Below are 115343 nucleotides of genomic sequence, written 5' to 3' on the forward strand. Positions count from 1 at the left end.
TTGGCCACTTTACTGGTGGGCTTGGCATCGTCGCCATTGTGGCGTGCATGTTCTTCGCTTCCATCTCTGGTACGGGGTCTGCCACTGTTGCCGCTATCGGCCTGACGATGATTCCCTCGATGGTGAAGAAAGGCTACGACCGCAGCTTTGCCGGTGCCTTGATAGCCTCTTCCGGCGGAATTGGCGTCATTATTCCACCCTCTGTGGTGATGATCGTCTACGCGATCACTGCTGAAGTCTCCGTCACTAAGATGTTCATGGCGGGAATCATTCCTGGCTTGGTCGTCGGTATGGTATTGATCGGCTACTGTCTAATTGTCTCAAAAATGCGGGGCTACACAGGTAACGAACGCAAAGCGACTTGGGCAGAGCGTCTTGCTGCGCTAAAAGAAGCCAGCTGGGCAATGCTACTCCCCGTGATCATTCTCGGCGGTATCTATTCTGGCATTTTCACGCCTACCGAATCAGCCGCCATCGGAGTTCTCTATGGCTTATTCTTTGGCATGTTTGTTTATAAAGAACTCAAACCAGCGCAAGTGGTGAAAATCATTCTAGAGTCGTCACTGTTAGTTGGCGCTGTGCTCGTCATTGTGGGTGCGTCCGTGACGTTTGGCCGCATATTGACCCTAGAACGTCTGCCGACTGAAATTGCTCAGTTCATTCTATCGATTACCGAAAACAAACTTCTGATACTGCTTTGCATCAATGTCCTGTTGTTGCTCGTCGGTACCTTTATGGAAACGCTGGCAGCGATTGTTATTCTCACACCAATTCTGTTACCCATTACGTCAGCACTCGGCATGGATCCCGTTCATTTTGGTATCGTGATGATCGTGAACTTGGCCATTGGCTTTGTTACGCCTCCTCTGGGTGCTAACCTGTTTATGGCAAGTCAGGTAGGCAAAGTACCGATAGAGTCGCTCTCTAAAGCCATCATGGGTTGGATTGGTGCAATGATAGTGGCCTTGATGTTGATTACTTTCATCCCTGCCATCTCGCTATCGTTACCTGCGCTTTTATCCTGATCGTAGCACTCATAGAGCGCTTATGACTGTTATAGCCACTAGATAAACACCTTTCTAGTGGCTTATTCGTTATCTACTTCCGATTTAATAAAAAAGACCTAAAGCATTCGTATGCAAAAGGAAAATTTGAAAGATATAAGGATAATTGACACCAAAATAGCTGAATATTAGCGATAAAGTCTATTTGGGTGCCTTGATCTGCATGATTATCAGTTTTGGCTTAATCATTTGTTTCCATTCAAACAGATCAAAATAAATTAAGCGATTAAAAAACAATAAGATACTAGGAAATTCATACAAAAAACTTTGACCTCCTTTCTTATTAACACGTCTCGATAAGAGATAGCTTCCATCTCTCCTGTACTTTTTTAGTTTATTTTCCGCTCAATTGTTAAAAATCTGATCATCAGCACGCTATTTAAACAATCGAAAAACAATCCGTTGACAAAATGGCAACATGATATATTTTGAATACGTAATCAAAACATAATTATTCAATTACGGAGGTGATTTATGGCCATGGTTGGCTTCGATGAAAAGTGGCGTGACTTTCCCGACTACATTCTTGGTATCACAAAAGAGATTTGGGAAGACCGAGGTTTAAACACCTTAGAACACTACTACTCTCCCGACATTGTTGTGCGTACTCCACTCTCTATCGTTCAAGGAAACGAAGGGGTGATCAGTGCAACAATGGCGACACTGGCCGAGTTTCCCGATCGCACGCTATATGGCGAAGACGTCATTTGGTCAGGCACCCCGGAACAAGGCATGCTTTCTTCTCATCGAATCATCTCTACTGCAACACACAGTGGCAACGGCTTCTACGGGCAAGCCTCGAACCGCAAACTTCGTTTCCGTATTATCGCAGATTGCCACGCTATCAATAACCAAATCAATGACGAATGGTTGGTTCGCGATCAAGCCGATATCGCGAAACAACTGGGTATGACGTCAGAAGAGTTTGCACGCCAACAAATCGAATTTGAAGGTGGCGTGGAATCAAGCCCATTTCCGTTCACACCTGAAGTCGACATTCCTGGACCTTATTTGGGCGTAGGCAACGACAACGAATATGGTCAGCGCTACGAAGCAATTCTCAGAAGCCTTATGAATGCCGAGTTCTCTATAGTACCGAAAGAGTACGACCGCGCTTGCATCGGCGAATACACTGGAGGTCAAACTGCCCTATCACACTCGGAAGTCGATCATTTTTGGATGGCACTTCGTGCGTCTTTCCCAAATGCTCAATTTACCGTTCACCATCGTATTGGCCGAGATGACGACATGATGTCACCACGCACTGCAATTCGATGGTCTTTGCACGGTAAGCATGAAGGGTATGGGATGTTCGGTAAGCCTTCTGGGAAAGAGGTTTACATCATGGGGATCAGCCACGCTGAGTTTGGTCCTTGGGGTCTTCGTCGCGAATTCACTTTGTTTGACGAGACCGCAATCTGGAAGCAAATCCTGCTACAGCAAGGCTAACGGCTGACTAAACACTATTTATTAAAATCACAGACAGTAAGGAAGCAACATGTCACTCAACATCATCGAACAGTTCTACCAGAACTACTTCAAAGCCGCAGACATCGAGCAAAAACAGGCCGCTCTGCAAGCTTTGAACCCTGACGTAAAATGGTGCGTGGCGCACCCTGTGAACGATCTTAATGGCCCAGATGCAACCCACGAATCTTTCCTCTCACCACTTGTTAATGCTTTACCTGATGCCGAGCGCCGACCAATGATTGTGATGCACGGCGAATACGAAGGCCGCACTTGGTACAACTCTACCGGCTACTTTATCGGTACATTTGAACAACCACTGTTTGGCATCCCAGCAACAGGGAAAACACTCTACTTGCGTTACACCGAAATGGTGTGTGTGGAGAACGACCAAATCACCGAATCTTACATGATTCCAGACTTCATCGATGCGATGAATCAAGCAGGCTGCAACCCTCTTCGTAAAAGCTTAGGTCACGATGGCTTGGTTCCTTCTCCTGCAACTTCTAACGGTATTCAACAATCTGTTGTGTCTTTGGAAGAAAGTGAAAAGAGCGCCCAGCTGGTTGAAGATATGCTGTCTTGCTTGGGTCGTTTTGATGGCAAAGATCTTTTCTCGATGGATCTTGAAAACTACTGGCACAATGACTTCATGTGGTACGGCCCTGCTGGTATTGGTACTACGCGCGGTATCAAAGGTTTCCGTAACCACCATCAAGCGCCATTTGTGTTTGCGTTCCCAGATCGAAGTGTCGATATTGAGGTCAATTTTTTGGCCAAAAATGACTACGTATCCACAGGTGGTTGGCCACATATGCATGGTACTCACACTGGTTACAGTGGCTGGCTCGGTCTTGCCCCAACCGGAAAACACATCGAACTTCGCGTTATGGACATTTGGCGACGCGAAGGCGATTTACTGAAGGAAAACTGGGTGGCGATCGACATCGTTCATATCCTGCTGCAACTTGGCTATGACGTGTTTGCACAAATGAAAGAACAGTTAGAAGGACCTAATTATGCATGAGTTTGGCGCACTTAACTGGAGCATCCTTGGGGGATACATCGCCCTCACGCTAGTACTGGGGGCGGTAATTGGAAAGCGAGTCACTTCAGCTAGCCAATTCGCCTTGGGTGATAAGAGCATCCCTTGGTGGGCGATCGGTATTTCTGTCGTTTGTACTTACGTGAGTGCCATGTCGTTCCTTGGCGGGCCAGCTTGGTCTTACAAAGAAGGCCTGTCGGTTATCGCGATTCACCTCAATTATCCGCTGGTGATCTTCTTCATCGTGGCTGTATTTATGCCATTTTTCTACAACAACGGTTTAACGTCTATCTACGAGTATCAAGAGCGACGTTTTGGTAAGGCTTCACGACTGACATTGTCGTTTATCTTCCTTATCAAACAAGCATTGAGCTCGGCAGCGGTACTCTACGCGACAGCAATGATTTTAGAGTTCATTACTGGTATCGACGTGATGTACTGCATCATGATAGTCACTGCAATTGCCCTTATCTACACCGTAATGGGCGGTATCGCGGCCGTCATTTGGACCGATGTGATTCAAGCAGTAATCTTATTTATTGGCGCATTCATCATCATTGAAGCTGTATGGAATGGCATGCCTGCTCCAATGACGGAGGTCATGGCAGAACTCAAAGCGAAAGGAATGACCGATGCCCTACAGACAAGTTTTGACCTAAGCCAAGTAACGACGGTATGGGCTGGCGTTATCGCAATGACGATGTTCCACACCACCGTGTATGGTGGTAACCAGATGATGGTACAACGTTGTATGGCCGCTAAAAACATGGGCGATGCGAAAAAGGCAATGTTGATGATGGGCTACGTGGCCTTCTTTATTTACTTTGTCTTTATCTTGCTTGGCGTACTGTTCAACGCTTATTACGACGGTAAAGAGTTTGAAAACGGCAACACCATCATTCTTCATTATGCGAGTGAATATGGAATGCCAGGCTTGATGGGCATCATTGCCGCTGCGATTCTGGCGGCAAGTATGTCGAGTCTCGATTCCGCCTTTAACTCAATGGCGACCGTTTCTGTGGCTGACTTTTACAAACGCTTCTACAAGCAAAACGAGTCGGAAGAGCACTACTTAAAGGTATCGCGTTTCTTCACGGTGGCGTGGGCGATTTTGGTCATCATTCCAGCGATCATGTTTGCCACCAGCACAGGCTCGGTACTGGAAGTGCTGAGTAAGGCAGGCTCTTACTTTGTCGGTGCGAGCTTCTGTATGTTCGTCCTTGGTTTCTACTCAAAACACATTACGGAAAAAGGCTTGTTAATTGGCGTTGCTGCTAGCTTCTTGGTGATTTGGTATGTAGCCGTTGCGACCGATATTGCGTGGCCTTGGTATTGCGTGATTGGAGTCCTTGTGAATGCCGTTGTCGCTTACATTGCTAGCCTTCTCCTGACGGGTAAACAAGATGAAATGCATCTTTACACAGTGAAAGGCCAGCAAGCGGAATATGCTCGTCTAAATAAACCAATCAAGGAAGATGGTTGGTATGTCGTTCCCGGCAAAATCGATGCTCCATGTTATGGCTTACTAGTGATGTTTGTATTCTCGATCGTGATGCTTTGGGGGATCAACGCGTTTACCGACAACGCTCCTATGCTGATTAACTTTATGCGTGGCTGCTCTATTCTTGTCGCTACCGCTTGCATCGGATACATGGGGTATTCACTCCTCTCCCCAAAACGTAAAGTTGCAGTCAAACAAGCAAATTAATGTTCTTTACGTAGATACTGTACGTCCAACAAACGGACAGTATCTACGCTCTAGATCTAGTGCTAGCTCAAAGCAAACCAAATGGGTTAACCCACATTTTGCTTTTTAACACTCCAAAGCCATTATTCTACTTAGGATACCCCGTCAGAACATTTATGAATACGTACCTATTTATGCTAGTCTTATGACCTCAATTACTGGCAACTAAGTTTTATTCATGAAATCAATTAAACACGTAGTCACATCAAAAGATGTGGCAAAGATGGCAGGCGTCTCTCAATCTACTGTATCGCGCGTGTTTGTTCCGGGTAGCTCAGTATCCGAAAAGACCAAGCAAAAAGTCTTTGAAGCGGCTAAAGCCCTTAACTACCGCCCTAACGCCTTTGCACGTAGCCTGACCACAAACGAATCGAAATTGATAGGTTTGGTGTTTCCTGATGCGGATTACCCTATCCATATGAAAACACTGCAATTAATTTCCAGTGAGTTACAGAAAAAAGGTTATTCTGCCGTATTGATTCCATGGCAAGTGGATGAAGAAGAGGGCCACTCAATCCCAAATATCTTCCAGTATCGCGTCGATGGTGTCATTGCTGCTTCCGCAACCTTCAATAAGTCCCTTTATGAAGAATGTGAAGAGTTTAATATCCCAATTGTTCAATACGCACGAGTTGTTGAAGGTACTAGGAGTAGCTACGTTATCAGTGACAACTACGAAGCAGGCCAACAAGCTGCGCAACTTCTGCACAAAAGTGGCGTGAAGAACGCGGTTTATTTGACGGGAGAAGTGCCAACCTTTACGAATGACGAACGTCAAAGCGGCTTCTGCTCTGAATTTGAAGACCTAACCGGCAAGACGCCACGCATCATTGAAGCCAGCTATGACTACGCGAGCTCACTTGATAAAGTCCGTGCCATACTGGCAGACAAAAATCGGCCTGAAGCGGTGTTCTGTGCAACCGATAACCTTGCGATGGCGGTCATGGATATCGCCCGTATAGAATGCGGGTTGAGCATTCCTCAGGACTTACAAGTCATTGGCTTTGATAATATTCCTCAGACAGAATGGTTAAGCTATCAATTAACCACATTCCGCCAGGATTTCCGTCGCCTCGCTCGCGAGTGCGTGAAGATCATTGTTGATCAAATTAATACGAAAAACGGCAGCCTAGTAAAAATGATGGTGCCAGTGAAGTTAATCGAGCGACAGACAACAAAAGCTTAAATAGCTATAGCCAGCCATTCGGTTGGCTTTTTATTTGCCCCTGACTCCCAAACGGCTCATTTAGTGTTGTAAGAATTAATGAACCCATGTATATTTATGAGCCATTACACTATATGAACCAAAAGAAAAGGGGCTCATAATCCTTATGACCACGTATCTTTACACTCGTTATTCGCCAAAAAATCGAGCTTACCAAGAGCACCTTAATACTCTAAAAGCTTTTGCGCCCGAAGCTCAGCATTTTGAGGATAAGGTTCGTGGTTGCATGCCTCCAACCGAGAGAGAGGCATTCTTACAACTGCTCGATTCCGTCAGAACTGGGGATACGATTGTGCTCTGGTGGCTGACCGCATTTGGTCGCGACTTTAGTCAAGCATTGAACACAATAAAAATGCTACTCGATAAAGGGGTAACATTGAAAACCGTATGTGAATCACTAACTTTTGAGCCAGGTTCTGTTCAAACTCAAACACTACTCACAGTGTTATCTGGATATGGGAAAGTGCAGACTGAACATCGCCTGTTTGCCGCAGAGCAAGGGCGACAGGCCATTAAAGAGCAGCCAGAATTATGGAAACAGAAGTTTCGCGGCCGCCCCGCAAACAAAACCAAACACCAACAGATCGCAACGTTACTGCTAGAAGGCTACACATTGCAAAACGTGGCAGAGCAATGCGAAGTCAGTCTATCGACTGTGAAGCGGGTCAAAGCAAAGCTAAATGAAGTGGATGACGAAGGTGGCTTAAGATCACGACGCCAAAAAAGTTGTTTGAATGGAGACCCGTCATGAGTCGCCCAATCAACTTTCATACTATACTACTCGCCTGTCTTATTATTAGCGTTGGCTAGTTGAGCATGGGGCTAGTCATGCCCTCTTTGCCATGGATAGCAAAAGACTTTTCCATCTCCCTCGACCAAGCTCAACTACTTGTGAGTATTTATTTGCTCGGCTTTGGCCCCTCTCAATTTATCTACGGGCCAGTGTCAGATGCTTTAGGACGAAAAAGAGTATTACTTACCGGTTTACTCATCGCGATGTCTGGTCTGCTGATGATTATTTTCTTCAGTGACACATTTACAGGGATGGTGATGGGGCGCTTTTTACAAGGGTTAGGTACAGGATGCTGCGCGGTACTCGCGAGAGCGTCGACTCGAGATAGATTTAGCGGGGATGAACTCCCAGTGGCAATGTCTTACATCGCCATGGCGGCTTCAATCACGCCACTTATTGCACCTGTGATTGGCGGCTTTATCAACTTCCACTTCGGTTGGAGTATGGTGTTTATTTCTCTATTGGGCTATGTCTCGCTGGCCTGGGTAATCATCGCCTTTAAGTTCACAGAAACCATCACAAAACGTTCTGTCATTCCGTCACCCCGAAAAATGTTGCTCCAATACAAGAGCTTAATTACATCTCGTTACTTTATGAGTTTCGCCAGTATCAGTTGGTTAAACTTCAGCTTAATGATTACGACAGTCTCTGTGATGCCATTTATCATGCAAGATCAAATTGGCATGACCTCCGCTCAATACGCGATGTGGGCGCTCATTCCCGCTTTGGGTATGTTATGTGGTACCACGATTTGTAACCGAGTAAGGCCAATTATTGGCAATAAAAAAATGCTGCTTTGCACCCCATTTCTTCACCTCGCTGCCGCAATATGGTTATTTTTCTGCCCTGTTGAGCCTCTATTTCTGATGCTAGGACAGCTATTAATGATCTTGGGTAATGGTATTGCCCTACCTTGTGCACAAGCGATGGTAATGCAACCTTATAAAAAGCAAGCAGGTGCCGCAGCGGCAATGTCTGGTGGTGGACAAATGGTCGTCTCCTCATTGGTCAGCTTAACTCTGGTGCAGCTTGGATTGAGTCAAGCATGGCATCTAGCGATCGTTATCGTAATATTTGCATCGCTTACCTTCACCAACATTCAACGTGGCTTCAGTGCAGAGCAACCTTCAGAACGATAACAAAAAACATACTATTGTCCTTATAGTTACGACAAATCGTATAAACTTAAATTTAGGAAAAGTTGGCGGATACTAACATGATGTTGCATTTAAGAATGGGCGCCTTAACACTCGCCACATTGATATCCGCTGGCACTGATGCGAGCGCCAACGAGAACTGGCAGTTCGAGAGTGACAAGAATGGAATCACAATTTACTCCCGAGAACATAGTGACGGTTTAGTTGAGATCCGTGCCCGGATGTTCACACCCACCAGCTATGGTGCATTTTTAACGCTACTGGAAGACAGTGACAATATCCCGAACTGGATTGACAATGCCAGTCATAGCCGGGTTTTAAATCAGATATCGGCCACCGAGAACATCGTTTACACCCAGTTTAAAGCACCATGGCCTGCCAAAAATCGGGATATGGTCACCTACTCAAAGTACTGGGTCGATGAGCTGGGATTCACGATAGAAATCAAAAGCGCACCTGACTCATATCTTGCTGAACAAAATGGTTATGTTCGAATTCGCTCGGTTGATGCGACTTGGGAGTTACAAAAACTCACAAACGATACAACACTCGTGGAATACAAGGCGTTTGCTGACCCCGGAGGTCTATTGCCAAACTGGCTGATCAACAAACTCTCAAAAGAAAGTGCATGGGCGACATTTAGTAATTTAAGAAAAGAGTTACCTGAATATCAGCAATACTCTCATCCTCAAATAGATGAGTAAGCGTCGCTCTTCCCACTCGCTTTTTAATACGGTACATAATAACAAAAGGCGGCTTCAAGCCGCCTTTTTCTACGCAATGTGTTACTGCTGTGCAACCGTTACAGGTTTAGTTGCACCGCGGTAATCAAACTCAAAACCAATACCTTGGTCTGTCACGTCCATCGTCATACCACCAACAAGCTCGCCTTGTAAGCTTTTGACAACATCATCCGGAACCGGCTCCCCAGTGATTGACGACGCACTCTCTAACACTTCCAAAATACGCTCTGAATCAAAATCAAAGCTGAACAAGCCATTTGGAGAAAGTGATTGCGCCATCACTTCTTTGCTTGCTTCCGCAGCACTATCACCACTGTAAAGGGTGAAATGGTTTTCGTTTAGACGAGCAAACACGTCCACCTTCATGCCAGTATGCATTTCTAATAGGTCACTGACATTAACAGGTTGGTTATCCGGTTGAATTTGCAATTGAGCAAGTTCAGGAACGAACATTTGCGCAGTTTGAATAAGCATCATTGGATCATTGGCAGAAAGAGACAACATACCATCTAGCTGGCTAAATACTTCACCATGCTGAGCATTAGTATCTACTTTGATATCAAACATTTGCAGGCTTAACCCTTTAAGGCCATTAACCATGCCTGACCCCATGCTTACAGCGGCTGCTGGATTCTGGCCGCCCATCTCTTGCTGCATTTGTGTCAATAAAGAGCATTGATATTGAGGCTGGGTCAAGTCAGCCCAAATCTGACCAATCGATGGCGCTAGAGTATTAATGTCTAAACCAAGCGCCATACTAAAGAAACTCTTATCACTTTTAGACTCAGCCAATACACCACGAATCGACTTGAGCGCATCTAGAATCACTTTATTGTTGGACTCAACAACAAAAGAACCTTTAATGAACGCCTGATCGCCTTTCATCTTGTATTCTGCAAACGCGACGGACTGAGGCCAGTTTTCTGCAACTTGAGTAAGCTCAGTATGGCAGGCTGGTGAACGCATTTCCTCAATAGTTGGTTCAGGATCTATTGCATCCAACGTGCTAATTTGACGAGCAAACATATTGCCATCTTTCGTCGTCAAACCTTTAATCACTTCGCGATGATCAAAGTAACCAAAAGAGTTGTTGTTTTCACCGTATTTGGCTTGCAACGCCTCAAGACGTCCACTCTCAGCAATATTTTGACTTGGTGCTTCAAGCCCTAATGCCATTTTAATCGGGTTTTGAACGCCCAGTTGCGGAACATCAACCGTTAACGTAAGCACGTTATCAACCACGGCTACAACCAAGCCAATACCGTCCTGCGGGTCAATTGAATCAGTCATCTCGTAACGACGATACTCGACTTCACCAAGCTTAACCAACTCATGCTTAGCGCCGCTCATCTGCTCTTCATGATCCAGTGTTTTCCATAACGCGGCAGGGTCTTCAATATCCACTTTGTACACCGGTACCATACCAATTGTGTACAACACAGGATTAATGTTTTCCCCGGTGCCCAAATAAGCTTTTAATGTTTCTGGCGACGCAGCACTCTCTAGGTATCCATCGAATAAGTTAACTGCAAACTGCTGTTGTGGAGACAGTGGTTCATCGGCAAAAAGTTCTGCAATCGAGCCTTGATTCGCCGTACCGAATGCGTTCATGTATTTATAATGGTTAAAAGGTTCTGTCTGATACGTCACCATAAGTGAATCTGCAGGAACTTGCGTTAACAGTGAGCCTGCATCACTCGCGGTAGTATTGTTTTGGTACAGGTAGCCAGCGCCCCCTGCTGCTGCGACCACTGCTGTAGCCAATAGTAGTTTTTTCACGACCAACTCCGTTGTCATAGTTATGTGTTCCTAAACGAAATGTAACGCTTAGGTTTAAAGCCAATGAATAGTGCTTTATATCAACCGCTATCATAAACAAGTTATCGATGTAATGAATGTCGGTTTGATAAATTATCCAACATTTATAAGGCAAACCGTGAAGTAAGTTGAATTGCGTGCGGATGCTATTGGCAATATTCACAATCCAATTTCTCGGATAACCGCCTTAAAAATCATAATATTCAGTTAAATGAAGCGATTTGGAGTAATTACGACCAAAATCAGCAGAATATTAAATCTTTATTGAGTCTTTTATCTAATATCTGAAAACGCCTCACGACCTGACACTTCTTTCCAATTTGCCTCTGGCGGTCCCTACTCGTTTTCCTTACATTCCTACTAACTCAGTGACGAGACGTATACCAAATACGAGCAATAGAAGACGATGAAAGACCAGTTGACGATCTCTATATCAACTATCAATGGCTCAAGACATTGGTACTTCAGTAAAAGGATGCAACGCAACATAAAAACGTTTTTCGTTTTTTTTGTTGTTGCTCTGGCCGCGACCGTAATCTTAATTCATCACTTGTACACTCGCGTTGATAATGCAGCGTTAAAACAAGCTGAATTGACAGAGCATTCACGCACCATGGGTGAAGAGCTCAGCACACTGAAAACACTTAAATCAGAGCTAGAAAATGACCTTTCAGAACGGGAAGAACGGGTACAACTTGTTTCGGAACGTTTGGGTGAATTAGAGAAAGTGCTTGGGGTTGGAGAACATACCTCGACAAATAACTTGGATGCTAGGCTCGATGCAGCAGCGATAACCTCAAACGTTCGCATGGTGTTATTAAACCAAATACCAAGTGGCTCTCCAGTCGGCAACGTACGACTATCTTCCGGATTCGGTAAGCGTATCCATCCGGTGACAAAAGTTGCCAAGATGCATCGTGGGCTCGATTTTGCCGTAAATATCGGCACCAAAATTTATGCCCCTGCCGATGGGGTAGTGGAAGTCACCCGCCGCAGTAATAAAGGCTCTGGTAACTTCCTCAGGCTACAACATTCTTTCGGTTTTTCGAGTTCTTATTCGCACTTGAAAGCGTTCAAAGTAAAAAGTGGTCAGTTCGTCAAAAAAGGGCAACTGATTGCAATTTCCGGCAACAGTGGGCTCTCTTCTGGCCCTCACCTGCATTACGAGGTGCGATTTGTTGGGCGAGCACTGAATCCGAAACCATTTGTCGATTGGAGCCTTAATGATTTCGAAGACATTTTTACTAAGGAGCGAAGAATACGATGGGAATCTTTAATCAAAACAGTGGAACAACGAGTAGCTCAGCAGCTTCAACTCTCATCGCCAAAGGCTGTTCTCTTAGCGGAGAACTCAAAGTAGAAAACGATGTCCAGATTGATGGCATCGTCGATGGTCAAATTAACGTGGAAGGCACTCTCGTTGTCGCAGAAAGCGGGCGAGTAAACGGTGAAATTTACGCTAAACAGCTGATCATTAACGGCATGATGGACGGAAACTGTCACGCAGAACACATTCAAGTGCTTGCCAAGGGACGCGTAAGCGGTAGGATCTGGAGCAATAACCTCAGCATTGAACCTGGTGGCAAATTCTTTGGTGAAGCAGCCGAATTACCTGAAAAGGAAGTGGTAACGTTAAAGGGTAAGGCTCAAGACAGTGCGATCACAAAAGAAAACAACACCAACAATGAAAAGCGACTTTCGCGTAAATCAGCATAAAAGCTTTGATTAAAGTGCTTAAAAAGACGGCTTTCACGCCGTCTTTTTATTACTATTGCCACGATTTTCGTCAGAAACTACGTGATTATTCGGCCGGATTTAAAACCATCACCGAGCGTTTTGCTTGTGGACCAAAAGCTGATTTTGCATGCGCTTTCACTTCATCTAACGTCACACTTTTAGCCACTTTCTCAACGTCAAGTAACACATCGACGCCGTAATCATGCACCAAATAACGAGTATATGCCCATGATCTCTGTGCTGGGTTATCATCCAATCCTTGCATCGCGACTGCCAGTTGTTTCGCGGCCGTATCCACTTCTTCTTGGGTAATATTTGACGCTAAATCATCAAACACTTTGCCCAGTTTACTCTCTAAAAGAGCCACGTCTTCGGGCTCGACTTGAGACTCCAAGAGCCAATCAGAGATGGGTTCGCGATCTTGTGTCATGGTGTAAATGCTCGGGCTGTAATCAAGGCTAGACTCTTCTCGCACAATATCCAAAACACGTGCATTACTAATACGTTGCAAAATATCTTCGATAACCGTGTCTCTTGCCGTACGTTGGTAATCGCTCGTATTAGTCAAACGCATTACATACAACGATGAAGGTTCATGCCCATCCGAAACCACAGTTCGCTCCGGCACTTCCGGGTTAAACGCAACGTGATAATCAATCGAACGACTCGGTTTCATTTCGATAGAGGCCACATATTTACGCAAAAGTGGTGTAATTTCTTCCGGCTCTACGTTTGCAACAATAACCATCTTAAAACCATCATTGGTTTTGAAAAGTTGCTCATGCACCGCTAGTATCTGCTCGGAAGTCACTTGTTCAACATCATCACTGGACACTATACGATGACGACTACCCGGCAAATAAGAATTGCCGTTTGCTTTTTGAATCAGTTTTCCCATCGGTGATTCAAAAAAAGCGCCGCTCTGCTGTTTAAACTCTTGCTTCGCTGCTGCCATCTGGCGCTCGTCGACTTTAATCTCCGTCGCTAGGTTGTATAGTCCATTCAAAGCATCAGTTAGGTGCGTATTTGGCGCCGTAATTTGTGCTCCGTGACTGGTCGCATCAAGCATCGCGCCAAGCGCAATGTTGTTTTTGCGTAAGTAGCTATCTAGCTCTGAACCAGAAAATGCCCCTAACCCACTGCGTATTGCCGTTGTTGCTGCGATTTCATAAGCGGCATACAACGTCGGATCAACAGCGGCTTTACCACCTTGGCTCGCATAGTAAATATACGCTCGACCACCCGCTTTAGTATCTTTTTGGAACCACACTTCGACACCGTTTGATAGCGTATAGACTTGAAAACCACCCGCTTCCTGACGCATGCTCGTGATGCTGCCTTCCTGGGTAGGCTTTAAGAATCCATCCACTTTGTCATACATCTCTAACGGTTTTTCGCCAGTTTGAAGATAGGCACTGTTTAGAGCGGCAAATACACCATTGAACTGTTCTGACGTTTCGCTTTTCCCCAAACCAATAAAAAAGCTTGGCTGCTGAGATAACAAAGCCGCCAATTGTGTGTTAATGCTCTCTAAATTCTCGTTGTTGATGAATTCTGCCAAACTCTGGGCATAACTCTCTTTTGATTGGCTGACACTGTCTTGTCCAATTTGAAAAACACGTGCTTCTGCGTAACTGTTTGGCTTACGCTGACTCCAATCTGAATCAATATTTGCAAGTTCACCTTGCCAATTTGACATAACGCTATCTAACTCGGATTGAGTCGCACCATAATCTCTCAACGACGCCAAGGTACGAATGAAAGTCTGGTGCATTTGTTCGCGGCGATCTGGTGCAAACGAAATCCCTGCCGACATCATACGCTGATAGTTAGAGTAATAGGGCTCTGCATAAGCGTATTGAAAAGGTTCAGCGGCATCACTGAGTACACGGATCAAACGCTGTTGAATGAGTTGTGTTGCGACTTCATCACGCCACACTTCATGTTGTTGCTCAATCGTCGTGCCGCCACTTAGACCACGCTCAATCACTAAATGAAGACTTGGTGATTCCATCGTGTTACTTGGCAAGATTCTGTTTTCGTTGTTCACTCGAATATCACGGCGCTTCTCTATTACCGTATCCGAGGTACTTTCCCAGTTCGAGAACTTGCTTTTGATAATCTTGGACAGTGAATCTACGTCGATATTACCAGTCACAATCAACTCGGCATTTTGTGGCTGGTACCATTTGTCGTAAAACGCCTTTAACTTACTTGAGGAAGCATTTTGAATCGCTTCGCGAGTACCAATTGGGTCATGCTCACCATACATAGTGCCTTCAATCGAGGCTTGGTAAGCATGCATAGAAAAGGACTTATCATCTGGATTAGCACGTCGCCATTCCCCGAGAATCACCCCTTTTTCTTTCTCTACTTGCTCAGGAGCAAACTCAAGTCCGTTACCGATATCTCTCATCCACTTCAGGGCATCTTCTAGCTTCGTATTATTCGCAAGGTCAAGTTGGTAAGACGTTTGCTGATAACTGGTAAAAGCGTTGATATCAGCGCCAAAGCTACCACCAGATTGCTCAAAAAGTTTGACAACGTCGTTACCGGTAAAATGCTCACTACCATTAAACGCCATATGCTCAACAAAGTGAGCGTAACCCTTTTGAGAAGATGTTTCTTGGAATGAGCCGATATTCATCACCAAACGGACCGAGACTTCTTGGTCTTCTGTTGGATAGAGATGGTATTTCATACCGTTCGATAACTGGTCCACGTGCCAGTTGGCGTCAGGTTGAATCGGCGTCGACTGTTGTATCAGAGCACACCCTGACACTAATAACGCGGGGACTAACAATATACTGCGCATAACGATTGCCCATAACAATGATTAAGCTAATCAATATATATCCGGTGCTATAACCTTCACATTTTTAATGGATTATCAGACACGCAAATGTGATAAAGATCACCATTTATTGAAATCAATTCTCATTTACAAAAATCGACAAATCCTTACTTTACAAATACATAAATAATATCGTTCCAAATCCTTTTGCTTATTTGGTGTAAAACTCAAATTCGCGACATGGAGTCAGTATTTATTTTGAGCAATAAAATATAATTATTGAACAGATTCGAATCTGACTTTCTGCTGCATATTCAACAGCGCAGAGAGCACTGATGAGAATAAAAACACAACAACTATTATTCAAAGATCTATTATTCGCTTTATGTTCAAAAATCTATCATTAAAAAACAAACTGGCAATCTCTGCCAGTGCCGCCATCATTCTAGGGGGAGTGCTGGTAGAGGGGCTGTCTTTTCGAGATTCATTAAATAGGCTCGATGTCGAAGTCGCACAGCGACTAGAAAGCACTAGCGCATCTTACAATCAATACGTAAAGGACTGGCTACTCTCTAAAGAGCGCGCACTGACTTCACTCTCTTCTGATTCAGAGAAACGTTCTCTGGTTACGCATTTGAAACAAGTCCGAGACTCTGGCGCGTTCGATAACGTTTTCCTCGCTTACCCGGACGGGTCACAAGACAACGCTAATGGGGTGGTTTTGCCACCAGGTAATAACGATCCTCGTAAGTGGGGCTGGTACACCAATGCAATCGCCAACCCATCGAAAGTCTTTATGGATAACCCGACCGTCGCAGCTGCCACGGGGGCTAACGTCGTGTCGCTCGGTAAAGCCCTGCAATTGCATGGTCAAACCGTCGTTCTGGGTGCTGACGTAGAGATCGGTGATATCCTGAACAGTCTCAACCAAGTGATCCTACCGGGTGAAGGTTATATGTTTATTGCCAATGAACAGGGCAATATTTTCACTCATAACAACGGTAAACTGCTGAATCAACCGGTTAGCAAGCTGGGCCTCAACAACAACGACATTACGTCTGCCGCACGTTCAGGTACAGAGCGTCGCGTCTCTATTAACGGCACCGAATATGTGATTTACGCGCGCCACATAGAGGGTACCAAACTCACAACGGTCACAGTGTTAGATCAAAACTCGTTGGTTGCCCCACTTTACGATGCAGTTTGGGATCAAATCATCGCAACCACTATCGTCGTCGTTATCTGTGTGGCTTTGTTTAACCTGCTATGTAACATCTTGTTCCGTCCGCTCTACAATGTTTCGAATGCGCTTGCGCAAATCGCCAACGGTAGCGGCGATCTGACTCAACGCATCAAAGTAGAAAACCGTGACGAAGTTGGTGAGCTGGCTGAAAACTTCAACCAGTTCGTTGAAAGTTTGCAGCAACTTATTGGTCACATTCGTCACCAAGCGGAAGAACTGAGCCAACAATCGGAGCTGAGCACGACTCGCGCGAATCAATCGGTTTCCGATCTGAACCATCAGCAACAAGAAATCACTATGGTGGCGACCGCTGTGACTGAAATGGCATCAGCAACGCAAGAGATTGCAGCACATGCAGAGCAGACGGCTAAAGCCGCTCAAGACTCTTCAGCAAGCACACAAAACGGTCATGAGTTGGTGATCAATTCCAAATCGTCCATCAATAATTTGTCTTCTGAAGTCAACCAAGCGAGCGTTGTCATCGGTGAGCTCAACCAGCACGCGCAAGACATCTCAACCGTGCTATCAACGATTCGAGACATCGCAGAGCAAACCAACTTACTGGCTCTGAATGCGGCGATTGAAGCGGCGCGTGCAGGTGAACAAGGTCGCGGTTTTGCCGTTGTTGCAGACGAGGTTCGCGTGCTATCACAACGCACACACACCTCAACCGAAGAGATTCGCTCGACGATCGAGACCTTGCAGCAAACCACACAACGCGCAGTGGCCATCATGGATACAAGCTCTCAGCTCGCGCAAGGTTCGGTGGAAGATGCTGATCGCGCAGCACTGGCTCTGGATGAAATCAACGCGGCCGTTGCGCTGATCAGCGATATGGCAACGCAAATCGCGACCGCCGCCGAAGAGCAAACGCACGTAACCAATGAAATCACGCAAAACGTCACGTCCATTAAAGATGTGACCGATCACTTGGTAGTTGGTGCCGAAGAATCGATGAATCAATCTGCTGAGCTGAAATCGCAAGCTGAGGATCTCAACTCGAAAGTAGCAACATTTAAACTGGCTTAAACGCCACATTAAGGACGCTCTTAAAAACAACAAACCCCGCTAGCGACTTTGTTACTAGCGGGGTTTGTTTTTATGGATCGACGTTTTTATTGCAGATAGCTTTCGAAAGACGTAAACCTACACCGCCACACACATCGGCGTGCCTGAGATTGGGTCGTTAAATACTCTCGCTTGTAAATCAAACACCGATGCCAACATACCTTCTGTCAGTACCTCTTGCGGTGTTCCCTGCGTGACTAACTGACCTTTTTCCAACACCACCAAATGATCGCAGTAACGGCACGCTTGGTTTAGATCGTGCAGCACTACGACCACTGTTTTGCCTTTGTCGTTCATCTGCCTCATGAGTTTCATCAGCTCAACTTGGTGAGAGAGATCCAAGTAAGTGGTTGGCTCATCAAGCATCACTACGTCGGTATCTTGCGCCATTACCATCGCAATCCACGCCCTTTGCCTTTGACCGCCAGACAGCGATTCAACTGGCTTGTCAGCAAACTCAATCACGCCAGTATCTTGCATTGCTTGCTCGACTAAGGTCTTGTCTTGTTGACTTAACCGGCCCCAATGAGAGAGATAAGGCGAGCGGCCATATTCGACCAGTTTTCTGACGGTAATACCTTCAGGACTGACAAGAATCTGCGGCAGCAAAGACAACGAACGCGCCAAGCGTTTATCACCGTAGCTGCTTAGTGGTTTGTCGTCATACAACACTTGGCCAGAAGCGGGTTTATTGATGCGTACCAAGGTTTTTAATAGTGTCGATTTACCGCAACCATTTGGACCAACTAGTGCGGTAATTTTACCTTGAGGAATCGACAAAGAGAGATCTGGAATGATGGTCTGTTTGCCGTACGCGACGGATAAGTTCTGCGTTCGTAACATGCTTACCAACCTCTATAACGATACAAAAGAAAAATGAAATATGGTGCGCCAATAACAGATGTCAGCACTCCCGCTGGTAGCTCAATTGGTGGCTGTAAGCCTCTCGCTAAACCATCGGCGCAAATCACCAACAAAGCGCCAAGGGTTGCAGCGGCTGGAATCAACAACTTGTGGTTGTGGCCAAACAGCAAACGCGCAAGATGCGGCGCAAGCAGGCCAACAAAGCTGATCGTGCCTGCCACAGACACACTGATACTCGCCAATAGCACGGCAGCAATCAACGCAATAATTTGGATCTGTCTTGGTTTCGTGCCAAGTGTAGTGGCGCTTTCTTCTCCCAGTCCCATAACATCTAGCCGCCAAGCCAGCCAAAACGCCAATGGTAGTAGCAGCAATAGAGCACTCCAAATAAACGGCACTTGTTGCCAATTTCGTCCCCACAAACTGCCGGTTAGCCATACCATCGCCGTGTTGATTTCGATAGGGTGCACAATCAGAAGAAAATCGATACCGCTGGCTAAAAATGCGCTGACAGCAACACCAATCAGCGCCAAACGTGCTGGTGTTGGTTTCGACCAGTAAGCCAGCACAGCAATAAAGCCAGCAGCAAGCAAGCCTCCCGCCATGGCGACCATCGGCAACATTGCCACTGGCGCATTCGGATACAGCACCAAACAAGCGGTAGCGGCCAGTCCTGCTCCGGCGCTTATCCCCATTAAATCTGGTGAGGCAAGTGGATTACGGATGACGCCTTGAACTAAAACGCCTGACAGCCCCAACCCAGCGCCCACGCCAATGGCGAGCAACATTCTCGGTAATCGATATTGGTGAATCACAAAGTCCGAGTCAGAGAAAGAAAACAGCAATGCAAAAACCTGTTGAGCCGACATGTTCGCCGCGCCAACAAACAGCGTGAGAGAAGACACAATCAGCAACAATCCAACTAATGCAAACAGTTTGGTTTGATTCATCATGATGATTTCCTCATTGCAATCGCGATAAAGCAAGGTGTGCCCAACAGCGCGGTAATCACGCCCACTGGCGTTTCAGCCGGAAAAGCAATCGCTCGTGATAAAGCATCTGACCACGTCACCAATGCCGCGCCACACAAGGCGGAAACCGGAATGAGAATGTGATAGTTGTGACCAACAATCGGGCGTACCAAGTGCGGCACTAACAACCCGACAAAGCCAATTGGCCCAGCAATCGCTACGCTAGTTCCTGCCAACAGCACAACCGCTAAACCACTGATAAATCGCGTAAGACGAATGTTACCACCTAGCCCAACAGCAACTTCGTCCCCCAACGCGAGTAAATTTAAGTTTCGCGCTAAGCCCATGGCGAGCACCAAACCTAAAGTCGCAAAAGGCCACAGTTGCTGCCACTGTTCAGAATCTACCGCGGAGAGTGAACCCGTTAACCAATGCAACACGCTGTAAGCCATGTCATCCGCCAAAATTACCGACGCACGAGTTAACCCTATCAGCAGTGCACTGATGGCAATGCCCGCTAGCACTAAACGCAATGGGTGAGAACGCGCGGAAAAAAAACCGCCCAACAACATGACCGCACCACCACTTAGTAGCGCGCCGAGTATTGCGTTGATGATTGGGTTCAATTGACTAAAGAATGGTACGCCGATGGACGCCAAGGCCATAAAACAAGCCGCACCAGCATTAATGCCGAGAATGGATGGCGACGCCAAAGGGTTACGAGTTAATCCTTGCATCAGCACTCCGGATACCGCAAGCGAAGCGCCAATTAATAACCCAGCATAGGCACGAGGCGCACGCAACGTCGCGAGGATTTGATGCAGCATATTGCCCTCATCAAACGCAAACCAATAGCTTGTCAGATCATTAACGCTCAAAGAAAAGTTGGACCAGCCAATCATTGAGGCTGCATAGCCTGAGAGCGTACACAACGCCATAGCACAGACAAACAAGCTCGCTTTCCAATGCGATTTGCTAACCGAAGACGCGCTTTCCGAGCTTATCGCCGCACTCATGAGCGCTCCAATAACGCTTCAAGATTGCGGGCAATTTCTTCCGCAGCCAACATGCCGCGATTTAACGACCACAGTTCAGGAGAAACCTCAACAAGTTGCTGTTTTTTCGCAGCAGTTAGCAACTTAAACAATGGATTTTTGCGCCACTCATCCACAATATTTGGTTGAGAGTAAAGTCCAACTAACAACCAATCAGGGTTGGTTTTTAGTAAAAGTTCGAAACTGGTTGGGATATACGCTTTTTGCTCAGATGGAGCCAGCGGGCTTTGGATGCCCAGCATACTCAAAACGCCCCCAGCGTAAGAAACCGGGCTATGCAACCACATCCCTTTGTCAGAAACCACACCAAACTGAATGGTTTCTTGTGTTGCAAAATGCTGTTTGAACTCCGCCATTGTCTGTTTGTGCTGCTCAATTCGTTGTGTCATTTTCGCTTGTTTGCCAATTGCCACGCCGATTTTGTGTGCGGATTCGAGATTTTCTTGATATGTCTCACCACGGCTTTTTAACAGCAAAGTTGGCGCAATTCGCTGCAAATCTTGATAAATCGCGCGATGACGTTCTGCATCAGCAATGATCAAATCCGGCTTGAGCACCGCAATCGCCTCTAAACTCGGTTGCGAGCGCATGCCGACCGATTGCCAAGGACCAACCTTGGCACGAACAGCAGGAATGACTCGTGTGGCATCGTTGTCATCGGCGACGCCTACAGGTGAGACATCGACTGCCGCTAATGCATCGACAAACGAAAATTCTAAAACCACAATACGTTGAGGTATCGCTTCTAGCTCAAAAGTGCCTTGCTCATCTTGCACGCTGCGCGCCTGAGAAAATGCGCTAAATGACATCAAAGCTGAGCTCAACAGCATCAGAAAAACGGTTGAAAAGTGTTTGATCGTAAATTGTTTTTTATTTTTCATCTTGCTTTTTTCCAGTCCTAAGAGTTTTCCATTACCTAAGATCGGCAAAGTCGCCAAGGTAAATTGGCGACTTTTCTTTTCAAACTCGGTGAACGAAACGCTTAAAACTGATAGTTCAGATCCAGTGTGTAAGAGCGTCCCGGAGCTGGGTACCGACCAACTGGGCTTGTATCAATCCCGCGGAAGTAATACTCCTCGTCAAACAAGTTGTTCACCGCAACATTCATGCGTAACTTGCCTTTGTCGTCTTTGTATAAATCCGTCCCCAAGTTGAAGTTCCACACCATGTAAGATGGTACTTTACCCGTTGCGCCAGTTGCATCTTCGGCACTGGTGTTGGCGTTATCGGTATACGAATCACTAAAGTAGAAGCCCGATAGCGTGGTGTCCATGCCGTAAAATGCGTAGGTTGCATCCCAACCAAGCTGATGCTTAGAGGTGTAAGGCAGTTGATTACCTTTATTCGCGCCTTCTTCTTCAAGCGTAGCGTCTAGATAGTTGTAGCTTGCGCCTAAACTCAGTGCAGGTAGTGCTTCAGGCACGTAACGAGCAGAAAGCTCTATGCCTTGGTGAAGTGTTTTTCCGATGTTATCGAAGGTCTGCGTTGAGCTTTGCCATTGCAATTGATCTTCAAAGTCGATGCGATAAAGTGCAGCGTTAAAGCTGGTCGCATCTTGGGTGTAACGCGCGCCGACTTCGTAGTTCCAAGCCAGTTCGCTACCTTCTTCACCCAAACCTCGGATGTAGGCAATTTGTGGCGCACGAAGTGATTTTTGCGCGTTCGCATACGTCACCCACTGGTCAGTTAAGTTGTATGCCACCGTCAAACCTGGCAACCATTCCGTCACGGTGTTGTCTGCCGTTTGTTTTTTACCACGATCGGTAAACGTCATTCGAACCGACTCAACACGCAACCCAGGCGTTACCTTCAATGTATCATTGAACAAACCAATTTCGTTGCTAACGTATCCAGCAAACGCGTCCGTATCTAGATGCCAATCACGCGGAACGCTGGTTGCACCACCGGCGATTGGAGTCTGAGTGAGTTTGTAGTCAATGTCTTCATTAACATAACGGGTACCCACGATCCAGTTTTGAGTAACGGATTTACCTTCGCCAAAGTACATCGCCATTTTTGGCTCTATACCATACACGGTAAATTCACGTGGAGAGGTACGAACGTCCGTCGCTGGCAGAGCCGGATCCGCCCAATGGCCACCCGCGCTGTTAAAGCCCCACTTGAAAAGACGCTCTGACTTATGGCCAAACGTTAGCACTTCTAGCTCGGCACTGTCGGCAAATGGCAAATCGTGGATGTACTTAACACTCCAGCGCGTCGACTTACCTTCATAATCATCGTAAGGACGTTTCGATTGGTGACGATCTTGCTCGTAATCTTGTGGCGAAAGTGCGCCCGGCATTTGCGTTTCAGCATCGTAACGTTGCAGGAATGCTTGAATCTCTTGAGTGTCACTCAGTAGCCACTGTGCTTTGGCTTGGAAGTTCTTCACGTCCGTATCGGAATGTTCACGGAAGCTTTCACCTTTTAGGAAGTTACCTTCCAACTGTAGTGCAAATGTGTCGCTTAACCAGCCGCCCGTGCGTAGGTAAAAATCATTCAGCGGCGCATCACCGCCATCAAACACGGTAAGGCGGTTACTGATTTCAGTTTGCCACGTGTGTGGAATCGGTTTGGTCACTAAGTTGATCACACCACCGACGTTGTTTGGGCCGTACTGTACTGCGGCACCACCGCGTACAATGTCAATACGATCAAGCATCGACAGTGTTGCTGGGAAGATAGACTGACCAGTGTGACCATATGGCGCAAGTGTTAGCGGTACACCATCCATCAAGAACTGAGCATGACCACTACGGCTTGCTTTCAAACCACGTACGGAAATGTTAGGCAATACGCCCGTTCCGCTTTCATCCTGAACTTTAATACCCGGCACGCGCTGTAGCGCGTTATCAATCGAGCCTGCGGCGGTTTTCTCGATTTGATCGCGGGTAATGACGGTACGAGCACCTGGGTACTCTTTGACGTCTTCAATTTCAGATTTACCAATCACGCTACCAGTGACAACGACGGTTTCCATCGCGGTAGTTTGTTCTTTTTTAGCAGGAGCGGCAACCGCGCTCATGGATGTGGCAGAAGCGATTGCAATCGCAAGCACACTGTAAGTGGTAGACAAACCAGCACGTACACGCACTTTACCATCCAAATTCTGGTAAGACATTAAGATCTCCTTTGCGAGAAATTGAGCCTCGGGCAGAATACATCCCGTAGGCTCTCGGGGCTAAACATCCTCAATATGAGGAAAAAAATCGGCTAACAGGCGCTAACTACGCACAAAAAGCCTAGAACTGATATCCGTAGCTGAGCATAAACTCGGCTGGTGCGCCGTAGCCAATCTGGTTTAAGCCAGACGTGCCGTTTGTTGCGCCAAGAATGTATTTCTCATCCAAAATGTTGTAAGCGTTCGCTTGGATTTTATGACGACCAGTGGTGTACGCCGCCATCAAATCCACCGTTGTGTAATCGCCAAGTGCGACAGCTTCGTCGTTACCTGCGTAACGGTCGCCCACGTACTTCACACCACCGCCTAAACGCCAGTTGTCATTCAATTGGTAAGTGCTCCAAAGAGAGAACAAGTGGTCTGATACATCGTTCGGCTTTTTGCCTGTGGCTTTGTCTTCCGCGTCCAAGTAGCTGTAACCCACAGAGATGTCCCACTGTTTGGTGATTTGACCGCGAGCCTCTAATTCAATACCTTGGTGACGCACTTCAATTTTATCGATCACATCGCCGTCCACGTTAGTTTGTGGTTGCTCTTGATCAATCTGGAACAGTGCCGCATTCAACATTAATGCGTTATCCAAAAGGTACGCTTTCGCACCCACCTCTTTTAAGTCGGTGTGGAAGAATTCCGCCAATTTTGGATTGATGTAGATACCAGCGTACGGTAACTGCCAAGAGCGCGCTAAACTGGCGTATACGGATGTGTCGGAATTGATGCGGTATACCAAACCAGCACGGTAGCTGACTTTGTCATCATCCAATTTTTCCTTATCTGAGCCCGCTTTTTGTTGTTCGAGCTCCATCGAGTCGTAACGCACGTTACCGATCAAAGAAAGGTCGCCCCACGTATAGACGTCTTGCACATACAAACCTGTCGTGGTGGTGGTATTGTCACGAAATGGCTTAAAGCCCGGATCAGGCGTTGGACCAACGACTGGGTCGTAGATATTTTGCGGAGGAAGCGTTTTGTCACTTGCCAACGTTAGGTCGATATCGATCTGGTTGAAATCTGCACCCACCATCAATTGATTGTCCCTGGTTTCCCAAACCAACTCAGATTGTAAAGTAGTCGTAGTACGTGGATCGTAACCAAAGTTGTTGACGGTTTGAGACACTTCATTACCCGTCACTTTGCCCTGACGCGTGCCTTTTTGCTCAAGTTCGATATGGTTGAACGCCGCTCGGTTGTTCCATACCCATTGATCATTCAGACGCCATTCGTAATCCACCGCAATACGGAGACTGTCTGACTCCTGATAGTCGTTTGTGCCGCCAAAGTAAGTGCTTACTGGCAAATCAACTGGCTTGCCATTTTTTGATGGCACACCACGATATGGCACTAATTCTTGATGGGCGTATTCCACGTCAACATCAATGGTGTGACCATCCGCTGGTAACACACGAATGGTCGGTGCAATGAAGAAATCGTTTGAATCAACATGATCAACGTACGAGTCGGCTTGACGGTATTCCAAGTTAATACGCCCGTTGACCTTATCTGTAAACGCCATTGAGCTGTCGACCTGACCAACATACTGGTTGTTGCTGCCTACACTACCGTTTACGTGAGTAAAATTCTCACCGTTAGCGCGTTTCGTAACCAAGTTGATGATGCCCCCAGCCGAACCACGGCCATACAAAGCACCCGCAGGGCCTTTCACAATTTCAACGCGTTCAACGTTCGCTAAGCTGCGGTAAGACTGCAACGTACCGTCATCTCGCAAGCCATCACGGTACATATCGTTGAGTGAATCAAAACCACGGATCATGAACTGATCGCGGCTGCCTTCGCCCAAGGTGTTATTGACCCCGGCTACCCCATCTAGCGCATCCACTAAACGCACCGCGCCTCGGTCTTGCATTTCTGTTTTCGTTACTACGGATACCGCTTGTGGCACATCAAGCCATTCCACATCGGTTTTGGTGCCTGATTGAGGCATGTGTTCAGCATAACCTTCGTACTGATGACCGAAGACTTGAATCGTTTCAGTTGCTGATGGGGTTGAGTTCGTCTCTTCTGAAGCCACTGCGCTTGGTGCTACTAATGAAGAACCAATCGCGACCGCCAAGGGGGTCAGGGTCAATAATTTATTCATTCCATAATTCCGTTTAGTTGTTATAAAGCCAACGGATGGAAATAAGAACAAATATTATTTCTATTTGCAATATTAATTTTATGCTCTATATTTATTTACCCTAAAAACACAACTAACAACAAAAAAAACCAAATATCATAACAATAAATACTAAAACTTCTGCCCTCCGTCTCGAGAGAGGCACATTGGAAGACGACCGTGAGCGACTTTATCAACGTTAGAAGAAAATGTTAGAAAATTAGGAAAGCTCATGAAATCTACGATGATTATCGTAAGTCATGTCGTTAACGATGCAGTCACTCACGGCTTTGTGCCTGCAGCTAAAGCGATGGACCTTCACGTCGTTCTTATCACCGACCATAAGCTCAGCCATTTAGAGTTGGCGAGTCATGATAGTCACTTTAATCCGGATACCATTCTAGAATGTGATGTCTTCAACCCATTAGAACTCATCGAAACCATCACGGAGCATGAATTAAAGCCAGACGCTATTTTCAGCAATAGTGATCACTTACAAACTTCCACCGCCATCTGCGCGCAATTTTTTGGCCTCCCATCCAAAGATTGGTCTGTCACGTTAAAGGCCAAAAACAAACACTTAACTCGACAAGTGTTAAATGAAAAATCCTTACCCAACACACAAAGCTGTTTGCTGCATCGCCATTCGAATGTGGCATTAGGCATGGCCTTCCCTGTCGTAGCAAAACCCAAAGAAGGCGTGGCAAGTTTAGATGTACAGCGCTGTGACTCCCAAAGCGAGCTCGATGCTTACTGCGAGGCGTTTTGGCAAAAGCACCCAAACGCCGCCATTCTGGTGGAGCAGTTTCTTCAAGGACCGTTGGTTACGCTCGAAACTTTAGGAGACGGTAACCAACTTATCGCCGTGGGCGGTTTTGATGTGTCGCTCTCTGAGCCGCCTTACTTTATCGAAACCGCCGCAGACTGGAACGGACCAAACGGCATTGCTCACCGAGAAGCTTGCTTGGCTCAACTGAAAGCGTTCGGCGTTGGTTTTGGAGTTTGCCACAGCGAATTTATTATTACGGAAAATGGCCCGGTTCTGGTGGAAATTAACTACCGCAGTATTGGAGATGGCCGCGAATTCTTGCTCAACAATCTCGCTCCCTTCGGTTGGTTTAGCACGATTTTGGGTCTGCATCTGGGTCGAAGATTGGACGGCGATTACCAAATTCATGGCTCAGCACACGTGCACTATGTGGTTGCGGAACACAGTGGTGTTATTGATGGAGATTCGACCTCCTTCATCCAACACGATGGCGATGTCATCACCCAGCAACAGGTACTAAAAACCGCGGGAGAACACTTCCAACAGAGTTATTCCAATAAGGATTATCTCGCCCGAATTTCGATTGTCTCACCATCAGGGCGAAACCTCGACCAAGCGCTGCAGAACGCGCTTAGCAATTTCGATCTCGCTCCGACTCGTGAGGTGGCAGCATGAATGACAACGCTTTGTATCTAACGCAACGATTGATCGACACTTGCTTGCGCGAAGACATGTTTGGCATTTTGTCGAAGGCCAAGTTCAGTAGAGACGCGCCAAAAGGGGTAATTGTTCCTCAAGACGAGCAAGTCTGGCTGATATTTGCCAACTCTGATTTCACGTTGTATTTACCTGTTGCGCCAACGTATTACATGCAGCACTGGCGCTACGGTCACGCCAATGACGAAACACCACCAGGTTGGTGGGTGGAGAAAAATGGCCAAATCGAGCATCAACAACATTACAAAGAGTGGATTGCGCTACTAACGACACTGGCGCATGAGAGCTCTCACGAGTTGCTGGCGGGATACCTTCAAGAACTGGAATGTGCAGAGAAACACAAAGCGCTGTGTGACCAAGCGTTTCATCATCACGCAGACCACATTTCTCAACCAATATCCGAGCTTGGTTCTTGGCATCAAAAACTGCTGCTAGCCGACCAGATCGCTTCTTACCTTGACCACCCGTACTATCCAACTGCGCGGGCGAAGTTTGGCCTGAGCGATGAAGACCTTGCTAAGTACGCGCCCGAGTTCGCACAAAGCTTTGCTCTGCATTGGATTGCGATTGAAAAATCACTGGTAACATTAACCAGCGGACAACCTGATTGCTGGCCAACAATGGAGCAAGTGGGGCTTCCTGCTGATTTTGCACTGAGCCACGTTCTGTTCCCTGCACACCCGCTCACCCTGCGATCTTTAGAAGCCTTACCCGAAGGTGTGATAGAAGCGCCTTTAACGTATCTAGACGTGACGCCGACGCTTTCCGTTCGTACTGTGGTCGTCAACGAGGCACCGCACATTCACATCAAGGTTCCGCTGATCATGCGATCGCTAGGCACGAAAAATATTCGCTTAATCAAGCCTTCAACACTGTATGACGGCCACTGGTTTGAACACCTACTCAGCCACCTTGAACAAACGGACGCCGATTTAAACAGTCGCTTGTTCCATTGCAACGAAAAACACGGTGGACACGTCGGCGATGATAAAACCTTCGCGTACATCGTACGTGAGTACCCACTTACTCATTGCGAAGACAAAGCGTTAGTTCCGGTTGCAGCACTAGCAAGCCCAATGCCTGACGACCGCTTGTTCTTAGAACATTTGGCAGAACATTACTATCAACAAGATACGCTGGCGTGGTTCCAAGATTACGTCGATCTATTATGCCAAGTGCACCTCACCTTGTGGCTTCGTTATGGCATCGCATTGGAGTCCAACCAGCAAAACGCCATCATTGCATTTGATCAACAGGGCAAAATGACGCTCGCGATGAAAGACAACGACGCGGCGCGAATTTGGCCAGAGCGCTTCCACTTTGCAACAGAGCATGCTGCCCAAAAACACGGCGCAAAACCACTTCCAGTGGATTGCGATGAACTGCTCGATCAACGCATCAAAGTCGACAATGAATTGGCGCTCGGTCAGATGTTTACCACCATCACATTACAATTGGATATCGCAGCGATTGTAGAAGCCATGGCAGCGAAGGGCATTGCCTCTTCAGCATCGCTTTACGCCATCGTGGCCAAAAGCATTGCAGAGCAACTCAACCGATTGGAAGGCGAAGGGTTAGAGACAAAACTGGCTCGCGAGTTACTGCAAGAGGCACCTGATTTGTACGCCAAGTACTTGTTGAGCTCTGGCAGTTTGCTCTCGAAAGAAGCCTCCGGCGCGAGTGACATCAATAAGTTCTATGGTTTGTCGGCCCCGAACTTCTTACTGCTTTCTAGCGAAGAAGCGCAGCGCGCCTACTTAGAAGCCATCAAAAAAAGCGTACGTTAACGATTATGACCAAACTCATCTACAGTGTGTTGTTGTGCCACTTTATCGCTGCGTTTGCCGCGTTAGGTATGCCGCTATTTCTACCCGTCGTGTTGCCAACATTAGGCGCAAGCATTGATGCGGACTGGGCAGGGGTATTGTTTATCCTACCTACGTTTTGCACTGCGTTGGCGGCGCGATTTTGGGGCAACTTTGCCGATCGCTACGGTCGCCGCCGCTCACTCTTGCGTGCGCAACTTGGCCTTGCAGCAGGGTTTGCGCTGTGCGGCTTGGCAGACAACCTCGCCATGTTTGTGTTTGGTCTTATTGTTCAAGGAACCTTTGGCGGCACCATGGCCGCCTCGAACAGCTACTTATCTAGTCAAATTAAAGAAGCCAAAACACTCGGCAAGTCACTCAACAAAACCCAACTATCTGCTCGCTTGGCGCTGATCGTTGCGCCCATTGGGCTCGGCTGGAGCTTGTCAGAGACCAACCCGCTCAACGCGTACCTGTGGTTATGCGTTTTGCCTTTAATTGCTTTGGGCATCACGCTAACACTGCCAGCGGATAAACCCGCCGACCAAAACCTCGAAAAGCCAAACTCAGAACCTCAGCAAGAAAAACCGGTTGCACAGAAAAACGCAATGCATGCCATTCGTTGGATCTTCTTTGCTCAATTCGGGTTTGCGTTTTCTATGGTGGTGACCTTTCCTTATTTCTCGCCGTTTGTGCAGCAATATGGCTTCACTAACCACGCATGGATCGGTTTTTTGTACGCACTGCCGCATGGCGTCTATCTGTTGCTGGCAGGAAAAATTCACGTGTTGTCAGATGGGTTGAATCGCCATCAACCGCTGCGCACGTTGTGGCTTGGGTTTGCATTGCTTGCCGTGAGCTCTGCCTTGCATTTGATTGCGTCCGAAACCGCACTCATTGCTGCGAGAATTATCTTCGGCATCGCGATGGTGTGTTGTTATCACGGATTGCATCAGCATCTTGCGAGCAATCTGGATCGCAAACTCAGTGGCAAAGTATTTTCTAGCTTTGATGCCATGTCCAAATGGGGTGGCGTGGCAGCGGGATTTTGCGCTTCTTTCATTTCTAGCTTGGGGCTACTTGAGGTTCCTTTCCTACTTTCTGCGATAGTCAGCGTAATCACCTTGATCGCGCTGGTTCTCCACTCAAAATTTGGAAATCAACATGTTACAAACTCAATCCTCTCAGACTAGCGAGTTGCGCGCGCATGAGGTGCAGCTCAACCGTGAGAAAGCCCAACTCAACACGATAATGGGTGTTCTTAATTGTTACTTACGTGAATTTGCGATACCGAATCAACAAGTGGAATGGCACTACCAATCGACATCGCTACCCCAAACGTTAAAACGCAACTATTCCGCCAAACAACGGGTAGCCGTTCATCTGTCTCAACAAAATGGTCTGTTGGTTTTGCCGATTCACTACGCGAGCAAACTGGGCAAAATCAAATTGGCAGAACTGCCTTGGGCGAAAATGCCGGGTTCTGGTTGGGCGAAATTGGATGCCACGCAAACTCTTACGCTTTTGCTTAACTATCTAAAGCAGGTATTGGCGATCCCATTTAACCATGAGCTGATCGAACAACTGGAAAATAGCGTGCTGGTTACCGAGCAGTTTCTCAACGTCGCGCCCAAATCGCATCACAACGAATTTATCGCTTCGGAACAATCTCTGATTTGGGGGCATACTTTCCATCCGACCCCGAAAAGTCGTTCGGGCGTCACCATGGATGATCTCTTGGCGTTTTCTCCAGAAGTCGGCGCGCAAGTCCCGCTGTACTGGTTTGAAGTGGATACGTCCTTACTTGATGTGCTGAGTTCTGACGGAGAAGCTAACCCTGCGCAGCGCATGCTACAACAGCTCGCGCCACAACACACCGCCAGCAATGAGAAGACCCTCTACCCTTGCCATCCTTGGGAAAGCTACACCATTTTGAGCAACCCAAGCGTGAAGCGTGCCATTGAGCAAGGCAAGATCACACCACTGGGTTTAGGTGGTGAAAAGATGCAGCCGACCTCTTCAGTTCGTACCCTCTACCACCCAGATATGGATTGGTTTGCGAAATTCTCCATCAACGTACGATTAACCAATTGCGTGCGCAAAAACGCGTGGTACGAACTCGACAGCGCCGTGCAGCTCACGTCGATTCTCAAACCGATTCGAGAAAACGAACAGCTGCACAACCCCGTATTTAAAGTGATGACGGAGCCTTACGCCACCACGTTGAATCTAGAAAGTGTCGCTGAGCGCAATTGGGATGACAACACCAAAGCACGCGAATCGTTTGGGATTTTATACCGCGAAAATTTCTCGCTGAGCGAAGTCGACATCTTAAAACCAACCCTCGCTGGCGCTCTGTTTGCTTACGACAAAAACGGCAACAGTTGCATTGCTCAACGCCTTAAAAACAAAGCGCGTACTACGCAAAATCGCTATTCCGACATCGCGACACTGTGGTTTGAACGCTATTTGCATTGCCTAATTCCGGGTGTGTTTAACTACTACTTCAAACACGGGGTGGCGTTTGAGCCACATTTGCAAAACACCTTGATTGGCTTTGAACAAGAGATGCCGTGTTGTGTTTGGATTCGTGATTTGGAAGGCACCAAGTTACTGCCGGAGTTCTGGCCAGCAGAAACTTTAACTGACTTGTCTGAACGCGCGCGACAATCGGTTTACTACAGTCGCGAACAAGGCTGGAATCGCATCGGATACTGCACCTTTATCAACAACATCAGCGAAGCGATTTTCTTCATCGCAGAAGGTGACGAGCCACTAGAGCAAACGCTATGGAATGCGGTGCAAAGTGCCATTGTGCGTTGGCAATCAGTGAATGGAAAACAGCCGGAACTAGAAGCGTTGCTGAATGGCGGTCACTTCCCGAGCAAAAATAATTTCACCACGCGTTTGATGCAAAAAGCCGATAAGGAGTCGGGCTATACCCAAGTCGCCACGCCTTGGCAGCAACACGAAAAAGGAGCGCAACATGTCTAATTCCCTCTCTCTACCGACACTCGTTTGCCAACAAGTTCACACACTCGCACAGCAGCAAAGTCAACCCTTGTGCGCATACGTGTATGACCTAAGCGCCTTAGAAGAACACATCAAACAACTGCGTCACATTTTGCCGAGAAATGTCGAGCTATTTTACGCAGCCAAAGCCAATCCATCGGGCCCGATTCTTAAAACGCTCGCGCCGTATGTCGATGGTTTTGAAGCGGCATCTGGCGGGGAGTTGACACACCTCCACCAGCAACAACTCGATAAGCCATTGATCTTCGGTGGCCCCGGAAAAATGCTAAGTGAATTGCAACAAGCGATTGAGCTTGATGTTGATGCAATTCATGTCGAAAGCCTCACCGAGCTACAACGCATTGGAGCACTAACCGAGCGCCTCAACCGCCCTGCTTCGATCTTTTTGCGTATGAACATCGATATTGGCGACATCACGCTCAGCAAGTTGGCGATGGGTGGCAAGCCGACTCCATTTGGCTTGGACGAGTCCGAGCTGAGTAATGCTTTGATGTTGCTGCGCGATTTCCCGCAAGTGTCACTGAAAGGATTCCATTTTCACTTGATGTCGCATCAGCTCGATGTTGAACGTCACTTAGCGTTAATGCAGCGCTATTTCCAAGTCGTGAAAGCGTGGCAACAAGAGTTTGAACTCGGTGAGCTGATGATCAACTTGGGCGGCGGCATGGGGATTAACTACCAAAACCCTGAGCAACACTTTCCGTGGATGGAGTTTTGCGACAAGTTGGAATTCCTCATAGCCAAGGAGCAAGTGCAACATTGGACACTGCGTTTTGAATGCGGACGGTTCATCACGGCGGCATGTGGTTATTACGTGATGGAAGTGCTGGATATTAAGCAAAATCTTGGCGAAAACTTTGTCATCGCGCGCGGGGGAACTCACCACTTCCGCACGCCAGCAGCGCAGAACCATGATCATCCATTCGTCATCCTGAAAAACGAGCAGCACCACGAGATTTCTCACCCAATTCAGCATGCACAAGCAACTTTTGTTGGGCAGCTTTGTACGCCCAAAGATGTGCTGGCACGCAATCAACACGTCGCCCACGTCGATATTGGTGATTATGTTGTGTTTACCTTAGCGGGCGCGTATGCGTGGAACATCTCTCATCAAAACTTCTTGATGCATGAACCGCCGATCTTCCACTATTTCTAAACAGCATACTTCGCTTCACTCAAGCCCCAATCATTGGGGCTTTTTTATTCCACTCGGCACAAATTCATTGCCATTAACCGCTTTGCGAAATAGCAATAATGCGTTTTATCAGCTCGTCGGGTTCCATTTTGGGATTGCGGTAAAAACGGAAGATTTCCGAGTTTATCGCTTGCTGAGCAACCGGATTGACCGCCATCGAATCAATCATACTCGGCACAGCGAGGTTGTGCTTAACGCCGTAGTGAAAGTCTTGATATGACTGGACCTGACACGGATTAAAATCGCTGATGTCGATATCGGTGCGTACCGGAATCGAGCCTTTTACCTTATTGAACTTAGCTTGAAACTCGACGTCTGCCAGCGCGCTTCCGGTTTGCTGAGCCGCCTCGGCAGAAAACGACTTGCTCGACATAAACACCAAGCTGTCCATATTGTAGAGGAATACACCATCGCTGTCAGGCGTTGGGTAACAGCCGATCTCTTGCGGAACTGAGACTTGATTGGCGAGCAGCTCACCCAAAATCCAATCACCGCCGATTTGAAACAGCGCTTGACCGTCGGCTAGCGCTTGGGTCGCCGTATCCCACTTACTGTCGGGTAATTGGTTGTCGATCAACAAACTCAGGCGGCGAAATTGCGTCAGCGCTTGGCGCAGTGTATCGCTGTCGATGCTGTCGCGTTCTAGTTTAACCATTGCATTGGTGTAGAACTCAACGCCGCCAGTGGAGATCACTAAGTTCTCGAAAAGTTGGGCGACTTGCCACGGCTGCTCACCGACCGCGATCGGCACAATGCCATTTTTCTTAGCAAGCTCCATGGCGGCGAACATCTCTTGCCAGTTTTTCGGCGCGGACAGATTCAGTTGTTTAAGCAGCTTGTGGTTGACCCACAACCAGTTCAAACGGTGCAGCGTAAGTGGCAGGGCGATATAGCCGTTTTGTGTTTTATTGATTTCAATAGACAGCGGGTAGAGCACCTCGTCCCAGCGCTGCTCATCCGCTACCGCGTTGACGTTGTGCAAAATACCGATGGCATCCCACGCCTTAATACTTGGCCCTTCGATTTGCGCGAAGCTCGGTGGATTGCCCGCCAGCGCGCGAGCTTGCAGTACAGTCATTGCGCTGTCGCCACCACCGCCTAGCACCGGGCTTTGCAGCAGCTCAATATCGTGCCGTTTTAGCTGAGCTTTAAGTGTTTGCAGCGCTTGCTGCTCGCCGTCAGAAGTCCACCAATGTAAAAACTCTACCCCTTGTGGCGACTCAGCGTGAGCAACGCAAGGGGCGAGCAACAGTGGGAACAAGAATGCCAGTTTGTTCATAGTCAGTCTCTCGGGAAAGTCAGCGTGGCGCAGAGGCCGCCAAACTGAGAATGGCTCAGCAACAAGTTGCCGCCATGAGCCTTTGCAATACTCTGTGAAATGGTTAAACCCAGCCCACTGCCTTCTTTATCGTTGCTAGCGCGGAAGTATGGCTGGCAGAGCTTTTCAAGTAGTAAATCGTCAACACCATCACCGTGATCTTCAATTTCAATATGGATCGACTCTGGGCTTTCACTCAGCGTAATGTCCGCTTGATGGCCGTATTTGAGCGCGTTATCGACTAGATTCTGAATGCAGCGCTTAATCGCTAACGGTTTACCAGCAAAGTGGGTGCGGATTTCGCCGTGGATGCGAATCGTGTCCGGCGCATCGGCGACATTGGCGGAAATGTGCTGAATCAGTTGGGTGAAATTGATCGGCTCGATTTCCTCGTGGATATCGGTCTCTTTAATGCATTGCAATGCGCCTTTGACCATCAAATCTAGGTCGTTACTCAGGCGGATAAAGCGTTCTCGGTCGGCGTCGTCATCCAGCATTTCCGCCCGTAGTTTTAGGCAAGCAATCGGCGTTTTCAGATCGTGTGAAATGGCACTGAACAGCATCTCGCGGTCTTTAATGTGGCTGTCGATGCGTCGGTTCATTTTGTTAAACGCACGTACCGCCGCTTTCAGTTCGTTACTGCCGCGCTCAGAGACTTCGGGCACGTCTAATCGGCTCGACATCAGGGTTGCGGCTTTTGCCAGCTCTCGAATTGGTTGAATTTCTTTGCGAACGATAAACCAGGTACACAGCAACAGCATTAGCGCGGACAGCAATAGCGTCAGCCATTGGCGCAGCTCAAAATAGTTAGTCTCTAGGTTGATGTAAGGCGCGGGTAGCACCGCCGCGAGATAAAACCATTCGTTCTGCGCGACTTCGACCTGCATCACCAGAATCGGTGGATTGAGGTCACCAAACGAAAGCGAATAATGCGCCCACAATAGCGGCAGTTCATCGATAGGTAGCTCGTTGTTGAACACTTTGAGTTTGTCGCGCTGGGTGAACTCCACCTCGATATTAGGAATGCCGCTCAGCTCGCTTTCTAATACCTCGCGAACTTGGTTGATGACCAACGTTTTGCGCTCGCTCTCCGGCAGTGGGTCGACGTCAATCTGGTGATTGTTGAGTGAGACGAAAAAGCGCGTACCACCCATGTTGCGTAGTTGATTGAGCACCAAGTGGCGATATTCCGAAGGGAGGGTTTGAAAGAAAGCGATGGTGGAAGAAGCGCTCAATGCTAAGCTTTTGACTGTCGTGGTCAGGCCTTCTTTATCGCGTTCGCTGGCGTGTTGATACCAGATAATCCCGGATAATACCTGCGCCAGAATGATCACCAGCAACAAGAACACACTGGTGCGAACGACCAGTGATCCCGTCCAGCGTTTAATTCTCATAATGCACGTCCGTGGTCAGCATGTAGCCTTTGTTGCGCACCGTTAGGATCAGCGAACGGTCTTTATCTTCAAGGTGATGACGCAAGCGGCTGATCTGCACGTCAATGCCGCGTTCAAACGGGTCTGCATCGCGTCCCCAGATCTCGCGCGCAATGTCATCGCGAGACAATATGGATTGCGCGTGGTTGACGAATAAACCGAGCAGCGACAAATCCGCGCCACTCAGTTGCTTAACCTCACGGCTAGCAACGTGGGTCAGTTGCCGGGTTACGGTATCTAATAACCAATCGTCAAAACGCACTTTACGCGTCAGTTTGCTATTGGCGGTCGATTGGCTGCGTCTCAGAATGGTTTTGATGCGCGCGAGCAGTTCACGCGGACTGAATGATTTGGTGATGTAGTCATCGGCGCCCATTTCTAGCCCTGCGACTCGGTCGGCTTCTTCAGTGACGGCGGTCAGCATGATGATCGGGATATCGGAGTTTTTGCGCAGTTTCTGGCACAGGGTAAAACCGTCTTCACCGGGCATCATAATATCGAGGATGATCAAATCAGGATGGTGATCGTTGAGCAGTTGCCACATCACGCCGCCGTTTTCTGCGCAAAGCACTTCAAACCCTGCGCGACCAAGGTAATCTGACAATGCTTCGCGAAGGTCGAGGTTGTCATCGACGACCAGTATCTGCTTGTTTTCCATCCTACTTTCCCTGTGTCCGTCCCTGTGCCTGCCCCTGAGTTTGGCGCTGGCCAATATGATGCATTCTTAAACGCACATTCACAATCGAGCCGATTGCAATTTTACTTCTCGGTGTAAGAGATTTGTAAGCGGCCACTTACAAACTGATTGCCTTTTGTAACCTTAGGCGCCGCCTTGCTCGCTATGATCATCCTGACCTTACGTGAAACAACATGACCTGAAGGAATCAGGTCCTACAACACTGGCATTCGTCAGGAGGAAACCATGTTTGCAAGTATATTTGGACAACTACAAAAAATAGGGCGGTCGTTGATGCTGCCTGTGGCGGTGTTACCGGTGGCTGGCTTGATGCTGGGTATTGGTAACGCGGGGTTTGCGTTTATTCCAGACGCGGTCAACAAAGTGATGCTCGCCGCCGGTGAAGGCATGTTCGGCAACATGCAGTTGATGTTTGCGGTCGGTGTGGCGCTCGGGTTGTCAAAAGGCAATGACGGTGCCGCTGCGCTCGCAGGCTTAGTTGGCCTAATTATTATGAACGCATCGCTCGGTATTGTGACAGGTCTGCGCGGCTTAGAAACTGATGCTACCATCATGGGCGTTGAGACGCTGCAAACCGGGGTGTTTGGCGGCATCTTTATCGGTGCGGTCGCGGCAATCATGTACAACCGCTTCTACAATATCAAACTGCCGGAGTATTTGGGCTTCTTCGCGGGTAAGCGATTTGTGCCCATTGTCACCGGTTTATCGGCGATCGTCGTTGGTGCGATTCTCGCGTTTGCATGGCCACCTGTCGGACAACTTCTTGATGCATTCTCTCATTGGGCAGCGTACCAAAACCCTGTACTTGCGTGGGCGGTTTACGGCGCGGGCGAACGTTCATTACTCCCGGTTGGTTTGCACCACATCTGGAATGCGCCGTTCTTCTTCGAAGTTGGCAGCTATGTAGACCCAGAAACCGGCAAAGAGTTTACTGGTGAGCTCACTCGCTTCTTCGCGGGCGATAAAACCGCAGGTTATCTGTCTGGTGGCTTTATGTACTCCATGTGGGCGCTCCCAGCAGCGGCACTGGCGATTTACCACTGCGCGTCTCCAGAGCGCAAGAAAATCGTCGGCGGTTTGATGATGTCTGCGGCGTTGACCTCGTGGTTAACTGGTATCACTGAGCCAATCGAATTTACTTTCCTATTCGTCGCGCCAGTGCTGTACGTGATCCATATTTTCCTTACCGGTATTGCGTTTGCGATCACCGCGTTTTTGGAAATCAAACACAGTACGGACTTTGCGCACGGCGCGATCCAGTTCTTCCTTTACTACCCAATGTCGACCAACGCGTGGATGTTCATCATCATCGGTCCAATCTGGGCGACGCTGTACTACGGTTTGTTCCGCTTCCTAATTGTGAAGTTGGATCTAAAAACGCCGGGTCGCGAAACCGACACTGCAGAAGTGAAGATTGCCGGACAGCCTGATGAAATCGCGGTGGATGTAGTAGCGGCATTGGGCGGCAAAGCCAATATCAAGTCAGTCGATGCGTGTATCACTCGTCTGCGCGTATCGGTGAAAGACATTGCTAACGTTGATGTTGCTAAGCTAAAAGCACTTGGCGCGCGAGATGTATTAGTGATTGGCGACAGTTTACAAGCGATTTTCGGTACGCAGTCTGACTCAATTAAGTCAGAAGTGCACAGCGTACTCGCCACCTCCTGATCTTACCTCCCCCAATATAGGTAAGATTTGCCAACCTCCTTGTGAGGTTGGCTTTTTCGTTTTCGGAGTAAAAAAAGCGAAGCCAATAACCAGCCCTACTTCGCCGCCGCGTTGGTTAAATTGCCCAGCACGCCGCTGATTTTGTTCAATACCTCGTCGCAGCCTTCAATATGATGGCGCTGTTTTAAATACATCGGATCGTTGTAAGCTAACCACGTTTTGCCTTCAGCATCTTCATACACCAACACTTTTTGGGGTAAATCGAGCGCCACTTCCTGCGCACAGATCATCAGTGGTGTGCCCACTTTAGGGTTTCCAAACACGATAACTTCAGTTGGTCGCAACGTCATATCGACTTTCGTGGCATTCTCTTGGTGGTTAATGCGCGCAAAGACGTTCAACCCTTTTTCTTGCGCGATAGCGACAAATTTATCCGCCGTATCTTTTGCTGAATGCGTGCTCGCAACGGTTACCACGCCCTCACCAGCCAACGCACTCAATGACGTCAACGCCACTACCAACCCGATGATTACTTTTTTCATTTGTCGTCCCTTCCTCTCTCTGAGTCGAAAACTAAATATAGAAAAACCAAGTGTAGGAAAACTATAGAAGTCAAATTCCGCTCTCGCGAATTGCACTCTACCCACTCAAGAGTCGACCGTGTAACACGGATTAATTGATTCAGATTAATAAAGCGTTAACTAGCTGAGCATCAAAAGCGTGAAATACGTAACATTTGCAGCCTATTTTAGTAAGAAAGAGAAAAGTAGTGACACGCGATCAATTTGAGTTATTAGCACCCGGTGGTGATTTAGATTCCATCAAAGCCGCCATTGCCGCTGGCGCCGATGCAATTTACTGTGGGCTCGACCGCTTCAATGCTCGTAACCGAGCGACCAACCTCACCTTAGATAACTTAAATGGCGTGTTAACGTTGGCCCATCAGCACAGCTGTAAGATTTTCCTAACGTTGAATGTGCTGATTTTAGAAAGTGAAATTCCAGCGATTGTTCGCTTACTCAGCCAACTGAACACCACCAAAATCGATGGCGTGATCGTGCAAGATCTCGGTCTGGCCTACATTCTCAAACATTACTTTCCCGATTTGGATGTGCACGCTTCAACGCAACTAAACACGCATAACGAAGGCCAGATCCTCTTTCTCAACCAGCTCACCGCAAGCCGAGTAAACTTATCTCGCGAACTTAACATCGATGAAATAAAACATCTGGCGCAATTTGGTCGCGAGCACAACGTAATGATGGAAGTGTTTGTCCACGGCTCATACTGCATCGGATTCTCCGGAATTTGCTATATCAGTTCCGCTCGCAATGGTGCATCAGGTAACCGTGGACGCTGCAGCCAACCTTGTCGCGAACAGTACGAAACGACCAAAACGGGCAACAACTACCCACTCAATATGAAAGACAACTCCGCCTTTGGGGACTTGAAAGCGCTTGCCGATGCTGGCGTGTATTCATTAAAAGTGGAAGGACGAATCAAGAAATCACACTACGTCTATACCGTGGTCGATAATTGGCGTCAGCAAATCGATCGCTTGTGCGAGGGTTTGGAACTCGCTGAAGACACCACCGAGTTATACACGGTATTCAACCGCGATTTCTCCAACGCATTTTTGCAAGGTGATTTCGGCAAGGCGATGTACATCGACAACCCGCGCGACCACGCTGTAAAGCATTTTTCGAAGGTTTATCAATGCCAGTCTGCTGATGATGTGCAAGCGGTGAAAAAGAAACTCTACGACGACAAAACCGCGATCATTGAGAAAGTGGCAGAGCAAACCAAGTCGTTCGATGTCACTTCAACACAAGTATCCGGCAGCAGCTTGAAAGGGTCGATTGATGTGCCAACTCTGCCAGCGTTACCTCAACCAGAACCTCGCCAAGGTGCGCCAAAATTATCGGTTCTGATCTCGTCAGCACAAGAAGCCATGCTGTGCGAATACCAAGACATTGATGTTTACTATCAATTGCCAATGGGATTGTCTGGTGAACTGAGCGCGATGATTGAGTTGTTCCAAGCCAACCCAATGCTCAAACCTTGGTTCCCTGCCATTTTGATTGGCGAAGACTACCAAGCAGTTCGTGTATTTTTGGAAACCATCCAACCTGAATTGTTGATCACCAACAACTCAGGCGTCGGCATGATCGCAAAAGAACTCGGCTTAGGCTGGGTGGCAGGCCCACAAATGAACACGGTGAACTCATACGCGTTTAAATGCCTTCAAGACGAGTTCGCGGCAAGTGGCGCGTTTGTTTCTAACGAGCTGAATATGAAGCAGATGCGTCACATAAAGCGTCCGAAAAACATGCGCAGCTTCTACAGCATTTATCATCCAAATACCCTACTCACGAGCCGCCAATGTTTGTTCCAACAAACCGAAGGATGCCGTAAGGTGAAGGTCAACAAAGGTTGTTTGAAACGCTGTGATAAACGCACGTCTATCATCAACTTAAAAGACAATCCTTACGTGGTGCAAAAACAGAAAGGCAGCCACAATTCAATCTACAGCGAGCACAACGTCTTAAACCTGCAAGTGCTGCACGATCTGCCGCAATTGTTTACCGATGTGTTGATCGATCTGCGTGATATCCAGACCGAAACGAAAGTCTCAGCAAGCAAACCTGAGTTGATTGACGCGCTCTTAGCTCTACTTGAAGATCACAGTGAACAAGCCGTCCAAACGCTGAATGCCATGATTCAACCAACAGCCAACGCGCAGTATTTAAAGGGGTTATAGGCGGTACTTGAAAGTTAAACAACGCATCCACTCTCAACATATCTTGAACACATACAGTGCACTGACTACAATAGCGCACTTTTTACGGAATTTAGGTCACACAAAATGACAGACACAGCTAAACCAGCTCTACCAGATCGCCTAGCGGGTAACCCACGTAGCCCATTCTTCATCAAAGAATGCTTCGAGCACCAAATCGGTATTCGTATCAACGGCCAAGAGCGCACAGACGTAGAAGAATACTGCGTGAGCGAAGGTTGGGTGAAAATTGCTTCTCCTAAAGCAAAAGACCGTTTCGGTAACCCAATGCTAATCAAACTTAAAGGCGAAGTTGAAGCGTACTACGTGTAAGCTGACCACGCTGAATATCTTTGAAAGCTCGAGTTTGACTCGGGCTTTTTTAATGCCTGTCATATCCCTTCCTCATTTAATCTCTTCCCTCTTATTTTCAGTACAAAGTAGGGTCTGTTTATCTTTCGAGATTAAGTTTTGTTCGAGATAAAATCGTTTTAGGCGAGGCAAGGAGTGTGTAGCCTAGCATTCTAAGTAAATACTCCTTAACAAAGCATAGAACGATTTTAGCCGAACCCTTTGGGCAGCGTTTGTTGGTCATTTCTCCTGCGTTATCAGCTTTTTCATGTAGGCTAACTACACATCAAAGCTTCTGCCTTGCACAAACACCCAACAATTCGCTGCAAAAATCAGCTCGAAAGGTCAACAGACCCTAAACTCGATGTAAATCGCTGTTTTTATCTGATTGTTGTCTAAAGTTTCTAGAGACATAACTGCAATAGTGATTGCCAAAAGAAACGACACCTTTTGAATACAGGGAGAGGAAATGGAAAGCCCACTTGTCACACTCAAACACGCCAGCAAAAGCTTTGTCGATGGCAAAGAGACACATCGCGTGTTGGAAGGCGTCGACTTTACGTTGAACACAGGAGCGAGTGTTGCGCTGACGGGTGCCAGTGGTAGTGGCAAAAGTACCTTACTCAATGTCATCGCTGGCTTTGAGCCGCTTTCCGATGGTGAGTTGTGGTTAGATGGTGATAACACATCGGCTTGGAAAGACCCGCAATGGAGCCGATTTCGACACCAAAAACTCGGTGTTATCTTCCAGCAATTCAATCTATTAACGCCGCTCAACGTGCAGCAAAACATCGCCTTCCCTCTGCATTTGAATCAACAAAAATGGAACGACTGGTGCGATTATTTGGTCGAGACTCTGGGCATCAGCCAACTGCTCGATAGACATGTTTCTGCCCTTTCCGGTGGTCAACAACAACGAGTCGCTATTGCGCGCGCCTTAGCACACAAACCTAAACTGCTACTTGCTGATGAACCCACAGGTAACCTCGACCAAAAAGCGGGGTTAGAAGTGATGAAACTACTCAGTGAAATCACCACCCAAGGCAATACGGCAGTGCTGTTAGTCACCCACAGCCCTGAATGCGCTGAGTTTATGAAAACACGGCTGCGATTAGATAATAGTCAGCTACAGAACAGTCATCACCAAAACAAACATGAGCTTCGCCATGAAGGAAGCTAAGCAACCAAATACCAGATTCACTCATACTCGACTCGCTCTGAACCTGTTTGCGGCGCACTATCGGCAGGCGCCACTGCAAGCCGCCGCAATTCTGATCGGTATCGTGTTGGCTGTGACCTTGTTTGTTGCGGTACAAGCCATCAACCTCAATGCCAAACGAAGTTATGCGGAATCTACCGAGCAGCTTAGCGCACAAGCTCAGAGCCTAATTATTCCCCCAACAGGGCAAAACTATCTGCCTGAATCGCTCTACTTCACCCTTAGACAAAACGGGCTCAGTGCAGCGCTACCTGTAATCGAAGGGCGAGTGAGAGATGAACAAGGGCGACGCTGGTCAGTACAAGGTAGTGAGTTGATTGCCGCCATTTCTTCGCGGTATCGCTATTCACCAGAAAATCAACAGAACGTGTCTTTGTTCGACAGTGCTTTACCCTTGCCTGAGCTTTTAGCCGGCAAGCCGATCGTAATGATGAGCCAATCTCAACATCAAAACTTGGGGGAGGTAGAAACCCTAACTCTGGACGACATTCCAACCCAAGTGGTGGTGCTACCCGACGAATGGCAGTTAGGCAGCCGAATGTTGATGGACATTGGTTTTGCCCAGCAACTGCTCAATAAACAAGGACAGCTCAGTTACATTGCGGTTTTCCATTCGGGTGATAAAGGGAATAAAGGCACGCAAGCAAATTGGCAGAAGCGGGTTGGCGATCAAGGGCAATGGATTTCCAACAATCAAAGCACAGACCTTGGCTCGCTGACCGACAGCTTTCACCTCAATCTCACAGCAATGAGCTTACTTGCCTTTTTAGTCGGGCTGTTCATTGCTTACAACGGCGTTAAGTACAGCTTGCTTAAACGCAATCGGCTGTTAGTGCAGATTCAACAGGCGGGCGTTGCGCCGAGCATTGTGCTCTCTGCGCTGTTAGTTGAACTCACTCTTCTCGTTACCATCGGCGCTTCCCTCGGTTTTGTCTTGGGCATGCAGCTTAGTCATTGGCTACACCCGACTGTAGCGCTGACTTTAGAACAACTTTATGGCGCGACACTGCTGCCCGGCACTTGGCAATGGCAATGGTGGGCGCAAGCCCTGCTGCTCACGTTAGCCGCAACCCTGTTGGCGTGTTGGCAGCACTTTAAACAGCGCGTGCGCCAGCCGCTCTCTTCTCATGGCGGATTTTATCAAGCACCTGAAGCCTCTAACGAAAACCAATTGTTCGTGATAGGTGCTGCGTTGACGGCTCTCGCACTTGCAGGGTTATGGCTGAGTGAGCACCACCGATTTACCATGGCGTGGCTCGGCGTGCTTGTGGTGTCGATTCCTTTGTATCTACCTAAAACACTCAGCGTGTTAGCCAATTGGTGTGAGAAGCGCACCACTTCCGGTTTGATGCAGTATCTGTTTGCTGAGCTACGCGAGCTGATTTCTCCGCTTTCTCTCGCCATGATGGCACTGCTACTCGCCGTTACAGCCAATATGGGGATGAACACGCTAGTGGGCAGCTTTGAATCCACCCTAAAACAGTGGTTAGAACAAAGGCTACACGCCGACATTTACGTCAGCCCTGCCCAAGGAGAAATCGCTGATGTAGAGCGCGCATTAGGGCAGTTCGACAAGGTTGAGACCGTCTACAAGCAATACTACGTCGATGATAACCTGCAAGGTTTACCGATTTTGCTTGGCACCAAAGACAAAGACACCTTAGAGCAAACCATGGTGTTCAAATCGCATTTGGAGAACTTCTGGTCACGCTTTTACCAAGGTGAGTTAGTCGCTATCAGTGAACCAACCGCGGTCAAACTGGGTTTATCACTGGGTAGCGCGCTCACGCTTGATGCCGTTCCAAATAAGAACCTGCTTGTGGGTGCGATATTCCATGATTACGGCTCACCCAACGGTGAAGTCTTATTCGCACCAAAGTTATGGCAAGAGAGCGGATTTACCGACTTGCCAACAAGCCTTGGCATTAAAGTCTCGGGGGACCCACAAATCGTCTATGAGCAACTGCGCGAGCAATTGAATCTGCATCCAAGTCAGCTCTACGATCAGGCGCAAATCAAATCCATCGCTTTGGATATATTCTCGCAGACCTTCGCCATTACGCGCGCGCTCAACGGCGTAACGTTGATGGTCGCGGTGATTGGTTTGTTCAGTGCTTGCTTCATGTTGCTCGACGCACGCAAAGCCGCCATTGCAAGGCTGTACGCACTTGGTGTTAGTCGTCGTAAATTAATGACCATGGTGGTCGGACAGATCGTCGCTTTGGTCAGTTTTACTCTGGTTATCGCCCTGCCCCTCGGAGCAATGGTGGGTTATGTGCTGACAGACATCGTCACCTTACGCGCTTTTGGTTGGAGCTTAAATTATCTGTGGAATTGGAGTGATGCGCTCAGTATTGCGGCGATCACCATCTTGGTGGCGGTGATTGCAACCTTGATTCCGCTGTGGCGATTGGTCAGCAAGCCTGTCGTATCCAGTTTGCAAAGCGAGGTGTTGTGATGGTTCGATTGGCAAGCAAGCTTACTCTACTCATAAGCAGTTTATTCCTGTTCGGTTGTGAAGATGCCCAACAAAAAAATATGGGCACGTTGCTGGGAAGCGGAGATACGCAAAGCGAGAGCAACCTATTCACTCCCGTAGAAAAAGGGATTGAACTCACCTTCCCGGCAGACCATCAAGCACACCGGGATTTTCGTCATGAATGGTGGTACTTAACCGCTAACTTAATTGATGAAGATGGCAACCCACTTGGCGTTCAATGGACACAATTTCGCTTTGCTGCTGCGCCACCAACGGGCGAAGATGACGTGAAGAAAACCGAATGGCAAGCTCAACAAATCTACATGGCGCACAGCGCGGTCACGACAACGGACAAACACTACGCCGATGAAAAATGGTCACGCGCTCAATCCTCTCTAGCAGGTGTTGATAGCTCTCCATTTCGGGTTTACCTCGATGATTGGCAGTGGACCTCTTCAACCAACGACCTCTTCCCTGCCACATTGAATGCAAACTCCAAACAGTTTGGCTATTCGCTGACGCTTACCAGCACTGCGCCTTATCAAAAGCAAGGCGAGCAAGGTTACAGTACCAAAAGTGGCGATGGTCAGGTGGCTTCGTATTACTACAGCCAACCGTTTATTGATGTCTCCGGTGAAGTCACGATCGATGGCAAAACCCATCAAGTATCCGGCAAAGGCTGGATAGATCGAGAGTGGAGCTCGCAGTTCTTACTCGACTCACAACAAGGCTGGGACTGGTTTGCCCTAAGATTGAGTGACGAGACGAGCTTGGTGGTGTTCCAGTTGCGGGATTCCAAAACCGGAGCAGCCAGTTACTCCAACGCAAGACTGATGCAGCAAGATGGCTCTGGCATCGCCATTTCTCAAAAAGACATTCAGTTAAAGGCAACTAAGCAAACAGAAATCCAAGGGCGAAAGTATCCAACCGAGTGGCAAGTATCGATTCCTAACCAGCAAATCGAACTTACGGTTTCTGCCCTCAACCCGAACGCGAAAATGCCCCTTTCTGTGCCTTATTGGGAAGGCCCAGTGCGTATTGAGGGCTCTCATTCTGGGACAGGTTATATGGAACTAACGGGGTATTGAAAAGTTGAGTGATTACCCCAATTATTCAGCTAGTACAAACACAGGTAACCGAGTGATACACTGCACCTCAGTGTCATCCAATGAATAATTGAAAGGAAATATGATGAACCCAATTATCGCCTTGCTAAAAGAGAACAACATCAGCGACGAACAAATCAACGAGATTTTTCAGACTCTGACGCAAAACCCTCTAGCGGCAATGGCAACAATCAGCCAACTAGGCTTGCCACAAGACAAGCTACAAATGCTGATGGCGCAAGTGATGCAAAACCCTGCGCTAATCAAAGAAGCGGTAGACGAATTGGGATTGGATTTCTCAAAGGTTGAAGAAGCAAAAGAGAAGCTTCAAAGCCAAAACCAAGGCAACTAAGCCTTTGCCATTTAGCGCTGAATATAGAAAAGGCCGTTAACCCGAGCATTTGGGTTAACGGCCTTTTTTGTTAGCTAATTATTAGCGATTTAAAGACGCGAATTGTTCTGCGGTCATACCGTAGTAAAGCTTGTCGTCAAAGCCTTGCTCTCGTTTGTAGTAGTCTTTCTGACGGCCTTCTTGAGTAAAACCATTTTTCTCTAACGTTTTGTAAGAACCAGCATTAGAAGCGTAGCAATCCGCACTGACTTTGTGGGCGTTTAGCTCAGTAAAGCCAATCTCGGTCATCATTTGGCAAGCGCGAGTCGCAACACCTTTGCCCCATGCGCAAGTAGGTAACTGATAACCCACTTCGTAGTTGCCAGTTAAGAACATCACCGCGGTCACTGCACACATTCCCATGTACTGACCTTGTTGGTCGCGAATCACGAACGTTGGACTGTCTGGCCAAACACCTTCTTTGATCGCTTGTGCCGTATTTTCAATAATAGGGCCAAAGAAACCCTCATATAAGCTGTTGTCAGCAGGTGCGAAGAATAGATACTGATTGACCTTATCGTCGTTCAACATCTCGATAATATCTTGTAGATCAGAGCCTTGAATCAGTTGGATAGTCAAAGATTCATTAAATGGGATGGCTTCGCCTTGTTTTAGTTTTTGATATGACATGTGTTACCTCGTTATCTGCTGAAAATAGTAGCCCAGCGGATAAGAGAAAAATTGGATTTTTGCGACAACTTTCAGGCTGATTAGTAATGTATTACGACTCAAAATCGCCATAGATATCGATGGTTAAGTCACGCTTTTTCAAGTATTTGCTCGGCGTTTTTCTTAGCTGATGTTTGAGGGTACGAATCAAATGCGATTGGTCACTGAAACCAAATTGCTGTGAGAAGCTCGCCCAATCAATCGCTTCTTGTTGCTTGTAGAGAGTCAAAATCATCTGCTCCAGACGTGCCATTTGTTGATACTGCTTAACGCTCAACCCCACCACCTGCTTAAAACTGCGCTCAAGCGTTCTGCGAGAACAGGCGCACTGTTTGGCTATCTCATCAATATCCATCACTAGCTCAGGTGAGCGTAGCGCTTGAGCGTCCATCACGGATATCGCTTTTTGCGATGCCAAAAACGGTTTGGTGCAACAAGGTTCGATATCTAACGCATCTAAATGTCGCTTGATATAGTCCAGCAAACATTGCGGTGAACCTTGCAACTCTAGCTGCCATAACCCTTGTTGAAAGCGCACATCAAACGCCACGTTAAGCCACTCAAACCATTCGCATTGGTTAATTGCTGCAACTTGGGATGCCTCAGTAAACCGTGACTCAATGGCATACAAACCCTCTGGGCGAAAGGTGATACCAATACGCTTGATGGGAGCCGTATCTTCCAACAGCAGCAAATGTTCGTTAGCCGTTAATAAATGGCAGCCTTTGCCAGTAAGCTTTGTGTCTCCCGTGTCGTAGCTGTAGTCTTGCTCTGATGGCGTAAAGAGTAAATGAGCGCGCGGGTTTGGGATAAGGTGCGGCTTGGGGTCAATGACTTCACCCTCTGGCACTTCCAAGTACCAAATTTGATGAATGAGCCAGTTGTACTCTGGCAGAGACTGTTTCCAAGCTATCATGATTGTCCTAGCGGTTAGTAAAGATAATGAGCGCAACGTTTTTGCTTAAACATCTGTTCGTTGAGTGTGACTGATTGATGCTCATCTCGCCACGCATTTCTCACCCTGCTCCCTTGCAAGCTTGTTGGATTGCGGTAGGCTTTGAGCAGAGAATACAAGCTGAACAGAATAAGGAAATACCCCGATGCGCGTCGACTACCACCAACGACTGGTTCCTGTGATTCGCTTTTTAGAACAACACTTTAATGAACCACTCAACCTGCCAGAAGTGGCCGCGCTGGCGAACCTTTCTCCTTATCACTTTCATCGCACCTTCAAAGCCGTGCAAGGCGAGACATTGGCTGATTTCATTCGACGTTTGCGTCTAGAAGCCGCCGCCGATGACTTATTCAAATCCAAGCAACCAGTATTGAACATTGCCCTAGAGTACGGATTTTCTAGCTCACAGAGCTTAGCCAAAGCCTTCAAACAACATTATGGCGTTACACCTACGGCCTTTCGTGACTGCGAAAACTATCAGCAATTTTCTGAATTAGCACGAAACAGCAAGATTGGACACACGTTGCGCAAGAATGGAAACGAAGTGACACCAAGCGATTCATATACTGGCTCTGAACTCACCAAATGGAGCACGACAATGGAAACGCAAAACTTTGAAAAAGCAAAACTGGCTTACATTCGCGTAAACGGCCCTTACGGCCAAGGCTATGAAGAGCCATCAGGTCGCCTGTATCAATGGGCAGGAATGAAAGGTTTGGCAGGCAATACCTGCATCTTCATCTACCATGACAACCCAGAAATCACGCCAGACGAGAAGTGTCGCACTGATATCTGCTTGATGGTGCCAGAAGATACCGAAGTTCCGAAAGGCATTGAGCTGCAAGACTTCCCCGGCGGTCAATATGCGGTGATGCGCCAGCACATTACTGACCCGAGCCAATACTCAAAAGCATGGGATGATGTCATGAGCAAAGTGATTGAATCCGGTATTGAGAACGACGATCGTCCTTGCTTTGAACTTTACCACAGCTTCGACCCACAAACGCACCATGCAGACGTTAGCTTCTGCACTGCCATCAAGTAAACCAAAAGCCTGCATCGTTGCAGGCTTTGTCATTTCTTACTCTGGTTGCTTAAATCCGTTCTTCCAAACGCTGTTTATCTTTTAATCCAATTACTTAGAACACGAACGAATACCTCAATATTTTCGTGATCCTACTTCGCGTTTTGACCACGCGCGCTCATTCGCTCGGCTGAGTTGGGATTCATTTCACAGATTATTCATGAAGCGAACCTAGACTGAAAAAATTCTATCGACCCCGTTCGACCTACAACGCTAGGCACAATAAAAACTAGGTACTACAGCACCTCTAGGACATTCCATGAAGAAGAACTTACTTGCCATTGCTCTTGGTAGCGTGATTGCGCTGACTGCTGCCCCATACTCTATCGCGGCTAACGATGCTGCTGTCCAATCTTCCGCCGATTACTCACAGATCGTCACTAAACGCCAGGTTGTCGACCAACTTCTCAACGACGCAGTACAAGCATTCAAATCCCCTGCGCGTATCTCGCATGCGGGTTTTACCGCCAAAATGCCGAGCAACATGGAGATTGTTACCGACCGCTTACTAGAAGCATACAAACTTGAGCCGTACCGTACTGACCTACTGATTTCTGCAGCAAACGCGCAGATCTACAACAAGAATGCAGACCGCGCGATCGAACTGTTCGAACAAGCCCTTTCTGTCGCACCAGACGATGTGGATTTGCACGCTTACTTAGCGGTATGGCAACGCTTTGAGGGCAACCAAGCGGAATCAGCGAAACACATGGCGACACTCACGAAGCTCAATGCAGGTAAAGCGGTAGACATCCAACGCATCTTCGACACCGTAGACCGCGTACTTGCAACGCCACTAAAAGAGAAAGCCGACAAAGGCAAATTGGATGACAAAGGCGCAATCGTCACGCTGGGATACGCGCTGAACCCAGATGGTTCGATGCACCAAATCTTGGTTGAGCGTTTGGAAACCACGCTAGCCATGGCAAAAGCAAACCCAGACGCGTTGATCGTATTGACGGGCGGCGTACCGAAGAACCACAAAACGGAAGGCAAGTTAATGGCAGATTGGCTGATTAAAAAAGGCATCAGCAAAGATCGAATCATTGAAGAAAACTACGCCACCAGCACGGTAGGTAACGCCCTATTCAGCAGCTACGCGTTGGCGCGTCATAACATCAAGCACGCGACCATCATAAGCTCAGCGAGCCACGTGCGCCGTGGTCAAACCTTGTTTGAAATCGCAAGCTGGCAAACTGGCCCGCAAGACATCACTTTCGACACCGTGAGCTACCCAGACAAGCCACTGAAAGACTTAGCCAAAGCTAGCGATGGCGAATTGCTTGGTATTTACCGCGATGCTCTACGTACCTACGGCATGTGGAGCTACCGCTCTTACCCGCTAGAGTCGCGTTAAGTATTCTCGACTCATACCAATCAAAAAAAGCCTGCGTACTTGCAGGCTTTCTTGTCTTTGTGCCGTGATAAGAACTGCTTAAATTGCTTCGCCGTTTACCGTTACTGCCACATCAATGTTGCCACGAACCGCGTTTGAATATGGGCAAACTTGGTGTGCAATGCGCGTTAGTTCTAGCGCTTGTTCTTGTGGCATGTCTAGCTCTACCGCTAGGCTCACTGTTAGTGCAAAGCCGCCGTTATCGTTCGGGCCGATGCCCACTTCCGCTGTTACGGGTGCACTCTTCAGGTTCACTTTACCTTCACGTGCTACGTGCAAAATCGCGTTAGAAAAACACGCTGAATAGCCCGCTGCAAAAAGCTGTTCTGGGTTAGTTGCTGCGCCTGTGCCGCCCATTTCTTTCGGGTATGACAGCTCTAGATCGAGAAGACCGTCATCAGTTTTTACTTGACCATTACGACCAGCCAAAGCGGTAGCTTGAGTTTTGTATAGAGTAGTCATGCGAGTGTCCTCTTAATTTAAGTTGTGCGCAATTTAATTGCTTGCAATCTTATATCGAAGTAAAGATCGTTTGCAACTATATTGTGCGCAATTTATTTTATGACTTTCTTTCTCTGTGATCAGGTAGGCAACGCCAATGAGCCAGTGTTACACCGACAACACCATGACCGACGACGATAAACTCTTACTCGAAAACCAAGTTTGCTTCCCGCTCTACAGCGCTGCAAACGCAGTGATCCGAGCTTACCGTCCGTTGTTGGACGAGCTTGATCTGACTTATTCGCAGTACTTAGTGATGATGGTGCTGTGGGAGAAAGACGGTGCCAGTGTGAAAGAGTTGGGGTCACAACTGCATTTGGACTCAGGCACACTCACGCCGCTGCTTAAACGCTTAGAAGCAAAAGGCTATGTAGAGCGTGGTCGCAGTGAAACCGATGAGCGTGTTCGCGTACTCAACCTAACAGAACAAGGTCGTGATCTTAAGGAACAAGCCAAGTCAGTGCCAAACGCCATGATGTGTAAAATCACCTTAGAGCTAGATGAAATGATCATGCTGAAGAAGCTGTGTGGCAAAGTGCTCGACAATCTGAGCTAACAAAATAGAAGCATCCGCTTCCTCACTTCCTATTAGAAGGAGCCTGCCGAGATGCAGGCTCTTTCGATCTTAGCCAGACGATCCACTTAAGGTCATCATCGGTATTCTCTATTGCTAATCTGCCTTCATCTTCAATAAAACCTATCAAAGCAAACTCACTTACATCGGATTTCCCTATCAAGTGAAATAGGAAATGGCTATCAATAGGATAGCTACAAGCGATTTTCCTTAAACACACTCCGATGAGAATATACTTTCCGAAAGCAACAACAGCTCAGCTTAAAACATTCAAAGGAAAGTAAATTATGATTAATACTCAAATCAAACCATTTGCAGCTACAGCGTACAAAAACGGCGAATTCGTTGAAGTAACAGAACAAGACGTTCTAGGTAAATGGGCAGTATTCTTCTTCTACCCAGCAGACTTTACGTTTGTATGTCCAACAGAACTGGGCGACCTAGCAGACCACTACGAAGAGCTACAAAAACGTGGCGTAGAAGTTTACTCAGTATCAACTGACACACACTTCACTCACAAAGCATGGCACGACAGCTCAGACACAATCGGTAAGATTCAGTACTACATGCTTGGCGACCAAACAGGCAACATCACAAACAACTTCGGTGTGATGCGTGAAGGTCAAGGTCTTGCAGACCGTGCAACGTTCCTAATCGACCCAGAAGGAACTATCCAAGCAATGGAAATCACTGCTGAAGGTATCGGTCGTGACGCAGAAGACCTACTACGCAAAGTGAAAGCAGCTCAATACGTAGCAGCGCACCCAGGCGAAGTTTGCCCAGCTAAGTGGAAAGAAGGTGAAGAGACACTAGCTCCATCACTAGACCTAGTTGGCAAAATCTAAGCCACTGAAATTTAAGTTCTAATCAGTTCCCGATTTCCTTTTTCTGATTAGAACTGAATTAGAGAGCACTTCAGGTTAGATACCTTGACGACCTTCTGCCTGATTTGCTCTCTCCCCCTCAGGTTTTATCTACAGTAACCACTTTTTAGTTTTAATTAAGGTAGTAACAACTATGTTAGACCAAGCGATCCAACAACAACTCAAACAATATCTGGCTAATGTAAAAGAAGAAGTTCGTTTAGTGGTTAGTCTAGATGAAAGCAAAGCATCGAATGACATTTTGTCTCTAGCGAACCAAATCGCAGAGATGAGCGACCTAATCACGGTTGAACGTGACGACAACGCAAGCGCACGTAAACCAGTGATGGCGGTAACTAACCCAGCTAAAGGCACAGCACTACGCTTTGCAGGCTTGCCAATGGGTCACGAATTTACCTCTCTAGTATTGGCACTGCTTCATTCTGGCGGTCACCCAATCAAACTAGAACCAGAAGTGATTGAGCAAATCGCAGCACTAGACAAAGATCTAGACGTAGAAATCTTCATTTCATTGTCGTGTCAAAACTGTCCGGACGTGGTTCAAGCGTTCAACATGATGGCGGCGATCAACCCGAAAGTAAAAGCAACCATGATCGACGGTGGTTTGTTCCAAGATGAAGTGAAACAACGCGACATCATGGCAGTACCAAGTGTATTCGTGAACGGTGAGCTATTCGGTCAAGGCCGTATGTCTCTGACTGAAATCCTAAACAAAGTGGATGACGGCGCGAGCGAGAAAGCGGCGAAAGCACTGAGCGAAAAAGACCCATACGACGTGCTTGTTGTCGGCGGTGGTCCTGGTGGTAGCGCAGCTGCACTATACGCTGCTCGTAAAGGTATTCGTACTGGCGTTGTTGCTAAGCGTTTTGGTGGTCAGGTTATGGACACCATGGCAATCGAGAACTTCATTTCGGTAAAACGTACTGAAGGTCCAAAACTAGCAACTGACCTAGCAGAACACCTAAAAGAATACGACGTAGACGTCGTGACTGAGCAACAAGCTGAGAAGCTAATGGGCGCAGCACATACAGAAGATGGTTTGATTCACATCCAACTTGAAAGCGGCGCAACGCTGAAGAGTAAGAGTGTCATCTTAAGCCCTGGTGCACGCTGGCGTGAAATGAACGTTCCGGGTGAGCAAGAGTACCGCAACAAAGGTGTCGCGTACTGCCCACACTGTGACGGCCCACTGTTCAAAGGCAAGAAAACCGCAGTTATCGGTGGTGGTAACTCAGGCATCGAAGCTGCTATCGACCTTGCTGGTATTGTAGAACATGTAACGGTTCTTGAATTTGCAGACGTACTTCGTGCAGACCAAGTGCTTATCGACAAAGCGAACTCACTACCAAACGTAGACATCATCACGATGGCGCAAACAACAGAAGTAGTGGGTGACGGTACTCGCGTAACAAGCTTGAAGTACAAAGATCGCAACACAGATGAGATCAAAGAGATTGAATTGTCAGGTATCTTTGTTCAAATCGGTCTAGTACCAAACACAGAATGGCTAAAAGATTCAGAAGTAGCCTTATCTGAGCGCGGCGAGATTGAAGTCGGTAGCCGTGGCGATACTAGCTTAGAAGGTGTGTTCGCAGCGGGTGACGCAACAACCGTTCCTTACAAGCAGATCATCATTGCGATGGGTGAAGGTGCAAAAGCAAGCTTAGGCGCATTTGACTACCTGATCCGTAAGCAAGGTTAATCTCCAATTTCTTGAGCACAAAGCGCACGGTGCTGTGTTTTCTTCCCCGGAAAACCAATCGGGGCACCGTGACAGCGATGAGTAACAAGAAATAAAATCAAAAAAACCTAGAAGCCCAAAGACTTTGCCAGCAGGTATTAACTGCTGGCTTTTTTTGTTTGGGGAGAGGTGTAAGCAAATCCCTCAGCGCTCCGAGTTCAAACTGGAGGGAATGGCTCTACAATCACGGATAATTCAGTTCACTCCACCAGCATCACAACGCGCTGCGAATAGATACTGAATACTCGCTTAGGCTCCTTCAGAATGACGCTGTCCGTTTAGCGTTCTCTTCCCGTCATTCCCGCGAACCTAGGTGAGACTCGGAATCTACTCACCGTAAACTCGATCGAAAATGAGTAGCACGAACAAACAAAAGGTGAAACAAGGTTGCAAGCACCTTACCCAACATTCAACCAGCAACCCCACCTAACCTCCCCTTGTATCAAACTCCGAAGCTCTCAACACGCAGAGCTCAAAAGGGAGGAACTGGTTCTGTGCTCGCGGATAGTTCAATTCACAACGCAACATAACAACACACTGAAAGTAGATTCTGAATACTCGCTTAGGCTCTTTCAGAATGACGCTCTTCGTTTAGCACTCTCTTTCCGTCATTCCCGCGAACCTAGGTGAGACTGGGAATCTACTCACCGTAAACTCGATCGAAAATGATTAGCAAGAACACGAACAAACAAAAGGTGAAACAAGGTTGCAAGCCCCTAACCCAACTCTCAGATTCAAAGCACCAAACCCACCGAATCTCTCAATGTATCCAGATCCAAAGATATCAACCCTAAAAAATTTTAAAAAAGCCCTTTACCTCAACTTTACTTGAGGTTTTAGCATATTCATCGTTGGCTAGAAAATGACAAAAAGGAGCACATCATGATCCAACTAGAACATATTAACTTAGTCGTGAAAGATATCCCTGAAATGCTGAAGTTTTACCAAACTGCATTTCCACATTGGTACGTGCGTGATGAAGGTAAAGGCGAATGGAGTGGAAAGCCAAGAAACTGGCTACATTTTGGCGACGAGTATCAATACATAGCCATGAGTGACCATGGCGAAGGAGAAAACCGCGAGTTGAGCGGGCACCAAGTTGGGCTAGCGCATTTTGCTTATGTGACCAACAACGTCGATGCAATCATCAAAAGACTAACCGATGCAGGTTATCCGATTGCCCAACCTGGTGCTGATGAACCATGCCGCAAAAATGTGTATTTTGTTGACCCTGCCGGTTTTGAGATTGAATTTGTTGAATACCTGGCGGATGACCCAAAACTTCGTAACCTGACAAGCTAAAAGAGATGTAAATAATAAAACGCCAGCAGATAGTGACTGCTGGCGTTTTATTTTATCTATCAGGCTTCTTTATCGCATTAGCGCTGTTTGGCAAAAACCTGAGTCCAGTAATATCCGTAGCGTGCAGAATGATTTTCGACAAGCGACGCGCCCATCTGATCAAAATCCGCACTCATGATATTAAGGCAGTGGCCTTCACTCGATAACCAAGCATTCACGACGGCGTTAATGCTGCTTTGCCCTACGGCGACATTCTCACCAATGGCGCTCCAAGCATAACCCGTTGCGTTAACTCGATCTGACATCTTGCTGCCATCGGAGCCTGTGTGGCTCATGAAATCGCTGTTCGCCATATCGCTTGAATGTCGATAAGCGGCGCTTTCCAAATCGTAGCTCCAAGTCAGGGCCCCAACAGGTGGCATGGTGGTTGCGCCACACTGTTGTGTAGTAGAGCGGGCGCTGTTGACCGCTGCAAGCATCTGCTCGGCAAATGTGCCTTGTGACGATGTGGAACCTGTGTTTTGTGAGCCGCTTTCTGCTGGGGCTGACGACTCCCCGTCGCCGCCACATGCGCTGAGAAGTAGGGCCAAAGCAGGCACTAAGATCTTAGTTGGCATTGTCTTTCCTTTATGAGTGACGAAGAGCAAACTGCGCTTTTCGATAATAACGCCCAATAAACTAACAAAAACCAATAAAAGCGCCATATAGCTTAGGGGGTTTTAACCAAAGACTCACATGAAGTTTTCAATCGCCTTGGTTCGGTCGATAAATCGGCAACGTTTCAGCCCAAGTATGGAATGGCGTTTCATCCATATCCTGTATTGCTTGAGTGATAAAATCGATGAACACCCTAACTCGTGCAGGCACATATTCCCGGTTGGCATAGAGAAGATACACGCCATTTCCTGCTTGGCGCATGCTCGGAAATATCGGCACTAAACGCCCCGATTTAAGCCAGTCTCTCGCGATAAAATGAGGGATCTGAGTTAATCCTAAGCCTTCTGCGCAAAGCTCTGCCATGGATTCACCGTCATTTACAATATAGTTTCTTTCGGGGTCATATTCACTCGCACCGTCTGGTTCTGGCATCCGAATCGGCAACAGTTTCCCCGTTTGTTTAAAACGAAAACGAACCCAAGAATGGTCATTGAATACATCCGGGCCACTCGGAACACCATGGCGCGCTAAGTAATCCTGACTGGCACAAATGATAAAATCGATAGGGCTCAGCTGACGCACAATCAATTGACTATCGTGAACGACACCAGAGCGAATCGACACATCAATACCTTGCTCAATAATATCAACGTAGGCGTCATCGTAATGAATATCGATAGTGATGTTAGGGTAGCGGCGGCAAAACTCTTTTAATAAAGGACGAATATAGAGGCGACCGTACGAGACTGGCACATTAATCTTAAGCTGCCCTGAAAGCGCATCATTGTGACTTTTTAATGAATCCTCACATGCCGCCAGCTCCTCCAGTACAAACCTAGCAGTATTTGCGTACCTACGACCAGCTTCTGTCAGGCGGCTCTGTCGCGTAGAACGTTGAAAAAGCTGTATACCCAAATCGCTTTCAAGACGATGTATGGCTTTACTCACGGTCGAAGGGTCAGTGCCATACACTTTGGCAGCCGCAGCAAAACTACCGCCATCTAAAGTGGCAATAAAAAATCGTAGGGACCGTATCTTATCCATATAACCAATGAACTCTATTCATGAATTTTATTCACTTTAGTAAAGACCAAGTGGCTCTTCAATCACTAATTAGCCTAAATATAATGAACCTCAATAACTTGATGCTCTGTTAACGAGGAAAAAACCATGGGTAAAAACGGATTGAAGAATGCACTACAACTATTGATAGCGACACTAGTCCTATTCTTTGGGGTGCTTCAAACAGCACATGCCGCAGATAAACGAATTGGTATTCTGGTTTACGATGGCGTACTGACCTCTGATGTTACTGCGCCTTTAGAGGTTTTTGGCGTCGCAAGTCGTCTCACTTGGTTTAGTGATTATGACGTGCTCACCATTTCCGTCTCAGATCAGAAAACCATCACCACTGAAGAAGGATTAAAAATTGGTGTGGATGCTTGGATTGGTGATCTGCCGGAACTCGACGTATTGGTTTTAACATCCAGCTATGACATGGATGCACTAATCGAAAATAAAGATCTCATTCACTTTATTAAAACTACCTCAAAGGCGGCAGATTGGATGGCAAGTAATTGCTCTGGCGCGTATTTGTTAGCCGAAGCTGGCCTTTTAAACGGCAAAAAAGCAACAACTTGGGCCGGAGGTGAAAACGGCTTTCAAAGAGATTACCCAGCAGTCAAAGTACAAGTCGACCAGAATTTTGTCATTGATGATGGCGTTATCACTTCGAACGGTAGCCTAGTTAGCTATCAAGCTGCTCTTAAGCTACTTCACCTTATGACTTCAGAGTCTAAAGCTCAGGAAGTCGCAGATGCCATCCAGTACTCACGTTTTTCCAACCAACCATTTTAAGCGTGTAAGAAAGTAATCAGAGCCACCCTTCGATATTTCGAAGGTTAACTCTTCGAATTTATCTTCCTAATCGAACAACCCTTTTTATCACTGTAAAAGCGATAAAAAGGGTTGTCGTTCATCTGGCAGACACAACGTGCTCTCCAAACTTTTTATCTTAATGCTATGGAAAAACATAAACGTTACGAAGCACTGACGAAAGATCGATACCAAGAGATTTACCGTCTCGCGTATTGGTTATGCAAAGATCACCACCTTGCTCAAGATTTAGCGCAAGAAACCTTTCTGAAAGCGTGGCGATTCTTTGATAAATTAAATGACCCCAACGCCGCGAAGTCTTGGCTCATTACTATTTTGCGTCGTGAGAATGCTCGGCGCTTTGATAGAAAACAGTACGATTTTGTCGACATTGATGAGTGTGCAATACAGACAAAAACCTACCCTGGCAGTGACTACGACATGGCCCAAGATTGGCTTCAAAAACAAATGATGATTCTCGAACCCAAATACCGAGAGCCGTTGCTCTTGAGCTTAGTGGCTGGGTTGAATCATGATGAAATTGCCCAAGCCTTGAGGCTCAACCACAACACAGTGGCGACTCGATTATTCAGAGCGCGTAATCAGATCATCGCACAGAAGGAGAGTCATTAAGACACAAAAAGTAGTCAATCATGTAAACTAACTGGCTATGCTCCGGTCTATTTCATAAGTCGTTACACAACTCGACGCTTTAACGCTTTACATCAAGCGCGACTAGATGAACACTTCTTGTCAAAGTACAATAACAGCCGACATAGAGTAGAGTCAGTAAAACATTATGAGTAACACGACGGCGAAAAAGCCGAATCCCTTATTTGAAATCCTTTTCAACGTATTTATCCCTTCCTTCATTTTGATGAAGTTTAGTGGCGATGAGCATCTAGGGACAGCAATGGCGCTGGTTGTCGCTTTGCTATTTCCTATCATTTATGGCGGTATGGACCTTGTCCGTAACAAGAAATTTAACTTTATTTCTGCTCTGGGCTTTATCAGTGTTCTACTAACTGGTGGCATCGGCTTGTTAGAGCTTGATACACGCTGGTTAGCACTAAAAGAAGCCCTGATTCCTGGCCTGATCGGTTTAGCGGTTTTGGGTTCAACGTTTACCCGCTACCCGCTGATGCAGAAGTTAGTACTGAATGACACTGTGTTGAACCTCGCGTTGATTAACCAACGTTTAAAAGAAAATGGTAAAACCGATGCGTTCGAACGTTGCCTTATGTCTTCTAACTACCTGTTTGCAAGTACTTTTGCGTTCTCATCTGCAATGAACTACTTCCTTGCGACTTGGATTGTGACTAGCCCTTCTGGTACTGCTGCCTTTAACGAAGAGTTAGGAAAAATGACGCTGTACAGTTACCCAATGATTGCCATCCCAAGTATGTTGATGATGTTCGGTATTTTTTATTACATTTGGCGTCAAGTACGTGCGATGACATCGCTCGAAACAGAGCAAATCTTCCATCTAAAATAGCCCTATCATTACAAATAAACCCATAAAAAAGGGAGGATTTTATCCTCCCTTTTCTCAACAGGCCCACTGTAATTCACAGCGTCAAAATGATTTTTCCTGACACTGCTGACGAGCGTCGCTCAACCATTTCAATCGCTGTTTGAAAGTCCTCTAACGACAGATCATATGCAACGTTTAACTTTATGTCGCTGCTAATAAAGTGTTCTAACATTTCAGCGAACACCGTCTTTCTCCCGCCTTTACCTACCGATTCTTCCCAATACCGCAAAAAGAATGTACTAAAGTCGATGTTGTTGGCCTTCATCGATTCAAAAAACTCAGGCGTATAAGGCGTTAACGACAATGTTCCGTAGTTGATGTATTGGCCGTTTTCTTTCAAGGTACGAATGAGATCCGTGCCAGCCTCACCACCTATCGCGTCCAGAGCGACCGTTGGTTGTGGCAGTTGGCGCGTTTGCAGCTGCGCTTGTAAGTCTTTCTTCGCGTCCAACACTGGAATGGTATCGTACGGATACTCGTCTCGCTTTGAGGTCACAGCAATCAGTGCAAAACCCAGTGAATGGGCGAGCTGGGCAAATATCTTACCGATCGCTGACCCTGCTGCATTGATGATCACCACATCGTCTTTGTTCAACTTAGCTACTTTAGTGGTGATCACCCACGCGGTTAACGCGTTGATGTACAACTGACAGGCATAGCCGTTCTCCAAACTCTCAGGTAGCGGAAAAAGATTCTCAGGCGAGGCATCTATGTAGTATTGCCAAGTACCACTCATCGCCACCAACACCTTTTGCCCAACTTGAAGGTCAGTTTGACCAACTGCACTGACTTCCACCACACGCCCAACCGCTTCAAATCCCGGCACGCGAGGTGGTACGTGAACGCGGCGGTATTGCCCAACACCATGAATGGAAAGCAAGTCACTTGGGTTAATATTGGTGGCTTCCAGTCGCACCCGAACCTTGCCCTGAGCAAGCGGTTTGAGGGGCTCTTTTTCCAACGACAGCGACGTTTTGGGTTGACCAAAACAGAATTGATTCACTCGAGTATTTATCGTTGGTGCCATTGTTATTCATACCATGTAATTGAAATTCAAAAAGGAAGTTTCGCGACTTCTACTCAAAAGCATTAAGTGAAGTCGAAGCTCTGTATTTCTACCTGCGCGATGCGCCGTTCACTCTAAACTGTTGTGGCGTCATATCAAAATAGGCTTTAAATGCTTTGATGTAGGATGAGTCATTTTGATAACCCACTAGGTCTGCAATGGCTTGGATTGGCAACGATTCATCTAACAAAGAAAGCGAGTAAATTAGCCGAATTTGTTGCCGCCAAAGTAGAAATGAAGTGTTGAATTCCTTGGCGAACAGCCGTGATAAAGTACGCTCAGACGCCCCAATTTTCTCCCCCCACTCTTTTAGCGAACAGCTCAACGCTGGCTCGTCAGTCAGTCGCTCGAAAATCAGTTTTAGTCGTCTGTCTTGTGGCAGCAATAACTGAAATGTCTGCACGTTGCGTTTCAAAATTTGATCATGCAGCACCGCCAGTAAATGCAACACTTCTTCGTGGCTTGTCTCACCTTCACACAGTCTGCGGATCTCTTGTAAAAGCTCATTTAAAAACGACGTTAAAGCAATGGTTCTCACTTGTGGCTCGTACGTCGCACCAAACTCAGGGTTGAGGTAAATACCAACAAATATCGTATTGCTTAGAGCAATCGACTCGTGTTGAACACCCGCAGGAACAAATAACGCAGAGGTGTGCGGAACCAAGTGCTGATAATGCTCAGTTTGTGTTTGCAATAACCCTTTGATAGGAAAGATGATTTGATGCCAAGTGTGTTGATGCAGCGCATCAATGTAACCTTTTGGCATGTCGATGGTTTTCACTAAAACAGGAGAATGGGGATTCGCGGCCATCATCTCATTGGAGGTGACGACGCCTGACTTCGAATCAATTTGGCGAGTTAGCATTGTTAGTTGTCTTTTCATCCCTACACCGACACAAGTTTACTAGGCTATCATGCTCCGCATCGCGAATGAAGGTAAACACTTTATCTCTCATTCAAATAATAAGGAGGTTACATGAAGAAAATCGGCGTCGTAAAAGCTGTGCTAGCAGGGAAAACCGTCCCTTATGCTCATGGTGCGCAAAGCGCAATCAACAAACAAGTGCTGCCTGAGCGCCAGCATGCAACAGAGCTCGGTTTTATCAGTGATGAGCAAGGTGATCCGCGCTTTCATGGTGGCATTCAAAAAGCGCTTCATATTTACCCAAGCGAACACTACCCAATCTGGCAACAAGAATTAGGCGAAAGACCAATTTTCCAATCCGCCGGCGGCTTTGGCGAAAACATCAGCTCCGAAAGCGTCACCGAATCCACGATTTGCTTGAAAGATAAAATTCGCATCGGCTCAACACTACTGGAAGTGTCGCAAGGTCGCATGCCTTGTTGGAAACTTAACGTACGCTTTGACCAACACGACATGGCGAGAAGACTGCAAGATACGCTTCGAACAGGCTGGTATTTCCGAGTGCTGGAAGAAGGCGATATCGGTGCAGGTGACGAGATTATTCTGTGCGAAAGACCTTATCCAGAATGGCCATTGGCTCGTATCATGGGTGCGGTTTTCACTGGCTGTTTAGATAGAAAAGAACTCACTAAGCTGTCTGAGCTGCCGTTAGTCGAGTCTTGGGGCAAGCTGGTCGAGCGCCGTCTAGAAACTGGTGAAGTCGAAGATTGGGAAATGCGCTTGATTGTCCCAACTGCCGTTAATACTCAAAAGTAAAATTTGTAAGCCATGCTCTGAACCGACTATGCCGTCAAGAGCGTGTTTTTTTGGTTTACTTCGCACTCGGGGCTGGGCGTTTCGACTTACCTTGGAACTGCTTAATGCTCTTCTTAGCATGAGTTCGGCGGTTGGCTTTTTTATCGCGTGGCGCGCGTTTGCTCTCGCCAGTTGATGGCTTATCCGTTACTGGAAAACCAACCAGATCTTGCACTAGCAATGCACGTTGAGTCAGGTGACGAATCGCGTTTAGTGCGTCCATTTCACCATGACAAACCAATGACACCGCCACACCTTGTTGGCCTGCGCGAGCGGTACGTCCTACTCGGTGAACGTAAGTTTCTGCATGCATTGGCAGTTCAAAGTTGATCACTACAGGTAATTGCTCAATGTGAATGCCACGCGCTAGTAGATCGGTGGCAATCAACACCTGAATTTGCCCAGATTTAAACTGCGCCAGTGCTTCTTCTCGCTCATCTTGACTCTTATTGCCATGCAGCGCATTGGTTGAGATGCCCGCTTTATTCAGCTTCTTCGCTAAGCCATCGGCGTTCTCTTTCGCACCAATAAAGACTAATGCCTGAGCCCACGCGTTTTTTTGAATCAGTTCAATCAATGCCTTGGTTTTACTGCCTTTGTTGACGAGGTACAGCGTTTCAGCAATATCTTGGTTGGTGCTGTTTTCTTGATGCGCTGCAACTTGCTTTGGTGCCTGCATAAGCAGCTTCGCTTTACCCTTCAACTCATCTGAAAACGTTGCCGAGAACATCGCGGTTTGACGCTGATTGAAGGTTTGCATCGAAATCTTTTGTACGTCAGGCCAAAAGCCCATATCCAACAAACGATCCGCTTCATCCAATACTAGATAATGAACATTGCTCAAATCCAGGCCATTGTTTGCTAGGTCAACCAAACGACCTGTCGTCGCGACAAGGATATGAGGATTTGTCGCTAGCGCCTGCTGTTGTTGCTCTTTATCAACGCCGCCACACAAGCACACTGTTTTAATGCCAATAACTTGACCAACTTGGTTAACTGCTTCACTCACTTGCATTGCCAGCTCACGCGTTGGCACAAGAATCAGCGCCTTTTGCTCTGGATTGACACCCAGCTTTTCCAACAAAGGCAAACCATAAGCAAGGGTTTTGCCGCTGCCTGTATTTGCCAAAGCCAATAGATCTTGACCAGCCAACAGCTCAGGAATGGCCAACGCTTGAATATCGGTCGGTTTCTTGAAGTCTTTTGGCAGTGCGTGAATCAGCTCAGAACTCAATGAGAGAGTAGAAAATGGCATTAGCGAAACCTTGTACTTTTGGTTGAAGAAGCAATAAAAACAATGAAGATGCGGTAAAACGCAGGCGCGGACTTTATCACAATCTGCTAGGTGAACCATCCTATTTTAGGCGCTTAAACCAAGCGTCGCCTACGCAAATCGTCAGAAAACTAAAAAGCGCAAAAAAGCCGTTAGTCTGTACTGCCACAGAGCTAACGGCTAAAAACCCTTGAAGAGAACGCTTCATCAGCCTTTCACTGCGGCTGAAAAGAAATGTGCAGTTTATTAAAGCACAGCTTTACGATTCGGTAAGAACACTTCACCCAACATGCAACGAACCGAACCACCACCAATAGATTCTATGGTAGAAACGTCGAATGGCAGCAATTTACCGTGCGTTGCCAATTGGTTTCTTTGTGCTGGTGAAAATGCATCGTACGCCGATTGCGACATCGCAATCACCTTATCGCCGTTGATCGTTTCCAGTTGCAGAATGTTACCGCAGAACTGGTTCATCTGCTCAAGCGAAATTGAGATGACTTGCTTGTCTTTGGCGAGTGACTTCATTACAAAACGACGCTCAAATTCTGGGATCACTTCGTCACAAATCACGCAAAACTGTTCGCCAACCGCCATCATCACATTGGTGTGATAAATCGGCGCACCAGACGGCAAACGAGTTTGGAAAGAAATCACTCGTTCATAGCCAATACGATCGGCGTAATCTTCTAAAACCAGACGATCACAACGTTGTGAGAGTGCGGCGTAGACCGTTTTATTTAGGTGGTCAAACACCATCACACCCGTGCTTTCTAAATACGCTTGCTCATCAAGATATTCAGTTAGACTGCTGCGTCGATGAACTTCTCGCCCAGCTTGCGCTAGTGCTGCCACAAGCGCATCGGGACGTACTTCTTTTTGACGGTTTTCACAGGCCATTGGAAAGGTGTACAACGTGCCATCTGGCGTAGTGCTAAACCAATTGTTTGGAAATACCGCGTCTGGCGTCGCAACATCTGAAGTTGGATAATCAAACTCAACAACTTGAACGCCCTCTTGACGCAGCGTTGCAACCATACTCGCGAACTCGGCCATTACTCGACGTGAGACTTCTTCTTGGCTGAGTGACACTTTATGTTGGAACTCATTATCTTGTGCGGTTTCTTCATTAAAACGAAACTCTTTCGGTGGCACCATCACTACGCAGTTTGCGGTTTGGCGCTGAGCACTTTGCGTGCTTTCTTCTTTCCCATTAGCAAATTGGGTCACTGATTCGTGTAATAGCATCCAATACATTCCTTATCACTAGAATGAGGAGATTGTAAATTTATTGTTAACTTCAGTTTTGCTGTTTTGACAATTAATTTAATTGCACAAAAGTAATTTTTGCTGCATTAAGTTCATTTTTCCTTAAATTTTATTGTCACTTTGCAGGTTTAAGCTTTTATGGCACCACGATGAACATGATAAGAATTCATCATAAGAATCAGAACCATAGACAATCACACCCATAACCAACTAGTTACATTTAAGACACAATCGGTTAGACTATTTTTTCGCCCCTCTCGTCAATCGGTCTGCTTTATCGAGGAGCAGGCAAAAAACTCTCATACACGCGGTTTCGTCCAAAGCAGCGTGAATCGATGGATTTAGCCACCCCAAATGGCACTGTTTTAACTTTAGGATGAGTTATGTTTAAACGATTTGAAGGCTTTACAGAGCCGTTCCCCAAATCTACACCGGATCAGCCTCCTTCAGGGATGTTCGCTTTTCTGCGTTATTACACTCGTGGTTATGAAAAGCCTTTGATCATCATGTCTTTGATGGCCACAATTGTGGCTGTTGTTGAGGTAATGTTGTTTGGCGCGATGGGACAATTGGTTGATTGGTTGTCTACCAGCAATCCAGAAACGTTCTTACAAGACAACAAATCGGATTTGATTTTCTACGGAGCCTTATTGCTGGTTGTCATGCCTATATTGGTGATCTTGTACTCGTTGCTCGTTCATCAAACGTTATTGGGCAACTACCCAATGTCTATCCGCTGGCTTGCACACCGGTATTTGCTCAATCAAAGCTTGAACTTCTATCAAGATGATTTTGCAGGTCGAGTCGCAACGAAAGTCATGCAAACCTCATTAGCTGTGCGCGAAACCGTAATGAAAGCTATGGATGTGTTTGTTTACGTTACGGTTTACTTCACCAGCATGATCATTATGTTAGCGACGGCAGACTGGCGTTTGATGATCCCAATGATCGTCTGGTTACTCGCTTACATCGCTATCCAAATCTATTTTGTCCCTAAGCTCAAAGACGTCGCTTCAGCGCAGGCCGATGCACGTTCGACAATGACAGGGCGCATCGTCGACAGTTATACCAATATTCAAACCGTCAAACTGTTTTCTCATAGCCAGCGCGAAACCCAATATGCCGAGCAAGGCATGAAAGGATTTTTGAATACGGTCTATCGTCAAATGCGCCTAGTGACCGGCTTCGACGTCGCTGTAGAGATCTCAAACTATATTTTGGTGTTTTCCGTTGCTGCTTTATCGATTTACCTGTGGTTGGATAGTGCCATTAGCGTTGGCGCGATTGCGATTGCTGTTAGTCTTGCATTGCGCGTAAACGGTATGTCGATGTGGATAATGTGGGAAGTTGGCGCCCTCTTTGAAAACATGGGAACCGTTGTCGATGGAATGAAAACGCTCTCTAAGCCTATTGATATTAAAGATAAACCAGGTGCAAAAGACTTGGTTGTCACTGAAGGAGGCATTCACTTTGATAACGTCAGCTTCCATTACGGTGAGAACAAAGGCGTAATTAGCCATCTCGATCTCAACATCAAACCAGGAGAGAAAGTCGGCTTGGTTGGGCGCTCCGGCGCCGGAAAATCAACTCTGGTGAACTTGTTACTTCGTTTCCACGATGTCGAAGACGGCAGCATTAAGATCGATGGACAGAACATCTCAGAAGTCACACAAGACTCTTTGCGTTCAAAGATCGGTATGGTGACCCAAGATACTTCTCTGCTACACCGTTCAATTCGAGACAATATTTTGTATGGCAATCCAGATGCGACAGAAGAAGATTTGCTGAAAGCCACTAAGCAAGCGCATGCCCATGAGTTTATCGAAACTCTGACCGACCCATTTGGTAATGTCGGATACGATGCGCAAGTTGGTGAACGTGGTGTGAAACTGTCTGGCGGCCAACGTCAGCGTATCGCAATATCTCGTGTGCTACTCAAAGATGCACCATTGCTGGTATTGGATGAAGCAACATCGGCTCTAGATTCAGAAGTCGAAGCAGCGATTCAGGAAAGCTTGAATGAATTAATGCAAGGGAAAACGGTTATTGCTATCGCTCACCGATTATCGACCATCGCACAAATGGATCGCCTCATCGTGCTAGATAAAGGCAGCATCGTTGAACAAGGTTCTCATCAAGAACTCATTGCGAATAACGGCATTTACGCCCAGCTTTGGGCGCATCAAACTGGCGGATTTATCGCTGAAGAACTAGACAATCAACACGCTTCTTAACGAGTGATAAGCTCAATAAAAACGGCGCTTTAAGCGCCGTTTTTTATTTAAATCCATGGCTAGATGCTCATATAGCCATTGTGGTTTCTCATATATGAAACACTCTCCATGATAAAGCTCACACTTTTTCTGCTAATATACCGCCTCGTTGCGTATCCATTGCAATGAACACAATACAGAGTATTGAGCCGTCTTCATTTGTCATTTCACTTTTTGAGAAACAGCTATACTCAATAGATGGCTTAGTTATTATATTAACAATAAGGTAATTAGCTTATGTGTAAATGTGGTTCAATGCAGATCGTACAACTCAAACCAAGTTGGGCTGACAAGCTATTTGGCTACTCAGAAAGATGGAAATGCCAACTTTGTTGTAAGATCTACCGCATCTAAAATTAAAAATAGAATCTTAGTTTTTCTAAGAAAAAGCAGTGGCCCGACAATGATTGTCGGGTTTTGTTTTTCTGAGCATTCATTTTTTGTCCCTTCTCTACAAGATTACTCATCACGGCAAAACCTAGCATCTTAATGTGACTTAGGTATAGAATCAGGCCCACTTATTCTTTCCGATATTCATATATAACTGGTCACTATGAACAAAAGTTTGCTAACGAATGTCCTCGCTATCGCTTTGATGGCTGGAGGTCATCAATTACAAAACGACTATCTTTGGTATGCAGGGCTGTTTGCGTTCTCAGGCGCCATCACCAACTGGCTTGCCATCCATATGCTGTTTGAGAAAGTGCCTGGATTATACGGTTCTGGCGTGATCCCCGCGCGATTTGAAGAGTTTAAACTGGCTATCAAAAACTTAATGATGGAACAGTTTTTTACTGAAGCGAACATTGACCGATTCTTGAATAAAGAAATGGCGGGCGGTGTGAACATCGATCTTCAACCAGTAATTGAGAAAGTAGATTTAAATCCAGCATTTGATTCCCTAGTGGAAGTAATTGAAGGCTCTCAGTTTGGTGGCATGCTAGCGATGTTTGGTGGCTCGGAAGCGCTACAACCCATGCGCCAACCTTTCGTCGAAAAGATGCAAGAATCCATCATTGAGTTGAGCAAGAGCGATAACATCAAAGAAGCACTGAAAGAGCAATTCGAATCTCCTGCAATGATGGATGAGATAAAGCAGAACATTGAAGGTATCATCGATCAACGTTTAAGCGAATTAACACCGGCATTAGTTAAAGAAATGGTGCAAAAGATGATCAAAGAACACCTTGGCTGGCTAGTCGTTTGGGGCGGTGTTTTTGGTGGTTTAATTGGCGTCATCAGTACCTTTATCGGGGCATAATCGCTCACCGATTTATTAAAAAAGGAGCTTCGGCTCCTTTTTTAATCGAGAAAAAGTAATATACCAAGCCACGCTAAATAAGGAGGCTCAACACATGCCTCGCCTAACCAAGGAGCTCGGGATTAACACCAAATCCCGTTTTATGTTCTTCTATGACCACTTCACTACGAGTTTGAATCACGCCCGGAAGCGTGCCTAACTTACTCGACATAAACTCCTGATACGCTTTCATGCTCTTAACACGAACTTTTATCATGGTATCGAAATCTCCAGAGAGCGAGTAGCACTCTTCAATTTCAGGCATCAATTCCACCGCTTTCGCAAACTTTTCAAAAATAGAAAAACTGGTTTGGTCTAAACGAATATGGATGAATACTTGCACATCCAGCCCCAACTTTTCCGCATTCAACTCCGCATGATAACCATTGATATACCCTTCTTTTTCTAGCCGCTTTACACGATCAGAACATGGAGAAGTCGTTAAGTTAATCAGCTTTGCTAGTTCTACAACTGGAATTCTGCCTCTCGAATGAAGCACTCTCAAAATATGTAAATCAATCCGGTCCAATTGATAACTCATTAACCCACTTCCTTGTAACCACTTAGAAAGCATCACATTAATCGTTGCTCAAACAATTGCAAACCATCAAATGCACAGCATGTGAAATTCAGCAGAGAATAACCAGAAAACAACGAAGGAGGGAAAGAGCTATGATTATTGCCGCTCACTTAGTAACCGTGATATGAAGAGAAAAAGCAACCTAGCGGCTCCCGCGGAGTCGCAAATTTGAAAGCGCATGATACGCCTGTATAGATCTGTCGTTCGGGCAACGCCCCCCTAATTAGCCATTAATCATGGCTATCACTCAGAATTAGAGTGCGGCCGATGTATGCCGTGTAGGATGTGGAACAACCTCTCCAATTGCACGATGATTACAACAACGGCAGTAGTATTGAGGCTCCATCTCGTAATAATGTTCACCTGATACAAATTTCGCCATCAGCTGTGTAAAACTCACCATTTTGCCTGTTAACGAGTCAACAGACTGAGGCTCGCAACGCTTCATAATCACTTTATGTTGCGTTGATTTTCTACAAGCTGCGCAATATATATCCGGCATTTCTCTTCTCCCTACTTTTTCGTCCTACTGACAATTGACATATTTTGTTCAAAATAATTCCACAATTAAAAAGCTCCTTTAATTTTTTGTGCCCTATCTTCAAAAAATTGAACGAAAGTATCAAAAAACTGAGACATTGGTCAGACCTCAACTTTTGTACCATCAATATGAGCAAACGTGCTTATGTGTGTAATAATACGACACATTACACATAAGCAATTGTTCGGGCTTATTATTTAGTAAGGCGCATGACAACTTTACAGCTGGCTAGATCGAGCTTTCGAGACGCCTTGTTATCTTGATTTACCCCGCAAACCAGTTGCTAGCAGCTATAGCCGTCTCATCAAGGAAGAAATGCATGACGATACAACCGATTCTCACTACCGAAAGACTCGTCCTCCGGCCATTCAATATCGATGACTGCCAACAAGTGGCTTTACTCGCTGGAGATAAGCGAATTGCCGACATGACAGCAAACATCCCTCATCCTTATGAGCGACCGATGGCGCAAGCATGGATAGATAGGCACGATCCGATGTATCAGCAGCATCAAGGCGTGGCGTACGCTATTACCTTGCGAAACACTGGGGAGTTACTTGGTGCGGTGAGTTTACCGCGTATAGAAGAGGGATATGTCGGATGATCATCCATGAAACTTCACAAAATCTGCCCAAGAACAACCCTTTCTTGCTAGGAACTGTATTGTTGTCGCTGTTCTATTTTTCCTACCTAGCAGACAAGATCGTCGAGTTTGGACTCGTAGCACTCACAATAATAGGATTGAAACTGCTCTCAACGTACTTCACGCGCCGCGCGTTCAATCCTAAAACGCTAGATATCGATGCAAGCACCAACACCTTGAAGTACCGCCAGGGCTCAACGGTTTACTTCCGTCTACCTCTTGATGACATTGTCAAAGTCCAAATACAGAAAGAGTTCTTCTCTAGCAAAAGTTTGATGCTCTACACAGTCAACGACGCTTACCAAGTGCCGAATTCAGACAATTTCGATTCTCTACAGTTAAAGGATTTAATGAAACAACTTGAAGAGAGAATTGATGATCAATCTCGCTAAAACGAAAAGAGAAGACATTCTAGAATGTTGCCAATTTGGTCTCTAAATAGAAAGACAAAAAAGCCAGCAATAACGCTGGCTTTTCTCTGTGTTAGTCTTGTGCGACTTTCACGCGAATTTTGCTTTTTTCTACGTTCGTCAAATTCAGTGCTTCAAGAGCAGAAATGGCTTCTGCTTCGTCCGGCATGATGACAAAACCGAAGCCTTTCGACAAACCCGTGTCTTGATCAAGCACTAGCGAACACAGTTCTACTTTGCCGTACGCTGAGAATAATTTGCGGATATCTTGCTCGGTCATGTGACGAGCCAAGTTTCTTACTAAAAGTTTCATAATGAACCTAGTTGGTTTGATAACGGTTCGATTCTCTCAGTTTCTCTCTGGCAAACCAAGTGAATAATATGACGGCGTTGACTAGATCATTCTAAGTACATCTGTTTAAATGATTTTCCGTTCATTTTTCACCCATAGGAGAGTCGGCATGGAAACGAAACGTCTCAAACTCATCCCTGCTTGTTTAGAACGAGCCGAAGAGGCGCATCAAGCTGTCGTTCGCAGCCAAAAGACTCTCGAAGTCTATCTGCCGTGGGTGCCTCATGTGCTGACATTAGAAGCGATGATAGAAGGGACAGAGAAAGCCATCGCAAACTTTGAAAACTTCGAAGAAGAGCTGCGTTACTACATCATTGAAAAGGAAAGCGATCGCTTACTGGGTGCGGTCGGCTTGATGATTCGAGATCCCGACGTACCATCCTTTGAGATAGGTTATTGGTTAGATAATGCTGCCGTTGGCAATGGTTATGTTGCCGAGGCTGTGCTCGAAGTTGAGCGCTATGCGTTTGATGACTTGGGCGCCAAGAGAATCGCAATTCATGCTGATAGCACCAACCAAAAGAGCCGGGCTGTAGCCGAGCGCTGTGGTTATGAGTTCGAAGGAGAGCTCAGAAACGAACGTCTTACCACATCGGGAGAGCTGAGTAACACCGTTATTTACGCCAAAATTCGTCGCGACTAACACTCCAATCTAACCGAGCAATGCTAAGCTCTGATCTCAAGCTACCACCATTAACGTTAATTAAGTTTCAGATAAAACAAAGCCCGCTAAAATAGCGGGCTTTGTGTTCATATACGGGAAGTTACTAGTCTAGTTCAACCAGTTTTTTCTCGAACGACTGGTGTTGGTCTAACACGTCTTGCGCAGCACCACCCGTTGCTTTACTTACCACAATGATGGCAAGCGTAGAGAAGATGATGCCCGGTACGATTTCGTACACATCAAACCAACCGCCAGTTAGCTGCTTCCAAACTACGATAGTGATACCACCAACAAGAATACCTGCTAACGCGCCGTTACGGTTCATACCGCTCCAGTAAAGGCTAAGTACAACCGCAGGACCAAATGCCGCACCAAAACCAGCCCAAGCGTAAGATACAAGACCGAGTACTGAGCTATCAGGCGTCATCGCTAGGAATAGCGCAACAAGCGAAATAACGATAACACCGATACGACCAATCATTACGATTTCTTCAGAAGACGCTTCTGGCTTGAATACTTGCTTGTAGAAATCTTCTGCAAGCGCTGAAGATGAAACAAGGAGCTGTGAGTCAGCGGTACTCATTACCGCCGCTAGGATTGCTGCTAACAACATACCCGCAACGACAGGGTGGAATACTGCGTTAACCAATAGCATGAAGATCTTCTCACCGTCCTCTAGTTGAGTACCCGGATGACCCGTAACCCAAACCAGACCAACAAGACCAACAAGCATTGCACCAACCATAGATAGTGCCGTCCAAATCACTGCGATACGACGTGCAGTCGTTAGATCTTTGTTTGAACGAGACGCTTTAAAACGCGCTAGGATGTGTGGCTGACCAAAGTAACCAAGGCCCCACGCCGCTAGAGAGATAATGGCAATCGCAGACAATGGTTCGCCTTTCGCGTCATTCCATAGCGTTGCAAGTTCTGGGTTGATGTCATGTAGATCAGAACTTAGCTGACCTAAACCACCGTCCATTACCGCTATAGGAACAATCATTAGCGCAGCCGCCATTAGCAGACCTTGCACTAAGTCAGTCCAAGATACCGCTAGGAAACCACCGAATAGTGTGTAAGAAACGACACACACCGTACCGATGATAACAGCGTAGGTATAATCTAGACCGAATACCGTCTCAAACAGTTTGCCCCCTGCGACCAAACCTGAGCTGGTGTAGAAAAGGAAAAATAGAAGAATGAAAAACGCAGAGATTGTCTGAATCAGTTTCGACTTATCGTTGAAGCGACGTGACAGGAACTCTGGCAACGTTAGCGCGTCAGTTTGGATACTGTAGGTACGGAGGCGTTTTGCACTGATGAGCCAGTTTGCCCATGTACCAAGAAGTAGACCGCCGGCTAACCAGAAGGCCTCGATACCCGCAGCGTACGCATAGCCAGGCAAGCCTAGCAGCAACCAACCACTCATGTCTGAAGCACCTGCAGATAATGCAGCAGGCCACGGACCTAGGCTACGGCCACCTAGGAAGTAGTCAGATGAATTGGAAGTCCTCTTATACGCGTAAACGCCAATAGCAACCATAATCAGTAAATACGCCACAAAAGTGGACGTGATAGCAAAGCTATTTTCTATCATTAGATAGTCCTCGTTATAATTATTTCCTTCCTTGCCTGCCCTGATATTTTACCGTCTCAGCAATACATCAGAGTATAAAAAACCAATCTGGACCGGCTCTCAGTCCAGTTACTCCAGATTGGCATTACAAGTCAGGTTAGTGAGTTTCGTTCCCCAACTCGAGTAGAGTTGCGTTACCACCCACCGCGGTAATATTTATCGTTCGAGTGCGCTCAGTAATGAAGCGCAACGAGAGATGAGGATCATGAGCCAATTTCGGTGACTCTAAATCCGTTTCAGAAACTAAGCCGACGATTGCACCGTCACGCTTAGCTAGTTGAAGATTGAGCGCATGCTCAACCTGTGAACGCCCAACATAACCCACACTACGTACATCGCTCTCAAGCAACGGGGCAGACGCATCGTACGCAACAACCTGGACTAAGTTAGATGGGAAGTTTGCCAACGCTACAGCTTGCTTAACCAATTGGTTTAGCTCTGCATTGTCACTGCAAACGACCACACTGTTGCCTGCAATTAAGGCACAGGTGATCATCGCAAAAGCACTGTATAACGCATTATCAGCAGGCTCGATGTTGTTTTCACAAATCACCAAAGCCACACCGCGTCCTGCGGCATACAGTTCGTTAGTTTCCCCTGTAGGGCCAACTAACTGGTGAGTTTCTGCAAGAAGAGCTGATGCTTGTTGCAAGTGGTAAGAAACCACTTTGGCAACGGTAGACTGCTGCCCTTCTAGTGCAGATTTAAATGCCAGAACATGCTCGCATTTGTAATCAAAATCAGTCAGATTCCACTGCTCCCACGCAGAGAATGCATCTTTAAAATAGGTGATCTGATGAACCATAATGCGACTCCTTATGCGTTTTCTGCTTGAGCAAGAAGATGTTGAGTAAAGCGGAATAGGTAGTGTGGACCACCAGCTTTCGGGCCAGTACCCGACAAGCCTTGACCACCAAACGGCTGTACACCAACCACAGCGCCAACTTGGTCTCGGTTGATGTAGCAGTTACCTACTCGTGCATGTTTCTCAATCCAACGGTACGTGGTTTCGTTACGGCTATGGATACCCATCGTCAAGCCAAAACCCGTTCTGTTGATCTGCGCAACCACGTTCGGTAATTCAGACGCTTTAAAGCGAACAATGTGCAAGATTGGACCAAATTGTTCTTCTTTCAGCACATCGATGCCCGAGATTTCAAACGCACTTGGTGAGACAAAGTCACCATGCTGGCACGATTCATCCAGCTGTAGCTGAGCGACTTTAGTCTGTGTTTTGCTCATTTGCTCAAGGTGAGCAAGGAGTTTTTGTTTTGCATTGCTGTCGATAACCGGACCAACATCCGTTTTGTGTAGGTAAGGTAAACCAACATACAGCTCATTCATCGCACCTTGAATCAGGTTGATCATACGGTCTGCTACATCTTCTTGTACAAATAGAACACGAAGGGCAGAACAACGCTGACCAGCAGATGCAAACGCCGAACGAATCACATCACGCACCACCTGCTCTGGCAATGCAGTACTGTCCACGATCATTGCGTTTTGACCACCTGTTTCCGCAATAAACGGAACCGGTTTCGCGCTGCGCTCCGCAAGCGTGACGTTAATGCGTTGCGCCGTTGCCGTTGAACCAGTGAATGCCACACCAGCAATAGCATCATGAGAAGTCAGTGCATGACCGATCTCAGCGCCGCGACCAGTAAGTAACTGAATCACACCAGCAGGGAAACCCGCATCAAGCATTAATTCAATAGCGCGAGCGGCAATTAAGCTTGTTTGCTCAGCAGGTTTTGCAACCACAGTGTTACCTGCAATCAGTGCTGCCGTTACCTGACCAAGGAAGATAGCCAACGGGAAGTTCCAAGGGCTGATACACACAAACACACCAAGACCTTCACGGCTAGAAATGCGTTTCACACCGTCAAAACCTTCTAGCTCAAATGGCTGTAGGTTTTGCGCTTGTTTCGCGTAATAACGACAGAAATCCACTGCTTCACGAACTTCATCAATGCTATCGTGAATCGTTTTACCCGCTTCTTTGTGACAAATCGCCACCAGCTCAGCCAGATTTTCTTCCATTAAGTCAGCAAGCTTTTCTAAACAAGCCGCTTTTTGCTCAACAGGAACACCTTTCCAATCAGAGAAAGCACTTTGCGCCGCATCAATTGCAGCGGAAACGTGATCAAGAGTTGCAAATGCCACTTTGCCGACTTCAATTCGGCGATCGTATGGTGCGGTGATGATCTCAGCCGCATTTTCCTTGATCATGCTTTCGGCAAAGCGTTCACCATTGATCATCGGGCCTGCAACCCACTGGTTGTCCATGAAGCTTTCGACCTGAGCTTCAAATGGCTTCGCTTCACTGTCGATGTCAATGTTGACGCCATATGAGTTCTTACGCTCAGGGAAAATATCGGCAGGCAATGGAATTTTGTCGTTGTGTAGCGTGTCAAAACCCGTCAACACATCCACAGGGTGATGGGTCAACTCATAAATCGGACAACGCGCATCAACTAGACGGTGTACAAACGAGCTGTTCGCACCATTTTCAAGCAGACGACGAACCAAGTACGGAAGAAGATCAGCATGGCTACCGACAGGAGCATAAATACGTACTGGCTGACCGTACATTTTCATAACATGGTTATACAGTGAATCACCCATACCATGCAGGCGCTGGAACTCGTATTCTTTGTGCTCCGCCATGACAGCAATTGCCGTAACCGTGTGAGCATTGTGGCTTGCAAATTGTGGGTAGATATTACCGCGAACACCTTCGCTAAGTAGGAAACGAGCACAAGCTAGGTATGCAACGTCCGTCGCTTCTTTGCGAGTGTATACTGGGTAATTTGCATAACCCGCTTGTTGAGACCACTTGATTTCGCTGTCCCAGTACGCGCCTTTAACCAAACGCAGAGGAATAACGTCACCTTGCTCTTTTGCGAGTGCATTTAGCCACACCAAGACTGGTAGCGCACGTTTTGAGTAAGCTTGAATAACCAAACCAAACTTGCCCCAACCTTTCACAAGATCGCTACGGTACACTTTCTCAAATAGCTTCAGAGAAAGCTCAAGGCGATCCGCTTCTTCTGCATCGATTGTGATTGCAACGTCGACTTCAATTGCACGTTTCAATAGCTGCATTAGTGAGTCATACAACTCTGTCATTACACGTTCTTCATTTGCGACTTCGTAGCGCGGGTGTAATGCAGAAAGCTTGATGGAAATCGAAGGCGCAGGGCTGGTGTCGTTACCGTAAGTCTCGCGACCCACCGCTTCGATCGCCATTAGGTAATCTTTGAAGTACTTGTTCGCGTCCGCTGTAGTTAACGCCGCCTCACCCAACATATCAAACGAGTAGGTGAAACCTTTGTCGCGCATTGGACGACCGTTCTTCTGCGCTTCTTCGATCGTGCGACCACGAACAAACTGGTGACCCATGATCTTCATTGCCTGATACATGGCTTTACGAATCACAGGCTCAGAGAATTTATTTACCAGACGGTTTACAGCCTGACCTGGGCTCTGGGTGCCTTGCTCACCAAGACCAACCACTTTACCTGTTAGCATGAGGCCCCATGTTGATGCGTTAACAAACACAGAGTCAGAGTTCTTCAGGTGAGATTTCCAGTCTGCGACACTCAACTTATCTTTAATCAAAGAATCTGCTGTCGCGGCATCTGGGATGCGCATTAATGCTTCTGCAAGACACATCAGCAAGATACCTTCTTGAGTATCTAAGCTGTATTCCAGCAATAAAGCATCAATCATCTGGATTGACTTCTTATCGGCACGAATGGCTTCGATAAGGTGGGTCGTTTGGGTAGTGATCGCCGATTTTTCATCCTCTGTCGGCGTCGCTAGTGGCAATAGTTGCTCTAGCCATTGAGACTCGTCCACCATATATAATGGCGAGATCAGTGACCACAACTTATCAAGCGGCTGCCCGATAAATTCCGGTGTCAACACGTTCGTAGCTGTAAACATGTGTGTTCCTCAATCTCACTCCTCGAAAACCGCTTCGAGGATTATCAATGGCTGGCAGTGTATTTTGAGGCCGATAAGAATACTTGTCAAAAACTACGACATTTTTGCCAAAAACTCGCTTTTATAACAAAACATCCACATAGTCACATTCAAATAGGTAATATTTTGTGTTGTAAATTTTAATTTTTTCATTGCATTCACAACAAAATATCAAGAATATCAATAAGATTTTTGTGAAGAGCTCGTTCTAAGAGAAAATGTAGGATCAAGTGGCATATCAACCACTGCAAAGAACAGAGAATTTAAAAAAACGAGAGATAGGTCACGTGAATAAAACATAAAAAAACCATGCATAGTGCATGGCTTTATTCTGATTGATGATTATTTGACCTAAAAAAACGCGTTGTTATCCAACTTGTTTTTTATAACGGGAAGGTGATATTCCCTGTAAGCGAGTAAAAGTATGAGTAAAAGTACTCTGGCTTGAGAAGCCAGTAAACTCGGCAATTTGCCCTAAAGAAAGGTGCCCTTGCTCGATTAATTCACGAGCCATGTCGATACGCTTTCCGAGAACATATTGATGAGGTGTAATCCCCATCTGCTCTTTAAACAAGCAATGGAACTGACTTTCCCCAAGAAACACTCGCCCGGCCAATTGAGCCACACTAATCTTATGACTCAGGTGCTGCTCAATGTAACGATCAATCGCCTCCAAATCAAAGCGCGACTCTTTTCGACTGGTCTCAAATGCCGAGATATGGCGCTGCATTAATGCAATCACAGTGTCGTTACACGCACGACTTAACAGCAGGTCATCCGGATGGTTTCGCATTTCCTGAACCAACATCTGTATCAGCTTCTGAATTTGACTATCTAACTGGAAGTAGACATGGTCTCTCTCCAGGTTATTGATTTTTTGAAGCATTTCAGGATCATCATTTGTCGGTTTGGGCATATTCAGCACCAAAATATCCGATTGATTGATGACGCCACCGAAAGCATGATCAGAGCATGCGGTGACCACACAACCTTGACCAGGGCCGACAAGATTACCTCGCCCGCGCACTTCAAATTCGGCTTGCCCTTTTAAACCAATCACGATCTGCGTATAAGAATGATCGTGGCAATCCATATAAGACGGAAGTGTGATCAGCTCCGCCGGCTTCGGCAGCATAATCTCTTGATATGAAAGGATTTTTTGGTTATCTGAGTCACTCATTTTAAACAGTCGTCTTTACACGGTCAGCTTACGTCTTCGCATCATATACCTTCTTTGTTGGGTTGCAACTTTTACCCAACTCAATCGACAAGATCAAATCAGCATGATCAAGTTCATTTACATGATCATAGTTCCGGAACGATGATCATGCGAGGTTAATTTACGGTCAGTGAGCAACCAATTTTATTAACAAAAACGGATAGATAGGCAACACCTTACGTATACATAATCAATCAATGTAAAGATCCTTATTACCGAACAATCTGTTATTTTGTAAAACACCGTGCTCCATATTAGATAACTCGTCCCTGAAACGGATCGAAACCCACTCTTAAACTCAACATAGAGGGATTTCCCCCCTTACTAATATGCTTCTGATTCAATACATTAGTTATCGAGCTTTAAGATGCATACGATCTAAAGCTCTCGGTATCTCATTGATACCTCTAACTTACTTAGCAGACCCTCGCTAGGTAATTTAGAACCTCTTCTACACGTCGACAAGATTATATCTTGTGTTGCCAGCCCGTCTTCAGGCTGGCTTTTTTTTCGCTTCTCAACAATGAAAACAATGGCATAAGCTGATATCATAGCGTTTGTCTCACTGTCCCTCTCATATGCTTAGGTGCTGCTCTTTCGCTCACAAGTGATATGAACGTCAACCACATTACAACTGAGTTGTAGGAAGCATGATCAAGGACGATACGAGTTGTAAGCCGAACATTGGCGGACATCCGTGAGCGCACATATCTGTAATGAAACAGACCATTTTCCCAATTAAACTCTTCGTTCCATTTCGTCGTTGTCTATGACTACCTGACGAAAACATCGAACACCACGAATTTAATTGGATTGAGCGCCAATCAACGAACGTGTTCTAGCAACGTAACTGCCTACTTGGCAACATCAATACGAGCCATGTAACACGGACGTCTCTGTATTGGTAAAAGCAGTATGTAGTGAGTCCTTTTGTGAATATTTCAGTCGATACCATAGAACAATCCCTCCTTAAACAGCTACCAGGTTGTTGGGGATGCAAAGATAAAGATTCGGTATTCCTATACGTAAACCAGGAATACGCAGAACTGTTAGGGCACACGTCGCCCGAGGAGTGCTTGGGTAAAACTGATTTTGATATGGCCAGCCCAACCACTGAATGCGCGCAAGAATTTCAACGCCAAGATAAACACGTTCTCGAAACTGGCGAGTCACTAAAAATTCTGGATATCCACCCTTATCCAGATGGCCGCTGGCGAGCACATATATTTACTAAAACACCGTGGCGAGATGACAAAGGCGACATCGTAGGCACCATTTTCTACGGAAGGGAACTCACCGACACCGCCGTGATTGAAGTCGGGTATTGGGTTTGTCGTGCAATCAGTACCAACCCAAATCAACAATCCATCTTTCGTTTCTCTGACTTACAACCAAAACCAGAGAAGCTCACATGCCGCGAGCAAGAAACGCTTTTCCTCTTGCTCTATGGCAAAAAGCCTCAATTTATCTCTCAGGTCATGGGCATATCAACAAAAACCGTTGAAGGTCACGTCGCACGCTTACGTAATAAGTTTGCAGCGAACAGCAAGAACGAGCTAATAGATAAAGCAATGGAAGCAGGCTACGGCTCTGTTGTACCCAAAACGCTGCTTAAGCATCAATTATCGGTTGTGTTGAATGGAGAGCGATAATTCGCATCGCTTCTACCTACAAAAACACCGCCCCAATTCGGCGGTGTTTGTTTATTCATGAGGGACCATAAGCCTATGGCGCTAGACGATCAATGTCCCAACCTCCATCATGCTGGGAGAAAAGAAAACGATCGTGAAGGCGATGCTCGCCACCTTGCCAAAATTCGATGCTCTTTGGTTTTACGCGAAAGCCACCCCAAAAGGTTGGTACTGGTATTTCACCCTTAGCAAACTTCTGTTTTAGCTCTAAAAACTTACCTTCCAACACACCTCTGGCAGAAATACGGCTACTTTGTTTGCTCGCGATTGCGGCCAACTGGCTCTCTTTAGGACGAGAAGTAAAGTATTTCATATTCTCTACGGCGGTAAGCTTTTCAGCCACACCAGTAATATGAACTTGGCGCTCTAACGGATGCCAAGGGAAGTGCAAACTAATATTGCTGTTATGCTCTAGCTGCTGGGCCTTGCGACTGCCTAGGTTGGTGTAAAACACAAAACCATCTTTGTCGACGTTTTTCAATAGAACAATGCGTTGAAATGGCATGCCATTTTCATCAACCGTTGCAACTGTCATCGCAGTCGGGTCCGTTAAACCCGCTTCAACTGCTTGCTCTAGCCACAGATTAAATTGATCAATAGGATCAGCTTTCAAATCTTTACGACGCAGCCCACCTTTGGTGTACTCACGACGAATATCAGCAAGTTCCATCTTTACTCCTTCACTCGTTTTTGTCGATTGTGCTCCCGATACTGAGGAAATACAAGGACATCATTGTGCTTGTTATCGTTGCCGCTCACAGCATCACAGTGCTTCATTTGATACCATGACACAAAAAACCAGTGAGCCGATCGTGAACTTACTCAACCCCAAAGCCCTACGTCATTTTTTACTGCTACTGTGTGCCGTTGGCATTTCAGGGCTTGCGCTTACTCATCATTACGCAACTCAATACCAACATGATCAATGGCAACAAAAGCTAGAGAGACAAGCCGCGCAAGTGTCACAAGAAGTGGACTACGAACTGGCAAAGTTTGAACAGATACCAAACCTATTAAGTCACGACCCAAGACTACTCAAAGCAGTAGAGCGCGGAACGCCCTCTCAAGAGCTCAACCTATTGTTAGCAGATTGGTTGAAGCAAAGCTTGGCCGATACGATTTACGTTCATGACCGTACCGGGTTAGTCATAGCCTCAAGTAACTTTCAGCAAGAAGATACGTTTGTTGGCTCTAGCTTTAGCTATCGCCCCTATTTTAAAAATGCGCGACGCGGTGAGCCCGCTCAATACGTTGGATTAGGCGTACGCTCGAATAAACGTGGGTACTTCTTCTCATCTCCGCTGTGGGTAAATGAGGAAGTCGTTGGCGTGATCACAGTAAAAGTGAATTTGGAGCAATTAGAACAGCGCCTTTCGCAAACCACGACTGACGTACTCATTACAGATAAACACAATGTCGTGTTTATGAGCAATTTACCAGACTGGCGCTATCGTGCACTTTTCCCACTGTCATCGAGTGCAATAAATGAACTTACCGAAACGCGTCAATATGGCGATACCTTACCCGAATATTTTGGTGAGTTAACGGCACACAGTGGTGTCACAGAGTTTGATGACAATCAATTACTTCTATCACCGAATTACCTCGCATACGCAACACACTTATTGGATAAAGGGTTTCGCGTCGTTGCCTTAATTAACCACAACAGCGTTCTTGCCGCCGTTTTACAGGCCGATATCGTCTTCCTGATCTTATATGCGCTCATTGCTCTAATTGCGTTAGCGTGGTTCCAAACCCTAGTTAACAAAGCACGCCTTGCCCATCTCAATGTGAGCCTAGAAGAAAAAGTAGTGCAACGGACACTAGTTCTGAGTGAAGCCAACCAAAAACTACAACAGACCATCCGCCAATATGAGCAAAGCCAACAAGAGCTTAAACAAACACAACAAGAACTGACGCAAGCCGCAAAATTGGCATTGTTGGGCGAGCTATCAGCCAGTATTAATCATGAGATAAATCAGCCACTTTCCGCACTAAGAACCTATACCGAAAACTCGCAGCGTTTGTTGGCAATGGAAAAATACCCAATGGTCGCTGACAATTTGGGCAAAATGCTGACACTCAATGACACCATTTCGGAAGTCATTGCCCGCTTAAAAGTCTTTACTCGGAAAGCCACGCACGATTCACACAATGAAATCTCAGTACTGCACGACGCGGTACATACTGCCACCAGCATTTTGAGCAACAAGCTTATTAAGCAAGGAGTAACACTAAAAGTTCCGGCCATCGACTATGATGTGAAGCTGGCCATTCACAGCGTTGAATTAGAACAAGTGCTGATAAACCTCTTCCACAACGCCGCACAAGCGATGGAAAACCACTGTATCGATCCGCAAATATCCATTGCTGTTCAGTGTCATGATGACAGTTGCGACATTCTTGTTTCCGATAACGGACCAGGGATGTCAGACGAAGCCCTAGCAAAAGTGTTCGACCCATTTTTTACGACTAAGCCGGAGGGTCTTGGATTAGGTTTAACAATCTCCAAGCGGATTATAGAGAGCTATCACGGCTCCCTCTGTGCCTATAAACATCAGAACACAGAACAACAAGCAGGAGGGATGACCTTTATCGTGACGCTACCAATAGTCAATCAGAATAAACGTACCCCAGAAGTGGAAAACGACCATGAATAACCCAGTTTTCTTTGTTGATGACGAACCACACATTCGTGATGCCGTGTCTCAAGCCCTGCTGATTGAAGGGATAGACGTCACCTGCTTACCAAACGCAGTAGAAGCCTTACGCGTAATCGACTCAAATACACCTGCGATTATCATCACCGATATCCATATGCCCGTGATGGATGGCTTGGAGTTTATGCGAACTTTGCGAAGCAAAAACGATCACTTTCAATTCATCGTACTTACTGGACATGGAGATGTGAAAACCGCGGTAGATGCGATGAAAAGCGGCGCGTACGACTTTCTAGAAAAACCGTTTTCAACGGAACAGCTCATGAAATCGCTCAACAATGCCAGCGATAAACTGAACTTGTTGCAAGAAAACATCTGGCTTAAGAAAGAGCTCGACATGCAAACTCATGTTGGTCCGAAAATGATTGGTCACAGTAAGGCCATGGTGAGCATTCGTCGCGCCTTGATCAGTGCGCCCACAAGCCAGCCGCTCATTTTTGTAGGTCAAGATGGTACGGGTCGGCGACTCGCTGCACAATTTGCCCACGACATACATGCAACACCGGATAGTGAGCTAATCGCCGCTTCTGGTGAAGACCTGTATGAGCTTTCATTAGAAGCGCTCGACAAAGCCATACACCGCTTAAGTGAAGGAAAACGCCACTGCAGTTTGTACTTACATAGCGCAGAGCATGTATCATTTGAACAATGGGAATACTTGTTCAAGCACCCGAAACTTGAACGTGTTTTTGGCGCGACCACCCAAGCCGAGCCACCTCTAAAATCCCTGGCGACTCTAATTCACTTACCGACGCTCGATGAAAGAAAGGAAGATATAGGGCCTTTATACAAGCACTTTGTGCGCCACACAGCGAGTCGATATCAGTTACAGCCGCCACATATCAGCCTAGAAGAGGTCAAACACCTCACCAGTCTCGAATGGCCAGAAAACGTTAAGCAGCTACGCCAATTTGCTGAACTTCGTGCCCTCAAGCCAGATACTTTTAGAATGGAAGATTGGAATAGTGAGAAAAGTCTTGAAATTCAGAGTATGACTCAGCGCACAGAATACTTTGAATATTGCTTGTTATTCGATGCATTGCAAAGACATCGCGGCAGACTCAAAGAGGTTCAACTAGAATTACAGGTATCACGCAAAACCTTGTACGACAAACTAAAAAAACATCAGTTGGATAAAGCCAAGTTCAAGGCGTAATAGCTATACTCCGGCGCTAATTATGCTTTTGTTTGATTTAGAAAGTGTAAGAAAGCTCATTTGAAGAGAGAATAACCCTCTTCTCATATTTTATTAGCCGAGCATGCTGACATGATCGGTTAATAATAATAAGATCAAAAAGATAATCCGTAATTATATAAGCAGGGACTGTGATGAGCCGAGATAACTACAACAAACTCAACGATGAAGAGTTGGATTTTGTTGATGACAAAACTGCAGCATTGCTCCTCAATACCCCCAACAGCGCGCGTTTTATGCTCTGGGTTATGGTTCTATTTTTCATTGCAGCAATAGGTTGGGCATCTTGGGCTGAAATCGACAAAGTCACGGTTGGTCAAGGCAAAGTGATTCCCTCCTCACAGATACAAGTAGTCCAAAACTTAGAAGGTGGCTTAGTCAAAGAAATCTTGGTCAAAGAAGGTCAGTTGGTTGAAAAAGGCCAACAGTTACTGCTTATCGACGACACCCGCTTTCGCTCAGATTTTCGTGAACGTGAGCAACAAGTTGCCAACCTTACCGCATCTGTGCTGCAACTATCCGCTTCTATTAACAGTGTTGCCGTTAATCGTGATTTTGAAACGGAAAACTGGCGTCAAAGTGTACTACTTGATTACGGTAAACTGACCTTCCCACCAACCTTGGAAGAGACTCGACCTCAACTCACACAGCGTCAAAAAGCAGAATATCGCGAAGATCTAGATAATTTACGCAACCAACTTTCTGTTATTGACCAACAAGTGCAGCAAAAGCAGCAGGACTTGGTAGAGATCCAAGCACGAGTAAGGAACTTGCGTCAAAGCTACCAATACGCGAAAAAAGAACTCGATATCACCAAACCTTTGGCAGACGAGGGCGTTGTTCCTCGTATTGAACTGCTCAAATTACAGCGCCAAGTCAACGATACCCGTCGTGAAATGACGTCCAGTGAGCTCAAGATTCCCGTATTGCAATCAGCGATTCGAGAATCCATGCTCAACCGTATTGATGTTGCACTCAAATTCCGCTCTGAACAGCAAGAGAAACTCAACAGCGCCCAAGACCAGTTATCTGCTTTGGTTGAATCAGCGGTGGGCTTGGAAGATAGAGTAAACCGAACGGTTGTGAATTCGCCAGTAACAGGCAAAATCAAAACACTGAACATCAATACTGTCGGTGGTGTTATCCAACCTGGTATGGATATCGTCGAGATCGTACCAACAGAAGACACACTATTGGTAGAGGCGAAAATTGCGCCAAAAGACATCGCATTTTTACGCCCAGATCTTCATGCTATCGTGAAATTTACAGCTTACGACTTCACAAAGTACGGCGGTTTAGAGGGAGAGTTGGAACATATCAGCGCGGATACCACTCAAGATGAAGAAGGCAACAGCTTCTACATTGTTCGTGTACGCACCGAAAAAACAAACTTTGGTCAAGATGCAGATTTACCAATCATTCCAGGAATGACAGCATCGGTCGATATCATCACAGGGAAGCGAACCGTTTTGGAATATCTACTTAAACCGATTTTAAGTGCCAAAACGAACGCCTTGAAGGAGTAAACCACATTAAGATACTCGCGATAGGGAGTATTGAGCGATAAGCGATTAAATAAAAAGCACTTATTTCTCACTGACGAACTCTCTAGAAGAGTATACTTGTGATACGAGTCGAATATGCGATCCAATTTGCAGCGTAAAGTTACATTATTAATCAGCTTAAGTTGTTTGTCGTTCCAACTTGGTGCGCTGAACAGTAAAGAACAACGATGGGTCAATACGGTCACAGCGGTGTACGGCGAACGTGCGGGATTGCGCGTAAATACATGGCGAAAGAACCTCGACTTATTTAAACAATTAGAGACTCATGAACAGCTCGCTGGCGTTAACGACTTTTTTAATCAGCTGTATTTCGTTGACGACATAAAACTGTGGGGAAAGACAGATTATTGGGCTACGCCACTCGAATTTTTAGGGAGTAACGCAGGAGACTGTGAAGATTTCACTATTGCTAAGTACTTCTCTTTACTCGAGCTAGGAATACCAGATTCAAAGATGCGGTTAATATACGTAAAAGCCATCGAACTGAATCAGTTTCACATGGTATTAGCTTACTACCCTACCCCAAGTTCTGAGCCGCTCATTCTCGATAATATCAATCCTGACATTGTCCGAGCCTCTAAGCGTAGCGACTTGCTACCGATATACAGTTTTAATGGTACAAACCTGTGGTTGATGAAGTCATCTGCTAGCACTGGAGAGCTGGCAGGGAAAGCATCACGGTTGAGCCTTTGGAATGACTTACGCTCGCGCGAACGTAAGTTGCAGTTAAATAAACCTAAAATTAACTATGACGAGTGAGAAACATGACCCTATATAAGAAGCTTGTGGTGGGGATGGTTACGGTCTTTATACTCTTGTTGGCATCAGTATTCGTAATCCAATTCAACACGACTCGAGACAGCTTGGAGCAACAGCAACGTTCAGAGGTCAACAACACTATTAACACCGTAGGTTTGGCATTGGCTCCTTACCTAAAGGACAAAGATAAAGTCGCGGTTGAGTCCGTGATTAATGCTCTGTTTGACGGCAGCACCTACTCCGTTGTTCGTCTTACAGCATTAGATTCTGACTACCAGATCGTGCGTACTTACCCAGTTAAACCAAGTACGGTGCCACAATGGTTTATCGACATGAATCTATTTAAAGCGATTCACGATAAGCGTGTTGTGACCAGTGGTTGGATGCAGCTCGCCGAAGTAGAAATCATTAGCCACCCAGGCGCAGCTTACGAGCAGCTCTGGCAAGGTTTTATTGGCTTGCTGTCTGTATTCAGTGTCATTTTTCTAGCTGGTTTAGTGGCAATTTCATACATCCTACGTCGCTCGCTAAAACCATTAACGGCCATCGTGAATAAAATGCATGAAATCGCGAATAACCAATTTGGTGAACCGCTTGCTCGTCCAAGAACCAAAGATCTTATCGCGGTGGTAGATGGCATTAACATGATGTCTGCTCAAATCGAGCTATCATTCAAAGAGCAAGCCAAAGAGGCGCAACGTCTGCGTGCTCAAGCTTACCTCGATCCTATATCTAAATTGGGTAACCGCTCATTCTACATCAACCAAATTGACCAATGGCTTGCAGAGCAAACGCAAGGGGGTATCGCGCTACTCCATGCTGAATACATTGGGGACATTTACGAGACCAAAGATTACCAACGCGCAGATGCCCACGTTAAAGAACTGTCTCAACGTTTGAAAAACACCATTGATGTACCGGGTGCCACTATTGCTCGCTTGTCTAGTGATGAGTTCGGCTTGCTTTTCCCTCATATGGATGAGAGCGAGTTACGCATTTTATCGGACAGCATCGTCAATTGTGTGAACGGCCTAAATACTGACCCAACAGGCTTAGCAAAACCTAAAGCGTCACTAGGGGTTGCACACAGCAAAGATCAGAAAACGCGCTCTGAAATCCTCTCGATGGTGGACAACGCACTATCGAAAGCCAAAGCGCAACCAGACAAGCCATACGGCTTCATTGGCAGTGATACACCTTCTAGTTTGATGGGTAAACAGCAATGGAAAGCGTTGGTTGAAGAAGCCATTCATAGTGATTGGGTTAAATTCCGTTTCCAAGCTGCGAAAAACACATGGGGTAAAGTATTCCACAACGAAGTATTTTCAAGCATCGAAAAAGATGGTGAAACGTATCGTGCGAATCAATACCTATTCGCACTAGAACAGTTAGACGCCACCAACATCTTTGACCAGTATGTCATTGAATCAATGATTAAGATGCTAGAAAATGGTGAACTTAATGACCCAGTCGCGATTAACATCGCGCAAAGCAGCTTGTCTCAACCATCGTTTATTCGCTGGACAACGAGCATGCTAGAGAAACACGCCAAAGTGGCCTCTAAGCTACATTTTGAAATTCCAGAGGAATGCTTTATCGATCAGCCTCACCACACAGCACTGTTATGTAATGCCATTCGCCAATCAGGTGCTGAGTTCGGCGTAGATAACTACGGACGTAACTTCCAATCTTTGGAATACATCCAAGAGTTCCGCCCGAACTATGTGAAGCTCGATTACCTATTCACACACAACTTGCACGACGAAAAACAGAAATTCACGCTAACGTCGATCTCTCGTACTGCCCACAACCTTGGTATTACGACTATCGCATCGCGTATCGAAACTCAAATCCAGTTGGATTTCCTCACTGAACATTTTGTTGAGGTATTCCAAGGATTCATCGTCGACAAGGAATAAAAAGGTTTATCAACGATGAAAGACCCTTTACTGAATTCGCTCATCTACGTTAGCCGTTACTATGGGTTAGCTAACTCGCCAGAAGCGCTAGTCAACGGACTACCGCTATCTGACGGTAAACTGACCCCATTTTTGCTACCAAGAGCAGCGGAAAGGGCCGGATTGGTTGCCAAGGAAAACCGCGCAGAGCTGGAGAGCATCTCCAGCCTAATTCTGCCGGCAATCTTAGTTCTTAAAGGCGGTGACTCTTGCGTTCTCAACAGCATCAATATGGAGAAACGCGAGGCCGAAGTCACCACCCTAGAAAGTGGAATGGTGCCGATCTCTATTCCATTAGAAGACCTACTTGAGCAATACACTGGTCGGTACTTTTTAGTTAAAAAGCAATTCCGTTTCGATGAGCGCTCTCCCGAAGTGCTCAAAACCAACGAAGGCCACTGGTTCTGGTCCACCTTGTGGCAGTCAAAACGCATCTACCGTGATGTTTTAATCGCATCACTTCTCATCAACCTCTTTGCGGTTGCCGCTCCGCTATTCACTCGCTTGGTGTACGACAAAGTGGTTCCGAATCTTGCGTTTGAAACCCTATGGGTACTAGCAAGCGGCATCTTTGTCGTGTTCCTGTTCGACTTCATTCTCAAGTCGCTGAGAAATTACTTCATTGATGTGGCGGGCAAGAAGTCTGACATTCTGATTTCATCCAAACTGTTCAGCAAAGTGATGGGGATTAGAATGGAATCAAAGCCGCCTTCGGTCGGTGCCTTCGCTCGCCATTTACAAGAATTCGAATCTATTCGAGAGTTTTTTACTTCAGCGACCGTCAGTGCTCTCATTGATTTGCCTTTTGCCATTTTGTTCTTAGTGATTATATGGCTAATGGCTGGCGATCTTGTGTATGTACCGATGGTGGGCGTGGTCATTTTGATTATTCACTCGCTACTGATACAAGGGCCGCTGCGCCGCTCCATTGAGGAGGGTTCACGCCTAGCATCGCAAAAATATGCCAATTTGATAGAGAGCTTGGCTGGGTTAGAAACCGTAAAAATGCTCAGTGCGCAAAGCCAATTCCAATACCGCTGGGAAGAGGCAGTTGCGCACATGGCGAACTGGAATATAAAAAGCCGCCGAATTACGGATAGCATTCAAAACGCGGCAGGTTTTGTCCAGCAAAGTAGTAACGTAGGGATGATCATCCTAGGCGTTTACTTAATTGCAGAAGGCGACTTAACCATGGGTGGTTTGATTGCCGCAACCATGCTTAGCGGCCGCGCGATTGGTCCTTTGGTTCAGTTATCCTTACTCTCTACGCGCTACAACCAAGCGAAGTCTTCTATGACAATTATCAATCAAGTCATGGAAATGCCGGATGAACAAGAAGAAGGTAAACGTTACATTCACCGCCCAATAGTACAAGGCAAAATTGAACTTGAACGCGTGACCTTCCACTACCCAGATTCACCGGTGGCGTCGATTCGAGATTTGAGCTTGACCATTAACCCAGGCGAAAAAGTAGCGATCATAGGCCGTATCGGTTCGGGTAAAACCACGTTAGAACGTCTCATCATGGGCTTGTATCAGCCGACGGAAGGTCATGTTCGCATTGATGATACCGACATCGCACAACTGCATCATGTCGACATTCGCCGTAATATTGGTTGTGTGCCGCAAGATTCGAATCTGTTCTTTGGTTCTATCCGCGACAACATTACGCTAGGTCGCCCATTAACCGATGACCGTGACGTACTAGACGCAGCGAATCGTGCCGGTGTTACTGCGTTTACGCAATCTGACCCAGCGGGCTTAGAACGCCAAGTTGGTGAAGGTGGAGCAATGCTTTCGGGTGGTCAACGTCAAGCAGTCACGATCGCTCGTGCATTTTTGGGTCGTCCTCCTGTTCTACTCATGGATGAACCAACCAGTGCGATGGATAATCGCTCAGAGATGCACATTAAACATCAATTAGCACAGTTGAAACCTAGTGAAACGCTGATTCTGATTACGCATAAAACGTCTATGCTCGACATCGTTGATCGCGTAATTGTGATGGAGAAAGGCAGCATCATCGCAGATGGCCCTAAAGCGCAAGTGCTGAACGATTTGAAACAAGGCAAAGTGCGTGCGGTTAGCTAGCCTGAATTCACATTGATAAAAGCAAAGGCCCCGTTTAACTTGTGTTTAACGGGGCTTATTTTATTGGGAGCCCGAGATAATTAAGTTCTTCAAGCGCGACCCAAACGAGTACAAGGCCAACAATCACGAATAAAATCATAATCGCCTTTTCATCTTCTTCCATTTTTCAACGCCCTAAAAGCTATTTCAATTAATACACCTTAGGTTATCAGGACAAAAGTCATATTCAGCTCGTTTATGAGTAACTAGCGTCATAGAATGTCGGATATGGGATACAGCTCAAAGATTGCTCTCTTCAAAATCACGTCAGCTTTGATTGAATATAAGTAATGAAGCCAAAAAGTTCGTAATGCTCACTAAGTCTTTGATTAACTTATACAGTACTCTGTGGTACCTCAACACAGAGACAAATGGTGTAAAGAAAAATTGTGATTACTTACAGCAAAAAATCAGCTATAAAAGCCGCTTTCTAGATATCGTCGAGATGAAGAAATGAATGATTGGATCCAATTAGAGCAAGTGAGCCAGTATTTCACTACGGGCTCCCTCGGTTACAAACTATTGATGGGCATTTTTGTCCTGATCGCGTATCGCATCCTGAAGAGGATTGTAAATAGAGCCATCCTAAATTTGGCAACAACGAAAGGTGTAAAAAAGGCTCGTTTGAGTTTTATTCAGCGCTGTTTCAATGTCGCGCTGCTATTTTTGACCGCCTCTATTTTTGCCATTATCACAGGTATTGGCTATGGTGATGTGTCTTTGTTCCTATCGTCCATTTTTGCCGTATTAGGTGTGGCATTTATTGCGCAGTGGTCAATTCTGAGCAACATCACTGCCAGCTTTTTGATCTTTTTTGTCTTCCCGTACCGAGTGGGTGACCGAATTAAAGTCGTAGACAAAGATGAAGACATCTGCGGTGAGATTCAAGAAATCAGCATGTTTCACGTGTTAATTAAGCACGACAACGGTAACTTAATCACTTACCCAAACAACCAGATTTTGCAAAAAGCAGTGCTAAAGCTGGCAAAAAACAAGCCAGAGCCAAGTAAAGCAAAATCTCGGATTTATACTCGCAGAAAGAAATAACCCACTAAAAAGCCGATGTATCTACATCGGCTTTTTAGTATCACTTGGTGGTCACAAATAACCCAAAGTTAATGGCGAAAAACAGTGAAGAGACAAAATGTATAAGCTGAAGGTCACCACTGTATTCTTTCATGATAAAAGCATGACACATCGCCGAAACCAAAAGCGCCACTTCAACCAAAGGAAGCTTCTTATTTACGAACCTTAAATAAATACAAAAAATAGAGATGGTGCAAGCAAAGAAAAAATCGTCACTAGTTCCATCTTCCTTAAAATACAAGGACATGGTTTTAGTTAAGCTTATATTTTTAGCTTCATTATGAGCCACCCACTAATATTTAGCGAGATAAGGGCATAAAAGAGGTAAAAAACAAGACTGACCGAAACAAAAAGTAGTGCATGCACTTTTTCTTCTAAGCTCTCTGGATGAACATTCATATCCACATCAAACACACCCGCTATAAAGTGTGCAAATACCGTGGAAGAGGCTGTAGAAAGGCATCCTACCATAATGATAATAATCCCTCGCCTTAAGAAACGATGAAATGTACTTTTCCCGCCTTGGATCAGGTCTGAGTTTACATATTTTAATCTATTTTTCCGCCTATTACTCATCACTAGTATCGGTACCTTTATCATTGTTTCCAAGAGAGTTTTCTACATCTTTAAGATCTTCCTTTAACGCTTTTATACACGATATTCATCGTCGTTGCATTCACTGTAGTTATGCCGTCGACTTACCCTATAAGAAAGCTCTTTAGATACCAATTCGTACTTTATCTATCTCAAATCTCTTCTTGACCTCAACTTAGCTTGAGGTTTTAGCCTTAGTCGCACGATTAAAAATCAACAATGAAAAAAGGAACCATTGTGTCCAAAATTGCGATTATTTATTTCTCTAAAACCGACGTTACTGGTCAGCTTGCTCGCGCGATTGCCGCAGGTGTTGAACAACAAGGCATTAAACAGCAAGATGAATGTGAAATCCTCTCTCACCGAATTGAAGGCAGTGAGATTATTGAGGGACGTTTTGTGAACCCTAAACTAATGGATGAACTTGCTGAGTGTGATGCGATTATCTTTGGCTCACCGACCTATATGGGCGGTGTAGCAGCGCAGTTTAAAGCATTTGCAGATGCAAGCAGTGAATCTTGGTATTACCAAAAATGGGCGAGCAAAATCGCGGCTGGCTTTACCAGTGGTGGGGCAATGAATGGCGACCAATCTTGCACATTACAATATCTACAAACGCTCGCTAACCAACACGGCATGATGTGGGTCGGGTTGGATAAGATCAGCAATTCTGGGGAGCAAAACCTGAATCGTTATGGTGTACAAGGTGGTATTGTTGCACAAGGTGGTGAAGGTGGTCAGTTGCATGCTTCTGATGTTGCAACAGCGGAGTATCTTGGCAAACGAGTCGCTATGCTCGTGAACAAGCTCTCCACTCGCTAACAATAAAAAGAAGCCCCGTAAGATACATCTTCGGGGCTTCATATTTATCGCTTGTTTTGAGCGCTACTTCTTGATGTAGAGGTCTTTCGAGTAGATACGACCTTCTACGTTGTTCTTGGCAAAACCGCCAACCGTAGGACGAACCAAACGCGCTTGCATGTAGTAGTAAATCGGTGCGATTGGCGTATCCGCCGCCAACAATTGCTCGGCTTGATCATAGAAACCTTGGCGCGCTTTCTCATTGGTTGCGGCCAATGCACTGTTCATCGCGTTGTCGTACGCTTCACTGCTGTAACGTGCAAAGTTACCCGAGGAACCTGAGCGAAGTAAGCTCAGGAAAGTAGACGCTTCATTGTAATCACCACACCAGGAAGCGCGCATCACATCGAAATTGCCTTGTTTACGCGCCACTAAGTATGACTTCCACTCTTGGTTTTCTAACTCCACGTTTGCACCGAGATTTTTTTGTAGCATCGACGCTATCGCAACCGCGATCGATTTGTTTGCCTCACTGGTGTTGTACAACAATTTAAAATCGAGCGGCTTGTCTTGGCTGTAACCCGCTTCTTTTAACAACTGACGCGCTTTCTCGTCACGTTGTTGCTGACTCCACTTACTGTATTCAGGCGGCGTCGCATCAAACCCTGCGGTGTACTGATGCGCAAAAGTATAAGCAGGAAGGTTGCCCACTTGCGTGACACCATTCGTAATCACATCGCGCATGATGGAGTACGACACCGCTTGACGCACTCGCACATCATCAAATGGCGGACGAGTGGTATTGAACGCGTAGTAATACGTGCACAATAATGGCACCACCGTGTAAGCCTGCTTGTAATCTTGTTTAAGCTTCTGCGCCATATGAGTCGGCACATCTGACGTGATATCCAGCTCTCCTGCCGCATAACGATTGATCGACGCGTTTTGGTTTTCAAACGGAATATAAGTCACTCTGTTTAGATGCGTATCTGCGCTGTCCCAGTAACTTGGACTCTTAACCAGTTCAATGCGCTCATTCACGACCCACTTATCCAATGTGAATGCACCGTTGCTAACAAATTGGTCTGGATCGCTCCACGGCTTGTCGCGGTTTTCCACTGTCGCTTGATGCACTGGCATCATGGACGTGTGCCCAGTCATAGCAACAAAGTACGGCACTTGACTGTCCAACTCAAAACGTAGGGTGTATTTATCCACTGCCTTGATACCGAGATCGTCCAAAGGCTTTTTGCCCTCTGCTACATCGGCGATGTTTTTGATCTTGGTGAGTTTGAGATACCAAACATTTGGAGAAGCGGTCTTCGGGTCCACCGCTCGGCGCAGTGAATAGACAAAATCATCCGCTGTCACAGGCTCGCCATTCGACCATTTCGCGTCTTTGCGCAAGTGAAAAGTAAAGGTTTGGTTATCCTTGGTTTCCCATGATTCTGCCACACCGGGAATAATGTTTCCGTCACGATCTTGAATCACAAGCCCTTCAAATAAGTCACGAATCACATGCATTTCTGGCAGACCTTCGGCTTTCGCTGGGTCAAGCGTCGCCGCCTCTGCGTCATTCGCACGTACTAAATGCTGTTCTGCGGCAAGTTGAATGCCTTTAGGTAAGGTCTCCGCAGCAACCGATGTAGCAAGAAAAGGGGTGAATAAAGAGGAAATCAGCAACGCCGTTGAATGTTTTTTAAAATCCATATCGTTTTTCGTTCTCCTAACGCGTCTTGTGAAGCAAGTGCCACAATTAACATTTCAACCGTTGACGAGTTTAAACGGTTCAGTTTAGCTAGGTGTAATTAGCTTAGATATTGATACTACTTCATCAATCAGGAGATTACGGTGAGTCTAATTCCAAGAACGGAAAGAGCGGCATTTTTAATTCGGCCAACATCATACGGTCAATCCGTGCTTGGTGCGCCATTACTGTATTTTCCGGCTCAAGTCGAAAGTGCTTCACGAGGTTTGATTTTGGCAGGCACTCACGGGGATGAGACAGCCTCGATTGCAGGTTTGTCCTGCGCGCTAAGAAGCTTGCCTGCTGAAAACTTACGACATGATGTGATTCTGTCAATGAATCCGGACGGCAACCAGCTAGGCACACGTGCAAATGCAAACCAAGTGGATCTCAATCGCGCGTTTCCAACCCCAAATTGGACAGAGCATGGCACCGTGTATCGATGGAGCTCTCACACACCCGTTCGAGACGTAAAGGTGAAAACAGGCTCTAAAAACCAGCTAGAGCCAGAAGTTGGCGCATTAATTAACTTGATTGAACTACGTAGGCCAAAGTTTGTGGTGTCATTTCATGAACCGCTTGCTTTTGTGGATGATCCCAAACATTCCGACCTTGCCAAATGGCTCCACGAGCAGTTCCAACTGCCAATCGTTGACGATGTCGACTACGAAACACCCGGCTCATTCGGCACTTGGTGTAGTGAACGTGATTTACCTTGCATCACGTTGGAATTGCCCGCGATTTCTGCCGATCTCACCATTGAAAAACATCTCTCTGCTTTTATTGCTTTGCTGAGGCACGATCCGGATCTCTAGTCCGCTGTTAAACAAGCGATCATGTGAGGATCTGTTTGATGTCGGTACTGATATCGCTGATCAACTGACGGGCACTGTCGTCTCTTTGCTGAACCAAGATGATAAACAGCAAATCGGTGATCACGTTTTGCGCGGTACGCGAAGCAATGGATGAGCTGCGATGTTCCGTTTCATTGGCAATCGTATCAAACGTAATATCGGCAATACCGCGCAAGCGACTTCTTCCAGGCGCAGATAACGCAATCACCTTCGCGCCCTGCTCTTTTGCCGCTTCTGCCGCGACGAGAATTTCTTTGCGCTCACCCGAAAACGAGATTGCGATCTGAACATCTTCTGGAGAGAGCGTGCGGGCAACAGCAATCTGCACGTGGCTGTCTTGTTCAGAAAGCGCCGTAATACCAAGTTTAAGCAGTTTAAAGCTTAAATCCTTCGCGGTCAGTGCAGAGCCCCCAATCCCGACCACTTGCACTCGACGCGCTTCACTCAACCATTTCACCGCTTGGTGACACGCTTCGTAAGACAGCGTATTGGTGGTTTGAAACATAGCATCTGTTTTTGCTTTCACCAGTTTCTGTGAAATAACCGCGATGGGATCATCTGCCAAAATATCACTGTGCAACGGTGTCGACCCCATCGCATGCTTACGGCCAATCTCTTCATTCAGAGCTAACTTAAACTCGCTGTAACCTTTAAAGCCGATACGCTGAGTAAATTTCACAATGCTCGATTGACTCACTTTTACTTGCGCCGCAAGTTCTTGGCTGGTGAGCAGCGCCGCCTTTTCTGCGTTTTCAACAATCCAATCGCCAACCAAACGACCGCTTTGCGAAAGCTGAGTACGCCTCGCGACTATCCTATTGATAACTGACACAACAAAAACCTCAAAAACTTTAAATAAATTATTCCAAAACAGAAATAATAGGCGTTTGATTTAACCCCCTGATTATTCTAACCAAGACAGTTAATCCCGGATGTAATAGACGTATATTTTCTCTCATTATTCCAAATTTCTCCTGCATAAAGAATAACCTCAAGTGTGATTTTTATCACCAAACCTGAATATTTTATTCCATAAAATCGCCCTCAGATTGAACATTACGAAGAGTGCAAAACATGAAAATTGATTTAAGCAGATTGGTGACAGAAAGCCGTAACCCTGCCAGTGCCGAGATCGATACGCTTTCGACCATCGAGATGCTGCAAGTCATTAATGAAGAGGATCAAAAAGTCCCGCTCGCGGTAAAAGCGGTGCTACCACAAATTGCAGAGACAGTTGACGCAATTACCCAAGCTTTTGCAAATGGTGGCCGTTTAATTTACATGGGAGCTGGTACGTCAGGTCGCTTAGGCATTCTTGATGCGAGCGAGTGTCCTCCTACCTACGGCACGCACCCAGATATGGTGATTGGCTTAATTGCTGGTGGACATCAGGCGATTTTGAAAGCGGTAGAAAACGCAGAAGACAACGCGAAAATGGGCCAAGACGACTTAAAAGCACTTCACCTCTCCAAGAATGACGTGGTTGTAGGCATCGCTGCAAGTGGCCGTACACCTTATGTGCTAGGTGGTTTGGAGTACGCTAAATCCATCGGAGCCACGACCGCATCTATCGCTTGTAATCCAGAATGTACCATGGCAGAAGCGGCCGACATCGCGATTCTGCCGATAGTTGGCGCAGAGGTTGTCACTGGATCTTCTCGCATGAAATCCGGCACCGCACAAAAACTGGTGCTAAACATGCTCACGACAGGTGCAATGATTCGTAGCGGTAAGGTATTTGGTAACTTAATGGTGGATGTAGAGGCCACCAACGCCAAGCTCATCCAACGCCAAACTAACATTGTTGTAGAAGCAACTGGCGCATCAAAAGAAGAAGCAGAGCGAGCATTAAATGCCTGCGATCGCCACTGCAAAACTGCCATCTTAATGATTTTGGCCGATTTGGATGCCGAACAAGCCAAATCACGCCTCGCCGCGCACAACGGCTTTATTCGCGCAGCACTAAATAATAACTAAATAATCCGAGTTCTGAAGGATAGACCCTATGGCAAAAATAACTTCAAACACAGTATCGCAGTTGCTGTCCGCAGTGGGTGGCAGTAGCAACGTAAGCAAATGTGGTAACTGTATGACGCGTTTGCGTTTATCGCTCGCCAACAATGGCTTGGCTGATCAATCAGTTATCAAGCAAATTCCCGGCGTAATGGGTGTGGTGGAAAGCGATGAGCAGTTTCAGATCATTCTCGGTCCCGGAAAAGCTCAACAAGCGGCTGAGATGATGAATCAATTGATCGACAGCTTAACCTCTGGTGACAGTGAAGAAGCAGATATGCCGCAACAAGATCTTTCTGCCGTCGCAGCCGAGCAGAAAAAGCAGATGAAGAGCAAACAAACCAGTGCGGTTCAGCGTTTTTTAAGCAAGTTTGCCACTATCTTTACGCCGTTGATCCCTGGTTTTATTGCCGCTGGTTTGTTGCTAGGTTTTGCGACGTTATTGGAACAAATGTTTGTTCTCGACCAGACACCAAGCCAGTTTATGTTGGATTTGATCGCCTACATGAAAGTCTTTGGTAAGGGTCTGTTTGCTTTCCTAAGTATTCTGATTGGTTACAACGCGCAGCAAGCGTTTGGCGGCTCTGGTGTTAATGGTGCCATTCTCGCCTCTTTGTTTGTGCTGGGTTACAACCCAGAGGCGACATCCGGTATTTACTCTGGCATGAACGAGTTTTTCGGCTTTGCGATTGATCCGCGCGGCAACATTATCGGCGTACTTTTGGCGGCGATCATCGGTGCGCAAGTCGAGCGTAAGGTTCGTCAATACATGCCAGATGATCTGGACATGATCTTAACGTCCGTTATCACTCTGTTGATCATGGGTGCGGTAACCTTCTTGATCATCATGCCAATCGGCGGCGAGCTGTTTAAAGGGATGTCTTGGTTGTTCCTCAACTTGAACGATAACCCATTAGGCGCTGCAATCTTGGCAGGTTTGTTCTTAATTTCTGTGGTATTTGGCATCCACCAGGGTTTTGTTCCTGTGTATTTCGCATTGATGGAAGCACAGGGTTTTAACTCGCTGTTTCCTATCCTGGCGATGGCTGGTGGCGGTCAGGTTGGCGCGTCAATGGCGCTATATTTCAAAGCAAAAAAAGACGCTCTACTGCGCACTCAAGTTAAAGGCGCTATTATTCCGGGCCTTCTAGGCATTGGCGAACCATTGATTTACGGCGTGACATTACCACGCGTAAAACCATTTGTTACCGCTTGTATTGGTGGTGCTGCGGGCGGCTTCTTTATCGGTTTAGTTTCTTACCTTGGCTTACCAGTTGGTCTTAATACGGTGTTTGGCCCGTCCGGTATCGTGGCGATTCCTCTCATGACATCTGAAAATGGCATCTTCCCGGGCATGATGGTGTTTGTTGCTGGCCTGCTTATCTCTTACATCGTCGGCTTCCTCGCGACTTACTTCTTTGGCTGCAAAGACGTCGATTTAAGCTAAATCATTCTTCCCCTATAGGAATGGACTAGCTCGCGCCCTTGGCAAACAAGGGCGCACCCTCTCTCTACTCCACGACAGTTTTTCTTATTCCGTTACTCGGAAGGGGCTTTGTCGTACCTAAAACAATAGAAATGAAAGGTCGTTAATCATGAAAAAGCACATTTTGACTCTACTTCTCCCTACATTGATGGCATCAAACGCAATGGCAGCGCAGCTGTATCAAGCGGAAGATGGGTCAGTTTTAAATATTTACTCTCGTCTTGGTTTCAATGTCACCAGTAAAAATGACGAGCACGGCGATGCAAATGGCGAGTTTGATGGCCGTATTGGTTTAAACGGTTCACAAATCATCAACGAGTACGCGTCGATCATCGGCCAAGCGCAATACCAAGTGGGTGCAGCTGAATACGCAAACCAAGTAAACGACAAACCGTCTCTGACCGCACGTTATGTATGGGCGGGGATTGATGCGAAAGATTATGGTCGTATTACTGGTGGTCGCGTGGCATCTGGATTGATTATGTTTACCGACATTGGTGATGTGTTCGCCTCTTCCGATGTTTCTATGGCGCGCCAAGCGAATAAAGTCGACAAAACCGCGACGCAAGTTTTCCGTCAAGATGGCACGCTGCAATATCAAAACAGCCTAGGTAATGTCGATTTTTCTGTCGCGTACATTTTAGGAAACAACACTTCTGAGCTCGACTACGGTTACAACGCTGCACTGCGTTATACGCTAGACATGGGGAATTTGGGTACCTTGGCACCAGTGATAGCGATGCAGAAGAATAAAGGTGATGCACGTGAAAGCAACGACACCGATTACACATTCTGGGGCGCAGGTACGCGTTACTACCTAGGTGATTTGATGTTGGGTGCGTTGTACTCGGAAGATGAACTAGAGGGCTATTACTCACAAACCAGTACCGACAAAGTGATGGAACTAACGGCGGTTTACAGTGTAAATGACAAATGGGTACTGCGTGCTGGTTATCGTTCTTTAGAAAACAGTGATGGTGACGAGCTAGAGCTGAAAGATACAACGCTAGAAGTGCAATACAAACTGACGCCTCGTTCTTCTATCTACACAAACTACGTTGATCGTAACGGCTCGCGTGGCTACAGCAATGGACAAGAAGTCTCGTTTGGCGGTGCGCACGCAGACGAAAGCTACTACCACTTAGGTCTACGTTACGAGCTGTAAGCACGATACCTAATGTAAGTTAGCTGAATCCATGAGCTTCTTCTATGTCCGGTCAGTAGTTATTGCCTTTAATGCTGATTTGAAGAAGCTCACCCTCGCAATATGTTTTCTTCGTTACCTGTTTTGATCAACACGCCTGCATCAGGAAAGCTGGTGACTGTAGCTAACAATTTTCCATCGACAAAGTGCAATGCCGCATAATCGTGAATGCCATAACAAGTGATGCTCGGTTGAGAACGAGCAAAGGCTTGGAAAACCTCGAACTTCTCACCTACATGAGAAAAATGCGCCGCAGCCAAACCGTCAATAAATCCAAGACAACGCATAACTTGGTATGCTTCGGGATCACTGTCTGTCACCGCAAACTCAAACCAACAAATTGCACCAGCGCTCATGCCAAAAATGATGATGCCTTGTTCATAACACTGCTTGAGTATTCTATCGATTCCCCATTCGCGCCAAATGGCCAACATCGAACGCGTATTACCGCCACCGACGTAAATGATGTCTTGTTCAAATAGCGTTTCTTTCCAACCAGCTTCAAACTTAAACAGCGGAAAATGGGTCACGTTTTCACTAAGCTTCGCATCGTAAAAACGTTCAATCACTTCATCGGCATCTCCCGTGGCTGTAGGTAGAAAACAAATGTTTGGATTCTCCTTACCAGACAAAGACAAAATGTATTGATCGAGCGGGCTCGGATTCTCTCCCATCATCCAGCCCCCACCGCCAATCGCAATACAGTGTTTTCGCATTCCTTTGCTTCCTCAATTGTTGCTAAGTTTGTTGTCGCTATTCGCCGACAGAATATATGTTCCTAAAGTGATCAATGAACGCTCGCGTTCTTCTTGGTAAGTGCTCACGTTTTGGGTAAAGCAGATAAAGCGGCAAAATCGCATCCGTTTGCCATTCTGGCAGCAAACTCACGAGTTGTTCTTTTTGTGCAGGGTCGAGTTTAGCCAGTGCAAATTCATCTAACATGGCTACACCACAGCCAGTCAAAGTAGCATCCAACATGGACTGGACAAGATTAAAACTCAGCGTACTTTCTAACTCAATGCTGCACTGCTGTTGAGTTTGCTTATGCGTAAACGTCCACTTGTCTAACACCAAGTCACGACTTTTATAAAGGATGTGCTCTAAGTCACCAAGCTCCTCTGGCGTACTTACATTTGGTTTATCAGCTAAATACGAGCGATGAGCGATCGGTTTACAGTGTAAAGTGCGTAGCTGATGGCCGACGTATCCCTCTGGGGGAGTATCGGTAAAGTAGAATGCGATATCAAACCCAGCCTCAATCAAGTCGAGAGGTGTCTCTGTGAAGATCACTTCAACACTCACTTGTGGATGTTGCAATCGAAACTCGATCAATGTTTGGCTGAGTAACGCAGCTCCGAAAGAAGCGGACGCCGCTATTCTCAATTTTCCCGATACGATCTCGTTTGCCATGACTTGCTCATTGATCTGCTCAGCGCCTTCGAGCAGTTGCTTTACCTGCTGATAAAACCGCAAACCATCGTAGGTCAAATTAAACTGGCGCGTAGTTCGCTGAATAAGCTGCACCGACAATATGTCTTCAAGCTGTTTAAGTTGCCGACTTACATGCGCATTCGAACAATTCAGTCGCTTTGCTGCACCAGCAATACTTCGTTCCTCACACAAAGCGACGTAAAGTGGTACGTAGCTGAGCCATTTTATTTCCATACAGTAATTCTGAATCTCTAAAATCAAACTACTGGAAATAATAGAAAGCCTCTAAACTCTGTACAACCTAAATTTGAAAGGATGAGTTATGAGTGTTTTCGACACGTGGTTAAAAGGTCAAGTCATTAAAGATCACATCACTAATCCCAATATCATCGTTGGCGATTACAGCTATTACTCGGGCTTCTATCATCAAAAAAGCTTCGAAGAGCAAGCGGTACGCTACTTGTTGGGTGACCCCGTCACACTTCAAGAATGGCAAAGTAGAGAACCCGATAGCATCGACAAATTAATCATTGGCAAGTTTTGTTCCATCGCTTCTGGAGCCACCTTCATGATGGCAGGAAACCAAGGTCATCGCATTGACTGGATTTCGACCTTCCCCTTCTCTCCTGAAGAATTTGGAGAAGGCGTACAAGACGGTTTCGAGCGTGCCGGAGATACAGTGGTGGGGAACGATGTTTGGATTGGCAGCGAGGCGATGATCATGCCCGGAGTAAACATCGGCGATGGAGCCGTCATCGGAACACGCACCGTAGTGACGAAAGACGTGCAACCTTATTCGGTAGTGGTTGGAAACAACCAAGTCGTACGTCAACGATTCAGCGATAAAGAGATTGAAACTCTACTCAATATCCAATGGTGGAACTGGCCAATAGAACACATTAAACAAGCAATGAAAGTAATGTGTAGCAGCCAAGTCGGTGCGCTTGCGGACTACTATCAAGAGCACATTGTCGATTTGTAGATAAACAAAAGCCCACACATCTTGTTGCGACGTGTGGGCTCAGTGAGTAAGAAAGCTTAAACCGCAGCGACGTCCTCTTCTTCCAAGTTCGCCGAGACTTTAATTTCGTATTGATTGAAACGGAACGAACAACCGCCATGAGTACGCTTTGTCGTTACTTGTTCGTCGCCAAACTGCACCGTCACGCGAGTGAAGACACGCTCTTTGGCTTCGACAATATTTTCTTCTAACGCGACTTCAAAGTCATGTTCCGTTTGTTCTAGCTTTTGCTTTATCGCTTCAAGCTGCTCGTTGTTTTGTGTTTTCATCACATCAATCTGAGCTTGTTCTTCGTCGGTACGTGCGGCTTTAGGACGTTTCTTAAATTCGAGCTCTTTACGAATCACATCCATCGTTCCTTCTTGAGCGCGTTTGTATTGATCTTTGAGCTCAGCTAATCGCTCCTTAAATGCAGAATAGTGCGCGAACGCTTCTACCTTAGTGGCGGTGTCGCCTTCTACGCCCAATTGTAAGCACACCACTTTGTCACCGACTTTTGCATCTCCGCCGCTGAGCGTGCCGTTCCTACCGTTCGCATCCAGCACCGTCAGATTGCGCCCACAAACAATATCGTTATTCATGCTGTGCACCGCCAATTCAATATCTTCTCCGGCTTGCAAATCACAATATTGGGCGTAGCTTGCGCGAATCGAACCTTTGGCTTTGACGTGACAACTCTTTGGCTGGCCATCACTCACGGTGTGGCCAATGATCCCTTTACCAACTTGAATGTCGTCTTGCGCTTGTACGTCAGCCGATTCAATGAAGCCGCCTACAGTAATAGAACCCGTCGCTTTAACAATCATGCCGGATTCAATGTTGCCACCGATAATCACATTCCCTTTGAATTTCACGTGACCTGTATTCACGCCAACGCTATTGAGACAGAGTGCGTTATCAACTTCAATGGTTTTGTCTTTAATTAGAGGCGTACCGGATACCGATGCAATCAATAGGTTTGGGTCGTGCTTGCTTATCTCGGTGCCCTTGCCTGGCTTCATTGGGCTGTCTTTTCCAGCTTGTGGAGGAATAACTCGCCCTTGAACAGTAAAACCTGGCGTACCTTTGGTCGCAGGCGTGCGGCGCATCACCTCATCGCCTACGTCAACCGCGATAGTTTCACCGAGGTTACGTAAATCAATTTTGTCGCTAGCAGATTGGCCGTCTTTGGGTTTGAGGATGCGTTTGGTGATGTCTTTAACAAGAGGAGTAAAAAGAGCGTCTTTGCCTTTGCTAGGTTGCTTACCAACCGCTACAGGTTGAGAAAAAGTTTCGCCAGGTTTGAGCTGAGTGCTGACAACCAACACTTTCTTCAAAGCCAGTTTGTTGATGCCTTTCGAAACTCGCGCTTGAGCAAGGGCTTGAACAATCTCGGGGCCACGTAAACCTCGGCCTCCGTACGCACCGACAACGTTCATACTGGCGAGCATGTCATTATTCGATAATTCGACCTCAACTTGCGCGTTGCGTTTTTCCGCAATGACGATGCCTTCGTAAGCTTCGGCTTTACGTTCTTTGGCGCAGTTAATGAATCTCACGACTTCCCCCTCAACAACAAACATCCTTTCAGCGTTCATTGCGACGAGCTGCTCGTTTAATTCATTTTGATTTAGCTCACCACCGAGGTCCACTTCTCCCGGAAGACGGGCTATCACCTTGGTCTTATCTTCAGATAACTCAAGACACAGCTTCCACATACCCTTACCACTTTGCTTCCCATCAACACTTTCAGTCTAACCAAATCCGTTTTCTGAACAAACCTCGCATTTCTTATTATAGGGCTCACGTCACTAAAGAAAGTAATCCATCAATAACGGTTAAACAGCATATTAAGAGAAAACTCGATTTAACCTAAAGCTCAATCAAAATACACGCTGAAACAAAAAGGAGCTGGATTTACAGTGTAAAATCAGCTCCCAATAACTTCATTTACAGTGTAAATTTCCCTTTATTGTTTACAGTGTAAATCGCTCCAAATGTGTCTTACTTCGTCCCTTAACTGCTGCTCAACTTGCCTTCTTCCAGGTAAACCAAATTGCTGAGCACATTCAGTCCAACTACGGTTAAGAAAAAGCTTACTAATCATCAAGTCGGAAGCAGAGTTCAAACCTAAATTAAGTAACCACTGTTGAAGCCACACAGACACAGACTCATAACTGTTACCACCATCAGCATAACATTCAATTAGTAATAACTTAGCGGGATGAAGTGGACTCATTCCCAAAGGTTGCGGTAATAGAGCTCGAAAAATAGAGGCTTCTAATTTTGGATAGACGTCAGCCACATTGTTAGACAACATTTCTTCAAATAGCGCCTGAGATTCATCGACCCAAGCCGTCTGTTGGGAATCACAAGGTTTGACCATCAAGACTGAATAACAACCGCTAGCAGCATCGCGCATTGACCCTAAGCGAATTGTACGGAAGTTCGATTGTCGCCAGAAATAGAGCAACTCTTCCGTCGCACCAAAACTCGTGGATAAGTAGGCAATGTGTTTAGCAGCCATTTGCTCAAGTTGCTGCAGAATTTTTTGACCAATGCCTTTGCCTTGCAATGCTGGATGAACCGCAATTCTCATGACTCGCAGCGTCGATAGATTCGCGACATTCGGGAATCCTAGGTGGTTTGCAATCGTAATTGGGGCTAAGTGTCCTTTAGGACGACGCTTACCAAGCTGGATTTCTTCAATCAATTCATCGTCAAGGCCCCCCTCTTCGACCGCTAATATCACCCCCACAACCGCATTATCTTGCTTAGCAAAATAGAGCTGACTGTTGTCGTCTTGCAATAGGTGAATCAAATCATTCGGCGAGGTCTGATAATGAGCATTCACCAAAAGAGCGAAGCACTCACGCAGCAAACTAGGCTGCGATATCAAATTGTTCTTATCGGCTTTAGAAAGGGAAATTGAGTCGACCTGTTTAAGTTGATGGTGCGTTAACTCCGCATCCAACAAAAACGCGTCATAGAGCCATGATTCAAGCGCATCATTCATGCTCCAGCGGATGGGCTGTGTCATGTGCCATGTTTTCATTCCCGAACGCTGTTTCTGAAGCCAATCAACAAATTTAATCGTAAAGCCCCGGCCACAACCTTCATAACCGTGAATAGTCGTAGAAAAAACGAGTCGATGATAATGTTCGGTAATGCTTTTGAGCATAGGAACTGGAATTGCAGCCGCTTCATCGACAATTAACAAATCACATTCAGGTCGACTCAATAATAGTTCATCTGGAGCAATGAATTGAATGGATCCCTGCCCTGATTCTAATCTGTCCTTCCTAATACGCTGCGCATTAGGAAGTAGCCGCAAAGCATGCAGGTAAACAGGCTCAACGGCTTTTATAGATGGTGCCGTAATTAAGATTCTAAGTGGCTTCTGCTGTAATAAGCTCGCACACGCAATGCCGAGGGCACTTGTTTTTCCGCGCCCACGATCAGCGGTCAAAACTAACGGTCGCTTTCGATGTCCAGTTACCACCTTTTCAATTAGAGAAATGGCATGTTCTTGTTCCGTGTAGTGGCTTTCTTTTTCTGCTTGCTTGATGTCTGGAGCCGTTGGCAATGGTTTGTCTTGCTCAATAACAACGAGCTTCTCCCATTGTTTGTGCATCCATTGCTGAGCAAAATTCGCATTTTGTCGCGGCTCAGTAATGACAATAAGAAAACCGCCGCCAACCAATGAGCCAAGCGCGGCGGTAAAACTATTTGCGTCAAAGTCATTTCGAGCATCAAACAATAGAACGTCACACTCTCTGCCTAGCAACATGTGCCCTTGTTTAGACGAAACACTGGATACGTTTTTCAAACCAAAATCACCAACAGAAAACCAACGTTGATGGCGCTGCGTTTTATGGAACTCTGACATCAACGCATTTTGCCAAGAAGCCTCGCCTTGAATGACAACACCAATCCTTTGGAAAGATTGGTGAGCTTGATGTTGAAGTGATGAAAGGAAATCAGATTGTGTCTGCATTTTGTCTATCCAACGTTGAACTGACGCAATGGTATCACATCTTTAATTTGACGCTTCTGAGATATAAAAAAACCGCCCGGAGGCGGTTGATTCAATCATCATTTGTTATTGCAGTTTGGTTTGTACAAACGCAAGAATCTCTTCCATTAAGCTGTCGTCAACTTTCTTCAAGTTCAACGCCAGGCTGCTACCTTTTCGGCTATAGCTTGCTCGACCTTTAACTAAGTCGACTTTTTCCGTCTTCTTACCAGGTTTTGCTGGTGCAAGTTCAGTAATCCAATTTTCGATGCTTTCCGTGACTTCTTTTGTCAGACGAGCAACGCCTTGAGCTGTGCTTCGCTGCCATAAAAACCCTTCGCTAGAGCGACATTTATCTAACAGCTCTTGCTGCTGCTCTGGCGTTAGCGTTGAAAACTGTTTGTGCAGTTTCACGATTGTTGGGCGACCGAGATCGCCAACATTCGGATACGCTTGAAGCAGTTCTAACGGTAATGCTGCGGCTTTTAAAGCGCCACTTACCAACGCTTCACTGCACTGGAACATTTTTGCCAATGCTTTCTGATCCTCAGCTTCACCACTATCAAGCTTAGCCTGCATCTCTTTACCTTTTTCGTATAAAGAGAGCGGTTTGTGAGCATTTGCCACATCAGACAAAAACTTAGCATGGTCAGTATTGATGTTGTCAGCAACATAAACCAAAAAATCTTGTTCAGCGAGGATACAAGACATGCGACGACGGCTACCATCTAAAACTTCGATCTTGCCATCTTCAGTTCTACGACCCACAGCTGGATATTGTTGGCCACGCTCTTTGAGTGTGACTAAAACATCAGATAAAGCATGTTCGTTTAAGAACGATTGCTCACGAGCGTTATCAACAAATACTGTTGTTTCTGTCGCAACTTTATTTGCAGGAATACGCACAAGTTCAAACTGAACAATATTTTCACCTGCAACTGCTAGTTCAATCGTTTGAGCTTTCTCTTTTGCCGCAGTTTGCGCCTCTTGCGGAGTCACAACACGACGCTTATTCGTTTTGCCAAATAATTTCGCGTTTAATTCAGACGTTTTCAAAGCCATTTACTTATTACCCCTGATTCAATGACGGCCAATTAGAGTGCAGCACACGCTCTAATTCCAGTGCGCTTTTATGAACAGCGTCTTGCGCGGTGGCTAGTGTCTTCTTACCGCCTTCAAAATCGCTTACTGTCAGATCAAATACTGTGCTGTAGGTATCGGCACAGGTTTCAAACGCACGGCTACGAGGAATAGTAGCCATCATAACTTGGTCACCTAGAAGATAGTTCATTTCAGTTAAAACAGAAACTTGCTTCTTATTGTCGTCCTCAAACATGGTTGGCATCAAGCGAACAAACTCAAGACCATTCCAGTCCTCCGGGAACATTTCATATACCGTAGGCAAATGCTGGAAGAAGTTTACTGTTGAAGCCCAGTCCAGACGCTTAGCCGCACAAGGAATTAGCAAGGCATTTGATGCATACATAGCATTCCATACTAATGGGTCAACGTGTGGACCGGTATCAATCATAATGATATCGAAGTCATCAGCAATTTTATCAATCAGTTGCTCTTTCAGCAGACGGACGATATCGAGTGATGGGTCTTCAGATAGCGTTTGCCATGCTTCCGCATTAAACATCGCGTCTTCTGGAAACGCTGAAATCGACTTTAAGTTCGGATATTGCGTTGGCAGCAATACGTTTTTACGTAAGAATTCACTGTCAATTTCCACACCATCAGGCACGTTACCCAACATAATGTCTACCGCAGAATAGATATTATCATGCTCTGCCATGCTGATTTGCGGGTTGAGGAATAAACGTAGCGAGCCTTGTGGGTCTAAGTCGATTAAACAAATACGGTATCGTTTATCCAAATTTAGCGCTAAACATGCCGCTAAATGAACCGCGGTCATTGATTTACCTGTACCGCCCTTTTGGTTCTGCACATTAATAATCCAAGGTTTGTTACCTGAATTCTTTTTACGCTCATGAAATTTAGGCACTTCAGCCGCATCCATGAGCATGTGTGCTTCTTCTAACGTAATTGAATAATGATTCGCGTTGTTTTTAGTAAATTGATGCCCAGCGGCTTCCATTTTACCAATCGCGTCGTCGAGCTTACGGCGAGTTAGACCAGAACGGGTTTCCATCATCGCTTTCGACATTGGTGGGAAGTAGTTATCGCTTCGCTCTTCTAAAACAATTTCAATACGGTCAGCTTGAACCTGCTGAGTCAGCTCCGCTAACTCAAGAAGGTTTTCAATCGTTTTTTCTCTTTTCATGCCAAATTCCGTTGGAAGGATTTATAATTGCAATTGTACAGCAGTAAAGACCAAAAACAACAAAAAGGTGCACGAACATTTTGAATTACCATCACATAAAAAAACACCCAAATCGACGCTTTTATGATTTATGGTCAAAAAGATAACTATTTTTAATCAAATAATCTTCTCATAAGTGGACACCTAAACTTAAAAATAAAAAGTGTTACAGCGTCACTCATTTACAATGTAAATCAATTTTCTACCGGAACGATTATAATCTTAAGCTAAATTACGGATTATGTTAGACCAACCTAATTTAAACGAAAAATAGTAAGTAATATCGGAACAATAAAGACCTGAACACCTTGATCATGTCTCCGAACAAAATAGGGCAGTTCCAGCGAAACATCTATGGAAGTATGATCAAGGTATACTTATGATCATGCTTCCGTGTTAATAAACAAATCCGAAAGCATGATCATGGCAAAATTGAGCAGAGTACGGTGTAAACACGCAAATAAAATAAGATCCATTAATCGGAAATATGATCAAGCCTTAGAATCTCTCGGAAGCATGAGTTTTCTTCTCTGATTTACGGTTGAGTGCAGACAGAATGGGGGATTGAGCAGAAATTGACGTTATAGAAGCCGGAACAATGAAATTGCTCAAGTTGCTATGATAAATCACGCTCTCATGATCATGCTTCCTGTAAATAAGCAGAGACTAGGATTTACTTCTAAATATGAGCGACTTGAATATATTTTAATCAGATGAGTGATATCTCATCAATATGGGCGCCAGAACGATAGATATATTGGCTCTTGATCATCGATCCGAGTATAAATAACATCACCAATGCACAATATAATCATCGTGAAGATCATTATTAAATACTGCATCTGTGGATAACCTGTAAAAACATCATGATCATCGTTTCAAGACTCTTTTGATCATCTTTTCATAACCTTAATGATCATGCTTACGAATAAATATGATCATGCTTTCAGGTTATTGTTGATCATACTTTCAGACTTCTTATGATCATAGTTCCGAAGCACATGGAAATAATAGTCTTATAGAACAAAAGCTTAGCAAGAAATTTCAAGCCAGATCATTAGATCATATAATCAATTAAGATCAGATTAATCAAAAAGATCAGTTATTTAAAAAACAATCTTTTTTCTTTATTTATGATCTGTTTTTCTTTATTCTTCGGAACCATAGCACAACTACGGCTAGTGTGATCTGGATCTAAAATGACGGCTGATGAAAAAATTCTGATTAAAGCACCGAGAAGCCACAAAGATGGCCATCTTTTTGAGGTACATGAATCCTCTGCGAATTGGGTAGAGCAGTACCAACATTTCAAAGGGGTGACCAAAAGCATCTTAGAGTTGCTTAATCTGATCTCATTACGAGGCTTCAGCAGCAAGGATGGTTTGGTTTCAACCACAGAGATTGTGGAAGCAACAGATGGGCAACTCACACGCGCAGCCCTGCAACAACGTTTGCGCGCGGCAGTAAATATTGGTTTATTTACTCAAACTCCAGTGCGTTTTGAAGAGGGACTTGCTGGTAAAACGATGCTACATAAATTTGTGAATCCCAATCAGCTTATATCTGTGTTGGGAGCAACAAGTCTTGTTACCGACAAAGTTCGCCAGAACGAGAAACAAAAACGTTCGAAAGCATTGGCTCAGACTCAAGTAAACAAACGTTTGTTGAATGAGCACGGGTTAAACACACCTCCCACGATGAAAGATGAAGCCGATCAATTTGTTGTATCTCCAACAAATTGGGCTGGGATAATTGACCAAGCACTTGCGCCACCAAGAACTCGAAAAAGTTATCAGAAATCCATGGTGTCGATCTCTGGCACAAAAGCCGTTATTGAGACGCGATCATCCAAAAATATCATGACTGTGGATGATCTCATGACCCTGTTCGCTCTCTTCACGTTAACGGTTCAATATCATGATCATCACAAAGATCAGTATCAGCTTGATGCGGCTCACGTACCAAACAAAACGCCGCTATACATCACTGATATTTTGTCGCTCAGAGGCAAAAAAGACAGTGGCCCAGCTCGTGATTCCATTCGCGATAGCATTGATCGCATTGAATTCACTGATTTTCAGCTCCATGAACTTACTGGACGTTGGCTAAGTGAAAACATGCCAGAGGGCTTCAAAAGTGATCGTTTTCGTTTTCTTGCTCGAACCATCACAGCCTCTGAAGAGGCACCAGTTGAGGGAAGCGATGGTGAAATTCGTATCAAGCCAAACTTATATATTTTAGTTTGGGAACCTTCGTTTTATGAAGAGCTGTTAACGCGCGATTATTTCTTCTTGTTTCCGCCAGAGATCTTGAAACAACATACTTTGGTGTTTCAACTGTACTCTTTCTTCCGTAGTCGCATGGTTCGTCGTCACACGGATTGCATGCTATTGAGTGAGTTAAACCAGAAACTTGCACGTAACATTGAATGGCGACGTTTCTCCATGGATCTGATCCGAGAACTAAAGCGTTTGTCTGAAAAAAAAGGGAATGATGATCTATTCGTCGTTAATTTGTGGGGTTATCACCTGACGATCGAAACCATGATCGAAAATGACAAAGTGATGGACTACCAGATCGACATCAAATGTGATGTCGAAGAGGTCTTACGTTACTCGCGAGCGCGAACGACCAACGCAGGAAAGCGTAACATGGCGCCTACGCTGCCAAATCCACTTCGTAATGAGATGGTAACCCGACAACAGCTTGAGGAGCTCTCAGGCATCATAGACGGCGAATTTGAGCCTATTCAACGCAAAGCACCGTCTCCAAGAGGAAATTTAGGGAGACGCGTGAAGCAAAGAAAGCATTTGGTAGAGATCAATGCTGATGAGATCACCATTACTCTATCTAAATACACCTCACCAGAGGCTCTAGAACGCAGTATAACGGCTTTGTCTGCGATGACAGGGCACTCGTATGCCTCAATCAAAGAAGAGTGCTCAGATTACATAGAGAAGCTCGACTGGCTAAGGGTAGGGGATGAGCCGATTCCTTATGAGACATTAAGTAAAACCGTCGAGCTGTTTAACACCCAGAACGATGTTAAGCATCTTACCATCGAGCGCTTGATTGCGGGGTTAGCGGTGCGTCGGAAAGTTTGTCGTCAAATCTTCGATGGTCACATGGATGAAATGGTATTTCGTGCCTTGGATGAAATGGCGATTTAAAAGTGTCGCTTGATGTGTATCAAGCTATAGGTGTGATGTATCGGTTTGAAATGTAACAATGTCTTTCGATGATAAAAAACAGACTTAACTCTTACAAACCACTGACATTAGAAGCCAAGCCTAATACTACTATTTATCCCGAATAGACAACCTTTTGTCCTTTCTGATGATTAATAGATTGGCTCATATTGTTACATTCATTCTGAATAGACTTCGCGAGTTTCTCCTCAGGAAACTCGCTTTTTTTTACCTAAAATTCCGCTAATTAAGCCTTGATCATTTTTCCGGACTAATGAGGCAAACCTTGATCATGCTTCTTAGGTTCATTCCAATGTAATGAACGCATCAACGCAACATGTGATTCGATTAAGCTATGGGCTTGTTCCTGCCACTTGTTTTGATCACACTGCTGATTACAAAACTCTAACGCCACAACGGTAAGATGCTGAAGTCGTCTCAAACACCAATCTTTGATCAGAATATCAGTCGAGACTTGGCATGCTGCTTGTTCAAGCTTTGCACTCGTATAAAGCAAGGTTTGATATGCTTTCTGAGGGTCTTGGTACCTTGCATGTTGAAACACGCGTAAACATCCATCCAACCAGCAAGCAATCGCTTTACTTTGAAGATCACTCAATTCGGGTCCAAACACGTCATCAGGCACCTGATATAAGATCGTTTCCAATTTTTCTACTTGATCATGTTTCCGCTGTTCGTACCACATGGCTATTTGATCTTGCCAAGTACTCAAATCCATTACGCTGCCTCAGTCCATTGTTTTACATAGTGATTTGGCCCTATTTGATCAAATTCGTCGACAATTATGCTGCTACGTTGACGAATTTCATCGGCATCTATCGAATAGTTTGGCTCATTTTTCACTAAGTTACCAAAAGGTAAGTCAGGATCAGGAACGGCAGAAATCAACAGCTTAGTATAAGGATGCTGCGGGTTCTTAAGTATTGAATGAGTGTCGCCCCATTCAACGATTTGCCCTTTGTACATTACTGCGGTTTCTTCCGCGATGTAGTGCGCAGTCGCCAGATCATGAGTGATGTATAAAAAACCAATTCCCAGTTCTTGCTTCATTCGTTGCATTAAATTCAACACTCCCAAGCGAATAGAAACATCCAGCATAGACGTAGGCTCATCCGCAAGAATGATTTGCGAACCTACCGCTAAAGCCCTTGCTAAGTTTGCTCGCTGACGTTGCCCACCACTGAGTTCGTGAGGGAACTTATTCAGTGTCTCTTCTGGTAGTTCCACCAGCTTTAGGAGCTCTTCCAAGCGGGCTGGGATGTCGCGCTCGTTTTTGACTTGTTTATGAATTTTTAAAGGACGTGTTAGGTGATGGCGAATGGTATGAGTTGGATTGAGAGAGCCAAACGGATCTTGAAACACCATTTGTACTTTACTGCGATATTCTTGTAGAGCCGATCGTGACGTGATCTCATTTATGTCAGTGCCATTGAAAAGGATCTCGCCTTGCGTTGCAGGGTAGACTTTGGTTATTAAGCGAGCGCAAGTACTCTTACCGCAGCCTGATTCTCCAACCAAAGCCAAGGTTTTTCCTGCGTACAGATCAAAAGTCACTCCTTGAAGCGCACGAAAGGTTTCCTCTTTCGCTAAACCACCGCCCACTTTGAATTCTTTAATCACATTTTTCATTTGGATGATAGGCTGGCTCATGGTTACGCTCCTTGTAACTCTGGTTGTTTGTGGACGTCATGGATGTTTGGGAAAGAAGCCCATAGCTTTTGCGTGTAGGGGTGTTGAGGATGATTGCGTATATCGTATGCTCGATTGACTTCGACGATTTCTCCGTGACGCATGATTGCAATTCGATCACATAGTTGGCTCATGAGTGCCAGGTCATGAGTGATAAAGAGGACTGAAAAACCGAACTCATCTCTAAGCTGATAAATTTGCTGTAAAATTTCTCTCTGTACCACTACATCTAATGCTGTTGTGGGTTCATCCATAATGATCAGTTTTGGATTTAGAGACAAAGCAATGGCTATCACCAACCGCTGACGCATTCCTCCTGAAAATTGATGAGGATATTCTGCTAAGCGTTCTCGAGGAATATTGACCAAGTCCAACAACTTTTCTGCTCTATCTTTTGCTTGAGCGTTAGTGAGGCCTTGATGGTGTCGTAACACATCTGCAAATTGCTCTTGTATCGTTAAGACAGGGTTGAGTGAGTTCATCGCGCTCTGGAACACCATGGCGATTTCACTCCACCTTAGAGCGGTCAGCTCAGAGTCTGAGATACTAAGGATATCCTTGCCATCAAACCATATTTTACCGCCAGAAATGAACGCTGGCGGCTTATGAAGACGATTTATTGAGAATGCGATTGTGCTTTTACCACATCCAGATTCACCGGCAAGACCAAATACTTCGCCTTTGCCGATATCAAGGCTGACGGACTTTACCGCATTA

At 46.1% G+C, this 115343-nt stretch carries 91 protein-coding genes and 2 pseudogenes (2 of these 93 running past the window's edge); 53 read left to right on the top strand and 40 right to left on the bottom strand.

Going from position 1 to position 115343, the window contains the following annotated elements:
* The 8 genes and pseudogenes from MTF70_RS05595 to MTF70_RS05630 all read left to right on the top strand — a co-directional run.
* Nucleotides 1–1025 carry the 3' portion of a TRAP transporter large permease gene (locus MTF70_RS05595; protein WP_047102426.1) on the top strand. The gene continues 256 nt to the left of window position 1, outside the view, so 1025 of the gene's 1281 nt are visible here — the last part of the coding sequence; its start codon lies off the left edge, out of view; its stop codon occupies nucleotides 1023–1025.
* A 513-nt stretch (nucleotides 1026–1538) separates the two neighbouring features.
* Nucleotides 1539–2513 (top strand): ester cyclase, encoded by a 975-nt coding sequence (locus MTF70_RS05600; protein WP_025768665.1) that lies wholly within the window; start codon nucleotides 1539–1541, stop codon nucleotides 2511–2513.
* Nucleotides 2514–2562: 49 nt separating this feature from the next.
* The gene (locus MTF70_RS05605) at nucleotides 2563–3558 is read left to right on the top strand and encodes an ester cyclase (protein WP_042522215.1); all 996 of its coding nucleotides are present in this window, start codon (nucleotides 2563–2565) and stop codon (nucleotides 3556–3558) included.
* On the top strand, nucleotides 3551–5284 hold the full coding sequence (locus MTF70_RS05610; protein ID WP_005374733.1) for a sodium/solute symporter: 1734 nt from the start codon (nucleotides 3551–3553) through the stop codon (nucleotides 5282–5284). The genes MTF70_RS05605 and MTF70_RS05610 overlap by 8 nt, the downstream gene beginning before the upstream one ends.
* A 217-nt stretch (nucleotides 5285–5501) precedes the next feature.
* The gene (locus MTF70_RS05615) at nucleotides 5502–6509 is read left to right on the top strand and encodes a LacI family DNA-binding transcriptional regulator (protein ID WP_005374731.1); all 1008 of its coding nucleotides are present in this window, start codon (nucleotides 5502–5504) and stop codon (nucleotides 6507–6509) included.
* A 145-nt stretch (nucleotides 6510–6654) separates the two neighbouring features.
* Complete coding sequence (locus MTF70_RS05620) at nucleotides 6655–7299, top strand: recombinase family protein (RefSeq protein WP_025768668.1); 645 nt, start codon at nucleotides 6655–6657, stop codon at nucleotides 7297–7299.
* Nucleotides 7296–8480 (top strand): annotated as a pseudogene (locus MTF70_RS05625) (multidrug effflux MFS transporter). The gene MTF70_RS05620 and the pseudogene MTF70_RS05625 overlap by 4 nt, the downstream one beginning before the upstream one ends.
* A 77-nt stretch (nucleotides 8481–8557) precedes the next feature.
* On the top strand, nucleotides 8558–9202 hold the full coding sequence (locus MTF70_RS05630; RefSeq protein ID WP_017820098.1) for an START domain-containing protein: 645 nt from the start codon (nucleotides 8558–8560) through the stop codon (nucleotides 9200–9202).
* Nucleotides 9203–9283: 81 nt separating this feature from the next.
* On the opposite strand, the gene MTF70_RS05635 is transcribed toward MTF70_RS05630, so the two are convergent.
* Nucleotides 9284–11038, bottom strand: a complete 1755-nt coding sequence (locus tag MTF70_RS05635) for a hypothetical protein (RefSeq protein ID WP_196297851.1) — start codon at nucleotides 11036–11038, stop codon at nucleotides 9284–9286.
* A gap of 427 nt (nucleotides 11039–11465) precedes the next feature.
* On the opposite strand from MTF70_RS05635, the gene MTF70_RS05640 reads away from it, so the two are divergent.
* Both MTF70_RS05640 and MTF70_RS05645 read left to right on the top strand, forming a co-directional pair.
* Complete coding sequence (locus MTF70_RS05640) at nucleotides 11466–12419, top strand: M23 family metallopeptidase (RefSeq protein ID WP_005374721.1); 954 nt, start codon at nucleotides 11466–11468, stop codon at nucleotides 12417–12419.
* Complete coding sequence (locus MTF70_RS05645) at nucleotides 12323–12775, top strand: polymer-forming cytoskeletal protein (RefSeq protein ID WP_080276973.1); 453 nt, start codon at nucleotides 12323–12325, stop codon at nucleotides 12773–12775. Before MTF70_RS05640 ends, MTF70_RS05645 begins: the two co-directional genes overlap by 97 nt.
* An 85-nt stretch (nucleotides 12776–12860) precedes the next feature.
* Here the strand turns inward: MTF70_RS05645 and MTF70_RS05650 are convergent, their stop codons facing one another.
* Complete coding sequence (locus MTF70_RS05650; RefSeq protein ID WP_171344784.1) at nucleotides 12861–15611, bottom strand: M16 family metallopeptidase; 2751 nt, start codon at nucleotides 15609–15611, stop codon at nucleotides 12861–12863.
* Between the two features lie 364 nt (nucleotides 15612–15975).
* On the opposite strand from MTF70_RS05650, the gene MTF70_RS05655 reads away from it, so the two are divergent.
* Entirely contained in the window at nucleotides 15976–17862 is a 1887-nt protein-coding gene (locus MTF70_RS05655; protein ID WP_054575394.1) for a methyl-accepting chemotaxis protein, read from the top strand.
* Between the two features lie 117 nt (nucleotides 17863–17979).
* Here MTF70_RS05655 and fecE read toward each other — a convergent pair whose 3' ends face one another.
* The 6 genes from fecE to MTF70_RS05685 all read right to left on the bottom strand — a co-directional run bounded on the left by fecE (nucleotide 17980) and on the right by MTF70_RS05685 (nucleotide 26070).
* Nucleotides 17980–18744 carry a Fe(3+) dicitrate ABC transporter ATP-binding protein FecE gene (fecE, locus tag MTF70_RS05660; protein WP_054575393.1) on the bottom strand — a complete coding sequence of 255 codons (765 nt, stop codon included), beginning with the start codon at nucleotides 18742–18744 and terminating at the stop codon, nucleotides 17980–17982.
* A gap of 2 nt (nucleotides 18745–18746) precedes the next feature.
* Nucleotides 18747–19718: an iron chelate uptake ABC transporter family permease subunit gene (locus tag MTF70_RS05665; RefSeq protein WP_205461232.1), complete on the bottom strand. Its 972-nt coding sequence runs from the start codon at nucleotides 19716–19718 to the stop codon at nucleotides 18747–18749.
* Complete coding sequence (locus MTF70_RS05670; protein WP_025768675.1) at nucleotides 19715–20752, bottom strand: iron chelate uptake ABC transporter family permease subunit; 1038 nt, start codon at nucleotides 20750–20752, stop codon at nucleotides 19715–19717. Before MTF70_RS05670 ends, MTF70_RS05665 begins: the two co-directional genes overlap by 4 nt.
* The gene (locus tag MTF70_RS05675) at nucleotides 20749–21672 is read right to left on the bottom strand and encodes a Fe(3+) dicitrate ABC transporter substrate-binding protein FecB (protein ID WP_205461231.1); all 924 of its coding nucleotides are present in this window, start codon (nucleotides 21670–21672) and stop codon (nucleotides 20749–20751) included. Before MTF70_RS05675 ends, MTF70_RS05670 begins: the two co-directional genes overlap by 4 nt.
* A 101-nt stretch (nucleotides 21673–21773) precedes the next feature.
* Nucleotides 21774–23912: a TonB-dependent siderophore vibrioferrin receptor PvuA gene (pvuA, locus tag MTF70_RS05680; protein ID WP_053303931.1), complete on the bottom strand. Its 2139-nt coding sequence runs from the start codon at nucleotides 23910–23912 to the stop codon at nucleotides 21774–21776.
* 121 nt (nucleotides 23913–24033) lie between these two features.
* Nucleotides 24034–26070 (bottom strand): TonB-dependent siderophore receptor, encoded by a 2037-nt coding sequence (locus MTF70_RS05685; RefSeq protein ID WP_158155551.1) that lies wholly within the window; start codon nucleotides 26068–26070, stop codon nucleotides 24034–24036.
* Between the two features lie 250 nt (nucleotides 26071–26320).
* Here MTF70_RS05685 and MTF70_RS05690 point away from each other — a divergent pair, with 250 nt between their 5' ends.
* The 5 genes from MTF70_RS05690 to MTF70_RS05710 are packed head-to-tail and all read left to right on the top strand — an operon-like array spanning nucleotide 26321 to nucleotide 33568.
* Complete coding sequence (locus MTF70_RS05690; protein WP_205461230.1) at nucleotides 26321–27532, top strand: hypothetical protein; 1212 nt, start codon at nucleotides 26321–26323, stop codon at nucleotides 27530–27532.
* Nucleotides 27529–29361, top strand: coding sequence for an IucA/IucC family protein (locus MTF70_RS05695; protein WP_130545689.1), 1833 nt, complete (start codon nucleotides 27529–27531; stop codon nucleotides 29359–29361). The genes MTF70_RS05690 and MTF70_RS05695 overlap by 4 nt, the downstream gene beginning before the upstream one ends.
* Nucleotides 29362–29366: 5 nt before the next feature.
* Complete coding sequence (locus MTF70_RS05700; RefSeq protein ID WP_248393862.1) at nucleotides 29367–30572, top strand: MFS transporter; 1206 nt, start codon at nucleotides 29367–29369, stop codon at nucleotides 30570–30572.
* On the top strand, nucleotides 30544–32373 hold the full coding sequence (locus MTF70_RS05705) for a siderophore biosynthesis protein PvsD (protein ID WP_005383475.1): 1830 nt from the start codon (nucleotides 30544–30546) through the stop codon (nucleotides 32371–32373). The genes MTF70_RS05700 and MTF70_RS05705 overlap by 29 nt, the downstream gene beginning before the upstream one ends.
* Complete coding sequence (locus MTF70_RS05710) at nucleotides 32366–33568, top strand: type III PLP-dependent enzyme (RefSeq protein ID WP_005383477.1); 1203 nt, start codon at nucleotides 32366–32368, stop codon at nucleotides 33566–33568. Before MTF70_RS05705 ends, MTF70_RS05710 begins: the two co-directional genes overlap by 8 nt.
* A 73-nt stretch (nucleotides 33569–33641) precedes the next feature.
* Here the strand turns inward: MTF70_RS05710 and MTF70_RS05715 are convergent, their stop codons facing one another.
* From MTF70_RS05715 to MTF70_RS05725, 3 genes are read right to left on the bottom strand one after another with little or no spacing between them, the layout of a single operon-like run.
* Entirely contained in the window at nucleotides 33642–34886 is a 1245-nt protein-coding gene (locus MTF70_RS05715) for an ABC transporter substrate-binding protein (protein ID WP_005383479.1), read from the bottom strand.
* Nucleotides 34887–34888: 2 nt separating this feature from the next.
* Nucleotides 34889–36319: an ATP-binding protein gene (locus tag MTF70_RS05720; protein ID WP_005383481.1), complete on the bottom strand. Its 1431-nt coding sequence runs from the start codon at nucleotides 36317–36319 to the stop codon at nucleotides 34889–34891.
* Nucleotides 36309–37016 (bottom strand): response regulator transcription factor, encoded by a 708-nt coding sequence (locus tag MTF70_RS05725; RefSeq protein ID WP_005383484.1) that lies wholly within the window; start codon nucleotides 37014–37016, stop codon nucleotides 36309–36311. Before MTF70_RS05725 ends, MTF70_RS05720 begins: the two co-directional genes overlap by 11 nt.
* A 264-nt stretch (nucleotides 37017–37280) precedes the next feature.
* Between MTF70_RS05725 and ptsG the strand changes: the two genes are divergently transcribed.
* A complete protein-coding gene (gene ptsG, locus MTF70_RS05730) occupies nucleotides 37281–38723 on the top strand; it encodes a glucose-specific PTS transporter subunit IIBC (RefSeq protein WP_205461228.1) in 1443 nt (480 codons plus the stop codon).
* A gap of 95 nt (nucleotides 38724–38818) precedes the next feature.
* Here the strand turns inward: ptsG and MTF70_RS05735 are convergent, their stop codons facing one another.
* Nucleotides 38819–39265, bottom strand: coding sequence for a DUF302 domain-containing protein (locus tag MTF70_RS05735; protein WP_005383492.1), 447 nt, complete (start codon nucleotides 39263–39265; stop codon nucleotides 38819–38821).
* Nucleotides 39266–39492: 227 nt separating this feature from the next.
* On the opposite strand from MTF70_RS05735, the gene MTF70_RS05740 reads away from it, so the two are divergent.
* The 6 genes from MTF70_RS05740 to MTF70_RS05765 all read left to right on the top strand — a co-directional run bounded on the left by MTF70_RS05740 (nucleotide 39493) and on the right by MTF70_RS05765 (nucleotide 47009).
* On the top strand, nucleotides 39493–41484 hold the full coding sequence (locus MTF70_RS05740) for a U32 family peptidase (RefSeq protein ID WP_205461227.1): 1992 nt from the start codon (nucleotides 39493–39495) through the stop codon (nucleotides 41482–41484).
* 105 nt (nucleotides 41485–41589) lie between these two features.
* Nucleotides 41590–41835 (top strand): DUF3297 family protein, encoded by a 246-nt coding sequence (locus tag MTF70_RS05745; protein ID WP_025768686.1) that lies wholly within the window; start codon nucleotides 41590–41592, stop codon nucleotides 41833–41835.
* A gap of 487 nt (nucleotides 41836–42322) precedes the next feature.
* Entirely contained in the window at nucleotides 42323–43033 is a 711-nt protein-coding gene (locus MTF70_RS05750; protein ID WP_025768687.1) for an ABC transporter ATP-binding protein, read from the top strand.
* Nucleotides 43020–45530, top strand: a complete 2511-nt coding sequence (locus MTF70_RS05755) for an ABC transporter permease (RefSeq protein ID WP_205461226.1) — start codon at nucleotides 43020–43022, stop codon at nucleotides 45528–45530. Before MTF70_RS05750 ends, MTF70_RS05755 begins: the two co-directional genes overlap by 14 nt.
* Nucleotides 45530–46639, top strand: coding sequence for a lipocalin-like domain-containing protein (locus MTF70_RS05760; protein ID WP_205461225.1), 1110 nt, complete (start codon nucleotides 45530–45532; stop codon nucleotides 46637–46639). The genes MTF70_RS05755 and MTF70_RS05760 overlap by 1 nt, the downstream gene beginning before the upstream one ends.
* 103 nt (nucleotides 46640–46742) lie before the next feature.
* Nucleotides 46743–47009: a DUF2999 family protein gene (locus MTF70_RS05765; protein ID WP_004746427.1), complete on the top strand. Its 267-nt coding sequence runs from the start codon at nucleotides 46743–46745 to the stop codon at nucleotides 47007–47009.
* An 81-nt stretch (nucleotides 47010–47090) separates the two neighbouring features.
* On the opposite strand, the gene MTF70_RS05770 is transcribed toward MTF70_RS05765, so the two are convergent.
* Both MTF70_RS05770 and MTF70_RS05775 read right to left on the bottom strand, forming a co-directional pair.
* Nucleotides 47091–47678, bottom strand: coding sequence for a GNAT family protein (locus MTF70_RS05770; protein ID WP_025768690.1), 588 nt, complete (start codon nucleotides 47676–47678; stop codon nucleotides 47091–47093).
* Between the two features lie 91 nt (nucleotides 47679–47769).
* Nucleotides 47770–48633 (bottom strand): helix-turn-helix transcriptional regulator, encoded by an 864-nt coding sequence (locus tag MTF70_RS05775; RefSeq protein ID WP_025768691.1) that lies wholly within the window; start codon nucleotides 48631–48633, stop codon nucleotides 47770–47772.
* Between the two features lie 184 nt (nucleotides 48634–48817).
* Between MTF70_RS05775 and MTF70_RS05780 the strand changes: the two genes are divergently transcribed.
* Complete coding sequence (locus MTF70_RS05780; protein ID WP_042522251.1) at nucleotides 48818–49717, top strand: AraC family transcriptional regulator; 900 nt, start codon at nucleotides 48818–48820, stop codon at nucleotides 49715–49717.
* Between the two features lie 298 nt (nucleotides 49718–50015).
* Nucleotides 50016–51113, top strand: a complete 1098-nt coding sequence (locus MTF70_RS05785; RefSeq protein ID WP_025768693.1) for a YdcF family protein — start codon at nucleotides 50016–50018, stop codon at nucleotides 51111–51113.
* Nucleotides 51114–51191: 78 nt separating this feature from the next.
* On the opposite strand, the gene MTF70_RS05790 is transcribed toward MTF70_RS05785, so the two are convergent.
* Nucleotides 51192–51614: an organic hydroperoxide resistance protein gene (locus MTF70_RS05790; protein ID WP_005374640.1), complete on the bottom strand. Its 423-nt coding sequence runs from the start codon at nucleotides 51612–51614 to the stop codon at nucleotides 51192–51194.
* Nucleotides 51615–51750: 136 nt separating this feature from the next.
* Between MTF70_RS05790 and MTF70_RS05795 the strand changes: the two genes are divergently transcribed.
* The 4 genes from MTF70_RS05795 (at nucleotide 51751) to MTF70_RS05810 (ending at nucleotide 56154) form a co-directional block, all read left to right on the top strand.
* A complete protein-coding gene (locus MTF70_RS05795) occupies nucleotides 51751–52209 on the top strand; it encodes a MarR family transcriptional regulator (RefSeq protein ID WP_005383518.1) in 459 nt (152 codons plus the stop codon).
* Between the two features lie 305 nt (nucleotides 52210–52514).
* Nucleotides 52515–53072, top strand: coding sequence for an alkyl hydroperoxide reductase subunit C (gene ahpC, locus MTF70_RS05800; RefSeq protein ID WP_005374632.1), 558 nt, complete (start codon nucleotides 52515–52517; stop codon nucleotides 53070–53072).
* 172 nt (nucleotides 53073–53244) lie between these two features.
* Nucleotides 53245–54813 (top strand): alkyl hydroperoxide reductase subunit F, encoded by a 1569-nt coding sequence (ahpF, locus tag MTF70_RS05805; protein ID WP_005374617.1) that lies wholly within the window; start codon nucleotides 53245–53247, stop codon nucleotides 54811–54813.
* A 921-nt stretch (nucleotides 54814–55734) separates the two neighbouring features.
* Nucleotides 55735–56154 carry a VOC family protein gene (locus MTF70_RS05810; RefSeq protein WP_054865909.1) on the top strand — a complete coding sequence of 140 codons (420 nt, stop codon included), beginning with the start codon at nucleotides 55735–55737 and terminating at the stop codon, nucleotides 56152–56154.
* 77 nt (nucleotides 56155–56231) lie between these two features.
* Here MTF70_RS05810 and MTF70_RS05815 read toward each other — a convergent pair whose 3' ends face one another.
* Together MTF70_RS05815 and MTF70_RS05820 are read right to left on the bottom strand one after the other, a co-directional pair.
* A complete protein-coding gene (locus MTF70_RS05815; RefSeq protein WP_017820077.1) occupies nucleotides 56232–56771 on the bottom strand; it encodes a CAP domain-containing protein in 540 nt (179 codons plus the stop codon).
* A gap of 127 nt (nucleotides 56772–56898) precedes the next feature.
* Nucleotides 56899–57855, bottom strand: coding sequence for a LysR family transcriptional regulator (locus tag MTF70_RS05820; protein ID WP_042522258.1), 957 nt, complete (start codon nucleotides 57853–57855; stop codon nucleotides 56899–56901).
* A gap of 126 nt (nucleotides 57856–57981) precedes the next feature.
* Between MTF70_RS05820 and MTF70_RS05825 the strand changes: the two genes are divergently transcribed.
* The 3 genes from MTF70_RS05825 (at nucleotide 57982) to MTF70_RS05835 (ending at nucleotide 60181) form a co-directional block, all read left to right on the top strand.
* Nucleotides 57982–58668: a DJ-1/PfpI family protein gene (locus tag MTF70_RS05825; protein ID WP_005374612.1), complete on the top strand. Its 687-nt coding sequence runs from the start codon at nucleotides 57982–57984 to the stop codon at nucleotides 58666–58668.
* A gap of 120 nt (nucleotides 58669–58788) precedes the next feature.
* Nucleotides 58789–59319 (top strand): sigma-70 family RNA polymerase sigma factor, encoded by a 531-nt coding sequence (locus MTF70_RS05830; protein ID WP_255209459.1) that lies wholly within the window; start codon nucleotides 58789–58791, stop codon nucleotides 59317–59319.
* Between the two features lie 166 nt (nucleotides 59320–59485).
* Nucleotides 59486–60181, top strand: a complete 696-nt coding sequence (locus MTF70_RS05835) for a VC0807 family protein (RefSeq protein ID WP_005383527.1) — start codon at nucleotides 59486–59488, stop codon at nucleotides 60179–60181.
* A 73-nt stretch (nucleotides 60182–60254) separates the two neighbouring features.
* Here MTF70_RS05835 and MTF70_RS05840 read toward each other — a convergent pair whose 3' ends face one another.
* Nucleotides 60255–61247, bottom strand: a complete 993-nt coding sequence (locus MTF70_RS05840) for a zinc-dependent alcohol dehydrogenase family protein (RefSeq protein WP_130545666.1) — start codon at nucleotides 61245–61247, stop codon at nucleotides 60255–60257.
* An 88-nt stretch (nucleotides 61248–61335) separates the two neighbouring features.
* Nucleotides 61336–62151: a helix-turn-helix transcriptional regulator gene (locus MTF70_RS05845; protein ID WP_025768697.1), complete on the bottom strand. Its 816-nt coding sequence runs from the start codon at nucleotides 62149–62151 to the stop codon at nucleotides 61336–61338.
* A 111-nt stretch (nucleotides 62152–62262) separates the two neighbouring features.
* Here MTF70_RS05845 and MTF70_RS05850 point away from each other — a divergent pair, with 111 nt between their 5' ends.
* Nucleotides 62263–62967: an MOSC domain-containing protein gene (locus tag MTF70_RS05850; protein ID WP_025768698.1), complete on the top strand. Its 705-nt coding sequence runs from the start codon at nucleotides 62263–62265 to the stop codon at nucleotides 62965–62967.
* 55 nt (nucleotides 62968–63022) lie between these two features.
* On the opposite strand, the gene MTF70_RS05855 is transcribed toward MTF70_RS05850, so the two are convergent.
* Both MTF70_RS05855 and MTF70_RS05860 read right to left on the bottom strand, forming a co-directional pair.
* Entirely contained in the window at nucleotides 63023–64261 is a 1239-nt protein-coding gene (locus tag MTF70_RS05855) for a DEAD/DEAH box helicase (RefSeq protein ID WP_025768699.1), read from the bottom strand.
* A gap of 264 nt (nucleotides 64262–64525) precedes the next feature.
* Nucleotides 64526–65527 carry an arginine deiminase-related protein gene (locus tag MTF70_RS05860; protein ID WP_005383547.1) on the bottom strand — a complete coding sequence of 334 codons (1002 nt, stop codon included), beginning with the start codon at nucleotides 65525–65527 and terminating at the stop codon, nucleotides 64526–64528.
* Nucleotides 65528–65931: 404 nt separating this feature from the next.
* Between MTF70_RS05860 and MTF70_RS05865 the strand changes: the two genes are divergently transcribed.
* Both MTF70_RS05865 and MTF70_RS05870 read left to right on the top strand, forming a co-directional pair.
* The gene (locus tag MTF70_RS05865; RefSeq protein WP_005374597.1) at nucleotides 65932–67782 is read left to right on the top strand and encodes an ABC transporter ATP-binding protein; all 1851 of its coding nucleotides are present in this window, start codon (nucleotides 65932–65934) and stop codon (nucleotides 67780–67782) included.
* Between the two features lie 592 nt (nucleotides 67783–68374).
* Complete coding sequence (locus MTF70_RS05870) at nucleotides 68375–69082, top strand: hypothetical protein (protein ID WP_005374596.1); 708 nt, start codon at nucleotides 68375–68377, stop codon at nucleotides 69080–69082.
* 103 nt (nucleotides 69083–69185) lie between these two features.
* Here MTF70_RS05870 and MTF70_RS05875 read toward each other — a convergent pair whose 3' ends face one another.
* Nucleotides 69186–69662, bottom strand: a complete 477-nt coding sequence (locus tag MTF70_RS05875; RefSeq protein ID WP_005374595.1) for an Lrp/AsnC ligand binding domain-containing protein — start codon at nucleotides 69660–69662, stop codon at nucleotides 69186–69188.
* Nucleotides 69663–69954: 292 nt separating this feature from the next.
* On the bottom strand, nucleotides 69955–70203 hold the full coding sequence (locus tag MTF70_RS05880) for a hypothetical protein (protein ID WP_005374593.1): 249 nt from the start codon (nucleotides 70201–70203) through the stop codon (nucleotides 69955–69957).
* A 358-nt stretch (nucleotides 70204–70561) separates the two neighbouring features.
* Here MTF70_RS05880 and MTF70_RS05885 point away from each other — a divergent pair.
* Nucleotides 70562–70837, top strand: a pseudogene (locus MTF70_RS05885) (GNAT family N-acetyltransferase); the annotation flags it as partial.
* Between the two features lie 5 nt (nucleotides 70838–70842).
* Entirely contained in the window at nucleotides 70843–71277 is a 435-nt protein-coding gene (locus MTF70_RS05890; RefSeq protein ID WP_017820067.1) for a hypothetical protein, read from the top strand.
* 91 nt (nucleotides 71278–71368) lie between these two features.
* Here MTF70_RS05890 and MTF70_RS05895 read toward each other — a convergent pair whose 3' ends face one another.
* Nucleotides 71369–71608 carry an RNA-binding protein gene (locus tag MTF70_RS05895; RefSeq protein WP_005374587.1) on the bottom strand — a complete coding sequence of 80 codons (240 nt, stop codon included), beginning with the start codon at nucleotides 71606–71608 and terminating at the stop codon, nucleotides 71369–71371.
* 148 nt (nucleotides 71609–71756) lie between these two features.
* On the opposite strand from MTF70_RS05895, the gene MTF70_RS05900 reads away from it, so the two are divergent.
* Nucleotides 71757–72290: a GNAT family N-acetyltransferase gene (locus MTF70_RS05900; RefSeq protein ID WP_017820066.1), complete on the top strand. Its 534-nt coding sequence runs from the start codon at nucleotides 71757–71759 to the stop codon at nucleotides 72288–72290.
* 124 nt (nucleotides 72291–72414) lie between these two features.
* Here MTF70_RS05900 and putP read toward each other — a convergent pair whose 3' ends face one another.
* The 4 genes from putP to MTF70_RS05920 all read right to left on the bottom strand — a co-directional run bounded on the left by putP (nucleotide 72415) and on the right by MTF70_RS05920 (nucleotide 79114).
* On the bottom strand, nucleotides 72415–73908 hold the full coding sequence (gene putP, locus MTF70_RS05905) for a sodium/proline symporter PutP (RefSeq protein WP_005374582.1): 1494 nt from the start codon (nucleotides 73906–73908) through the stop codon (nucleotides 72415–72417).
* A 136-nt stretch (nucleotides 73909–74044) separates the two neighbouring features.
* The gene (locus MTF70_RS05910) at nucleotides 74045–74752 is read right to left on the bottom strand and encodes a 1-pyrroline-5-carboxylate dehydrogenase (protein WP_005383557.1); all 708 of its coding nucleotides are present in this window, start codon (nucleotides 74750–74752) and stop codon (nucleotides 74045–74047) included.
* An 11-nt stretch (nucleotides 74753–74763) separates the two neighbouring features.
* Entirely contained in the window at nucleotides 74764–77895 is a 3132-nt protein-coding gene (gene putA / locus MTF70_RS05915; RefSeq protein ID WP_205461223.1) for a bifunctional proline dehydrogenase/L-glutamate gamma-semialdehyde dehydrogenase PutA, read from the bottom strand.
* 406 nt (nucleotides 77896–78301) lie between these two features.
* The gene (locus MTF70_RS05920) at nucleotides 78302–79114 is read right to left on the bottom strand and encodes an AraC family transcriptional regulator (RefSeq protein WP_025768702.1); all 813 of its coding nucleotides are present in this window, start codon (nucleotides 79112–79114) and stop codon (nucleotides 78302–78304) included.
* A gap of 971 nt (nucleotides 79115–80085) precedes the next feature.
* Between MTF70_RS05920 and MTF70_RS05925 the strand changes: the two genes are divergently transcribed.
* A complete protein-coding gene (locus tag MTF70_RS05925; RefSeq protein ID WP_017820063.1) occupies nucleotides 80086–80805 on the top strand; it encodes a helix-turn-helix transcriptional regulator in 720 nt (239 codons plus the stop codon).
* 73 nt (nucleotides 80806–80878) lie between these two features.
* Here MTF70_RS05925 and pdxH read toward each other — a convergent pair whose 3' ends face one another.
* On the bottom strand, nucleotides 80879–81514 hold the full coding sequence (pdxH, locus tag MTF70_RS05930) for a pyridoxamine 5'-phosphate oxidase (protein ID WP_025768703.1): 636 nt from the start codon (nucleotides 81512–81514) through the stop codon (nucleotides 80879–80881).
* Nucleotides 81515–81629: 115 nt separating this feature from the next.
* On the opposite strand from pdxH, the gene MTF70_RS05935 reads away from it, so the two are divergent.
* The 8 genes from MTF70_RS05935 to MTF70_RS05970 all read left to right on the top strand — a co-directional run bounded on the left by MTF70_RS05935 (nucleotide 81630) and on the right by MTF70_RS05970 (nucleotide 93673).
* Complete coding sequence (locus tag MTF70_RS05935; RefSeq protein ID WP_205461222.1) at nucleotides 81630–83504, top strand: ATP-binding protein; 1875 nt, start codon at nucleotides 81630–81632, stop codon at nucleotides 83502–83504.
* Nucleotides 83497–84720, top strand: a complete 1224-nt coding sequence (locus MTF70_RS05940; RefSeq protein WP_005383565.1) for a response regulator — start codon at nucleotides 83497–83499, stop codon at nucleotides 84718–84720. Before MTF70_RS05935 ends, MTF70_RS05940 begins: the two co-directional genes overlap by 8 nt.
* Nucleotides 84721–84893: 173 nt before the next feature.
* A complete protein-coding gene (locus tag MTF70_RS05945) occupies nucleotides 84894–86285 on the top strand; it encodes an HlyD family type I secretion periplasmic adaptor subunit (protein ID WP_005374562.1) in 1392 nt (463 codons plus the stop codon).
* 114 nt (nucleotides 86286–86399) lie between these two features.
* The gene (locus MTF70_RS05950; RefSeq protein ID WP_005374561.1) at nucleotides 86400–87083 is read left to right on the top strand and encodes a transglutaminase-like cysteine peptidase; all 684 of its coding nucleotides are present in this window, start codon (nucleotides 86400–86402) and stop codon (nucleotides 87081–87083) included.
* Nucleotides 87084–87088: 5 nt separating this feature from the next.
* On the top strand, nucleotides 87089–89002 hold the full coding sequence (locus MTF70_RS05955; protein WP_005374560.1) for an EAL domain-containing protein: 1914 nt from the start codon (nucleotides 87089–87091) through the stop codon (nucleotides 89000–89002).
* 15 nt (nucleotides 89003–89017) lie between these two features.
* Nucleotides 89018–91132 carry a type I secretion system permease/ATPase gene (locus tag MTF70_RS05960; protein WP_005374556.1) on the top strand — a complete coding sequence of 705 codons (2115 nt, stop codon included), beginning with the start codon at nucleotides 89018–89020 and terminating at the stop codon, nucleotides 91130–91132.
* 492 nt (nucleotides 91133–91624) lie between these two features.
* Nucleotides 91625–92218: a mechanosensitive ion channel family protein gene (locus tag MTF70_RS05965; RefSeq protein ID WP_017820061.1), complete on the top strand. Its 594-nt coding sequence runs from the start codon at nucleotides 91625–91627 to the stop codon at nucleotides 92216–92218.
* Nucleotides 92219–93088: 870 nt separating this feature from the next.
* Complete coding sequence (locus tag MTF70_RS05970; protein WP_017821885.1) at nucleotides 93089–93673, top strand: flavodoxin family protein; 585 nt, start codon at nucleotides 93089–93091, stop codon at nucleotides 93671–93673.
* Nucleotides 93674–93736: 63 nt separating this feature from the next.
* On the opposite strand, the gene MTF70_RS05975 is transcribed toward MTF70_RS05970, so the two are convergent.
* Nucleotides 93737–95362 carry an ABC transporter substrate-binding protein gene (locus MTF70_RS05975; protein ID WP_205461221.1) on the bottom strand — a complete coding sequence of 542 codons (1626 nt, stop codon included), beginning with the start codon at nucleotides 95360–95362 and terminating at the stop codon, nucleotides 93737–93739.
* Nucleotides 95363–95503: 141 nt separating this feature from the next.
* Here MTF70_RS05975 and mpaA point away from each other — a divergent pair, with 141 nt between their 5' ends.
* Nucleotides 95504–96214, top strand: a complete 711-nt coding sequence (mpaA, locus tag MTF70_RS05980; protein ID WP_205461220.1) for a murein tripeptide amidase MpaA — start codon at nucleotides 95504–95506, stop codon at nucleotides 96212–96214.
* 19 nt (nucleotides 96215–96233) lie between these two features.
* Here mpaA and MTF70_RS05985 read toward each other — a convergent pair whose 3' ends face one another.
* Complete coding sequence (locus tag MTF70_RS05985; protein ID WP_031778862.1) at nucleotides 96234–97085, bottom strand: SIS domain-containing protein; 852 nt, start codon at nucleotides 97083–97085, stop codon at nucleotides 96234–96236.
* Nucleotides 97086–97327: 242 nt separating this feature from the next.
* Between MTF70_RS05985 and murQ the strand changes: the two genes are divergently transcribed.
* From murQ to MTF70_RS06000, 3 genes are all read left to right on the top strand, one after another.
* Complete coding sequence (gene murQ, locus MTF70_RS05990; RefSeq protein ID WP_054865898.1) at nucleotides 97328–98230, top strand: N-acetylmuramic acid 6-phosphate etherase; 903 nt, start codon at nucleotides 97328–97330, stop codon at nucleotides 98228–98230.
* A 28-nt stretch (nucleotides 98231–98258) separates the two neighbouring features.
* Nucleotides 98259–99713 carry a PTS N-acetylmuramic acid transporter subunit IIBC gene (gene murP / locus MTF70_RS05995; protein WP_025500819.1) on the top strand — a complete coding sequence of 485 codons (1455 nt, stop codon included), beginning with the start codon at nucleotides 98259–98261 and terminating at the stop codon, nucleotides 99711–99713.
* A gap of 148 nt (nucleotides 99714–99861) precedes the next feature.
* Nucleotides 99862–100917 (top strand): porin, encoded by a 1056-nt coding sequence (locus tag MTF70_RS06000; protein WP_205461219.1) that lies wholly within the window; start codon nucleotides 99862–99864, stop codon nucleotides 100915–100917.
* An 89-nt stretch (nucleotides 100918–101006) separates the two neighbouring features.
* Here MTF70_RS06000 and MTF70_RS06005 read toward each other — a convergent pair whose 3' ends face one another.
* Together MTF70_RS06005 and MTF70_RS06010 are read right to left on the bottom strand one after the other, a co-directional pair.
* On the bottom strand, nucleotides 101007–101672 hold the full coding sequence (locus MTF70_RS06005) for a peptidase E (protein WP_205461218.1): 666 nt from the start codon (nucleotides 101670–101672) through the stop codon (nucleotides 101007–101009).
* A gap of 37 nt (nucleotides 101673–101709) precedes the next feature.
* Entirely contained in the window at nucleotides 101710–102621 is a 912-nt protein-coding gene (locus MTF70_RS06010) for a LysR family transcriptional regulator (protein WP_015313728.1), read from the bottom strand.
* An 88-nt stretch (nucleotides 102622–102709) separates the two neighbouring features.
* On the opposite strand from MTF70_RS06010, the gene catC reads away from it, so the two are divergent.
* Nucleotides 102710–103369 carry a type C chloramphenicol O-acetyltransferase gene (gene catC, locus MTF70_RS06015; RefSeq protein ID WP_205461217.1) on the top strand — a complete coding sequence of 220 codons (660 nt, stop codon included), beginning with the start codon at nucleotides 102710–102712 and terminating at the stop codon, nucleotides 103367–103369.
* A 56-nt stretch (nucleotides 103370–103425) separates the two neighbouring features.
* Here the strand turns inward: catC and MTF70_RS06020 are convergent, their stop codons facing one another.
* The 4 genes from MTF70_RS06020 to MTF70_RS06035 all read right to left on the bottom strand — a co-directional run bounded on the left by MTF70_RS06020 (nucleotide 103426) and on the right by MTF70_RS06035 (nucleotide 109689).
* A complete protein-coding gene (locus tag MTF70_RS06020; RefSeq protein ID WP_025768712.1) occupies nucleotides 103426–105105 on the bottom strand; it encodes a FapA family protein in 1680 nt (559 codons plus the stop codon).
* Nucleotides 105106–105356: 251 nt separating this feature from the next.
* The gene (locus tag MTF70_RS06025; protein ID WP_205461216.1) at nucleotides 105357–107384 is read right to left on the bottom strand and encodes a GNAT family N-acetyltransferase; all 2028 of its coding nucleotides are present in this window, start codon (nucleotides 107382–107384) and stop codon (nucleotides 105357–105359) included.
* A 105-nt stretch (nucleotides 107385–107489) separates the two neighbouring features.
* Complete coding sequence (locus MTF70_RS06030) at nucleotides 107490–108464, bottom strand: ParB/RepB/Spo0J family partition protein (RefSeq protein WP_005374504.1); 975 nt, start codon at nucleotides 108462–108464, stop codon at nucleotides 107490–107492.
* A 7-nt stretch (nucleotides 108465–108471) separates the two neighbouring features.
* On the bottom strand, nucleotides 108472–109689 hold the full coding sequence (locus MTF70_RS06035) for an AAA family ATPase (RefSeq protein ID WP_005374503.1): 1218 nt from the start codon (nucleotides 109687–109689) through the stop codon (nucleotides 108472–108474).
* A gap of 1238 nt (nucleotides 109690–110927) precedes the next feature.
* On the opposite strand from MTF70_RS06035, the gene MTF70_RS06040 reads away from it, so the two are divergent.
* Nucleotides 110928–112898, top strand: a complete 1971-nt coding sequence (locus tag MTF70_RS06040) for a replication initiator protein RctB domain-containing protein (RefSeq protein ID WP_248393864.1) — start codon at nucleotides 110928–110930, stop codon at nucleotides 112896–112898.
* Between the two features lie 289 nt (nucleotides 112899–113187).
* Here MTF70_RS06040 and MTF70_RS06045 read toward each other — a convergent pair whose 3' ends face one another.
* The 3 genes in view from MTF70_RS06045 to MTF70_RS06055 are tightly spaced (at most 2 nt apart) and all read right to left on the bottom strand, a layout consistent with a single transcriptional unit that may run on beyond the window.
* Nucleotides 113188–113655, bottom strand: a complete 468-nt coding sequence (locus MTF70_RS06045) for a hypothetical protein (RefSeq protein ID WP_005374501.1) — start codon at nucleotides 113653–113655, stop codon at nucleotides 113188–113190.
* Nucleotides 113655–114587: an ATP-binding cassette domain-containing protein gene (locus MTF70_RS06050; RefSeq protein ID WP_025768714.1), complete on the bottom strand. Its 933-nt coding sequence runs from the start codon at nucleotides 114585–114587 to the stop codon at nucleotides 113655–113657. Before MTF70_RS06050 ends, MTF70_RS06045 begins: the two co-directional genes overlap by 1 nt.
* A 2-nt stretch (nucleotides 114588–114589) precedes the next feature.
* Nucleotides 114590–115343, bottom strand: the 3' portion of a protein-coding gene (locus MTF70_RS06055; protein ID WP_025768715.1) for an ABC transporter ATP-binding protein. The gene runs 95 nt beyond the window's last position; 754 of the gene's 849 nt are visible here — the last part of the coding sequence; the start codon falls outside the window, past its right edge; its stop codon occupies nucleotides 114590–114592.

The organism is Vibrio sp. 2CM40D (genome assembly GCF_023161825.1).
GTDB lineage: Bacteria > Pseudomonadota > Gammaproteobacteria > Enterobacterales > Vibrionaceae > Vibrio > Vibrio alginolyticus.

Bases quoted from the DNA above. Each gene is read 5' to 3' on its own strand.
- MTF70_RS05600 (WP_025768665.1), top strand. From the start codon at position 1,539: ATGGCCATGGTTGGCTTCGATGAAAAGTGGCGTGACTTTCCCGACTAC.
- MTF70_RS05605 (WP_042522215.1), top strand. From the start codon at position 2,563: ATGTCACTCAACATCATCGAACAGTTCTACCAGAACTACTTCAAAGCC.
- MTF70_RS05610 (WP_005374733.1), top strand. From the start codon at position 3,551: ATGCATGAGTTTGGCGCACTTAACTGGAGCATCCTTGGGGGATACATC.
- MTF70_RS05615 (WP_005374731.1), top strand. From the start codon at position 5,502: ATGAAATCAATTAAACACGTAGTCACATCAAAAGATGTGGCAAAGATG.
- MTF70_RS05620 (WP_025768668.1), top strand. From the start codon at position 6,655: ATGACCACGTATCTTTACACTCGTTATTCGCCAAAAAATCGAGCTTAC.
- MTF70_RS05630 (WP_017820098.1), top strand. From the start codon at position 8,558: ATGATGTTGCATTTAAGAATGGGCGCCTTAACACTCGCCACATTGATA.
- MTF70_RS05635 (WP_196297851.1), bottom strand. From the start codon at position 11,038: ATGACAACGGAGTTGGTCGTGAAAAAACTACTATTGGCTACAGCAGTG.
- MTF70_RS05640 (WP_005374721.1), top strand. From the start codon at position 11,466: ATGAAAGACCAGTTGACGATCTCTATATCAACTATCAATGGCTCAAGA.
- MTF70_RS05645 (WP_080276973.1), top strand. From the start codon at position 12,323: ATGGGAATCTTTAATCAAAACAGTGGAACAACGAGTAGCTCAGCAGCT.
- MTF70_RS05650 (WP_171344784.1), bottom strand. From the start codon at position 15,611: ATGCGCAGTATATTGTTAGTCCCCGCGTTATTAGTGTCAGGGTGTGCT.
- MTF70_RS05655 (WP_054575394.1), top strand. From the start codon at position 15,976: ATGTTCAAAAATCTATCATTAAAAAACAAACTGGCAATCTCTGCCAGT.
- fecE (WP_054575393.1), bottom strand. From the start codon at position 18,744: ATGTTACGAACGCAGAACTTATCCGTCGCGTACGGCAAACAGACCATC.
- MTF70_RS05665 (WP_205461232.1), bottom strand. From the start codon at position 19,718: ATGATGAATCAAACCAAACTGTTTGCATTAGTTGGATTGTTGCTGATT.
- MTF70_RS05670 (WP_025768675.1), bottom strand. From the start codon at position 20,752: ATGAGTGCGGCGATAAGCTCGGAAAGCGCGTCTTCGGTTAGCAAATCG.
- MTF70_RS05675 (WP_205461231.1), bottom strand. From the start codon at position 21,672: ATGAAAAATAAAAAACAATTTACGATCAAACACTTTTCAACCGTTTTT.
- pvuA (WP_053303931.1), bottom strand. From the start codon at position 23,912: ATGTCTTACCAGAATTTGGATGGTAAAGTGCGTGTACGTGCTGGTTTG.
- MTF70_RS05685 (WP_158155551.1), bottom strand. From the start codon at position 26,070: ATGAATAAATTATTGACCCTGACCCCCTTGGCGGTCGCGATTGGTTCT.
- MTF70_RS05690 (WP_205461230.1), top strand. From the start codon at position 26,321: ATGAAATCTACGATGATTATCGTAAGTCATGTCGTTAACGATGCAGTC.
- MTF70_RS05695 (WP_130545689.1), top strand. From the start codon at position 27,529: ATGAATGACAACGCTTTGTATCTAACGCAACGATTGATCGACACTTGC.
- MTF70_RS05700 (WP_248393862.1), top strand. From the start codon at position 29,367: ATGACCAAACTCATCTACAGTGTGTTGTTGTGCCACTTTATCGCTGCG.
- MTF70_RS05705 (WP_005383475.1), top strand. From the start codon at position 30,544: ATGTTACAAACTCAATCCTCTCAGACTAGCGAGTTGCGCGCGCATGAG.
- MTF70_RS05710 (WP_005383477.1), top strand. From the start codon at position 32,366: ATGTCTAATTCCCTCTCTCTACCGACACTCGTTTGCCAACAAGTTCAC.
- MTF70_RS05715 (WP_005383479.1), bottom strand. From the start codon at position 34,886: ATGAACAAACTGGCATTCTTGTTCCCACTGTTGCTCGCCCCTTGCGTT.
- MTF70_RS05720 (WP_005383481.1), bottom strand. From the start codon at position 36,319: ATGAGAATTAAACGCTGGACGGGATCACTGGTCGTTCGCACCAGTGTG.
- MTF70_RS05725 (WP_005383484.1), bottom strand. From the start codon at position 37,016: ATGGAAAACAAGCAGATACTGGTCGTCGATGACAACCTCGACCTTCGC.
- ptsG (WP_205461228.1), top strand. From the start codon at position 37,281: ATGTTTGCAAGTATATTTGGACAACTACAAAAAATAGGGCGGTCGTTG.
- MTF70_RS05735 (WP_005383492.1), bottom strand. From the start codon at position 39,265: ATGAAAAAAGTAATCATCGGGTTGGTAGTGGCGTTGACGTCATTGAGT.
- MTF70_RS05745 (WP_025768686.1), top strand. From the start codon at position 41,590: ATGACAGACACAGCTAAACCAGCTCTACCAGATCGCCTAGCGGGTAAC.
- MTF70_RS05750 (WP_025768687.1), top strand. From the start codon at position 42,323: ATGGAAAGCCCACTTGTCACACTCAAACACGCCAGCAAAAGCTTTGTC.
- MTF70_RS05755 (WP_205461226.1), top strand. From the start codon at position 43,020: ATGAAGGAAGCTAAGCAACCAAATACCAGATTCACTCATACTCGACTC.
- MTF70_RS05760 (WP_205461225.1), top strand. From the start codon at position 45,530: ATGGTTCGATTGGCAAGCAAGCTTACTCTACTCATAAGCAGTTTATTC.
- MTF70_RS05765 (WP_004746427.1), top strand. From the start codon at position 46,743: ATGAACCCAATTATCGCCTTGCTAAAAGAGAACAACATCAGCGACGAA.
- MTF70_RS05770 (WP_025768690.1), bottom strand. From the start codon at position 47,678: ATGTCATATCAAAAACTAAAACAAGGCGAAGCCATCCCATTTAATGAA.
- MTF70_RS05775 (WP_025768691.1), bottom strand. From the start codon at position 48,633: ATGATAGCTTGGAAACAGTCTCTGCCAGAGTACAACTGGCTCATTCAT.
- MTF70_RS05780 (WP_042522251.1), top strand. From the start codon at position 48,818: ATGCGCGTCGACTACCACCAACGACTGGTTCCTGTGATTCGCTTTTTA.
- MTF70_RS05785 (WP_025768693.1), top strand. From the start codon at position 50,016: ATGAAGAAGAACTTACTTGCCATTGCTCTTGGTAGCGTGATTGCGCTG.
- MTF70_RS05790 (WP_005374640.1), bottom strand. From the start codon at position 51,614: ATGACTACTCTATACAAAACTCAAGCTACCGCTTTGGCTGGTCGTAAT.
- MTF70_RS05795 (WP_005383518.1), top strand. From the start codon at position 51,751: ATGAGCCAGTGTTACACCGACAACACCATGACCGACGACGATAAACTC.
- ahpC (WP_005374632.1), top strand. From the start codon at position 52,515: ATGATTAATACTCAAATCAAACCATTTGCAGCTACAGCGTACAAAAAC.
- ahpF (WP_005374617.1), top strand. From the start codon at position 53,245: ATGTTAGACCAAGCGATCCAACAACAACTCAAACAATATCTGGCTAAT.
- MTF70_RS05810 (WP_054865909.1), top strand. From the start codon at position 55,735: ATGATCCAACTAGAACATATTAACTTAGTCGTGAAAGATATCCCTGAA.
- MTF70_RS05815 (WP_017820077.1), bottom strand. From the start codon at position 56,771: ATGCCAACTAAGATCTTAGTGCCTGCTTTGGCCCTACTTCTCAGCGCA.
- MTF70_RS05820 (WP_042522258.1), bottom strand. From the start codon at position 57,855: ATGGATAAGATACGGTCCCTACGATTTTTTATTGCCACTTTAGATGGC.
- MTF70_RS05825 (WP_005374612.1), top strand. From the start codon at position 57,982: ATGGGTAAAAACGGATTGAAGAATGCACTACAACTATTGATAGCGACA.
- MTF70_RS05835 (WP_005383527.1), top strand. From the start codon at position 59,486: ATGAGTAACACGACGGCGAAAAAGCCGAATCCCTTATTTGAAATCCTT.
- MTF70_RS05840 (WP_130545666.1), bottom strand. From the start codon at position 61,247: ATGGCACCAACGATAAATACTCGAGTGAATCAATTCTGTTTTGGTCAA.
- MTF70_RS05845 (WP_025768697.1), bottom strand. From the start codon at position 62,151: ATGCTAACTCGCCAAATTGATTCGAAGTCAGGCGTCGTCACCTCCAAT.
- MTF70_RS05850 (WP_025768698.1), top strand. From the start codon at position 62,263: ATGAAGAAAATCGGCGTCGTAAAAGCTGTGCTAGCAGGGAAAACCGTC.
- MTF70_RS05855 (WP_025768699.1), bottom strand. From the start codon at position 64,261: ATGCCATTTTCTACTCTCTCATTGAGTTCTGAGCTGATTCACGCACTG.
- MTF70_RS05860 (WP_005383547.1), bottom strand. From the start codon at position 65,527: ATGCTATTACACGAATCAGTGACCCAATTTGCTAATGGGAAAGAAGAA.
- MTF70_RS05865 (WP_005374597.1), top strand. From the start codon at position 65,932: ATGTTTAAACGATTTGAAGGCTTTACAGAGCCGTTCCCCAAATCTACA.
- MTF70_RS05870 (WP_005374596.1), top strand. From the start codon at position 68,375: ATGAACAAAAGTTTGCTAACGAATGTCCTCGCTATCGCTTTGATGGCT.
- MTF70_RS05875 (WP_005374595.1), bottom strand. From the start codon at position 69,662: ATGAGTTATCAATTGGACCGGATTGATTTACATATTTTGAGAGTGCTT.
- MTF70_RS05880 (WP_005374593.1), bottom strand. From the start codon at position 70,203: ATGCCGGATATATATTGCGCAGCTTGTAGAAAATCAACGCAACATAAA.
- MTF70_RS05890 (WP_017820067.1), top strand. From the start codon at position 70,843: ATGATCATCCATGAAACTTCACAAAATCTGCCCAAGAACAACCCTTTC.
- MTF70_RS05895 (WP_005374587.1), bottom strand. From the start codon at position 71,608: ATGAAACTTTTAGTAAGAAACTTGGCTCGTCACATGACCGAGCAAGAT.
- MTF70_RS05900 (WP_017820066.1), top strand. From the start codon at position 71,757: ATGGAAACGAAACGTCTCAAACTCATCCCTGCTTGTTTAGAACGAGCC.
- putP (WP_005374582.1), bottom strand. From the start codon at position 73,908: ATGATAGAAAATAGCTTTGCTATCACGTCCACTTTTGTGGCGTATTTA.
- MTF70_RS05910 (WP_005383557.1), bottom strand. From the start codon at position 74,752: ATGGTTCATCAGATCACCTATTTTAAAGATGCATTCTCTGCGTGGGAG.
- putA (WP_205461223.1), bottom strand. From the start codon at position 77,895: ATGTTTACAGCTACGAACGTGTTGACACCGGAATTTATCGGGCAGCCG.
- MTF70_RS05920 (WP_025768702.1), bottom strand. From the start codon at position 79,114: ATGAGTGACTCAGATAACCAAAAAATCCTTTCATATCAAGAGATTATG.
- pdxH (WP_025768703.1), bottom strand. From the start codon at position 81,514: ATGGAACTTGCTGATATTCGTCGTGAGTACACCAAAGGTGGGCTGCGT.
- MTF70_RS05935 (WP_205461222.1), top strand. From the start codon at position 81,630: ATGACACAAAAAACCAGTGAGCCGATCGTGAACTTACTCAACCCCAAA.
- MTF70_RS05940 (WP_005383565.1), top strand. From the start codon at position 83,497: ATGAATAACCCAGTTTTCTTTGTTGATGACGAACCACACATTCGTGAT.
- MTF70_RS05945 (WP_005374562.1), top strand. From the start codon at position 84,894: ATGAGCCGAGATAACTACAACAAACTCAACGATGAAGAGTTGGATTTT.
- MTF70_RS05950 (WP_005374561.1), top strand. From the start codon at position 86,400: ATGCGATCCAATTTGCAGCGTAAAGTTACATTATTAATCAGCTTAAGT.
- MTF70_RS05955 (WP_005374560.1), top strand. From the start codon at position 87,089: ATGACCCTATATAAGAAGCTTGTGGTGGGGATGGTTACGGTCTTTATA.
- MTF70_RS05960 (WP_005374556.1), top strand. From the start codon at position 89,018: ATGAAAGACCCTTTACTGAATTCGCTCATCTACGTTAGCCGTTACTAT.
- MTF70_RS05965 (WP_017820061.1), top strand. From the start codon at position 91,625: ATGAATGATTGGATCCAATTAGAGCAAGTGAGCCAGTATTTCACTACG.
- MTF70_RS05975 (WP_205461221.1), bottom strand. From the start codon at position 95,362: ATGGATTTTAAAAAACATTCAACGGCGTTGCTGATTTCCTCTTTATTC.
- murQ (WP_054865898.1), top strand. From the start codon at position 97,328: ATGAAAATTGATTTAAGCAGATTGGTGACAGAAAGCCGTAACCCTGCC.
- murP (WP_025500819.1), top strand. From the start codon at position 98,259: ATGGCAAAAATAACTTCAAACACAGTATCGCAGTTGCTGTCCGCAGTG.
- MTF70_RS06000 (WP_205461219.1), top strand. From the start codon at position 99,862: ATGAAAAAGCACATTTTGACTCTACTTCTCCCTACATTGATGGCATCA.
- MTF70_RS06005 (WP_205461218.1), bottom strand. From the start codon at position 101,672: ATGCGAAAACACTGTATTGCGATTGGCGGTGGGGGCTGGATGATGGGA.
- MTF70_RS06010 (WP_015313728.1), bottom strand. From the start codon at position 102,621: ATGGAAATAAAATGGCTCAGCTACGTACCACTTTACGTCGCTTTGTGT.
- catC (WP_205461217.1), top strand. From the start codon at position 102,710: ATGAGTGTTTTCGACACGTGGTTAAAAGGTCAAGTCATTAAAGATCAC.
- MTF70_RS06020 (WP_025768712.1), bottom strand. From the start codon at position 105,105: ATGTGGAAGCTGTGTCTTGAGTTATCTGAAGATAAGACCAAGGTGATA.
- MTF70_RS06025 (WP_205461216.1), bottom strand. From the start codon at position 107,384: ATGCAGACACAATCTGATTTCCTTTCATCACTTCAACATCAAGCTCAC.
- MTF70_RS06030 (WP_005374504.1), bottom strand. From the start codon at position 108,464: ATGGCTTTGAAAACGTCTGAATTAAACGCGAAATTATTTGGCAAAACG.
- MTF70_RS06035 (WP_005374503.1), bottom strand. From the start codon at position 109,689: ATGAAAAGAGAAAAAACGATTGAAAACCTTCTTGAGTTAGCGGAGCTG.
- MTF70_RS06040 (WP_248393864.1), top strand. From the start codon at position 110,928: ATGACGGCTGATGAAAAAATTCTGATTAAAGCACCGAGAAGCCACAAA.
- MTF70_RS06045 (WP_005374501.1), bottom strand. From the start codon at position 113,655: ATGGATTTGAGTACTTGGCAAGATCAAATAGCCATGTGGTACGAACAG.
- MTF70_RS06050 (WP_025768714.1), bottom strand. From the start codon at position 114,587: ATGAGCCAGCCTATCATCCAAATGAAAAATGTGATTAAAGAATTCAAA.